Annotated in this window: 80 protein-coding genes, 1 tRNA gene, 2 pseudogenes and 1 CRISPR repeat array; of the genes and pseudogenes, 47 read left to right on the top strand and 36 right to left on the bottom strand. The window is 68.9% G+C overall.

The features are described 5' to 3' along the window. On the top strand, nt 1–320 hold a 320-nt coding region (locus tag BW996_RS15470; protein WP_139330909.1), incomplete at its 5' end, for an ISAs1 family transposase. Between the two features lie 62 nt (nt 321–382). After that, nucleotides 383–2,510: direct repeats of the CRISPR family, unit length 28 nt; unit sequence GTGAACTGCCGGGTAGGCAGCTCAGAAA. A gap of 50 nt (nt 2,511–2,560) precedes the next feature. Here BW996_RS15470 and BW996_RS15465 read toward each other — a convergent pair. From BW996_RS15465 to speB, 4 genes are all read right to left on the bottom strand, one after another. Beyond that, nucleotides 2,561–2,761: a hypothetical protein gene (locus BW996_RS15465; protein ID WP_139330908.1), complete on the bottom strand. Its 201-nt coding sequence runs from the start codon at nt 2,759–2,761 to the stop codon at nt 2,561–2,563. A gap of 101 nt (nt 2,762–2,862) precedes the next feature. After that, complete coding sequence (locus BW996_RS15460; protein WP_037483036.1) at nt 2,863–3,654, bottom strand: sulfite exporter TauE/SafE family protein; 792 nt, start codon at nt 3,652–3,654, stop codon at nt 2,863–2,865. 13 nt (nt 3,655–3,667) lie between these two features. Then, a complete protein-coding gene (locus tag BW996_RS15455; RefSeq protein ID WP_081838171.1) occupies nt 3,668–4,210 on the bottom strand; it encodes a hemerythrin domain-containing protein in 543 nt (180 codons plus the stop codon). Nucleotides 4,211–4,350: 140 nt separating this feature from the next. Next, on the bottom strand, nt 4,351–5,298 hold the full coding sequence (gene speB, locus BW996_RS15450) for an agmatinase (RefSeq protein WP_037483033.1): 948 nt from the start codon (nt 5,296–5,298) through the stop codon (nt 4,351–4,353). Between the two features lie 48 nt (nt 5,299–5,346). On the opposite strand from speB, the gene BW996_RS15445 reads away from it, so the two are divergent. From BW996_RS15445 to BW996_RS15390, 12 genes are all read left to right on the top strand, one after another. After that, nucleotides 5,347–6,711 (top strand): transaminase, encoded by a 1,365-nt coding sequence (locus tag BW996_RS15445; RefSeq protein WP_037483031.1) that lies wholly within the window; start codon nt 5,347–5,349, stop codon nt 6,709–6,711. A 255-nt stretch (nt 6,712–6,966) separates the two neighbouring features. After that, entirely contained in the window at nt 6,967–8,283 is a 1,317-nt protein-coding gene (gene aceA / locus BW996_RS15440; protein ID WP_037483029.1) for an isocitrate lyase, read from the top strand. Nucleotides 8,284–8,688: 405 nt separating this feature from the next. Next, nucleotides 8,689–10,614 carry a threonine--tRNA ligase gene (thrS, locus tag BW996_RS15435; RefSeq protein ID WP_037483028.1) on the top strand — a complete coding sequence of 642 codons (1,926 nt, stop codon included), beginning with the start codon at nt 8,689–8,691 and terminating at the stop codon, nt 10,612–10,614. 78 nt (nt 10,615–10,692) lie between these two features. Then, nucleotides 10,693–11,241 (top strand): translation initiation factor IF-3, encoded by a 549-nt coding sequence (gene infC / locus BW996_RS15430; RefSeq protein ID WP_076458999.1) that lies wholly within the window; start codon nt 10,693–10,695, stop codon nt 11,239–11,241. A 169-nt stretch (nt 11,242–11,410) separates the two neighbouring features. Continuing rightward, the gene (gene rpmI / locus BW996_RS15425) at nt 11,411–11,614 is read left to right on the top strand and encodes a 50S ribosomal protein L35 (RefSeq protein WP_037483023.1); all 204 of its coding nucleotides are present in this window, start codon (nt 11,411–11,413) and stop codon (nt 11,612–11,614) included. A 25-nt stretch (nt 11,615–11,639) separates the two neighbouring features. Next, nucleotides 11,640–11,996 carry a 50S ribosomal protein L20 gene (gene rplT / locus BW996_RS15420; RefSeq protein ID WP_037483020.1) on the top strand — a complete coding sequence of 119 codons (357 nt, stop codon included), beginning with the start codon at nt 11,640–11,642 and terminating at the stop codon, nt 11,994–11,996. Between the two features lie 133 nt (nt 11,997–12,129). Further along, a complete protein-coding gene (gene pheS / locus BW996_RS15415) occupies nt 12,130–13,173 on the top strand; it encodes a phenylalanine--tRNA ligase subunit alpha (RefSeq protein WP_037483018.1) in 1,044 nt (347 codons plus the stop codon). Between the two features lie 43 nt (nt 13,174–13,216). Continuing rightward, nucleotides 13,217–15,679: a phenylalanine--tRNA ligase subunit beta gene (pheT, locus tag BW996_RS15410; RefSeq protein WP_037483015.1), complete on the top strand. Its 2,463-nt coding sequence runs from the start codon at nt 13,217–13,219 to the stop codon at nt 15,677–15,679. Between the two features lie 33 nt (nt 15,680–15,712). Then, nucleotides 15,713–16,075: an integration host factor subunit alpha gene (locus BW996_RS15405; RefSeq protein WP_051632031.1), complete on the top strand. Its 363-nt coding sequence runs from the start codon at nt 15,713–15,715 to the stop codon at nt 16,073–16,075. Between the two features lie 35 nt (nt 16,076–16,110). After that, nucleotides 16,111–16,542, top strand: a complete 432-nt coding sequence (locus tag BW996_RS15400) for a MerR family transcriptional regulator (RefSeq protein WP_037483012.1) — start codon at nt 16,111–16,113, stop codon at nt 16,540–16,542. 67 nt (nt 16,543–16,609) lie between these two features. Next, nucleotides 16,610–16,686 (top strand) — tRNA-Pro (locus BW996_RS15395). Nucleotides 16,687–16,838: 152 nt separating this feature from the next. Then, nucleotides 16,839–17,057 carry an MbtH family protein gene (locus BW996_RS15390; protein ID WP_037483010.1) on the top strand — a complete coding sequence of 73 codons (219 nt, stop codon included), beginning with the start codon at nt 16,839–16,841 and terminating at the stop codon, nt 17,055–17,057. Nucleotides 17,058–17,150: 93 nt separating this feature from the next. On the opposite strand, the gene BW996_RS15385 is transcribed toward BW996_RS15390, so the two are convergent. From BW996_RS15385 to BW996_RS15360, 6 genes are all read right to left on the bottom strand, one after another. Next, a complete protein-coding gene (locus BW996_RS15385; RefSeq protein WP_081838170.1) occupies nt 17,151–18,611 on the bottom strand; it encodes a restriction endonuclease subunit S in 1,461 nt (486 codons plus the stop codon). Further along, nucleotides 18,608–20,062: a type I restriction-modification system subunit M gene (locus BW996_RS15380; RefSeq protein WP_037483009.1), complete on the bottom strand. Its 1,455-nt coding sequence runs from the start codon at nt 20,060–20,062 to the stop codon at nt 18,608–18,610. The genes BW996_RS15385 and BW996_RS15380 overlap by 4 nt, the downstream gene beginning before the upstream one ends. Nucleotides 20,063–20,070: 8 nt before the next feature. Then, nucleotides 20,071–20,934, bottom strand: coding sequence for an HNH endonuclease (locus BW996_RS15375; RefSeq protein WP_081838169.1), 864 nt, complete (start codon nt 20,932–20,934; stop codon nt 20,071–20,073). After that, nucleotides 20,931–23,342, bottom strand: coding sequence for an EcoAI/FtnUII family type I restriction enzme subunit R (gene hsdR / locus BW996_RS15370; protein WP_037483046.1), 2,412 nt, complete (start codon nt 23,340–23,342; stop codon nt 20,931–20,933). The genes BW996_RS15375 and hsdR overlap by 4 nt, the downstream gene beginning before the upstream one ends. Nucleotides 23,343–23,433: 91 nt before the next feature. Beyond that, nucleotides 23,434–23,802: a hypothetical protein gene (locus BW996_RS15365; protein WP_206539518.1), complete on the bottom strand. Its 369-nt coding sequence runs from the start codon at nt 23,800–23,802 to the stop codon at nt 23,434–23,436. Between the two features lie 122 nt (nt 23,803–23,924). Further along, the gene (locus BW996_RS15360) at nt 23,925–25,142 is read right to left on the bottom strand and encodes a hypothetical protein (protein ID WP_139330907.1); all 1,218 of its coding nucleotides are present in this window, start codon (nt 25,140–25,142) and stop codon (nt 23,925–23,927) included. A 121-nt stretch (nt 25,143–25,263) separates the two neighbouring features. On the opposite strand from BW996_RS15360, the gene nadB reads away from it, so the two are divergent. Next, a complete protein-coding gene (nadB, locus tag BW996_RS15355; protein ID WP_081838168.1) occupies nt 25,264–26,964 on the top strand; it encodes an L-aspartate oxidase in 1,701 nt (566 codons plus the stop codon). A gap of 119 nt (nt 26,965–27,083) precedes the next feature. Next, complete coding sequence (locus tag BW996_RS15350) at nt 27,084–28,373, top strand: sugar MFS transporter (RefSeq protein WP_037483005.1); 1,290 nt, start codon at nt 27,084–27,086, stop codon at nt 28,371–28,373. Nucleotides 28,374–28,395: 22 nt separating this feature from the next. On the opposite strand, the gene BW996_RS15345 is transcribed toward BW996_RS15350, so the two are convergent. The 4 genes from BW996_RS15345 to BW996_RS15330 all read right to left on the bottom strand — a co-directional run bounded on the left by BW996_RS15345 (nt 28,396) and on the right by BW996_RS15330 (nt 32,454). Next, a complete protein-coding gene (locus BW996_RS15345) occupies nt 28,396–28,686 on the bottom strand; it encodes a late competence development ComFB family protein (RefSeq protein ID WP_037483003.1) in 291 nt (96 codons plus the stop codon). 98 nt (nt 28,687–28,784) lie between these two features. Next, the gene (gene nadA, locus BW996_RS15340) at nt 28,785–29,897 is read right to left on the bottom strand and encodes a quinolinate synthase NadA (RefSeq protein ID WP_037483001.1); all 1,113 of its coding nucleotides are present in this window, start codon (nt 29,895–29,897) and stop codon (nt 28,785–28,787) included. A 56-nt stretch (nt 29,898–29,953) separates the two neighbouring features. Further along, entirely contained in the window at nt 29,954–31,069 is a 1,116-nt protein-coding gene (locus BW996_RS21790; protein WP_076458996.1) for a hypothetical protein, read from the bottom strand. 5 nt (nt 31,070–31,074) lie between these two features. Then, the gene (locus BW996_RS15330) at nt 31,075–32,454 is read right to left on the bottom strand and encodes a roadblock/LC7 domain-containing protein (RefSeq protein ID WP_037478041.1); all 1,380 of its coding nucleotides are present in this window, start codon (nt 32,452–32,454) and stop codon (nt 31,075–31,077) included. A 295-nt stretch (nt 32,455–32,749) separates the two neighbouring features. On the opposite strand from BW996_RS15330, the gene dsbD reads away from it, so the two are divergent. The 3 genes from dsbD (at nt 32,750) to BW996_RS15315 (ending at nt 36,289) form a co-directional block, all read left to right on the top strand. Then, nucleotides 32,750–34,624, top strand: a complete 1,875-nt coding sequence (dsbD, locus tag BW996_RS15325) for a protein-disulfide reductase DsbD (protein WP_051631507.1) — start codon at nt 32,750–32,752, stop codon at nt 34,622–34,624. A gap of 116 nt (nt 34,625–34,740) precedes the next feature. Then, a complete protein-coding gene (rraA, locus tag BW996_RS15320) occupies nt 34,741–35,241 on the top strand; it encodes a ribonuclease E activity regulator RraA (RefSeq protein ID WP_037478045.1) in 501 nt (166 codons plus the stop codon). A 106-nt stretch (nt 35,242–35,347) separates the two neighbouring features. Next, complete coding sequence (locus BW996_RS15315) at nt 35,348–36,289, top strand: HDOD domain-containing protein (RefSeq protein ID WP_037478047.1); 942 nt, start codon at nt 35,348–35,350, stop codon at nt 36,287–36,289. Between the two features lie 16 nt (nt 36,290–36,305). Here BW996_RS15315 and serB read toward each other — a convergent pair whose 3' ends face one another. Next, complete coding sequence (gene serB, locus BW996_RS21785) at nt 36,306–37,034, bottom strand: phosphoserine phosphatase SerB (RefSeq protein WP_175619134.1); 729 nt, start codon at nt 37,032–37,034, stop codon at nt 36,306–36,308. Next, nucleotides 37,023–37,880, bottom strand: a pseudogene (nadC, locus tag BW996_RS21780) (carboxylating nicotinate-nucleotide diphosphorylase); the annotation flags it as partial. The gene serB and the pseudogene nadC (BW996_RS21780), both read right to left, overlap by 12 nt. 210 nt (nt 37,881–38,090) lie before the next feature. On the opposite strand from nadC (BW996_RS21780), the gene BW996_RS15300 reads away from it, so the two are divergent. The 5 genes from BW996_RS15300 (at nt 38,091) to BW996_RS15280 (ending at nt 43,794) form a co-directional block, all read left to right on the top strand. Beyond that, complete coding sequence (locus BW996_RS15300; RefSeq protein WP_037478048.1) at nt 38,091–39,434, top strand: O-antigen ligase family protein; 1,344 nt, start codon at nt 38,091–38,093, stop codon at nt 39,432–39,434. Nucleotides 39,435–39,465: 31 nt separating this feature from the next. Next, on the top strand, nt 39,466–40,392 hold the full coding sequence (locus tag BW996_RS15295; protein WP_037478049.1) for a LysR family transcriptional regulator: 927 nt from the start codon (nt 39,466–39,468) through the stop codon (nt 40,390–40,392). Nucleotides 40,393–40,427: 35 nt separating this feature from the next. Further along, nucleotides 40,428–42,212 carry a sensor histidine kinase gene (locus BW996_RS15290; RefSeq protein ID WP_051631508.1) on the top strand — a complete coding sequence of 595 codons (1,785 nt, stop codon included), beginning with the start codon at nt 40,428–40,430 and terminating at the stop codon, nt 42,210–42,212. Continuing rightward, nucleotides 42,209–42,685 (top strand): response regulator, encoded by a 477-nt coding sequence (locus tag BW996_RS15285; protein WP_051631509.1) that lies wholly within the window; start codon nt 42,209–42,211, stop codon nt 42,683–42,685. Before BW996_RS15290 ends, BW996_RS15285 begins: the two co-directional genes overlap by 4 nt. Before the next feature lie 119 nt (nt 42,686–42,804). Continuing rightward, the gene (locus BW996_RS15280) at nt 42,805–43,794 is read left to right on the top strand and encodes an aldo/keto reductase (RefSeq protein ID WP_037478050.1); all 990 of its coding nucleotides are present in this window, start codon (nt 42,805–42,807) and stop codon (nt 43,792–43,794) included. Nucleotides 43,795–43,861: 67 nt separating this feature from the next. Here BW996_RS15280 and BW996_RS15275 read toward each other — a convergent pair whose 3' ends face one another. Beyond that, on the bottom strand, nt 43,862–44,368 hold the full coding sequence (locus BW996_RS15275; protein WP_037478051.1) for a tellurite resistance TerB family protein: 507 nt from the start codon (nt 44,366–44,368) through the stop codon (nt 43,862–43,864). Nucleotides 44,369–44,596: 228 nt separating this feature from the next. On the opposite strand from BW996_RS15275, the gene BW996_RS15270 reads away from it, so the two are divergent. Together BW996_RS15270 and ribA are read left to right on the top strand one after the other, a co-directional pair. After that, complete coding sequence (locus BW996_RS15270) at nt 44,597–45,826, top strand: acyl-CoA dehydrogenase family protein (RefSeq protein WP_037478052.1); 1,230 nt, start codon at nt 44,597–44,599, stop codon at nt 45,824–45,826. 74 nt (nt 45,827–45,900) lie between these two features. Further along, a complete protein-coding gene (gene ribA, locus BW996_RS15265) occupies nt 45,901–46,578 on the top strand; it encodes a GTP cyclohydrolase II (RefSeq protein WP_037478099.1) in 678 nt (225 codons plus the stop codon). Here ribA and BW996_RS15260 read toward each other — a convergent pair. Further along, nucleotides 46,518–48,527, bottom strand: a complete 2,010-nt coding sequence (locus tag BW996_RS15260) for a sigma-54-dependent Fis family transcriptional regulator (RefSeq protein ID WP_051631511.1) — start codon at nt 48,525–48,527, stop codon at nt 46,518–46,520. The genes ribA and BW996_RS15260 overlap by 61 nt on opposite strands. 316 nt (nt 48,528–48,843) lie before the next feature. Here BW996_RS15260 and exaC point away from each other — a divergent pair, with 316 nt between their 5' ends. Both exaC and BW996_RS15250 read left to right on the top strand, forming a co-directional pair. Beyond that, nucleotides 48,844–50,364: an acetaldehyde dehydrogenase ExaC gene (gene exaC, locus BW996_RS15255; protein WP_037478054.1), complete on the top strand. Its 1,521-nt coding sequence runs from the start codon at nt 48,844–48,846 to the stop codon at nt 50,362–50,364. Nucleotides 50,365–50,440: 76 nt separating this feature from the next. Beyond that, nucleotides 50,441–50,830 carry a DUF779 domain-containing protein gene (locus BW996_RS15250; protein WP_037478056.1) on the top strand — a complete coding sequence of 130 codons (390 nt, stop codon included), beginning with the start codon at nt 50,441–50,443 and terminating at the stop codon, nt 50,828–50,830. A gap of 21 nt (nt 50,831–50,851) precedes the next feature. On the opposite strand, the gene nadC (BW996_RS15245) is transcribed toward BW996_RS15250, so the two are convergent. Continuing rightward, a complete protein-coding gene (gene nadC, locus BW996_RS15245; RefSeq protein ID WP_076458995.1) occupies nt 50,852–51,745 on the bottom strand; it encodes a carboxylating nicotinate-nucleotide diphosphorylase in 894 nt (297 codons plus the stop codon). Nucleotides 51,746–52,017: 272 nt separating this feature from the next. On the opposite strand from nadC (BW996_RS15245), the gene BW996_RS15240 reads away from it, so the two are divergent. After that, nucleotides 52,018–53,124 (top strand): tyrosine-type recombinase/integrase, encoded by a 1,107-nt coding sequence (locus BW996_RS15240; protein ID WP_162177943.1) that lies wholly within the window; start codon nt 52,018–52,020, stop codon nt 53,122–53,124. Between the two features lie 23 nt (nt 53,125–53,147). Here the strand turns inward: BW996_RS15240 and BW996_RS15235 are convergent, their stop codons facing one another. From BW996_RS15235 to BW996_RS15225, 3 genes are all read right to left on the bottom strand, one after another. Next, nucleotides 53,148–54,653 (bottom strand): hypothetical protein, encoded by a 1,506-nt coding sequence (locus BW996_RS15235; RefSeq protein ID WP_037478060.1) that lies wholly within the window; start codon nt 54,651–54,653, stop codon nt 53,148–53,150. Nucleotide 54,654: 1 nt separating this feature from the next. Continuing rightward, nucleotides 54,655–55,233 (bottom strand): hypothetical protein, encoded by a 579-nt coding sequence (locus BW996_RS15230; protein ID WP_037478062.1) that lies wholly within the window; start codon nt 55,231–55,233, stop codon nt 54,655–54,657. 68 nt (nt 55,234–55,301) lie between these two features. After that, nucleotides 55,302–56,462, bottom strand: coding sequence for a GNAT family N-acetyltransferase (locus tag BW996_RS15225; RefSeq protein WP_037478064.1), 1,161 nt, complete (start codon nt 56,460–56,462; stop codon nt 55,302–55,304). Between the two features lie 130 nt (nt 56,463–56,592). Between BW996_RS15225 and def the strand changes: the two genes are divergently transcribed. Then, entirely contained in the window at nt 56,593–57,135 is a 543-nt protein-coding gene (gene def, locus BW996_RS15220; RefSeq protein ID WP_037478104.1) for a peptide deformylase, read from the top strand. Nucleotides 57,136–57,270: 135 nt separating this feature from the next. Here def and BW996_RS15215 read toward each other — a convergent pair whose 3' ends face one another. The 4 genes from BW996_RS15215 to BW996_RS15200 form a co-directional block, all read right to left on the bottom strand. Then, nucleotides 57,271–58,275 carry an alpha/beta hydrolase gene (locus BW996_RS15215; RefSeq protein WP_241461817.1) on the bottom strand — a complete coding sequence of 335 codons (1,005 nt, stop codon included), beginning with the start codon at nt 58,273–58,275 and terminating at the stop codon, nt 57,271–57,273. Nucleotides 58,276–58,391: 116 nt separating this feature from the next. Continuing rightward, a complete protein-coding gene (locus BW996_RS15210; RefSeq protein WP_051631516.1) occupies nt 58,392–60,053 on the bottom strand; it encodes a carboxylesterase/lipase family protein in 1,662 nt (553 codons plus the stop codon). A gap of 26 nt (nt 60,054–60,079) precedes the next feature. Next, nucleotides 60,080–61,156, bottom strand: coding sequence for an alpha/beta hydrolase (locus BW996_RS15205; RefSeq protein ID WP_206539484.1), 1,077 nt, complete (start codon nt 61,154–61,156; stop codon nt 60,080–60,082). A 2-nt stretch (nt 61,157–61,158) separates the two neighbouring features. Beyond that, nucleotides 61,159–62,304, bottom strand: a complete 1,146-nt coding sequence (locus BW996_RS15200) for a (R)-mandelonitrile lyase (protein ID WP_081837931.1) — start codon at nt 62,302–62,304, stop codon at nt 61,159–61,161. Between the two features lie 425 nt (nt 62,305–62,729). Between BW996_RS15200 and BW996_RS15195 the strand changes: the two genes are divergently transcribed. The 4 genes from BW996_RS15195 (at nt 62,730) to BW996_RS15180 (ending at nt 67,208) form a co-directional block, all read left to right on the top strand. Continuing rightward, the gene (locus BW996_RS15195) at nt 62,730–64,988 is read left to right on the top strand and encodes an arginine/lysine/ornithine decarboxylase (protein WP_037478070.1); all 2,259 of its coding nucleotides are present in this window, start codon (nt 62,730–62,732) and stop codon (nt 64,986–64,988) included. Between the two features lie 23 nt (nt 64,989–65,011). Further along, nucleotides 65,012–65,851 (top strand): AraC family transcriptional regulator, encoded by an 840-nt coding sequence (locus BW996_RS15190; RefSeq protein WP_037478072.1) that lies wholly within the window; start codon nt 65,012–65,014, stop codon nt 65,849–65,851. Nucleotides 65,852–65,905: 54 nt separating this feature from the next. Further along, a complete protein-coding gene (locus BW996_RS15185) occupies nt 65,906–66,856 on the top strand; it encodes a DMT family transporter (protein WP_037478073.1) in 951 nt (316 codons plus the stop codon). A 115-nt stretch (nt 66,857–66,971) separates the two neighbouring features. After that, nucleotides 66,972–67,208 (top strand): hypothetical protein, encoded by a 237-nt coding sequence (locus BW996_RS15180; protein WP_037478076.1) that lies wholly within the window; start codon nt 66,972–66,974, stop codon nt 67,206–67,208. A gap of 10 nt (nt 67,209–67,218) precedes the next feature. Here BW996_RS15180 and BW996_RS15175 read toward each other — a convergent pair whose 3' ends face one another. Then, nucleotides 67,219–68,280 carry an acyltransferase family protein gene (locus tag BW996_RS15175; RefSeq protein ID WP_037478078.1) on the bottom strand — a complete coding sequence of 354 codons (1,062 nt, stop codon included), beginning with the start codon at nt 68,278–68,280 and terminating at the stop codon, nt 67,219–67,221. A gap of 216 nt (nt 68,281–68,496) precedes the next feature. Here BW996_RS15175 and BW996_RS15170 point away from each other — a divergent pair, with 216 nt between their 5' ends. The 7 genes from BW996_RS15170 to BW996_RS15140 all read left to right on the top strand — a co-directional run bounded on the left by BW996_RS15170 (nt 68,497) and on the right by BW996_RS15140 (nt 81,665). Then, the gene (locus BW996_RS15170) at nt 68,497–70,149 is read left to right on the top strand and encodes an alpha-glucosidase (RefSeq protein ID WP_037478080.1); all 1,653 of its coding nucleotides are present in this window, start codon (nt 68,497–68,499) and stop codon (nt 70,147–70,149) included. A 28-nt stretch (nt 70,150–70,177) separates the two neighbouring features. Further along, nucleotides 70,178–72,493 (top strand): 1,4-alpha-glucan branching protein GlgB, encoded by a 2,316-nt coding sequence (gene glgB / locus BW996_RS15165; RefSeq protein ID WP_081837932.1) that lies wholly within the window; start codon nt 70,178–70,180, stop codon nt 72,491–72,493. 20 nt (nt 72,494–72,513) lie between these two features. Next, complete coding sequence (glgX, locus tag BW996_RS15160; RefSeq protein WP_037478082.1) at nt 72,514–74,637, top strand: glycogen debranching protein GlgX; 2,124 nt, start codon at nt 72,514–72,516, stop codon at nt 74,635–74,637. Between the two features lie 67 nt (nt 74,638–74,704). Continuing rightward, nucleotides 74,705–76,366, top strand: a complete 1,662-nt coding sequence (locus BW996_RS15155; RefSeq protein WP_206539485.1) for an alpha-D-glucose phosphate-specific phosphoglucomutase — start codon at nt 74,705–74,707, stop codon at nt 76,364–76,366. A 50-nt stretch (nt 76,367–76,416) separates the two neighbouring features. Then, nucleotides 76,417–77,685 (top strand): glucose-1-phosphate adenylyltransferase, encoded by a 1,269-nt coding sequence (glgC, locus tag BW996_RS15150; protein ID WP_037478090.1) that lies wholly within the window; start codon nt 76,417–76,419, stop codon nt 77,683–77,685. Then, on the top strand, nt 77,682–79,154 hold the full coding sequence (gene glgA, locus BW996_RS15145) for a glycogen synthase GlgA (protein WP_037478092.1): 1,473 nt from the start codon (nt 77,682–77,684) through the stop codon (nt 79,152–79,154). Before glgC ends, glgA begins: the two co-directional genes overlap by 4 nt. A gap of 30 nt (nt 79,155–79,184) precedes the next feature. After that, nucleotides 79,185–81,665: a glycogen/starch/alpha-glucan phosphorylase gene (locus tag BW996_RS15140; RefSeq protein WP_037478094.1), complete on the top strand. Its 2,481-nt coding sequence runs from the start codon at nt 79,185–79,187 to the stop codon at nt 81,663–81,665. Here the strand turns inward: BW996_RS15140 and BW996_RS15135 are convergent. The 4 genes from BW996_RS15135 to BW996_RS15120 all read right to left on the bottom strand — a co-directional run bounded on the left by BW996_RS15135 (nt 81,653) and on the right by BW996_RS15120 (nt 84,823). After that, nucleotides 81,653–82,609: an ATP-grasp fold amidoligase family protein gene (locus tag BW996_RS15135; RefSeq protein WP_051631513.1), complete on the bottom strand. Its 957-nt coding sequence runs from the start codon at nt 82,607–82,609 to the stop codon at nt 81,653–81,655. The two genes, BW996_RS15140 and BW996_RS15135, sit on opposite strands and share 13 nt — an antisense overlap. Next, entirely contained in the window at nt 82,606–83,685 is a 1,080-nt protein-coding gene (locus BW996_RS15130) for a glycosyltransferase family 2 protein (protein ID WP_051631514.1), read from the bottom strand. Before BW996_RS15130 ends, BW996_RS15135 begins: the two co-directional genes overlap by 4 nt. Before the next feature lie 33 nt (nt 83,686–83,718). Next, nucleotides 83,719–84,192, bottom strand: coding sequence for a hypothetical protein (locus BW996_RS15125; RefSeq protein WP_076458994.1), 474 nt, complete (start codon nt 84,190–84,192; stop codon nt 83,719–83,721). A 142-nt stretch (nt 84,193–84,334) separates the two neighbouring features. Then, entirely contained in the window at nt 84,335–84,823 is a 489-nt protein-coding gene (locus tag BW996_RS15120; RefSeq protein ID WP_076458993.1) for a thioesterase family protein, read from the bottom strand. A 276-nt stretch (nt 84,824–85,099) separates the two neighbouring features. Between BW996_RS15120 and BW996_RS15115 the strand changes: the two genes are divergently transcribed. Next, nucleotides 85,100–85,396, top strand: a complete 297-nt coding sequence (locus tag BW996_RS15115) for a GIY-YIG nuclease family protein (protein WP_076458992.1) — start codon at nt 85,100–85,102, stop codon at nt 85,394–85,396. Nucleotides 85,397–85,592: 196 nt separating this feature from the next. Here BW996_RS15115 and BW996_RS15110 read toward each other — a convergent pair whose 3' ends face one another. Beyond that, nucleotides 85,593–86,696 carry a serine hydrolase domain-containing protein gene (locus tag BW996_RS15110; protein WP_051632313.1) on the bottom strand — a complete coding sequence of 368 codons (1,104 nt, stop codon included), beginning with the start codon at nt 86,694–86,696 and terminating at the stop codon, nt 85,593–85,595. Nucleotides 86,697–86,987: 291 nt separating this feature from the next. Here BW996_RS15110 and BW996_RS15105 point away from each other — a divergent pair, with 291 nt between their 5' ends. Then, entirely contained in the window at nt 86,988–87,566 is a 579-nt protein-coding gene (locus BW996_RS15105) for a hypothetical protein (RefSeq protein WP_139330902.1), read from the top strand. A gap of 222 nt (nt 87,567–87,788) precedes the next feature. Here the strand turns inward: BW996_RS15105 and BW996_RS15100 are convergent, their stop codons facing one another. Continuing rightward, the gene (locus BW996_RS15100) at nt 87,789–88,367 is read right to left on the bottom strand and encodes a PEP-CTERM sorting domain-containing protein (protein WP_083701062.1); all 579 of its coding nucleotides are present in this window, start codon (nt 88,365–88,367) and stop codon (nt 87,789–87,791) included. A gap of 421 nt (nt 88,368–88,788) precedes the next feature. Here BW996_RS15100 and BW996_RS21775 point away from each other — a divergent pair, with 421 nt between their 5' ends. From BW996_RS21775 to BW996_RS15080, 5 genes are all read left to right on the top strand, one after another. Beyond that, the gene (locus tag BW996_RS21775; RefSeq protein WP_156027925.1) at nt 88,789–88,932 is read left to right on the top strand and encodes a hypothetical protein; all 144 of its coding nucleotides are present in this window, start codon (nt 88,789–88,791) and stop codon (nt 88,930–88,932) included. 65 nt (nt 88,933–88,997) lie between these two features. Continuing rightward, complete coding sequence (locus tag BW996_RS15095) at nt 88,998–89,306, top strand: type II toxin-antitoxin system Phd/YefM family antitoxin (protein WP_037486404.1); 309 nt, start codon at nt 88,998–89,000, stop codon at nt 89,304–89,306. Then, nucleotides 89,269–89,583 (top strand): Txe/YoeB family addiction module toxin, encoded by a 315-nt coding sequence (locus BW996_RS15090; protein WP_051632349.1) that lies wholly within the window; start codon nt 89,269–89,271, stop codon nt 89,581–89,583. The genes BW996_RS15095 and BW996_RS15090 overlap by 38 nt, the downstream gene beginning before the upstream one ends. A gap of 283 nt (nt 89,584–89,866) precedes the next feature. After that, nucleotides 89,867–91,540 (top strand): tetratricopeptide repeat protein, encoded by a 1,674-nt coding sequence (locus tag BW996_RS15085; RefSeq protein WP_139330901.1) that lies wholly within the window; start codon nt 89,867–89,869, stop codon nt 91,538–91,540. Nucleotides 91,541–91,852: 312 nt separating this feature from the next. Beyond that, nucleotides 91,853–94,450, top strand: coding sequence for a tetratricopeptide repeat protein (locus tag BW996_RS15080; protein WP_051632314.1), 2,598 nt, complete (start codon nt 91,853–91,855; stop codon nt 94,448–94,450). A gap of 292 nt (nt 94,451–94,742) precedes the next feature. On the opposite strand, the gene BW996_RS15075 is transcribed toward BW996_RS15080, so the two are convergent. From BW996_RS15075 to BW996_RS21770, 3 genes and pseudogenes are all read right to left on the bottom strand, one after another. Next, nucleotides 94,743–95,654, bottom strand: a complete 912-nt coding sequence (locus BW996_RS15075; protein WP_037486266.1) for a viperin family antiviral radical SAM protein — start codon at nt 95,652–95,654, stop codon at nt 94,743–94,745. Nucleotides 95,655–95,764: 110 nt separating this feature from the next. Continuing rightward, nucleotides 95,765–97,159 (bottom strand): helix-turn-helix domain-containing protein, encoded by a 1,395-nt coding sequence (locus tag BW996_RS15070; protein WP_037486264.1) that lies wholly within the window; start codon nt 97,157–97,159, stop codon nt 95,765–95,767. Between the two features lie 95 nt (nt 97,160–97,254). Further along, a pseudogene (locus tag BW996_RS21770) lies at nt 97,255–97,632 on the bottom strand (hypothetical protein); the annotation flags it as partial.

The following is a 97,632-nucleotide window of genomic DNA, read 5'->3' as shown; positions in this document are numbered from 1 at the left end:
GTTACTACATCAGCTCCGAGGTGCTCGACGCCCAGGCCTTCAACGCCACCATCCGGGCGCACTGGGCCATCGAGAACGACTGCCACTGGGTGCTGGACGTCAACTACCGCGAGGATGCCTGCCTGATCCGGCGCGACCACGGCCCGCACAACATGGCCACGCTGCGGCGCATCGCCCAGAACCAGATCAAGCTCGACGCCGGCAAGGGCAGCCAGAAGACCAAGCGCAAGCGCATGGGCTGGAGCGATGACTACCTCCAGGCGCTCTTCGGCTTGACTCCAGCCTCACTCAGCCCTGCACAAATTTCGAGCGATGGCTGATGCAATCGCCCTGGGTAGGCAGCTCAGAAAAAGGTCGAGACCACGACGGGAACCGATGCCGCATGAACTGCCGGGTAGGCAGCTCAGAAAAACCAGGCCCGCAGCACCAGCAGCGAGGACGGGTGAACTGCCGGGTAGGCAGCTCAGAAAAGTGCCAGGCGCGCCGGGACACGGGACGGAATGTGAACTGCCGGGTAGGCAGCTCAGAAATGAGCCCAGCCGCGCCAGGGCAGCGCCCGGCCGTGAACTGCCGGGTAGGCAGCTCAGAAAAACCGTCATGACGAGCGAAGCCGCATCGAACTGTGAACTGCCGGGTAGGCAGCTCAGAAATCGAAGGCCGTGAACAGCAGGCCGCCAGCCGCGTGAACTGCCGGGTAGGCAGCTCAGAAATCACAGCTGCACGAGGCGGAACTCGTCATTGCGTGAACTGCCGGGTAGGCAGCTCAGAAATTGAAGCCCCAGGCCAGGTGCAGCTCCCACTTGTGAACTGCCGGGTAGGCAGCTCAGAAAGGCCACCGTGGCCGGTCCTGCTCGGGCCTCAGGTGAACTGCCGGGTAGGCAGCTCAGAAAAGCCCTCACCCTGAGCCCCCAGGGCACCAGCCGTGAACTGCCGGGTAGGCAGCTCAGAAAATGCGCAAAATCGAAGCCCGAATGATCGAAGCGTGAACTGCCGGGTAGGCAGCTCAGAAACTTGGCAATACCGTCGTGACCTGCCGGGTCCGGTGAACTGCTGGGTAGGCAGCTCAGAAATTACTTGGTGAGAACGTGACAGTAATCACCGGGTGAACTGCCGGGTAGGCAGCTCAGAAAACCTGAGCCCCCAGCGCCAGGGCAGCGCCCGGGTGAACTGCCGGGTAGGCAGCTCAGAAATTGGGAGACGCACGCGCCGGCCGACGACGAGCGTGAACTGCCGGGTAGGCAGCTCAGAAAGCTGCCCCGCAGCCGCCCGCAGCGGTCATCGGGTGAACTGCCGGGTAGGCAGCTCAGAAAATTCGAGCTGTCCGGCCTCGTCAGTGCTGATGGTGAACTGCCGGGTAGGCAGCTCAGAAATCAGGCCGGGTCGACGGTCTGCAGCCATCACCGTGAACTGCCGGGTAGGCAGCTCAGAAAGAGACGCTGCAGCCGATCGGCTCGCCGCTGCTGTGAACTGCCGGGTAGGCAGCTCAGAAAACACCTCGATCAGATCCATGCTCTGCGTCCCGGTGAACTGCCGGGTAGGCAGCTCAGAAAAAGGTGGCCAAGCACCGGTTGGCGTTCGACCTGTGAACTGCCGGGTAGGCAGCTCAGAAAATGCGGCATAGACCAAGCGCGATTTAGGGCTGGTGAACTGCCGGGTAGGCAGCTCAGAAAGTTGCCGCGCGTGATGCGGCCCCAGGTCACATGTGAACTGCCGGGTAGGCAGCTCAGAAAATTCGGCGGTGATGCCGGTCAGGTCGAGGGCCGTGAACTGCCGGGTAGGCAGCTCAGAAAAGGCGCCGGCCGGGATCAGCCAGTCGTCGACCGTGAACTGCCGGGTAGGCAGCTCAGAAAGACCTGTGCAGTCGGGCCGACTTCTCGAGCGAGTGAACTGCCGGGTAGGCAGCTCAGAAAAGCTCGGTCGCCGTCAGCTCGCCGTCCGCCAGGTGAACTGCCGGGTAGGCAGCTCAGAAATTTGTGCCCAGCGCGCCGGCATTGCTCATGATGTGAACTGCCGGGTAGGCAGCTCAGAAATGCTGATCACCAAAGACGACATCGACTTTGCCGTGAACTGCCGGGTAGGCAGCTCAGAAATGGCCGGCGAGATGCCGCGGGGCCGTGTGACCGTGAACTGCCGGGTAGGCAGCTCAGAAATACACCTGGGACGACCCCAGCGACATCGAGACGTGAACTGCCGGGTAGGCAGCTCAGAAAACCCACACGCTACGGCAACCTCCTCTTCCGTCGTGAACTGCCGGGTAGGCAGCTCAGAAATCTGCCGACCTGCCTCCCGCCGTCCTTGATGCGTGAACTGCCGGGTAGGCAGCTCAGAAAATCCCCTGGCAGATCAGCCGCGCGGTGCTGGCGTGAACTGCCGGGTAGGCAGCTCAGAAACGGCAGCTCGCCGAGCAGCCGATCCAGCTCGGGTGAACTGCCGGGTAGGCAGCTCAGAAAGGGGGATGAAGGAGCGAAGCGGAGACATCCCCGTGAACTGCCGGGTAGGCAGCTCAGAAAGTGCGAAACCGCACCGCCTATTCGATCGCTGGAGCGACCTGGCGCCCCGATCAGAGATCGGCGTCCGCCGACTCCAGCATTCTCTGGCTCTGCTGGGCCAGGGGCTTGGTGGCCCAGGCCCAGGCCGAGGCCACGCCCTCGCGGCGGACGCAGGCCCGGACCTGGGCGCGCAGCTCGCGGCGCGGGCCGCGAATCCGCTCGACGGTGCAGCGGCCGGTGACCGCCTCGACGATGTGCATGTCGACTTTCATGGAGTCCTTGGAGTTGTGGCTGGCCCCGGATGGCGGGCCGGCTGGGTGGGTAGGCTTCGCATCATGCCAGCCCGGCGTCCGCCGCCTGACAGGCGGCCCACTCAGCCGCGCATCAGGAAGGCCACCGTCATCGCCAGACCGGTCAGCACCACGCCGGTGCGCACCCAGGCGGCCGGAAGCCGTCGCGCCAGCCGCGCGCCGATGAAGCCGCCCAGCGTGGCGGCCACCATCATCACCAGCGCCTGCGGCCAGGCCACTGCGCCGGCCCAGGCGAAGGCGGCCACCGACAGCAGCGACAGCACCAGCGAGTTCAGGTTCTTCAGCGCGTTGGCGGTGTTGAGGCTGGATTCGCCGGTCAGCGTGTAGAGCGCCATCAGCAGAATGCCCAGGCCGCCGTTGAAATAGCCGCCGTAGACGGCCACCGCGAACAGGCCGAGCCGCTGCGCCAGCAGCGACGATGACGCGGCCTCTGGCGCGCTGGCGCTGCGGGCCCGGCGCGCGGCCACCAGACGGGGCCCGAGCGCGAACAGCACGGTGGCGAACAGCAGCAGCCACGGCACCGCGGCCGAGAACAGCCGGGCCGGCGTGACCAGCAGCAGCCCGGCTCCGGCCAGGCCGCCCAGCGCGCAGATCAGCGCCTCGGCCTGGCGGCGTGCGGCCGGCAGCTCGGCGAGCTCGCGCCGGAAGCCCAGCGCGCTGCCGAGGTAGCCGGGGCTGACCGCCACCGCGCTGGTCGCATTGGCGACGATCGGCGGCAGGCCGGTCCAGACCAGCGCGGGAAAGGTGAGGAAGCTGCCACCGCCGGCGATCGCGTTGAGCGCGCCGGCGCCCAGCGCCGAGGCGCTCAGCAGCAGCAGATGGGAGAGGTTCAGGGACAGATCGAGTGCGGACATGCCCCCGAGTGTCTCAGCTCCGCGTGCGGCGGGCGCGGGCCTCGCCGGCCTGCGGGCGCACCATCAGCTGGCGGCGCGCCTCCGGATAGATCAGCGACTCCTCCAGATCGATGTGATCCTTGTAGAGCTCGGTGAAGACGGCCGTGCCCTGGCGCAGCGCGTCGATGTCGTACCAGCTGTAGCCCTGCGCGACCGCATCGAGCTGCGCCGACAGCGCCAGCCAGTCTTCCTCGAGCCAGCCGTGATCCTGCTGCAGGCGCAGGATGTGCTGCACCAGCTCGGCGTCGCCGCTGGCGAGCAGGCCGGGAAAGACCAGCCGCTCCTCGTCGGCATGGTGGGCGCGCGCGGTCTGGCTGAAGAAGCGCACGATGTCGGAGGCCATGCGGCGTGCCACCGCATCGACGCCCTGGTCGTCCAGATGATCGACCAGGGCGGCCATGTCGCGCAGCGTCGCCAGCACCTCGCGGTGGCAGGTGTCCAGCGCCTCGAATTCCTGCTCGACCGGGATCGGCACCGGCAGGACGGCTTCGGCGGCAAGGGATGCGGACAGGCTCATGATCGACTCCTGGGTTGGTGCGCTGCAGCAGCGCGATGGGTCCATTCTTGGCCTGCCGACGGCACGCGGGTTGAGCGAGGTCAACCCGGCATCAGTCCGGAAGAAATTCACATTTCAGGTGCATCCGCGCCGATCTTGCCTCATTCTGGTGCTTTCTCGGCATGAATCTTCGCCGCCTGGCCGCACAGATAGGTCCAGACCAGCATCGCGGCGGCATTGCTGCTGAGCTCGGCGTGGTCGTAGGGCGGCGCGACCTCGACGCAGTCCATGCCGACCCAGTTCTCGCCGGCGAGCTCCTCGAGCAGCGTCAGCGCCTGCGCGGTCGTCAGTCCGCCGGGCTCGGGCGTGCCGGTGCCCGGCGCGAAGGCCGGATCGAGCGCGTCGATGTCGAAGCTGAGGTAGAGCGGCGGCTGGCCGCGGGCCGCCCAGCGCGCCTTCAGCGTGTCGATGAGCTCGGCGAGCTGGGCGGCGCTCTCGCGCCCGCGCAGGTCGCGTGCGGTCCAGATCAGGCCGCCCTGGTCGCGCACGTACTCGCGCGCGGCGCGGTGGCCGGCGCTGCGGATGCCGATCTGCGCGAAGGCCTGCGGATCGACCAGGCCCTCCTGGATCGCCTCGTACACCCAGGTGCCGTGGCCGCTGGGCTCGCCGAAATGGTCTTCCCAGGTGTCGCAGTGGGCGTCGAAGTGCAGCACGCCGAGCGGGCGGCCGTGGTGCTGGCGCTGCGCGCGCAGCAGCGACAGCGTGATCGAGTGGTCGCCGCCGAGCCAGACCATGTGCTGGCGCGCCAGCAGCGCCGCGGCCTGCGGCTCCAGCGCCGCGCGCATCCGCTCCAGGCTGGTGTTGGGCAGCGCCAGGTCGCCGTGGTCGCACAGCAGCGCGTCCGGCGAGACCTCGAACAGCGGATGGATGCCGTCGCACAGCATGTGGCTGGCCTGGCGGATGGCGCGCGGGCCGAAGCGCGCGCCGGGGCGGTTGGTGACGGCGCCGTCCCAGGCGATGCCGGCCAGGCCGAAGGGGCGGGGTTGCGGGCCGGCGGGCACCTTCATGAAGGTGTGCGCGGACAGGAAGGCGAAGGCGTGGTCGCTCATGGCTTGAACCGAGGGTCGATCAGGCCCGCAGTGTGCAAGATCCGCGGCATGAAGACCTCGACCGAAACCCTGCAGGCCCTGCAGACCCTGCACGCCGCCGAGGTGCGGCGCTATCTCGACACCCACCCGCGCTCGGTCGCGCTGGCCGACGAGGCCACGCGCCACTGGCTCTACGGCCTGCCGATGCACTGGATGCGCGACTGGCCGGCGCCGCGGCCGCTCTTCGTCGCCGAGGCGCACGGGGCGCGGCTGCGCTGCGTCGACGGTCATGCCTACGACGATTTCTGCCTGGGCGACACCGGCGCGATGTTCGGCCACAGCCCGGCGCCGGTGGCGCAGGCGCTGGCGCTGCAGGCCGGGCGCGGCCTGACCGCGATGCTGCCGCCCGAGACGCTGCCCGACATCGGCCGGCGGCTGGCCGCGCTGTTCGGGCTGCCGCGCTGGCAGGTCACGCTGAGCGCGACCGATGCCAACCGCTTCGTGCTGCGCTGGGCGCGCGCGATCACCGCCCGGCCGAAGCTGCTGGTCTTCGAGGGCTGCTATCACGGCACCGTCGACGACACGCTGGTCGACCGCGCCGACGACGGGCGCACGCTCACCCGCGCCAGCCTGCTCGGCCAGGTGCAGGATCTGGCGGTCGGCACCGTCGTCGTGCCGTTCAACGACGCCGCGGCGGTCGAGGCGGCGCTGGCCGGCGGCGACGTCGCGGCGGTGCTGACCGAGCCCGCGCTGACCAACTGCGGCCTGGTGCCGCCGCTGCCGGGTTTCCTGGAGGCGGTGCAGGCGGCCTGCCGGCGTCACGGCACGCTGCTGGTGCTCGACGAGACGCACACGCTGTCGAGCGGCCCTGGCGGGCTGGGCCGCCAGCTCGGGCTGCAGCCGGACTTCCTGGTCGCCGGCAAGGCGGTGGCCGGCGGCATGCCCTGCGCGGTCTACGGCTTCACCGACGCGGTGGCCGAGCGCATGGCCCGCACGAAGGAGGCCGCGCCCGAGGGCCATTCCGGCATCGGCACGACGCTCTCGGGCGGTCTGCTCGGGCTGGCGGCGCTGCAGGCCTGTCTGGCCGAGGTGATGACGCCTGCGGCTTGGGCGCGCATGGAAGCCGGCGCGGCGCGGCTGCAGGCCGCCCTGGAGCGGGTGATCGCCGCGCATGCGCTGCCCTGGAGCGTGACCCGGCTGGGCGCGCGCATGGAGCTGCAGTTCTGTGCCCGCGCGCCGCGCGACGCGCGCGAGGCCGCCGCGGCGATGCACGCGCCGCTGGAGCGGCTGCTGCACCTGTGGCTGCTCAACCGAGGCGTGCTGCTGACGCCCTTCCACGACATGCTGCTGGTCTCGCCCGAGACGGCCGACGCGGCGATCGACCGGGTCGCGGCGCTGCTGGACGGCTTTCTTGCCGGTCTGGCCCCCGCCTGATCCGGAATTTTCATGCTGCCGAACATCGTTTCATAATGTGGAAAATTATTCTGTTGCGGCGCACCAAAATTTTCCATCGTGAGAAAACATTTCCCATGATGTGCAATATTGTCGCTAAGTTGTTGATTTTATTGAGATCAAAAAGATGTCTTATATAAGACATAAGTGTTGGCGGCCGGAGAGGTCGGGATTAAGCTTGAGCCATCGAACACGCCGTGTTCAGCCTCCTTGAAACACCGTCGAACGGAGAGACTCATGACGAACCTGACCCGCGAACAACAGATCGCCGCCCTCGAGAAGGACTGGGCCGAGAACCCCCGCTGGAAGCTGGTGAAGCGCGGCTACAGCGCCGCCGACGTCGTGCGTCTGCGCGGCTCGCTGCAGCCCGAGTACACCCTGGCCCAGCGTGGCGCCAAGGTCCTGTGGGACAAGGTCAACGGCGGCGCCAAGAAGGGCTACGTCAACGCCTTCGGTGCGATCACCGCCGGTCAGGCGATGCAGCAGGCCAAGGCCGGCCTGGAAGCGGTGTACCTGTCGGGCTGGCAGGTCGCCGCCGACGGCAACACCTCGGAAACCATGTACCCGGACCAGTCGCTGTACGCCTACGACTCGGTGCCGACGATGGTCCGTCGCATCAACAACACCTTCAAGCGCGCCGACGAGATCCAGTGGTCGCGTGGCGTGAACCCGGGCGACGAAGGCTACATCGACTACTTCCTGCCGATCGTCGCTGACGCGGAAGCCGGTTTCGGTGGCGTGCTCAACGCCTTCGAGCTGATGAAGAACATGATCGCGTCGGGCGCTGCCGGCGTTCACTTCGAAGACCAGCTGGCCGCGGCCAAGAAGTGCGGTCACATGGGCGGCAAGGTGCTGGTCCCGACCCGCGAAGCCGTCGAGAAGCTGATCTCCGCGCGTTTCGCCGCCGACGTCATGGGCGTGCCGACCCTGATCCTGGCCCGCACCGACGCGGAAGCGGCCAACCTGATCACCTCGGACTACGACGAGAACGACAAGCCCTTCCTGACCGGCGAGCGCACCCAGGAAGGCTTCTTCCGCGTGAAGAACGGTCTGGAGCAGTCGATCAGCCGTGGCGTCGCCTACGCGCCGTACGCCGACCTGGTGTGGTGCGAGACCGGCGTGCCCGACATCGGCTTCGCCCGTGAATTCGCTCAGGCCGTGCTGGCCGCCTGCCCGGGCAAGCTGCTGTCGTACAACTGCTCGCCGTCGTTCAACTGGAAGAAGAACCTGAGCGACAGCCAGATCGCTTCCTTCCAGGAAGAGCTGAGCGCGCTGGGCTACAAGTACCAGTTCATCACCCTGGCCGGCATCCACGTCAACTGGTACAACACCTTCAAGTTCGCCCACGCCTATGCCCGCGGCGAAGGCATGAAGCACTACGTCAACATGGTGCAGGAGCCGGAATTCCAGGCCCGCGAGCAAGGCTACACCTTCGTGTCGCACCAGCAGGAAGTCGGCACCGGCTACTTCGACGAAGTGACCACCGTGATCCAGGGCGGGTCGTCCAGCGTCAAGGCGCTGACCGGCTCGACCGAGGAAGAGCAGTTCCACTGATGACTGCTCCGGCGCCCGTGCGGGCCGGTCCGTGATCCGGTCGGCCGCGCGGGTGCCAACCCACAGTTCATGTGGCTTTGCAACGTTCTGTTTTGAGTTCTGTTCTTGAAGGCCTCGGAGTTCATGCCTCCGGGGCCTCTTTTTTTGTGCGATCCCGAGGGGGCCGCCCGCTCGGCAGGAGCGGATGCCATCGGATAAAATGCGCAGATCCTTCCGATCCACCGACCAGCAAGACACGGGAAAGGCACCAAGGGTGATGACACCGCGAACTTCACCGTCATCTCAGGCCGCCACGGCGGTCTGACCGGTCGGCCGCGGCTTGTTTCCCGACAGTCCCCAGACGGAAAGCGCGGCGGCCCCGCGCTTTTTGCTTTTCCGAATTCCTCTTCCGTCCAAGGTTTCCCGATGATCTCGATCCAGCTCCCCGATGGCTCCCTGCGTGAATTTCCCGGCCCGGTCACGGTGGCCGATGTCGCCGCGTCGATCGGCACCGGCCTGGCCAAGGCGGCCCTGGCCGGGCGCGTCGGTGCGGGCGAGGGCGCGCGCCTGGTCGACACCAGCCACCTGATCGAGGCCGACACGAAGCTGGCGATCATCACCGCCAAGGATGCCGACGGCCTGGACGTCATCCGCCACTCGACCGCGCACCTGCTGGCCTATGCCGTCAAGGAGCTGTTCCCCGACGCGCAGGTCACCATCGGCCCGACGATCGAGCACGGCTTCTACTACGACTTCGCCTACAAGCGCCCCTTCACGCCCGAGGACCTGGCGGCCATCGAGAAGAAGATGCTTGAGCTGGCGAACAAGGACGAGAAGGTGGTGCGCAGCGTGCTGCCGCGCGACGAGGCGGTGGCCTACTTCAAGTCGATCGGCGAGGCCTACAAGGCCGAGATCATCGAGAGCATCCCGGCCGACCAGGACGTCTCGCTCTACGCTGAAGGGGCGTTCACCGACCTGTGCCGCGGCCCGCACGTGCCCAGCACCGGCAAGCTGAAGTTCTTCAAGCTGATGAAGGTGGCCGGCGCCTACTGGCGCGGCGACCACCGCAACGAGATGCTGCAGCGCGTCTACGGTACCGCCTGGGCCACCAAGGACGACCTGCAGAAGTACCTGACGATGCTCGAGGAGGCCGAGAAGCGCGACCACCGCCGCCTGGGCCGCGAGCTCGATCTCTTCCACATGGACGAGCATTCGCCCGGCACCGTGTTCTGGCATCCGAAGGGCTGGACGGTCTGGCAGGCGGTCGAGCAGTACATGCGCGCCGTCTACCGCGACAACGGCTACCAGGAGGTCAAGGGCCCGCAGATCCTCGACAAGGGCCTGTGGGAGAAGACCGGCCACTGGAACAAGTACCGCGACAACATGTTCGTGACCGAGTCGGAAAAGCGCGACTACGCGCTCAAGCCGATGAACTGCCCTGGCCACATCCTGATCTACAAGCAGGGCATCAAGAGCTACCGCGACCTGCCGCTGCGCTACGGCGAGTTCGGCCAGTGCCACCGCAACGAGCCCACCGGCGGCCTGCACGGCATCATGCGCGTGCGCGGCTTCACGCAGGACGACGGCCACATCTTCTGCACCGAGGACCAGATCCAGGCCGAGTGCGACGCCTTCACCGCGCTGCTGCAGAAGGTCTACGCCGACTTCGGCTTCACCGAGATTCTCTACAAGGTCGCGACTCGCCCGGAAAAGCGCATCGGCGCCGACGCGCTGTGGGACAAGGCCGAGACGGCGCTGATCGAGAGCCTGCGCCGCACCGGCTGCGAGTTCGAGATCGCCCCGGGCGACGGCGCGTTCTACGGTCCGAAGATCGAGTACACGCTGAAGGACGCGCTCGGCCGCCACTGGCAGTGCGGCACGATCCAGGTCGATTTCTCGCTCCCCGAGCGCCTGGGTGCGGAATATGTCGCGGAATCGGGTGACCGGGTGCATCCGGTCATGCTGCACCGCGCCATTCTTGGCAGTCTCGAGCGCTTCATCGGCATCCTGATCGAGGAACACGCCGGCGCGCTGCCCGCCTGGCTGGCGCCGATCCAGGTCGTGGTGCTGAACATTACCGATGCGCAGGCCGACTATGCGCGCGACGTGGCCAAAACGCTGCAAAAACAAGGACTTAGGGTCTCGCTCGATTTGCGCAATGAAAAGATCACGTATAAAATCCGCGAGCATTCTTTGCAGAAGGTTCCTTACCTGCTCGTTGTCGGTGACAAGGAGAGGGCCGCGGGGGCCGTTGCAGTGCGCGCCCGAGGCAATCAGGACCTCGGGGTGATGGCTCTCGAAGCCTTCTCCCAGAAGATCGCTGCCGAACTGGCTCCCGCGCGGGGCGAGTGAGGTCCAGCGGTCTTTCGTCCTTGTCCTCAGGCGTGAATCCATGGTTTTTGGGTCGCCAGCCCTTGAAGGAATCTCACCATCGCTACCTTTCTTGATCGCCGCACGCCCAACGCGGAGCGCAAGCATCGTCTCAACCGCGAGATCGTCGTCCCCGAAGTCCGTCTGAACGGACCGGAAAACGAGCCGCTGGGCATCGTCAGCATCCAGGAGGCCCTGCGGCTGGCCGCCGAAAGCGACGTGGACCTGGTGGAGATCTCCGCGACGGCGCAGCCGCCGGTGTGCCGCCTGATGGACTACGGCAAGTTCAAGTATCAGGAACAGAAGCGTGCCGCGGAGGCCAAGGCCAAGCAGCACGTCATCGACGTGAAGGAAGTCAAGTTCCGTCCGGGCACGGACGAAGGCGACTACCAGATCAAGATGCGCAACCTGCGCCGCTTCCTGGAAGACGGCGACAAGGGCAAGGTCACGCTGCGTTTCCGTGGCCGCGAGATCACCCACCAGGACATCGGCATGCGCCTGCTGGAGCGGGTGCGCGACGAGCTGACCGACGTGTCGGTGGTCGAGCACATGCCCAAGCTCGAAGGCCGCCAGATGATCATGGTGCTGGCGCCCAAGCGCAAGAAGTGATCGCCGTCGGCCCCGTTCCTCACGGGGCTGGCGCAAAAGTCGCCGCTCGGCGACAATCGACGTTTTTCGAGCGCGCAGCGGTCTGGTCGCCGCTGCCGCTCAGTGCCCGCAGGCCCCCAAGAGTCCGAGTCGTTCGGGCCGCCTCGCAGGAACATTCCAAGGAGCAGTCATGCCCAAGATGAAGACCAAGAGCAGCGCGAAGAAGCGTTTTCGCGTGCGTCCGGGTGGTACCGTGAAGCGCGGCCAAGCCTTCAAGCGCCACATCCTGACCAAGAAGTCGACCAAGACGAAGCGCCAGCTGCGCGGCGCCGCCAATGTGCATGAGACCAACATGGGTCACATGGCACAGATGCTGCCGTTCGCCGGTCTGTAATTCACCACACTGAAGGAGTCACACAATGCCTCGCGTCAAACGTGGTGTTACCGCCCGCGCCCGTCACAAGAAGGTCCTCGCCCTCGCCAAGGGTTTCCGCGGTCGTCGCAAGAACGTCTATCGCATCGCCAAGCAGGCGGTGATGAAGGCGGGCCAGTACGCCTACCGTGACCGCCGTGCCAAGAAGCGCGAATTCCGTCGCCTGTGGATCGCGCGTATCAACGCCGGTTCGCGCGCGCTGGGCCTGACGTACAGCAAGTTCGTCGCCGGCCTGAAGAAGGCCAAGATCGACCTGGACCGCAAGGTTCTGGCCGACCTCGCCGTCAACGATCCTGCCGCCTTCGGCAGCATCGTCGAGAAGGTGAAGGCCCAGCTCGCTTGAGTCTGACGGCACCGGAAGCGGTTCGCGCCGTTTCCGTGTCCCTCGAAAAAGGCCGACACTGCGTTCGGCCTTTTTTCTTGGCTGTCGCCGCCCGCAGGTGCGCGCGACGGCAGCATGCACAACCCGTCCCCCGATGAACGATCTCGACCAACTCGTGCAGGCCGCGCAGGCCGACTTCGCGGCGGCCACCACGCCCGCCCAGCTCGAAGACGCCAAGGCGCGCTACACCGGCAAGACCGGTCAGGTGACCGAGCTGCTCAAGGGCATGGCAAAACTGTCGCCCGAAGAGAAGAAGACCCGCGGCGCCGCGATCAACGAGACCAAGCAGCGCATCGAAGCCGCGCTGACCGCCCGGCGCCAGGCGCTGGCCGAGGCCGAGCTGCAGGCGCAACTCAAGGCCGAGGCGCTTGACGTCACGCTGCCCGGTCGCGGCCGCTCCGTCGGGGGCCTGCATCCGGTGTCGCGCACGATGGAGCGCATCGAGCAGATCTTCGGCTCGATGGGCTTCGATGTGGCCGACGGCCCCGAGATCGAGACCGACTGGTACAGCTTCACCGCGCTGAACAACCCGGAGAACCATCCGGCGCGTTCGATGCAGGACACCTTCTACGTCGACATGAAGGACGAGGCGGGGCGCCCCTTGTGCCTGCGCCCGCACACCTCGCCGATGCAGGTGCGCTATGCGCGCCAGCATGCCGCCACCCATGCCGGCCAGGATCCGCTGCCCGAGATCCGCGTCATCGCGCCGGGCCGCACCTACCGCGTCGACAGCGACGCGACCCACTCGCCGATGTTCCACCAGTGCGAAGGCCTGTGGATCGGCGAGAACGTCTCGTTCAAGGACCTGAAGGCGGTCTTCACCGACTTCTTCCGCACCTTCTTCGAGACGGACGACCTGCAGCTGCGCTTCCGCCCCAGCTTCTTCCCCTTCACCGAGCCGTCGGCCGAGGTCGACATCGCCTTCTCGTCGGGGCCGCTGAAGGGCCGCTGGCTGGAGGTGGCCGGCTCCGGCCAGGTGCACCCGAACGTGGTGCGCAACTTCGGGCTCGATCCGGAGCGCCACATCGGCTTCGCCTTCGGCATGGGCCCGGACCGGCTGACGATGCTGCGCTACGGCGTGGCCGACCTGCGCCTGTTCTTCGAGGGCGATCTGCGCTTCCTCGGCCAGTTCCGCTGATTGCCCGGCAGTCCACCACGTCCCGGATTCCAAGGACCAGAAGATGCAATTCCCCGAATCGTGGTTGCGCGAGTACTGCAACCCTGAGCTGACGACGCAAGAGCTTGCCGACCTGCTGACGATGTCCGGCATGGAAGTCGAGGAGCTCCAGCCGGTCGCGCCGCCCTTCACCGGCATCGTCGTCGCCGAGATCCTGACCGCCGACCAGCACCCCAACGCCGACAAGCTGCGCGTGTGCACCGTCGGGGCCGGCCCGTTCAGCAAGGACGGCCCGCTGCAGATCGTCTGCGGCGCGCCCAATGCCCGCGCCGGCATCAAGATCCCGCTGGCCACCGTCGGCGCGGTGCTGCCGCCCGGCGAGGACGGCAAGCCCTTCAAGATCGGCAAGGGCAAGCTGCGCGGCGTCGAGAGCTTCGGCATGCTGTGCTCGGCGCGCGAGCTGAAGATCGCCGACGACCACGGCGGCCTGCTCGAGCTGCCGGCCGATGCGCCGGTGGGCACCGACATCCGCGAGTACCTGAACCTCGACGACACGCTGTTCACGCTCAAGCTCACGCCGAATCTCGGCCACGGGCTGAGTGTCTACGGCATCGCGCGCGAGGTCTCGGCCCTGACGGGTGCGCCGCTGAAGGCCCTGGCGGCCGCGCCGGTGCTGCCGACGCTGGACGACACGGTGGCGGTGCGCGTCGAGGCGAGCGACCTGTGCGGGCGCTTCTCCGGCCGCATCGTGCGCGGCATCGACACCACCGCCAAGACCCCGCAGTGGATGGTCGACCGGCTGGCGCGCTGCGGCCAGCGCCCGGTCAGCGCGCTGGTCGACATCTCGAACTACGTGATGTTCGAGACCGGCCAGCCCAGCCACATCTTCGATCTCGACAAGATCCACGGCGGCCTGGTGGTGCGCTGGGGCCGCGAAGGTGAAAGCCTCAAGCTGCTCAACGGCAACACCATCACGGTGGACGGCCAGGTCGGCGTGATCGCCGACGAGGCCGAGGGCGGCGCGCAGACCGTCGAGTCGCTGGCCGGCATCATGGGCGGCGACGCCACCGCGGTGGGCGACGACACGAGGAACGTCTACGTCGAGGCCGCCTTCTGGTGGCCGGACGCGGTCGCTGGCCGGGGCCGTCGCTTCAACTTCAGCACCGACGCCGGCCACCGCTACGAGCGCGGCGTCGATCCGGCGCAGACGGTGGCGCGCATCGAGCGCATCACGCAGCTGATCCTGGAGATCTGCGGCGGCGAGGCCACCGCCTGCGGCCCGGTCACCGACGTGCAGCCGAACCTGCCGGCGCGCGCGCCGGTGGCCCTGCGGGTGGCGCGTGCGGCCAAGGTGATCGGCATGCCGGTCACGCAGGCGCAGTGCGCCGAGGTCTTCCGCCGCCTGGGCCTGGACTTCGTCGAGGCCGAGGGCGTGCTGACCGTCACCCCGCCGAGCTGGCGTTTCGACCTCGAGATCGAGGAAGACCTGATCGAGGAGGTGATCCGCGTCATCGGCTTCGACAAGCTGCCGCTGAGCGCGCCGCTGGCGCCCGTCAGCGCCCGGGTGCGCCCGGAGGCGCAGCGCGGCAGCCATGCGCTGCGCCGTGCGGCGGCCGCGCTCGACTACCAGGAGACGATCAACTTCTCCTTCGTCGAGGCGCGCTGGGAGGCCGAGCTGGCCGGCAACGCCGAGCCGATCCGCCTGCTCAACCCGATCGCCGCGCCGCTGTCGGTGATGCGCTCGAGCCTGATCGGCTCGCTGGTGCAGGTGCTGCGCCACAACCTGTCGCGCCGGGCGACGCGCGTGCGGGTGTTCGAGCTGGGCCGGGTGTTCCGTCGCGACGCCTCGGTGCAGACCAGCGAGCAGACGGTGGTCGGCATCGACCAGCCGCTGAAGCTCGCCGGTCTGGCCTGGGGCCCGGTCGAGCCGCTGCAGTGGGGCGCCAAGGAGCGCACGGTCGACTTCTTCGACGTCAAGGCCGATGTCGAGGCGCTGCTGGCGCCGCGCGTGGCGACCTTCGTCGCGGCCGAGCATCCGGCGATGCACCCGGGCCGCTGCGCCCGCGTCGAGCTCGACGGCCAGGTCATCGGCTTTGTCGGCGAGCTGCATCCGCGCTGGAAGCAGGGCTACGAGCTGCCGGCCGGGCAGGGCGCGCCGGTGCTGTTCGAGCTGGACGTGCCTGCGCTGCTGCAGCGCCCGGTGCCGGCCTACCAGCCGGTGGCACGCCAGCAGGCGGTCAACCGCGACATCGCGCTGATCGTCGGCGAGGCGGCCGGCCATGACGCGGTGATCGGCAGCCTGCTGGCGGCCGACACCGGCGGGCTGCTGCGCTCGGCGCGGCTGTTCGATGTCTACCGGCCGGCGCCGGGTGCCGCCGGCTTCCAGCCCGGCGAGCGCAGCCTGGCGATCCGCCTGGAGCTGCTCGACGACGAGGCCCCGCTGACCGACGAGCGCAGCGATGCGGCGGTGCGTGCCGCGATCGAGGCCGCCCGTCAGGCGGTGGGCGCGCGCCTGCGTGGCGAGTGAGACCGATGATGCTGTGAGCCGCCAGGAGACCGAATGCCCATCGACGACCACGATCCCGTGCCCGCCCGCGTCGTCTCGATCGAGACCCCGACGCTGACCAAGGCCGAGCTGGCCGAACTGCTCTTCGAGCGGCTCGGCCTGAACAAGCGCGAGTCCAAGGACATGGTCGAGGCCTTCTTCGAGTTCATGCACGCCTCGCTCGCGCGTGGCGAGGAGGTCAAGCTCTCCGGCTTCGGCAACTTCCAGGTGCGGCGCAAGGCGCCGCGCCCGGGCCGCAACCCGCGCACCGGCGAGTCGATCCCGATCGAGGCGCGCAAGGTCGTCACCTTTCACGCCAGCCACAAGCTCAAGGACGCGGTGCAGGGCGATGCCCCCGGCGATGGGGACTCGGAGTAAAGTCTCAGGACTGTCTCCGAACCCGTTGATCCGGAATGGAAAACAACCTGCCCGCCATCCCGCCGAAGCGCTATTTCACGATCGGCGAAGTCAGCGAGCTGTGCGGCGTCAAGCCGCATGTGCTGCGCTACTGGGAGCAGGAGTTCGCGCAGCTGCGCCCGGTCAAGCGGCGCGGCAACCGGCGCTACTACCAGCACCACGAGGTGCTGCTGGTGCGCCGCATCCGCGAGCTGCTCTACGAGCAGGGCTTCACCATCAGCGGCGCGCGCAACCGGCTGGCCGAGCTGGGCCCCGGCGCGATCCGCGCCCTCGAGGACGAGCAGGATCTGGACGAGGCCCTGGCCCCGGTCGATCCGCCGGCCGCCGACCTGGCGCCTCTGCCGGTCCTGCCCGAGCCCTCGACCGGCCCGCTGACCCCGCAGGAATTGCGCGCCGAGCTGCTGGCGATCCGGGCCTTGCTGGGCTGATCAAAAAAATCGCTCGAAATGCTGGACTCCATCGCGCAATTCATCCTATAATTTCTTTCTCAGCAGTCGGGGCGTAGCGCAGCCTGGTAGCGCACTTGCATGGGGTGCAAGGGGTCGCGAGTTCGAATCCCGCCGCCCCGACCAATGAAATCAACGGGTTAGACCTCACAAGGGTCTAACCCGTTGGCCTTTGTGGGGCCGCTCAGTCTGTACCAGTCCGTTTCCGGATATGGAAAATCGCCCTCATTCCTCCTAGCATGGGTCTTTCTTGCCCCATTGGCCCGAGGAGAGACTCCATGAGCGACAACGAAGACCCGACCCTCTACAAAGTGGTGGTCAATCAGGAAGAGATGTATTCGATCTGGCCGGCTGACCGCCTGAATGCGCCGGGCTGGCGCGACGAGGGCAAGCAGGGTCTGAAGGCCGAGTGCCTCGACTACATCAAGGAAGTGTGGACCGACATGCGCCCGCTGAGCCTGCGCAAGGCGATGCAGGCGACCAGCAGCCAAGGCTGAGGCCGCCCGCTGTCGGCCTGGGGGCGGGCTGCTGCACCGCCCCAAGAAAAAGGGTCCGCTCCCGCGAAGGGGGCGGGCCCTTTCGGCTTTCTGTCAGCCCGCTGCCGCCACCGCCTGCTTCACCAGCGCCTCGGCCAGCTGCGCCTGCTTGACCCGCCCCGCCGCAATCCGCGCCTTGAGCTGATCGCACAGGGCGAGGAGTTCGGAGACTTTGGCGACGATGCGGCGCTGCATATCCAGTGTGGGGGTATAAACCTCAATCCTACGAATTACATTCAAATGCAGATGTTTGACGCCCACGCCCTTGACGTGCGTATCATCTAGTCGTAAACACGCTTCCTGCACTGCGAGCTGCAAATAATCAGCAAGAACTTTGCCATGATCAGTTTTTAGAAGTGCCAGACTCTCAAAAATACTGAAGGGCTCATCGTCTTTTACTATGACCGCTGTTCCGATAGATCCACTCTTTGAAAGTAGGATGTCACCTATTTCTGGGCGACAGCGTTTGGTCAGCTCAATATGCTCAGCTTCACTGATATATCGGCATTCCTGCATATCAAGAATGCCGGTTCGGACATTTTTGGCGGACAAAAATTTTACGCCGGATGAAACATAATTTGGTGTTTTGTGTGTGCCGTCGGTGATTTTTGTTGTGAGATCGGACAAGGATAAAACTTTTGCTACGTGATCTGCGCCTTGGGTCAGGTATCCCCGCATAGCGAGAGACATGATGGTTTGGCGTAATGCTGCAATACTACTCTCAGTGGAGAAAATCGAAGAAAACTCCCCCGCCAACCGCTCCCACCCCGCCTGAAACTCCTGCGCATCGCGCGCCTGCGTGAGGCTGTCGAGCAGCGCCTGCACCAGCCGGGCGTGCGCGGCCTCGGCGTCCTGCTGCCGCGCTTCCAGCCGGTCGCACAGGGCCATCAGTTCATCGACCTTGGCGACGATGCGGTGTTGTTCTGCTAACGAAGGGAGCGGCACCTCCAAATTATTGAGGGTGCCCACATTTAATACTTTTTGAGCGGTGCCGCTGCAACTAATTTCGATGAATTCCTCATTGATCAACGAGGTAAGTACATAGACAAGGTATTGAGCATCGACTTCAGGACTCAGGGCAATGAGCCCGACGGACCGTGAAAGATTTGCGCCAGCCAAGTCTGCGGTGGCGATAGCGCACCTACCTATGCTGCCAACCAAGGTCACCAGCACTTCGCCGCCGCGAAGTCGAGTTCTCTTATATTCTTCATCCAAGGCAGTAGAGATGCGACTTCTGAAGTTGGGTACTACCTTATTGAAAAAGACGTTTTCTGTCTTCACCAATCTGACGCCATCCGAAACATCTAGACCAGGTTTCAGTACGCCATAAGTAATCGGCCGCGATGGGTCAACGAGCGTGCGTAACGCGCGCTTCGGACTATCAAAAGCTCCCACTCCTTCGGCCCAAAGCAGGCGACCACCCACTGCCAGATCCAGAATCAACCCGCGCAGCTTCTTGATCCCGTCAGGCGCATCGGCCAGCAGCGGCAGGCATGGCGTGATCAGCGCGCTCATTCGCCCCGCTCCAACGCAGCCGCCAGCGCCGCCTTCAATTGCGCCTGCAGGTCCGCGATCTCGGCCTGAATCTGGCGGTAATCGGCCAGCAGCACCTCGGGGTCGTGGGTTTCCTGCTCGCCGACGTGCGGGTTCTTGCAGTCGAGGTTCCAGTTGCGGGCGCGGATCTCGTCGATGCCGACTTTCCAGGCCTGCGGCGTCTCCTGGCGGTCGCCCCACCAGGCCTCCTCGGTGGCGAATTCCTCGACGCGCATCGGCCGCGTCTTGGAATAGTTCTTCACCCCTGCCGGATACGGGTGCTCGTAGAACCAGACCTCCGTCGTGGGCTCGCCCTTGGTGAAGAACAGCAGGTTGGTCTTGATGCCGGTGTAGGGGTTGAACACGCCATTGGGCAGCCGCACCACGGTGTGCAGATTGCACTCGGTCAGCAACTTCTCCTTGATGCGGCTCTTGATGCCCTCGCCGAACAGGAAGCCGTCGGGCAGCACCACCGCCGCGCGGCCGCCGGTTTTCAGCAGATGCATGATCAGCACCATGAACAGATCGGCCGTCTCGCGGGTGCGGAAGGTGGCGGGGAAGTTGCCCTCGATGCCGTCTTCCTCCATGCCGCCGAACGGCGGATTGGCGACGATGCAGTCCACCCGCTCGCCCGGCCCCCAGCTGATCAGCGGCCGCGCCAGCGTGTTGTCGTGGCGGATCTGGCTCGGCACCTCGATGCCGTGCAGGATCATGTTCGTCGTGGCCAGCAGGTGCGGCAGCGGCTTCTTCTCCACGCCAAAGACGCTGGCCTGCAGCACCGCCTCGTCCTCGGGCGTCTTCACGTAGCGCGCGCGCTTGTGCTCGATGGCGCAGGTGAGGAAGCCGCCCGTGCCGCAGGCCGGGTCCATCACCTTCTCGTGCAGCTTCGGGTCCACCCGGCGCACCATGAACTCGGTCACCGGCCGCGGCGTGTAGAACTCGCCCGCGTTGCCCGCGTTCTGCAGATCGCGCAGCAGCTGCTCGTACATGTCGCCGAAGGCGTGGCGCTCCTGGGCCTTGTTGAAGTCCACCGCCTCCTCGATCTTGTTGAGCACCTGGCGCAGCAGCTGCCCGGACTTCATGTAGTTGTAGGCGTCCTCGAACACGCCGCGGATCACCCGCGCCACCGGCCGCAGCTCGGCGTCGCCCTCGCCCAGATGCTGCAGCGTCGGGAACAGCTCGTTGTCGACGAAGCTCATCAGCGCCTCGCCCGTCAGGCCCTCGGCGTCGGCGGCCCAGTTGCGCCAGCGGTAGGCCTGGGGCAGCGGCGAGCGGTAGTCGTCGTCGAACAGCTCCCATTCCGTCTCGCGGTCATCGAAGACCTTCAGGAACAGCATCCAGACAAGCTGCCCGATGCGCTGCGCATCGCCGTCGACGCCGACGTCCTTGCGCATGATGTCCTGGATGGATTTGATGGAACTGGTGATGGACATGGGAAAGATCAGAAACCGTGGCGGGCGCGGTGGGCGCGGAGGTAGGTCTTGTGCCGTTCATGCACGGCACGCAGCCGGGCATCGGGCTGCAGCCCCAGCAGGGCGAGTTCGGAAGCCGACAGGCCGGGCTGGCGAAGCAGCGCGCCGTCGTCCGCAAAGCTGATCAGCCCACGATCGAACAGCCGATCGATCGAGGCAGCCAGGAGCAGGCCGTTGTACGGATCCAGCCGCACGGCGGGATCGGCGTTGTCCTTCCAGGCCACGGCATGAGAAGCCACCAGGACGGCCTCGATGGCGCATCCCGTGACGGCGCAGCGGTGCTCCCACAGGCGCAGCATGTTCTGGCGAAACTGCCCCTGTCCGATGCGGGCCTCGATCAATGCCTGGCGGGTCGTCGCCGCAAGGTCATGCGCACCGGGCTCCGTGTCGAGTTCTTGCGCGGCAGCCGCCAGGAGTACCGCCTCTGGCGAAGATGCCGCGCCGGCTGCGGGACATACCGTGGGACAGGCCACCGGCTCGGTCACGGCCGCGACGAAGGCATCGACCGCCCGTTCGTCGGGCAAGGACAGCGCGCGACCCGGTGTCCCGTCGTAGATCGTGCTGCTGCCCTTGTAGGGCTGACTCTCGAAGGTCAGCACGGCCCGTGCTTCTGCACTGCGCAGGACCTGGGCCGCGTCGTCCGGGTGAATGACGAGGGGGGCGGCCGACATCGGCCGCGCGGTGTCGCTGGCCAACTTGATGGACACCCAATGGCGCATCCTGGGGTGATGCAGGCGCCATGATTTCGTCGAACGATCAGCGCTGGTGACATCGATGAATCCGCGGGCGAGCAGCGCCGCTCGGAGCGTGTGGTTATCGAGAGACTTCGTCATGCGTACAGCTGGACCTCCAGGTCCTGGATGGCTTGTGTGTATTGCTTCTTGCCGCCGAAGGCACCCACCAGCTCGAGCGGCGCACCGATCTGGCTGAACGGCGGCATCTGCAGGATTTTCAGGTCCTCGATCGGCTCGACGCCGGTGTCGGCGTACTTGTCGAGCAGCGCTTCGAGCACCTGCCGCGCCGTGCCCTGGTAGCGGGCGAAGTAGTCGCGCTTTCTCACGCTGTCGGCGCGCTCGCGCCGGGTCAGCGGCGGGCGGTCGAAGGCGACGTGGCAGACCAGATCGAAGGGATCGAGCGCCGTGCCGCCGCCCTTGGCCGCCACGTCCTCCTGCAGCGCCTCCCAGATCACGCCCTGCGCGGCCAGCTCGTCGATGACCGCCTTCTTCTGCTCGGCGTCGTTCCAGCGGCGCAGGAAGTCGTCCAGCGAGGCGAACTGCTTCTTGACGCACGAGCGGGTGTAGTCGCGCAGGCTCTCGGTGACGAGCCGGCCGTCGCTGCCGTAGTACTGCACCCGCTCGGCCACGATCTGCACGCTGACCTGATCGGCGCCGACGCGGTACTTGACGCGGCGGCCTTCGCCCGCGCCCGCGCCCGTGCCGTCCCCATCGCCGCCATCCGGAAACCCGCCATCGGGCGACGGTGAGGGCGCCGCCGGGCCGCTGCCGTCCGGCATGCCGGCGGGCGGCTCGTCCGGCGGCGTGACCGGATCGCCGGGGCCGGGCTCGAAGACCGCCACCGGATCGCCGTCGAAGGCCGGATCGGCGAACAGCTCGGTCGCCTTCTTGAAGTCCATGATCGTGAACCAGAACTTGCCGTGGTCCTCGTTGATGCGCGTGCCCCGGCCGATGATCTGCTTGAACTCGGTCATCGACTGGATGTGCTGGTCCAGCACGATCAGCTTGCAGGTCTGCGCGTCCACCCCGGTGGTCATCAGCTTGCTGGTGGTGGCGATGACCGGATACGGCTGCTCGGGGTCGATGAAGTTGTCCAGCTCGGCCTTGCCCTCGACATCGTCGCCGGTGATGCGCATGACGTACTTGCGGTTGGCGCGCACCCGCTCGGGGTTGAGGTTCACCAGCGCCTGGCGCATGCGCTCGGCGTGGTCGATGTCGCTGCAGAACACGATGGTCTTCTGCATCGGGTCGGTGGCCTGCAGGAACTCGGTGATCTTCCTGGCGACCAGATCGGTGCGCGCGTCCAGCACCAGGGCGCGGTCCATGTCCTTCAGGTTGTAGATGCGGTCCTCGATCACCTGGCCGCTGCGGTCGAGCATGCCTTTGGGCGGGCGCCAGCCCTGCAGGTCGCGGTCGAGGTCGATGCGCACCACCTTGTAGGGCGCGAGGAAGCCGTCGTCGATGCCCTGCTTCAGGCTGTAGCTGTAGACCGGCTCGCCGAAGTAGCCCAGGCTGGAGACATCGCGCGTCTCCTTCGGCGTGGCGGTCAGGCCGATGTGGGTGGCGCCGGCGAAGTGGTCGAGGATGTCGCGCCAGGCCGAGTCCTCGGCCGCGCTGCCGCGGTGGCATTCGTCGATCACCACCAGATCGAAGAAGTCGGGCGAGAACTGCCGGTAGATGTTGCTCGCCTCGTCGGTGCCGGTGACCGCCTGGTAGAGCGAGAGGTAGATCTCGTAGCTCTTGTCGATCCTGCGGCCGGTGATCTTGGTCATCGCCGCGCCGAAGGGCTTGAAGTCGTTGGTGCGGGTCTGGTCGACCAGGATGTTGCGGTCGGCCAGGAACAGGATGCGTTTCTTCTGCCCGCTCTTCCACAGCCGCCAGATGATCTGGAAGGCGGTGTAGGTCTTGCCAGTGCCGGTGGCCATGACCAGCAGGATGCGGTCCTGCCCGCGCACCACCGCCTCGACGGTGCGGTTGATGGCGTTGAGCTGGTAGTAGCGCGGTGCGCGGCCGCTGCCGTCGTCGTGATAGGGCGCCACGGCACGGGCCTGCTGGGCGTCGTCCAGGCCACGCCACAGGCACCAGCGCCGCCAGAGCTCCTGCGGCGTCGGGAAGGCGTCCAGGCCCAGCTCGGTCTCCACCGGCTCGCCCGGGCCGCCGGTGCCGCTGCGGTCATGGAACAGGATGCCCCGGCCATTGGTCGAGAAGACAAAGGGCACCTGCAGCGACTCGGCATAGTCCAGCGCCTGCTGCATGCCGGCGCCGACCGCCAGCGTGGCCTTCTTGACCTCGATGACCGCGATCGGCTGGTTCGGCTGCTGGTACAGCACGATGTCGGCACGCCGCCCGTTGCCACGGGTGTGCAGCCGGCCGCGCACGATGATGCGGCCCTTGGTGAAGCTCACCTGCTCGCGCACCTGGCGCCGCAGATCCCAGCCGGCCCGCAGCAAGGCCGGAATGACGAACTGGGTGCTGATGTCCTGCTCGGACAGCGTGCTCAGATCCATGTCCATGCGCTCGATTCCCCCTGAATGTCTTTCTGATGGTGCATTCGGGTGCAGATTGTCTGCTCTCGCGCCGCCGGACGACATCACCGCGTCACTGCAGCGCCTCCGGTGCCGTGATCTGGGTCGCGTCTTGCGACGTGGCCTGCGATGCGGCCGGCGTCACGGGCGCGGGCCGGTGGCGCGCCGTCCACGCCTGCACCATCGCCGGGGTGATGTCCCCCGGATGGCACAGCGGCGAGCTGCCGCCTGGACGGCTGTAGGCGCTGCGGCCGCCGCAGGCCGCGCCGTTGCGCATGGTGTCGTACGGGCAGGGGCAGCGTCCGGGATAGTCCGCCCGGGACTCGGCGATCATCGCCTGCTTGATGCGTTCCACCGACGGGGTGGCGTGACCGGTGTCCTTGGCCAGCACCAGCGCCGGCAGCAGCAGGCCCAGACTGGCCAGAGCTCGGATCATTCTCATGGAAACTCCCTCGTGATTGATGAAGACAATCGAAAACCGACGATTGTCCGATCAGCGAGGGGCCGAGTACCTTCCCGTACCCAGGGGGTGGACAGCCCGGGGCGGGGCGGTCTGCGCCGTGCTCAGATCACCGGGGCCCTTGGCAGCGCCGCATCCAGCGCCATCAGCCGCGGGCGCAGCTGCATCCAGCTGGTGCGGGTAGGGCTGTAGACCAGATGCATCGCCAGGCCGGGCTGGGAGAGCAGGGTGCGCACGCCCAGCGCCTCGGTGCCGCCCATGACCAGCACCTCGTCGGCCTGGCCCGGGATCTGCAGCTGGCGCCGGGTGCTGTTGCCGGCGGCCAGCAGCAGCGAGCCGCGCCGCGCCAGATCCGGCCCGCGTGCGACCGAGCCGGCATGCGCGATCACCCGGCTGGTGGCGATGTCGAACACGCAGGCCGCCTGCACGCCGCTGAGCGCATGCAGCTCCAGCACGAAGCGCTCCATCGGCGTGGCCTGGGCGGCCAGGGCCGGGCGATCGGCGCCGGTCGGCGGCATCGGCTGCGGCGCGCTGCTGGCGCTGGCGGGCGGGAAGGGCGACAGCAGCACGCCGGTGCCGTCCGGGCGGCGTGCGTGCTCGATCTGGTTCCAGCGCTCGCCCAGCAGGGTCCAGGCCTCGGCCGGCCGGCTGACCGGCGTCGACAGCCGGCAGTCCAGCCCGCTGCCCAGCCCCAGGCCGGCGATCAGGCCGGTCATCGCCGCATGGCTGCCGGCCGCCAGCGGCATCAGCTGCAGATGCCGGCACTGCCACTGCGGATGAAAGAGCAGCTCGCGCAGCGGCTGCAGTGCATCGCCCAGCGCATGCGGCGGCAGGTCGCCCACCAGCACCACCGCCAGCGTCGCACGCGACAGCAGCACCCGCGTCAGCGCGGCGCGGGTCGGGCTGTCGGCGTCGATGTCGGTGCTGTAGAGCCGCACCCGCCGGCCCTGGCTGCCGGGACAGTCGACATGGTCGATGCCCGCCAGCGTGGTGCCGTAGCTTTGCCGGCGCACATGCAGCCGCTCGACCGGCTGGCCGGCGGCCGCCGCCACCGCGTGCAGCATGCGCCGCGCGCCCCGGCTGGCGATGTCGTGCAGCACGATGTAGCTCGGGCGCAGGAACTCGAGCTGCTGCTGCAGCGCCTCGGCGGGCTCGCAGGACACGAACAGCTCGCGGGTGTGGTTGCCCACCGCCCGGCCGATGTCGGCCGGCTCGTCGAGATAGTCGCGCACGCTGCGCTGGATCTGGGTCTGATGGAGGTCGTCGTCATCGCGCACGTCCACAGGCGGGCGCGACGATGGATGACCTGAGCTCGAAAACATGGCCGGTGTCTCCTGGAGGGAACGCTGTGGCGGCACGCGGCCGGGACAAGCGGAGGAGCCGGCGTGGAACGATCGCGTCTCATCCTATCATCCGGGCCTTGATTTCATATCGTGCGCCAGCATGCCTTCCAATTCTTTCACTTCCGAACCTGATGCGCTGCCTGTCGTGATCGTCGGAGCCGGCCTGGCTGGCTTGACGGTGGCCCTGCATCTGGCCGCCACGCATCGCGTGATCGTGCTGGCCAAGCGCCAGCTCGGCGAGGCGGCCACCGCCTGGGCCCAGGGCGGCATCGTCGGCGTGCTGGGGCGCGACGACAGCATCGACAGCCATGTGCGCGACACCCAGGACGCCGGCGCGGGCCTGGTCGACGAGCACACCGCGCGCTTCATCGCCGAGCGCAGCGCCGAGGCCGTCGCGTGGCTGGTCGAGCGCGGCGTGCCGTTCTCGCCCGATCCGGACGGCCCGCTGGGCCTGCACCTGACGCGCGAGGGCGGCCACGCGGTGCGCCGCATCGCGCATGCGGCCGATGCCACCGGCTTCGCGATCCACCAGGCGCTGCTGGCCGAGGTGGCGCGCCACCCCAACATCGAGCTGCGCGAGCGCTGGATGGCGATCGACGTCATCACCCCGCGCCACCTGCACAGCGACGCCGCGCCCCGCTGCCACGGCGTCTACGTGCTCGACATCGACAGCCAGCGCGTCGAGACCATCGCCACCCGCGCGGTGGTGCTGGCCAGCGGCGGCGTCGGCAAGGTCTACCGCTACACCAGCAATCCCGACACCGCCACCGGCGACGGCATCGCGATGGCCTGGCGCGCGGGCTGCCGGGCCGCGAACATGGAGTTCATCCAGTTCCACCCGACCTGCCTCTACCACCCGCAGGACCGCAGCTTCCTGATCACCGAGGCGCTGCGCGGCGAAGGCGCGCACCTGAAGCTGCCCGACGGCACCCGCTTCATGCCGGCGCACGATGCCCGCGGCGAGCTGGCCCCGCGCGACATCGTCGCCCGTGCGATCGACTTCGAGATGAAGAAGCACGGCCTGGACCATGTGTGGCTGGACGCGACCCATCTGGGCGAGGAGTTCCTGAAGGAGCATTTCCCGACCATTCACGCGCGCTGCCTGGCCCTGGGCATCGACATCGCGCGCCAGCCGATTCCGGTGGTGCCGGCGGCGCACTACACCTGCGGCGGCGTCGTCACCGACCTGCACGGCCGCACCGACCTGCCGGGCCTCTACGCGGTCGGCGAGACCACCTACACCGGCCTGCACGGCGCCAACCGGCTGGCGAGCAACTCGCTGCTGGAGTGCGTGGTGCTGGGCAAGACCTGCGCCGAGACCATCGTCGCCTCGCCGCGCGCCGAGCAGCCGCAGCTGCCGGCCTGGGACGAGAGCCAGGTGCACAACGCCGACGAGCAGGTGGTCATCGCCCACAACTGGGACGAGCTGCGCCTGCTGATGTGGAACTACGTCGGCATCGTGCGCACCACCAAGCGCCTGGAGCGCGCGCTGCACCGCATCCAGCTGCTGCGCGACGAGATCGACGACTACTACGCCAACTTCCGCGTCGACCGCGACCTGCTGGAGCTGCGCAACCTGGTCGACTGCGCCGAGCTGATCGTGCGCTCGGCGCTGATGCGCCAGGAAAGCCGCGGCCTGCACTACAGCCGAGACTTTCCCGATCCGCTGCCGGTGAGCTTCCCCACCGTGCTGGTGCGCCCGGCGCGCAGCCGGCGCGGCGCCGGCCTGGCGGGGCTGGGCATGGGGCTGATGTCGCCCTCGGTGCCGCGCCCGCCCTCGGCGACCGGCTTGTGCGGATGATCGACTGAAATCAGGCGTTCAACGGGTATTAATGTTTAGTTCAACAAGCGGCTAGAATCTTAATTCTTTCTTTCAGCCGCTGGGCCCTGCCACGTCCGTGCAGGGCCGGAACGATCTTCATGTCCAGCTCACGCCCGCAAACGCACACCCGACCGCTGACGGTCCTGACCTCGCTGTTCTTCATGTGGGGTCTGATCACCTCGCTGAACGACATCCTCATCCCGCACCTGAAGGCGATGTTCTCGCTGAGCTATGTGCAGGCGATGCTGATCCAGTTCTGCTTCTTCGCCGCGTATTTCATCGTCTCGGTGCCGGCGGGCCGGCTGCTGCAGCGCCTGGGCTACCAGCGCGGCATCGTCGCCGGGCTGTGCATTGCCGCGGTGGGCTGCCTGATGTTCGGCCCGGCCGAGAGCCTGCGCTCGTATCCGCTGTTCCTGGGTGCGCTGTTCGTGCTGGCCGCGGGCATCACGCTGCTGCAGGTGGCGGCCAATCCCTATGTGACGCTGCTGGGCCGTCCGGAGACGGCCTCGAGCCGGCTGAACCTGACGCAGGCCTTCAACTCGCTGGGCGCGACGCTGGGGCCCTTGCTGGGCGCGGTGCTGATCCTGGGCGCGGCCGATCAGGCGGCCTCGGCGGCCCAGGGCGGTGACAGCGTGCAGGGTCCGTATCAGGCCCTGGCCGCGGCGCTGTTCGTGCTGGCGCTGGTGATGGCGATGTTCCGCCTGCCGGACGCCCGCGAGATCGAGCGCGCCGCCGAGCAGGCCAGCCACAGCGATGTGCCGGCCGCCGAGCGGGGCCGCCTGACGGCGCACCGCCATCTGGTGCTGGGCGCGGTGGCGATCTTTGCCTATGTGGGCGCGGAGGTCAGCATCGGCAGCTTCCTGATCAACCTGATGGCCGATCCGGCGATCGCGGGTCTGGACCATGTCCAGGCGGGCAAGTACCTGGCGCTGTACTGGGGCGCGGCGATGGTGGGCCGCTTTGCCGGCAGCGCGATCATGCGTCACGTCCGCGCCAGCCGCGTGCTGGCGCTGGTGGCGGCGGCCAATGTGGTGCTGATCGGCGCGGCGATCGCGCTGGGCGGCCCGGCGGCGATGTGGCTGCTGCTGGCCACCGGCCTGATGAATGCGGTGATGTTCCCGACCATCTTCTCGCTGGCGCTGGAAGGTCTGGGCGCGCTGACCAGCCGGGGCTCGGGCCTGCTGTGCATGGCCATCGTCGGTGGCGCGATCGTGCCGCTGCTGCAGGCGCTGGTGGCCGATCATGTCGGCCTGCTGGTGTCCTTCGCGGTGCCGCTGGTCTGCTATGTCTACATCGCGCACTACGGCGCGGCCGGTCACCGTCCGGTGGCGGTCGATGTCGATGCCGCCGAGCCGCCGGCCGGCGCCGCGCTGGGCGCTGCGGCCTGAACGACCAGACCGCGGCCGCGGATCAGCGGCGGGCGCGCATCGCGATGCGCGCCTGCACGAACTCGAACGCGTAGGTCACCGCCTCGCCGATCGTCTGCTCGATCGCGAGGCGTTCCTTCTCCGTCAGGTAGAAGTTCAGGTCCACCGTGTGGCGGATGTAGCGCGAGCCCAGCCGGTTGAGCGCGACGCAGGCCACGTCGGGCAGCGCGTCGGCCTCGAGGTAGGGGTAGTTCGGCGCCAGTCGGCTGACCGCGTCGAAGACCGGGCGCTCGTAGTGGTTGTGGACCGAGGTGAAGTCGATGTTCGTCGTCATGGCCAGGTCGGAGGTCGGGTCGTGAAGTCGGATGCGGGATCCGTCTTCATCGGCCCGGCCCGGACCTGACTTGAACCGCCTCGGCCCGCGCCGCCCGCTCAGGCCGCGCCGATGTTCGGCACGAAGCCCTGGGCCGGCTTGGCGATGGCCGCCGGATGGGCCTTGACGAAGTCGAGCATGCGGTCGATGCAGCCCAGGGCCTGCGAGCGCACCGGCTCGTCGACCTGGATCTCGCCGCTGCCCTGCTCCAGGCAGTCGATCACGCCCTGCAGCGCGTTCATCGCCATCCACGGGCAGTGCGCGCAGCTCTTGCAGGTGGCGCTGTTGCCGGCGGTCGGTGCCTCGATCAGCACCTTGTCCGGCGCGGCCTGGCGCATGCGGTGGAACATGCCGTTGTCGGTGGCGACGATGAACTCGGGCGCGTCCATCTCGATGACGGCCTTGAGCAGCTGCGCGGTCGAGCCGACCACGTCGGCCTGCTCGACGACGCTCTGCGGCGACTCGGGGTGCACCAGCACCTTGGCCTGCGGATGCGCCTGGCGCAGCAGCTCCAGCTCGGTGCCCTTGAACTCGTTGTGCACGATGCAGTCGCCGCTCCACATCAGCATGTCGGCGCCGGTCTGGCGCTGCACATAGCTGCCGAGGTGGCGGTCCGGCGCCCAGAGGATCTTCTTGCCCTGCGCATGCAGGTGGCCGACGATGGACAGCGCGCAGGAGCTGGTGACCATCCAGTCGGCGCGAGCCTTCACCGCGGCGCTGGTGTTGGCGTAGACCACCACGGTGCGGTCCGGATGCGCGTCGCAGAAGGCGGCGAACTGGTCGGCCGGGCAGCCCAGGTCGAGCGAGCAGGTCGCGTCCAGGTCGGGCATCAGCACCCGCTTCTCGGGGCTGAGGATCTTGGCGCTCTCGCCCATGAAGCGCACGCCGGCCACGATCAGGGTCTGCGCGGCATGGTCGCGGCCGAAGCGTGCCATCTCGAGCGAGTCGGAGACGCAGCCGCCGGTCTCGACCGCCAGGTCCTGCAGGTCGCCGTCGACGTAGTAGTGCGCGACCAGCACCGCGCCGCGCTCCTTCAGCAGCGTGCGGGCACGCTCCTTCAGGGTCGCGCGCTCGTCGCGGGTCAGCGGCTTGGGGGCCTTGGCCCAGGCCAGCGCGGTGCAGCTCTGGCCGCTGGCGTCCTGGCGGGTGTAGTCGAATGGGAGTCCGGTCATGGTCGGTCTGGGTCGTCGTTCTGGAGCGCGATCCTAGCCGAGACTCGACAGGAGACTCAGCAGCCCTGATGGCGCGCCACCGCCGCCTGCCAGCGCGAAGCCGACAGATCGCCGAACTGTCGGTCGATGCACACCAGCAGCAGCAGGTCGGCGCGCTGCGGCATCGGCAGCAGCAGATGGTGATGCTCGGCATCGGACCAGAGCAGCTCCTGCAGCGCCTGCGCTTCCTGCGCCGGCTCGTCCGGCGTCAGACCGGTCCGCCACATCGCGCAGCCCTGACGGGCAGCCCGCTCGGCCCGATCCGCGGCGCGCTCTGTGAGGGCCTGCAGCGACAGCAGCTCGGCCGAGCCGACGTCCACCAGCGCGGCAGCGAGCACGCCCGGGCCCATCGCCGCCAGCTCCAGCAGGCGCTCCACGCGCGAGAAATCGAGCGATCCGGCCGGATCGTCGTCATGCAGCGGCTCCTCGTCGGCCAGCGGCGGCAGCTCGGGCGTCGCGATCGGCGCTGCGGAAGCGGTGGAGTCGGCGGGGGCGGTCTGGACGGGAAAGGCGGTCATTCGGGGGGGCGCGGGGGTGTCGGTCGTGGCGCGCAGCCGGGCGAGCAGCAGGCGGGTCCAGTCCGGATCGGCGCTGCTGCCGGGGTGCTCGATCACCCGGACCGTCAGGCCGCGCGGCCACAGCGCCTGGCGCAGCGGCTCGCCGCGGCCGGGAGGCTCGGTCGGCACCAGCATCTGCAGCACCGGGCCGCGCCAGTGGTCGGGGCGCAGGCCTTCGCGGATGCGCCGCACCAGGTCCTTGTCACGGCGGGAGCCGGCCAGCACCAGCGCGGTGCCGGCGCGCGCCAGCAGATCCAGCACCAGGCCGAGCGCGCGGGCGTCCTCGGGCGAGGCCTCGACCTGCAGCACGCCCAGCCAGGTGCCTTCCGGCGTCGGCAGCACGGTGCCACGCAGCAGGGCCAGCGGCGTCTCGGGCTGGCTCTCGTGCAGCAGCACCACCTCGGACAGGCTGGCGCCGGCGCCGTGGGCCAGGGCTGGCAGGCTGAAGCCGGGCCAGCTGCCGTGCGGATCCCAGGCCACCAGGCAGTCGCCCGGCGTCGGGGCCTCGCGGGAGAACAGGCTGCCGAGCGGCGGGGCCTCCGGCTGCGCGGCCCCGGTGCGCAGTTCGCGTCGCACCGACCTCACACCAGCACCTGCTGGGCCTCCATGATGCGGTAGCGTGTCATCGCGAGATTGCTGCGCAGCTTGTCGAGCACCGACAGGATGAACAGATCGGGATGGGCGCGCAGCGTGCGCAGGATGTGGTAGCGGCTGCCGGCGGTCACCAGGATTTCCTCGAGCGGGTCGCCCGGGCGCGAGTGGCCGAGCTGGCGCAGCGTGCGCCGATGCGTCTTCCAGATCTCGGAGGCGGCCAGCGCGGCGCGGTCGATGTCGGGGCCGGGCGCGGGGCAGGCCACCACCGCGCCGGTGGCGCCGTTGACCAGCGCGACGAAGATCAGCCCGTCGAGCACGGTCAGCTCGTCGAGCACCGCGCGGGCGCGCCGGGCGTCGATGCGCGGCTCGATGCCCGACTGCAGGCTCATCGGCGCGCTGACCGGACCGAAGTCGCTGACCGGCGCGGCCGGTGGTGGCGACAGCGGCGACATCAGCGTGGTCGGCGCCTGGCCGACGAACACCATCGAGGGCGTGGGCGAGGACACGACCGGCGCCGACTCGGGCAGCGGCATCGGCGCGCTGGGGCTGGTCAGCGGCGCTGGCGAACTGGGCGTGGCCTGCTCGGTGCGCAGCTTCTGCCAGTGCGCGAGCATGCGGTTCCAGACCACGCTGGCGCTGGTGAGCGATTCGCAGATCGCCTCGACCCGCACCTGGTCGGGCCAGTCGAGCTGCTGGATGCGCTGCATCAGCGCGCCTGAGCTGACCGGCAGCATGAACAGCAGGTTGCGGCACTGCCAGTGCAGGCTGTGGGTGGCCTGGCGGATGTCCTCGAGCATCGAGGCGATGTCGGCCGGCGCCATCGGGCCGATGATCACCACCGACAGGTCGGAGCGCTCCATCAGCGCGATCTGCACCTCGGCGGCATCGCGGCCCTCGGCCTGGATGTCGGCGTAGTAGATCTTCAGCGTGTCGTCGGTGCGGCGCGGCAGCGTGGTGCGCTCGATGTCGGCCAGCGGCGCCAGGCTGGTCTGGTCGCGCATGTGCAGCCGCTCGATCGGCTGACCGCTGGCATCGGCCAGCGCACGGATGACGGCCGCGGCCCACATGTGGGACGGGTCGCAGATGGTGATGAGCTTCTGCCGGACGAAGGTGTCCTTGCGGCTGCCGGCGAAATGGGTGCGCATCGCCTGCGCGGGCGAGCCCTTGACCAGCAGCTCGTCGCGGTGCGGGTCGACCGCAGGGGGGGCGGCGGGCATGCAGTCCTGCTCGTCGGCCACATCCATGATGGTCGTCGAGATGAAGTCCGCGTCGTGACGGTCGTCAGGCGCCGGGTCGTCCTTGTGGCGACTGGCGCGACTGACCGCCTCGCGCAGCGGAGTGAGGTCGCCAAAGAGGCTCTTGAGCATGTTCTTCTCGGGGGTCTTTCGGGTCCGATGGATGATTTCGGCACGGCGCTACTTTAGTGCCTGAAACCTTGTGCTGGCTGATTCCGAGTGAAAGTTCATGATGCAATCTTTTGTGTTGCGTCGGCCTCTTGACTTCGCATGATTCGATTGGGAACAAAAAATCGCCGGTACCCCGTTCGGGATGGTGTAGAGGACATATCCCTTCATGGATCCCTTCATGGGCTGAGCGTGCATTCCCGGGCACACTGCGGGCCGTGTCCCGTTTCATGCCCTGTTCATGCCCCCGTTCCTGTCCATGCGTGACCTGATGCTTTTCCGTCTGCCGCTGCGCGTGCTGCTGTCCGCGCTGCTCGGGCTGGCGCTGCTGCTGCCCGCGCTGGTGCGCGCCGAGGATTTTCTCGAGCCTGACCGCGCCTTCCGCCTCGAGGCCGAGCTGCTCGACGCACGCACGCTGGGGGTGCGCTACACCATCGCGCCCGGCTACTACCTGTACCGCGAGCGGCTGGAGCTGCAGTCCGCGCCGGCCGGGCTGGCGCTGGCGGGCGTGCCGCTGCCGCCGGGCGATCGCAAGTACGACGAGACCTTCCAGAAAGACATGGCGGTCTACCACGACCGGCTGGCCTTCAGCGTCGATCTGGGGCCGCTGCTGGAGGCGGCACGCGCTGCGCCGGGCGGGCCGGTGCGGATCACGCTCGGCAGCCAGGGCTGCGCCGACAAGGGCCTGTGCTATCCGCCGCGGCGCCAGATCCTGCAGCTGGAGCTGAAGGACGGCGGTGCGGCCGGTCTGCAGGCGCTGGCGGTGCGGCTGCAGCCGGAGCAGGAGGGCGGGGCGCTGGTGCCGCTGGAGGACACGGCGCCGCCGGAGGGCGTGGGTGGCGCGATCGGCGACCGCTTCGCCGCCGCGCTGGGCTCGGGCAGCCTGCTGACGGTGGCGGCGGTGTTCGCGCTGGCCGGCCTGCTGCTGTCCTTCACGCCCTGCGTGCTGCCGATGGTGCCGATCCTGTCGTCGATCATCGTCGGGCAGGGCGAGCCGGTGTCGCGTGCGCGCGGCCTGGGCCTGTCGCTGGCCTACGCGCTGGGCATGGCGCTGGTCTACACCGCCTTCGGCGTGGCGGCCGGCCTGGCCGGCGAAGGGCTGGCCGCGGCGCTGCAGACGCCCGCGGTGCTGGGCGGCTTCGCGCTGCTGCTGGTGCTGCTGTCGCTGTCGATGTTCGGGCTCTACGAACTGCAGATGCCGGCGGCGCTGCAGTCGCGTCTCAGCCAGGCCGGCAGCGGCCTGCGCGGCGGGCGCCATGGCGGCGTCTTCCTGCTGGGCGGGCTGTCGGCGCTGATCGTCGGGCCCTGCGTGGCCGCGCCGCTGGCCGGCGCGCTGGTCTACATCAGCCGCACCGGCGATGTGGTGCTGGGCGGGCTGGCGCTGTTCTCGATGGCGATCGGCATGAGCGTGCCGCTGCTGTTGGTGGGCCTGTCGGCCGGATCGCTGCTGCCGAAGGCGGGGGCCTGGATGGCGTCGGTCAAGCATGTCTTCGGCGTGCTGCTGCTGGGCGTGGCGCTGTGGATGGTGCTGCCGCTGCTGCCGGCGGTGGTGGCGATGATCGGCTGGGGCGCGCTGGCGCTGGCGCTGGCTGCGGTGCTGTGGCGGGCGGCCCGGCCTGGCGCCGGCGGTCTGGCGGTGCGCGCGCTGGCGCTGGTCTGCGCGCTGCTGGCGCTGGCGCAGTGGGGTGGCGCGGCCAGCGGCGGGCGCGATGCGCTGGCGCCGCTGGCGCATCTGGGCGTGAACCTGGGCCTGGGCGGCGCACCGGCTGGCGAGCCGGTGCATTTCCGCCGGGTGCGCACGCTGGCCGAGCTGGAGACGGCGGTGCGCGAGGCCGGCCGACCGGTGATGTTCGACTTCTATGCCGACTGGTGCGTGTCCTGCAAGGAAATGGAGCGCTACACCTTCACCGACCCGCGGGTGCGCGAGCGCCTGGCCGGCGTGCTGCTGCTGCAGGTCGACGTGACCGCCAACAACGCCGACGACCGCGAGCTGCTGCGCCGCTTCGGCCTGTTCGGGCCGCCGGCCATCCTGTTCTTCGATGCGGCCGGGCGCGAGCAGTCCGAGCGCCGGGTGATCGGCTTCCAGAAGGCCGACGCCTTTCTCGCCAGCCTGGAGGCTGCCGGCATCCGCTGATCCGCGCATCCACTGACGCGGCGATATTCGACCTGACGCCGGGCTGACGCTGCGCCAGGGTGCCGTCAGCCCGGCGTGGCATCGTCGCGGACCTTTGAACCGAGAGGAGAGCTTCCGTGACGACCGACCTGATTCCGACCTGCGACCTGTGCGACCGCTTCAAGGGCGACACCAGCGGCGACTTCCGCGTGCTGCCGCCGGTGTTCCGCGAGTTCGGCGGCCGCGTCGCGTTCAGCGGCACCGCGGTCACCGTCAAGTGCTTCGAGGACAACACCTCGGTCAAGGCGCTGCTGGAGGGGCCGGGCGAGGGCCGGGTGCTGGTGGTCGATGGCGCGGGCTCGCTGCGCCGCGCGCTGGTGGGCGGCAACATCGGCGCGGCGGCGGCGCGCAACGGCTGGGCCGGCGTCATCGTCGACGGCTGCGTGCGCGATGTCGCCGAGCTGGCGGTCTGCGATGTCGGCATCCGTGCGCTGGCGCCGATGCCGCTGCCCACCGAACGGCGCCAGCCCGGCCTGCTCGACCAGCCGGTGCAGATCCAGGGCGTGACGGTGCGCCCCGGCGACTGGATCTGCGCCGATGCCGACGGCATCGTGGTGATGGGCGCACGTCCCGCCTGAACCGGGTCCTGCACCCGAACCCGGTACCGTACCCGGAGTCTTTCCACCGTGCAGACTGCACGGACCCATGCTTACAGACAGGGCGCCCGGGGCCGAAATAGGGCGCATGACCGAGACCCTGCTGTGCGCCATCGCCAGGCCTGCCAGCGCTGCCGACGAGGCGGCGGGCGGGCTGCTGCCAGCGGCGGCCGGGTCGGTTCAGGCGCTGGCGCTGCCTGCGGCGCCGGTGCTGCTGTCGCAGCTGCGCAGCGAATCTCCGGCCGCGCTGTCGCGCCTGGCCGCCGCGCTGGACGCGCCGAGCTGCGCGCTGCTGATGCAGTGTGCGATCTCGCTGGGCCTGGGGCCGCCGGGCGGGCGGCGCTCCACCTTCGAGGCGGCTGTCGACGCCTTCGGCGTGCGCCGGGCGGTCGATCTGTTCGGCACGCTGGCGCTGGTGGGCCAGATGCGTGCGCTGGCCTTGCAGCGAGACGGCGCGGGCGGTCCCTGCGCGTCCTGGGCCGGCTTCTGGGCGCACAGCCTCAACCGTGCGCGGGTGCTGGCCTGGCTGGCCCGCCGGCACGGCGGCGAAAGCGCCGATCTGGCGCTGGGCTTCGGCCTGCTGTGCGACAGCGCGGTGGCGCTGATGATGCTCGAGCTGCAGTCGCCCAGCTACCGGGTCACGCTGGCCGAGGCCAATCTCGGGCACCGCCCGGTCACCGAGGTCGAGCGCAGCCGCCACGGCATCGACCATGCCGAAGTGGCCGAGCGCCTGGCACTGCACTGGGGGCTGGACGCCGGTCTGGCCTGCGCGGTCGGGCGGCATCATGATGCCCGGGTGCTGACGCCCGAGACTTCGGCGCCGGAGCAGCCCTCCCGGGTGCGTCTGCTGGTCGCGCTCGGCCTGGTGGCCGACCGCATGACGGTGCGGCCGGCCGCGCGCCACCGCCAGCATGTCGAGTGGCAGCGTGGCGGCGCGATGGCCCTGCATGTGCTGGGCCTGAGCCTGCAGGACTACGACGACTGGCTCGACGAGGTCAGCGTGCAGGCCACGCTGGGCGGGCGCGGCTGACCCCGGGTCGGTGCGGTCAGGGCCGCACCACCTCCAGCAGCCGGTCCAGGCCGCCGGACTCGATCGCCACCATCGCGCGCTCGCGCACCGCCGGCTTGGCGTGATGCGCCACCGACAGGCCGACCGCGCCCATCATCGGCAGGTCGTTGGCGCCGTCGCCCATCGCGATGGCCTGGCGCGGATCGATGCCATGCTGCGCGCACAGGGCCAGCACCGTGCGGCGCTTTTCCTCGCCGTCGCAGATGTCGCCCCAGTCCTGGTCGAGCACCCGGCCGGTGAGGCGGCCGTCGGCGTCGATCTCCAGCAGGTTGCTGCGGGTGTGGTCGATCTGCAGCAGATCGCGCAGCCGGTCGGTGAAGAAGGTGAAGCCGCCCGAGACCAGCACGATCTTCAGGCCGGCGGCCTGGCAGGCACGCACCAGCGCCTCGGCGCCGGGATTCAGCCGCAGCCGCTCGGTCCAGACCGCCTCCAGCGCCGCCACCGGCACGCCGGCCAGCAGCGCCACGCGCCGGCGCAGGCTGTCCTTGAAGTCGGTGATCTCGCCGCGCATCGCCGCGGCGGTGATCGCGGCGACCTCGGCCTTGCGGCCGACCGCATCGGCGATCTCGTCGATGCACTCGATGTTGATCAGCGTCGAGTCCATGTCGAAGGCGATCAGGCGGAAGTCGCTCAGCCGCAGCGGCGGCTCGAAGCCGCGCACCACCAGGCCCGGCGCGATCTCGCGCGCGGCCGGCAGCACCCGCATCGACAGGTCGATCGCGCGCACGTCCTTGGTCAGCCGGCCGATCGAGACGCGGTCGACGCCGGTGGCGGCGATCTCGCGGATGGTCGTCATGTCGACGCCCCCGGAGACCTCCAGCAGCGCGCGGCCCCGGTTCAGCGCCACCGCCGCGCGCATGTCGTCGAAGGAAAAGTCGTCGATCAGCACGCTGGTGGCGCCGGCCTCCAGCGCCTCCTCCAGCTCGGCGAGGTTCTCGACCTCGATCTGGATGCTCACGCCCGAGTCGAGCGCCTGGGCTGCCTTTAGCGCCGCGGTGATGCCGCCGGCCGCGGCGATGTGGTTTTCCTTGATCAGGATGCCGTGCCACAGCGCCATGCGCTGGTTGGCGCCGCCGCCCACCCGCACCGCGTACTTCTGCGCCTGGCGCAGGCCCGGCAGGGTCTTGCGGGTGTCGAGCACCACGCAGCCGTTCGGGTTCGGGCTCAGGCCCTCGATCGCGTCGACATGCTCGCGGGTCACGGTGGCGACCGCCGAGAGCATCTGCAGGAAGTTCAGCGACGAGCGCTCGGCGCTGAGCAGCGCGCGCGCCGGCGCGTCGATGCGGCACAGCTCGGTGCCGGCGGCAAAGCGCGCGCCCTCGGCCACCGCCCAGTCGATGCGGATCGAGGCGTCGCAGCCGTGCATGCAGCCGTCGAACCAGTCGCGGCCGCACAGCACGCCGTCTTCCTTGGCGACGACGCGCGCCTGCACGCGGCGGTCGGCCGGCACCAGCTCGGCGGTCCAGTCGCAGCGGCCGATGTCCTCTTGCAGCGCGTCGCGGATGTTGCGTGCGCGTGCGGCTTCCAGGGTCTCGTTGTCTTCGAAGTGCATGGCGGGTGGTCGGGGGAGCGGTGAAAACGGACAGTAGCGGACGGGTCGCGAGCGTAGCAGGTCCGAGAGATGAATCCTGTTTCATATATTTCAAATTCACCGGGGCAAAAGAGGGGCCTGAATCGAGAAATCACTTTTGGCCGAGGTTTCTGTGTCCGGGTCGGAATACCCCTGAGTACCCCGGGGTGATCTTTCTAAGATCACCCGATCATGAGTTTCAAGCTGTTCCAGGCCTACATCCTGCTGACCTTCTTCCGACCGGTGGAGCTGTTCATGCCCGAGCTGGGCGAGCTGCGCCCGATGCTGTGGCTGTGGCTGCTGGCGGTGATCACCTCGGTGGTCGCCGCAGCCGCGAAGAAGGAGGCCGGCGCGCGCCCGATCCACTTCAAGCTGATCTTCGGGCTGTGGGTGCTGATCGGCGTGTCCAAGCTGCTGTCGCCCTGGCCTGGCGGCACGATGGATGCGATCAGCGACTTCAGCACCTCCTCGATGCTGTTCCTGCTGGCGGTGCTGAACCTGACCACGCTGGAGCGGCTGAAGTCGACGATGAACGCGGTGGTGTTGGCGATGCTGCTCAACTGCGTCTTCGGCATCCAGGCCTATCACACCGGCGAGAACATGGACAAGCTGGTGCTGCGCCAGACAGCGCCGGCGCACGACAACGACGATCCGTCGACGATGCCGGACCTGAAGACCGTCATTCCCGCGCGTGACGATTCCGGCTGGTTCCTGTGGCGTCTCAAGAGCGTGGGCTTCCTGGCTGACCCGAACGACTTTGCCCAGGTGCTGGTGATGACGCTGCCGATGCTGTGGGGCGCGGGCTGGCGGCCGGACCAGCGGCTGAACAATCTGGTGCGGGTGATCGCGCCCGGCGCGCTCATGATCTATGCGATCTTCCTGACCCAGTCGCGCGGGGCGCTGCTCGGTCTGGCCTCGCTGCTGTTCTTTGGCGTGCGCAAGGCCCTGGGCACGACGAAGACGATGCTGCTGCTGGGCTCGATGGTGGCGGTGCAGCTGGTGGGCAACATGTCGGGCGGGCGGGAGTTCTCCGGCAAGGAGAAGTCGGCCGAGGAGCGCATCGAGTCCTGGGTGATCGGCCTGGATCTGCTCAAGCGCAACCCGATCTTCGGCGCCGGCTACGGCAACTATCTCGAATACAACTACCTGACGGCGCACAACTCCTTCGTGCTGTGCTTCGCCGAGCTGGGCCTGCTGGGCTACTTCGTCTGGATGGGCCTGATCGTGCTGACCTACAAGAGCCTGAACCGCACGCTCGAGCAGCTGCCGGAGGGCAGTCCGGCGTGGCAGACGGCCTCGCTGCTGCGCTCGTCGATGGTGGGCTATCTGACCTGCGCCTGGTTCCTGTCGCGCACCTACGGGCCGGCGCTGTTCTTCCTGCTGGCGCTGTGCATCGGCGCCTGGCACTGCGCGGTGCGCTCGATGCCGACGCACCAGGTGCCCGCGCCGCTGCTCAGCATCGACTGGCGCCGCGACACGCTGCGGCTGATGGGGCTGACGATCTTCGGCGTCATGCTGTTCGTGCGCTCGCACTGATGCAGATCGGGCGGCATACTCCCGATCCGACATGGATCTGAAACAACTGGACTATTTCGTGCACGTCGCCGAGCTGCGCAGCTTCAGCCGCGCCGCGGTGGTGCTGGGCATCGCGCAGTCGGCGCTGAGCCGGCAGGTGCGTGCGCTCGAGATCGAGCTGCGCGAGACGCTGCTGCTGCGCAACGGCCGTGGCGTGACGCTGACCGAGGCCGGCCAGCGCCTGCTCGAGCACAGTCTGGCCATCCTGCAGCGCGTCGGCGAGGCCCGCGCCGACATGGCCTCCAACCGCGACGAGCCGGTCGGGCGCATCACCATCGGCCTGCCGCCGACCATCGGCCGCCAGCTCACGCTGCCGCTGATCGACGGCTTTCGCCGCCGCATGCCGCGCGCCCGTCTGGCGGTGGTCGAGGGCCTGTCGACCCACATCGTCGAGTGGATCACCTCGGGCCGGGTCGATCTGGGCCTGCTCTACAACCCGGAGGCTCAGCCGGGGCTGGAGTTCGTGCCGTTGCTGGAGGAGCCGCTGTGCCTGGTGCAGCGCGCCGATGCGCTGGCGTCGGCCGGGCGCGGGCCGCTGTCGATGGCCGAGCTGGCCGACGCGAGGCTGGTGCTGCCCGAACGCGCCCATGTGATCCGGCGCCTGCTCGAGACGCGCGCCATGCATGCCGGGCTGCAGCTCGACATCGCCTGGGAGGTTTCCAGCGTCGCGGCGATCATCGATCTGGTCTGCGCCGACTACGGCCAGGCGGTGCTGACCGCCAGCGCGGTGGCGGCCTCCGGCCGGGCGGACCTGCTGGCGGTGCGGCCGATTCTCGATCCGGGGCTGCGCAGCGTGCTGTGCCGGGCGGTGTCGTCGCGTCAGCGACCCACGCCGCTGCTGCGTCAGGCGACCCGGCTGCTGTCGGATCTGGCGCGCGGGCTGCCGCAGGCGGCTGCGGCCAGCTCGCTGCCAGGCTGAGCCGGGCGGATGTCTTTTGCGGAGGTGTCGTCGCGATGATTCCTGCCCCGATTCCGCCCGACGAGGAGCAGCGCCTGCAGGCGCTTGCGCGCTGCGCCATTCTCGACACGGCCGCCGAGCCGCTCTATGACGAGCTGGCCGTGCTGGCGGCGCGGCTGTGCGATGCGCCGGTGGCGGCGATCACGCTGGTCGACCGGCATCGGCAGTGGTTCAAGTCGCGCGTCAATGTGCCGGTCAGCGAGACGCCGCGGGCGATCTCGGCCTGCGCGCACACCCTGCTGGGGGACGGACCGCTGGTCTGCGAGGATGCCCTCCAGGACGCGCGCTTTCACGACAACCCGCTGGTGGCCGCCAACCGCAACCGCTTCTACGCCGGCGTGCCGCTGCGCCTGGCCAGCGGCGAGCGGCTCGGTGCGCTGTGCGTGCTCGATCACCGGCCGCGCCGGCTCGAGCCGGCGCAGCTGGAGATGCTCGAGCTGCTGGGGCGGCATGTCTCGCGCCTGCTCGATGCGCGCATCACCGCCGCGCAGCAGGTCGAGATGCTGAAGGACAGCGACCGCATGGTCGAGCTCCATGCCGGCATGGCCGACGAGTCGCGCGGCCTGCTGGTCGCGGCCGAGCAGGCGCGGCTGGCGCTGGTCGAGCTGCTGGAGTCGCAGCGCCGCCTCGAGCAGGAGCTGCGCGAGAGCGAGCAGCATTTCCGCACGCTGGCCGACCAGGGCTCGGCGCTGATCTGGACCTCCGGCCTGGACATGGGCTGCGACTACTTCAACCAGCCCTGGCTGAACTTCACCGGCCGCACCCTGGCCCAGGAGCTGGGCAGCGGCTGGACCGAGGGCGTGCATGCCGAGGACATCGAGCGCTGCCTGCTGACCTACAAGGCCGCCTTCGTCGCGCGGCGCAGCTTCAGCATGGAGTACCGGCTGCGTGCCGCCGACGGGCGCCACCGCTGGATTCGCGTCGATGGCTCGCCTCGGCACGACAGCCAGGGCCGCTTTCTTGGCTTCATCGGCTACTGCTACGACATCACCGAGGCCAAGGAGCTGGAGTTCCGGATGCGGCGCTTCCATGCCGAGCTCGAGCAGCGGGTGGCCGAGCGCACCGCCGATCTGGCCACCGCCAACCGCGAGCTGGCGACCTTCACCTACACCGTCTCGCATGACCTGAAGGCGCCGCTGCGCGGCATCGACGGCTACAGCCGCATGCTGCAGCTGGTGCACGGCGACCTGCTCGATGACGGTGCGCGCGATCTGGTGGCGCGCATCCGCCACGGCGCCGGCCAGATGAACCAGCTGATCCACGACCTGCTGGCCTACTGCCATCTCGAGCAGCGCCAGGTGCGCTGCGCCCGGGTCGATCTGGTCGATCTGGCGCGGCGGGCGATCGAGGCGCGCTGCACCGATGATCCCGGCCTGGGCCTGGGGGCGGGTCTCGGGCGGGTGCTGCAGCTCGAGGCGCCGGACACGCCGGTCATGGCCTGTGCCGATGCCGATGGCCTGGCCATGGTGCTGCGCAACCTGATCGACAACGCGCTGAAGTTCAGCGCCCGCAGCCAGCCGCCGTGCGTGCGGCTGCGTGTCAGCCACGGCGAGGATGGCTGCGCTATGCTTTCTGTCCACGACAACGGCATCGGTTTCGACATGCAGTATCACGACCGGATCTTCGAGATCTTCCAGCGGCTCGAGCGCGCCGAGGCCTATCCCGGCACCGGCATCGGTCTGGCGATCGTGCGCAAGGCGATGCAGCGCATGGGCGGCCGGGTCTGGGCCCAGGGCGAGCCGGGCCGTGGTGCCGTCTTCCACCTGGAGATGCCGCAATGATCTCGAGCGAACCGGTGCGCCGCGCCATCTTGCTGGTCGAGGACAACCCGATCGATCTGGACCTGACCCGGCGCGCCTTCGCGCGCAGCCAGCTGGTCAATCCGCTCGAGGTCGCCCGCGACGGCGCCGAGGCCCTGGCCTGGCTGGCGCGCTGGGAGGCCGGCGAGCCGCTGCCGCTGGTGGTGCTGCTCGACCTGAAGCTGCCCAAGGTCGATGGTCTGGAGGTGCTGCGCCGCTACCGCGAGCATGCCCTGGCGCGCACCGTGCCGATCGTGGTGCTGACCTCCTCGGCCGAGGACTGCGACATCGCGCAGGCCTATGGCGACGGGGCCAACTCCTACATCGTCAAGCCGGTCGACTTCGACAAGTTCCTCGAGGTCACCTCGCAGATCAAGCTCTACTGGTGTCTGCTGAACCAGCCGCCGTCGGCGCATCCGCCGGCCGGTGTTCCGGGTGTTGCCGGTTCGACATAGCTGCTAGTCGTCACCCTCGCTGGCAGGCATGGCCTGGGGCTGTCCAGAATGTGCAGCCCTTCACCCACGACCTCCAGGAGACTTGCTTGACTTCTGCCGCGATCTCTGCCGCGACCTCTTTGTCTCGCCGCCTCGGCCCTGCCGAAGTCGCGCCGATCGGTCTGGGCTGCATGAATCTCAGCCATGCCTATGGCGTGCCACCCGCGCCCGAGGCGGCCGCCAGTCTGCTGCTGCGCGCGCTCGATCTGGGCGTGAACCATTTCGACACCGCCGCGCTGTATGGCTTCGGTGCCAACGAGGAGCTGGTCGGTCGGGTGCTGGCGCCGCACCGCCACCGCTTCACGCTGGCGAGCAAGTGCGGCATGACCGGCGTCGACGGCAAGCGTGTGATCGACGGCCGTCCGGCCACCCTCAAGGCCACCTGCGAGGAGGCGCTGCGCCGACTGCGCACCGAGGTCATCGACCTGTACTATCTGCACCGCTGGGACAAGTCGGTGCCGATCGAGGAGTCGGTGGGCGCGCTGGCCGATCTGGTGCGCGAGGGCAAGATCCGCGCGATCGGCCTGTCGGAGGTGTCGGCGCCGACGCTGCGCCGCGCCCATGCGGTGCACCCGATCGCCGCGCTGCAGACCGAGTACTCGCTGTGGACGCGCAACCCGGAGATCGCGGTGCTGGAGGCCTGCCGCGAGCTGGGCACGGCCTTCGTCGCGTTCAGCCCGCTGGGGCGCGGCTTCCTGCCGGGCACGCTGCGCGAGGTCTCCGGCTTCGACGCGAAGGACATCCGCCGGGCGATGCCGCGCTTCACCGCCGCGAACCATGCGGCCAACCTGCGACTGCTCGAGCCACTGGTCGGGGTCGCCGAGGAGGCTGGCTGCACGCTGGCGCAGCTGGCGCTGGCCTGGCTGCTGCACCGTGGCGACCACATCCTGCCGATTCCGGGCACCACGAGCGTGGCGCATCTGGAGGAGAACCTGGGCGCGGCGGCGGTGGTGCTCACGCCCGAGCAGATCGCCCGCCTGGAGGCGGCCATCCACCCGGGCAATGTGGCCGGCACGCGCTACAACGCCGCCACCCAGACCGAGATCGACACGGAAGAGTTCTCGGCCTGAAACGACAGAGGCGGCCCGCAGGCCGCCTCTTGCTGCGCCAGGGCCAGGCACGGCCCCGGGGCGACGATCACATCGACAGCTTGACCTGGTAGCCCGGCGCGTTCTTCGGGTGGCTCTGGTTGGTGAAGACCGAGCGGTCGTTCTTCAGCATGATGACCTCGAAGAAGGGACGGAAGCGTTCCTCGGTGATGCCGAAGGCCTGCAGGAACTTGGCGAACATCTGCTGTTCTTCCGGCTCGGGCTGACCGTCGGCCAGCGAGGAGTCGATCAGGTTGACCATGATGCACATCTTCTGCGCGTCGGTCAGCAGCGGGGCGGCCTCGGCCAGGAAGGTGTCGAGCGAGTTCTTGCGGCGGTACTTCAGCGCCGAGTCCAGCAGGGCCTGGTTCTGTGCGCCCACGCCGATCGTGCCGCGTCCGTCGTCCTTGCCGCCGAGCACCGACAGCAGATGGCCCACTTCCTCGCTGTCCATCTCGCCATCGGCGCTCATCATGTAGATCAGCGAGGTGGTGAAGGCGAGGTGCGGCGTCATCTTGTCGCCGGAATCGCTCTTGAACATGTCGAACAGACCCATTGTGCTGGCTCCTGTGGAATGCAGTGGTTTTCGGGAAGGGAGAAAAGTCGGGAAGGTTCTTTCCCCCGCGCCATCAGATGGCACCGACGGCCTGAAGTTCCAGAGGGAGTCGCGATTTTTTGCAGCGCGGGCTCGTCGCCTGCGTGACGTCGCTCCGGCGGGGCCGGTGCTTCAATCGGATCCGTCCCGCCACCGTCTCGCCGAGAACCCAGCCGAGGATCTGTCGTCATGTCCCTGATCGCCCCCACCGAGCGCGGCCGCGAGCTGCTCGAGCGCCTGCAGGCCTTCTTCGATCGTCACATCTTCCCGAACGAGGCTCTCCACGAGCAGCAGATGCAGGCGCTGCGGGCCGCGGGCAATCCGTGGCAGCCGGTGCCGCTGGTGGAGGCGCTCAAGCCGCTGGCCCGCCAGGCCGGCCTCTGGAACCTGTTCCTGCCGCATGCGCACAAGGGCGAGGGCGGGGTGTCCAACTTCGACTACGCGCCGCTGTGCGAGCTGATGGGCCGGGTGATCTGGTCCGGCGAGGTCTTCAACTGTTCGGCGCCCGACACCGGCAACATGGAGACGCTCGAGCGCTACGGCACCGAGGCCCAGAAGACACGCTGGCTCGAGCCGCTGCTCGAGGGCCGGATCCGCTCGGCCTTCCTGATGACCGAGCCGGCGGTGGCCTCGTCGGACGCGACCAACATCGAGTGCTCGATCCGGCGCGATGGCGACGACTATGTCATCAACGGCCGCAAGTGGTTCTCGTCCGGCGCCGGGCATCCGAAGTGCGAGATCTTCATCGTGATGGGCAAGACCGATCCCGAGGCGGCGCGCCATCTGCAGCAGTCGATGATCCTGGTGCCGCGCGACACGCCGGGCGTGACGGTGCTGCGCCCCTTGAGCGTCTTCGGCTATGACGACGCGCCGCATGGCCACATGGAGGTGCTGCTGGAGAACGTGCGCGTGCCGGCCGAGAACATCCTGCTCGGCGAGGGGCGCGGCTTCGAGATCGCGCAGGGGCGGCTGGGCCCGGGGCGCATCCACCACTGCATGCGCTCGATCGGCGCGGCCGAGCGGGCGCTGGAGCTGATGATCGACCGGCTGAGCGCCCGCGTCGCCTTCGGCCAGCCGCTCTCGGCGCAGTCGATCTGGCATGAGCGCATCGCCGAGTCGCGCTGCATGATCGATCAGGCGCGGCTGCTGACGATGAATGCCGCGAAGATGATGGACACCGTCGGCAACAAGGGCGCCCGGGCCGAGATCGCGATGATCAAGGTGGTGGCGCCCAAGGTGTCCTGCCAGGTGGTCGACTGGGCGATCCAGGCCCATGGCGCGGCGGGCCTGAGCCAGGACAGCTGGCTGTCGGAAATGTACGCGCACCAGCGCACCGTGCGGCTGGTCGACGGTCCGGACGAGGTGCACCGCAACGCCATCGCCAAGCTCGAGATCGGTCGGCGCGCTCGGCGCGGCTGAGCTCGGCGCAGGGCCGACGCCTGCACGCCGGCGCGGATGCGGCGACAATGCCGCTCCAGACCGACGATGTTGCGATGAAGCCCGAAACGACCTTCCTGCCGGCCGCCGATGCCCACGCCCATGTCCGGCGTGGCCCGAGCGCGCGCCTGCCCACCGAGCATGGCGACTTCACCATTTCCTCCTACTTCGACCGCGGCACCAGCATCGAGCACATGGCCATCCATTGCGGCGAGCTGGTCGGCGCGCGCGAGGTGCTGGTGCGGGTGCATTCCGAGTGCCTGACCGGCGACATCTTCGGCTCGCTGCGCTGCGACTGCGGCCCGCAGCTGCGCCTGGCATTGCAGCGCATCAGTGCGGCTGGCCGGGGCGTGGTGATCTACATGCGCGGGCATGAAGGCCGCGGCATCGGCATCGACGAGAAGCTGCGCGCCTACACGCTGCAGGATCAGGGCCTGGACACCGTCGAGGCCAATCTGGCGCTGGGCCATGCGCCCGACAGCCGCCGTTTCGAGGCCGCCGCCGAGATCCTGCAGGACCTGGGCGTCGCTTCGGTCAGCCTGATGAGCAACAACCCGATCAAGCTGCTGGCGCTGCAGCAGCAGGGGCTGGAGGTGGTGCAGCGCGAGCCGCACGAGATCGATGCCAACCCCGAGAATGCCGCCTATCTCGCGACCAAGCGCGAGAAGATGGGTCACCTGCTGGCGCTGTCGGCCTCACCGGCGTCCTCGCCGGCCTCGCGCAGCCGCCGGTAGAGCGTGTTGCGGCTGATGCCGAGCCGGCGCGCCGCCTCCGACAGATTGCCTTCGCATGCAGCCACCGTGCGAGCCACTTGCGCGGCATCGAGCGGGGGGCGCGCCACACGGTTGCGGTCCGGCCCCTGTGGCTGCCGCGCGAGCTGAGCCAGCTCCTCGCGCAGGTCGTCGGGCAGATGATCGAGGCGGATCATGCGCTCGTGCGGCTCGAGCTGGGCGCTGGCCGCGCGCAGCGCGTTGGCGAGCTGGCGCCCGTTGCCGGGCCACGGGTAGCACGTCAGACGCTCGAGCAGGCCGGGATCGACCGCCGCCTGCGAGCCGACCGCGTCGAGCAGCTGGCGGCACAGCGCAGCCAGATCGCTGCGCTCGCGCAGCGGCGGCAGCATCAGCGTCAGGCCGTTGAGCCGGTAGTACAGGTCCTCGCGCAGCCGGCCGCAGGCCACCTCGTCGATCAGGCGGCGCCGGCTGGTGCAGATCAGCGCGACATCCAGCGGCTGGGCCGGCTCGCCCGGCAGCGGTGCCAGCATGTCGTCCTGCAGCACCCGCAGCAGCCGGGCCTGCAGCGGCAGCGGCAGATCAGCCACCTCGTCGAGCACCAGCGTGCCGCCGCGTGCGCGGCGCAGCAGGCCCGGCGCCGGCGGGCGTTCCAGCGGTCGGCCGAACAGGGTGTCGTCCAGCAGGTCGGCATCGAGGCTGGCGCAGTGCAGCGTCCGCAGCGGCCCGTCCCGGCGCGGGCTGTTGAGGTGCACCGCCTGGGCCAGTGCGCTCTTGCCGCTGCCGGATTCGCCCTGCAGCACCAGTCCGACCGGTGCGCCGCTCAGGCGCCTCAGCCGGTTGACGATCTGGCGCAGCGTCGGGTCACCCAGCTCGAAGCCGGACAGCGCGTCGTCCTGTCCTGGCCTCTCCGGCGCCGTCTCTGCTGCCGTCGCTGCCGCGACGCTGGATGCGGATGACGCAGGCGGCAGCGCATCGTCGGGCTGGCGATCCGTGCGGCGCGCCATGACCTCGATGCTGTGACTGCTGTCGACCCGCAGCCACAGCATCGTGCCGTCCGGACAGCGCAGCGCGCGCGGCTCAGCGGGCGGGCGGGCCATGGCTTCGATGCGGCACAGGTCCAGGCCGAAGAGGCTGTCGGCGCGCAGCGCGCCGATGTGGCCGCGCTCCAGCTTCAGCATCGACAGCGCCGCCGCATTGGCGCCGATCACCCAGCCGTCGTCCGACAGCGCCATCAGGCCTTCGGTCAGGCTGGCGATGCCTTCGCGCCGGGCATGAAAGCGCAGCCGCAGCCCCTGCGCGTGGCGGGTCTCGAACAGGCGCTGCTCGATCATGCGCGCGGCCGATCGCACCAGCCCGAGCGTGTGCCGGTGTGCCTGGCGGTGATCGTTGCTGATGTCGATCGCGCCGATGATGCGTCCGGCCGGATCGACGATCGGCGAGGCGGCGCAGGTCAGGAAGCCGTTGCGGTCCAGATAGTGTTCGTCGCCGTGGATCACCAGCGCCTGCTCCTCGGCCAGGCAGGTGCCGATCGCATTGGTGCCGCGCCATTGCTCATGCCAGATGGCGCCGGGGCGCAGGGCCACCCGTGCGGCACGCTGGCTGAAGTCGGCGTCGCCGATCGCGTCCAGCAGCATGCCCTGCGCATCGGCCAGCAGCACCACGCTGTCGGTGTCGCGGGTCTGCTCGAACAGGAATTCCAGCACCGGCCGCGCGTGCGCGATCAGCTCGTGATGGCGCTCGCGTGCCCGCGCGAGCTGCACCGCAGAGGCATGCGGCCCGGCGCTGCCCAGGCCGGCCGGCGTCAGCCCGGCCTCCCGGCTGCGCTGCCAGGAGCGCAGCAGCAGCGGGTCGACCGGCAGCGTGTCGGGCTCGACCTCGCCGCTCAGCAAGGCCTGCTTCAGGGGCCGCAGCCGTGGCGTCTTGCCCCCCGCAGGACGTTCGGAATCTTTCATTTAAGTGTTTACCCTTATGTTTTTTCGTGCCGATTGTCTCGCCAGGAGTCAGCCGCCGATGGTCCGATCCGTGACAGTTTTTGCCTCGTGCCGCGGCCTCGGGTATGTACTGTCTCGGCGAATGACAGTGCGGACCGCCGACCTGATCACTGAATGACCCCTGAACAGATTTCCAGCAGGAAACGGGCCATTTCTGCCTGAATGTCCGATCTCGTTCCCGACAGCGCACCGGAATGCGCCGGATTCACGGGCTGGCACGACCTTCGCAATGGAGGTGGCATCCCAACCCCTGGCATCAACACTGAAGGAGACATCGATGCTCTACGCGAATCCGAACACCCCGGGCGCCAAGGTCCAGTACAAGCCGCGCTATGACAACTTCATCGGCGGCAAGTGGGTCGCGCCGGTCTCCGGCCAGTACTTCGACGTCGTCACGCCGGTCAACGGCCAGGTCTACACCCAGGCGGCCCGCTCGAACGAAGCGGACGTCGAGCTGGCGCTGGACGCCGCCCACGCCGCAGCCGACAAGTGGGCCAAGACCTCGGTCACCGAGCGCTCCAACATCCTGCTGAAGATCGCCGACCGCCTCGAGCAGAACCTCGAGATGCTGGCCTACGCCGAGACCGTGGACAACGGCAAGCCGATCCGCGAGACGCTCAACGCCGACATCCCGCTGGCGGTCGACCACTTCCGCTACTTCGCCGGCTGCCTGCGCGGTCAGGAAGGCTCGCTGTCCGAAGTCGACGAGAACACGGTCGCCTACCACTACCACGAGCCGCTGGGCGTGGTCGGCCAGATCATTCCGTGGAACTTCCCGATCCTGATGGCCGCGTGGAAGCTGGCCCCGGCGCTGGGCGCGGGCAACTGCGTGGTGCTGAAGCCGGCCGAGTCGACCCCGATCTCGATCCTGGTGCTGACCGAGCTGATCGCCGACCTGCTGCCGCCGGGCGTGCTCAACATCGTCAACGGCTTCGGTCGCGAGGCCGGCATGCCGCTGGCCACCTCCAAGCGCATCGCCAAGATCGCCTTCACCGGCTCGACCGCCACCGGCAAGGTCATCGCCCAGGCCGCCGCGTCGAACCTGATCCCGGCCACGCTGGAGCTGGGCGGCAAGTCGCCCAACATCTTCTTCGCCGACGTCATGGACAAGGATGATTCCTTCCTGGACAAGGCGATCGAAGGTCTGGTGCTGTTCGCGTTCAACCAGGGCGAGGTCTGCACCTGCCCGTCGCGCGCCGTCATCCAGGAATCGATCTACGACGAGTTCATGGCGCGCGTGCTGCCGCGCGTGGCTGCCATCAAGCAGGGCAGCCCGCTCGACACCGACACCATGATCGGCGCGCAGGCCTCGCAGATGCAGATCGACAAGATCAGCAGCTACCTCGAACTGGGCAAGCAGGAAGGCGCGCAGGTGCTGATCGGCGGCGACCGCGCCCAGCTCGGCGGCGACCTGGCCGGCGGCTACTACATCCAGCCGACCCTGTTCAAGGGCCACAACAAGATGCGCATCTTCCAGGAAGAGATCTTCGGCCCGGTGCTGGCCGTGACCACCTTCCGTGACGAGGCCGACGCGCTGGCGATCGCCAACGACACCGTCTACGGTCTGGGCGCCGGCGTCTGGAGCCGCAACGGCAACACCGCCTACCGCATGGGCCGCGCGATCAAGGCCGGTCGCGTGTGGACCAACTGCTACCACGCCTACCCGGCGCACGCCGCCTTCGGTGGCTACAAGGAATCGGGCATCGGCCGCGAGACCCACAAGGTCATGCTGGACCACTACCAGCAGACCAAGAACCTGCTTGTCTCGTACAGCGAGAACAAGCTGGGCTTCTTCTGATCTGTTCAGATCGATTGACGAGCTGTCATGCCTTTGGGGGACTTCGGTCCCCCTTTTTCATTCATGGGAGAACGACATGACGACCCTTGCACGCGTGACCGCCACCGAAGGCGCGCTGGCGCTGATCGCGCAGCTTCAGGCTCGCCATGGCGCGCTGATGTTCTACCAGTCCAGCGGCTGCTGCGACAACAGCGCGCCCAACTGCTATCTGCCGGGTGAGCTGGCGATCAGCCCGAGCGATGTCCTGCTGGGCCACATCGGCGACGTGCCCTTCTACATGAGCAGTTCCCAGTACGCCTACTGGAAGAGCAGCCAGATGATCGTCGACGCGGTGGACGCCCCGCTGGGCGGGGACAACTTCAGCCTGGAAGGCCCTCTGGGCAAGGCCTTTCTCAGCCGTTCGCGGCTGTTCAGCGACGAGGAGTTCTCCCGGCTGGAGGCCGAGGAGGCGCTGCACCGCTCGTGAGCGGCGGTCCGGGGCGGCGTGTCAGGCGCCGGCGGGGGAGGGCGCCACGCCCGACGGCTCGCGGCTGATGCGCATCGTCACGTCGACCGCGCGCAGATGCTTGGTGATCGAGCCGACCGCGATGCGGTCCACGCCGGTCTCGGCCAGCATGCGCACCGTCTCCAGCGAGATGCCGCCCGAATACTCCACCAGCGTGCGGCCGCCACATTCCCGGTGTTCCCGCACCATGCGGGCCACCGTGCGCACCAGCTCCTGGGGCAGGCTTTCGATCAGCACCAGCTCGATGTCCTCGTCGAGCGCGATCAGCGTGTCCTCGCGGGTGCGGATCTCGGCCATGATCGGCACGTTCAGTCCGAGCGCGCGGGCGAATGAGATGGCCTCGCGCAGGCCGCCGGCCGAGGCGATGTGCACATCCTCGATCAGGAAGCCGTCATGCAGGCCCAGACGATGGTTCAGCCCGCCGCCGGCCAGCACGGCGTATTTCTGCGCGCTGCGCAGGCCCGGCAGGGTCTGGCGGGTGTCGACGATGCAGGTGCCCGTCGTGCCGACCGCCTCCACGTAGCGCCGCACCGAGGTGGCGGTGCCCGAGAGGGTCTGCAGGAAGTTCAGCGCGGTGCGCTCGCCGGTGAAGATCGCGCGCGCCGGGCCCGAGAGGGTGCACAGCAGGTCGTCGGCCTGCACGGCCGAGCCTTCCGGGACGGTCCACTCGATGCGGATCGTGGGGTCGAGGATCCGGAAGACCGCGTCGAACCAGGGCTGACCGCACAGCACCGCGGCTTCGCGGATCGTCACCTGGGCGGTGACCTGCTGGGCCCGTGACAGCAGCACCGAGGTCACGTCGCCGCTTCCGATGTCCTCGGCCAGGGCGTTCTCGACGCACAGTTGCAGGTCGACGGGCAGGCTGACGGTGTTCATGAGCGTTTTTTTCCTTTTCTGGCGGGCCTCTGGAGATGCGCGATTTTCATCCATCCGCGCTCCCCGGCGATTCCGGTCGGCAGATCCGGGATCTGGCTTCGTGACGAATGGGGTTTTGTCATCAAATAAAATACTAACAGCTTTTGGTGAGAGGGTGAGCGGAATGAATGGCGGGTGATTTGCGTGATTTGGGTTGAACGAGGCACAAAGTTGCAGTCCGTCTTGTTTTGAAAAAACAATTTCGTTAGTATCTTTTCATGGATGCCAACACCTTGCCCCTGTTCGAACCCGCCGCGGCCGATCAGCTGGTCGGCCGGCTGCAGGCCAGCTTCCATTCCTGGCTGGATTCGGCGCCGGCTCGCGGCCCTCGCGGCAGCGGCCGGCTGCGCGAGGAATCGGCGCGCATCTATGCGGACATGTGGCAGGCCTTCATCGCTTTCTGCGCGCCCTTGTCGACGGATGCAGGCTCAGGCGACTCCGGCCCGCGGGTCATCCGGCTGGATCCGCTGCGGCCGCCCGACGCCAAAGGGCAGGAGACGCTGGACCGCCGTGCCTTGCTGGATTTCCTCGAGCACGAAGCCATCCGGCCACTGCGGCAGGTCCGAACCCGCCGCACCCGGACCGAGCTGACGCCGCGCTACGCCTGGCGGCTGCTGCAGCTGATCGACCGGGTGCTCAACCACGCCCGCGAGCAGGAAGATCAGCCCGCCTACGAGCCGGCGCTGGCCCTGATGCAGGAGCCTCCGTTCTGTCATGCCAACGCGGCTGCGCTGACGCCCGTGCCCGATGTGCTGACCGATGCGCAATGCGAGAGCCTGATCGCGCACTGCACCGAATTCCAGTCGCTGGACCCGGCTGCCGGTGCCGCCTGGAAAGTCTTGCGCGACCGCTGCGCACTGGCGCTGATGCTGGGTGCCGGGCTGGCGCCTGGGCAGGTCAGGGCGCTGCGCCTGCGCGACGTGAGCTGCGACGGTGGCCGAGAGCCGGATCTGCCCTGGCGGCTCACCATCGTCGCCGATGGCAGCAGTCCTGAGCATCAGGTGCCGCTGGCGGACTGGGCTGCCCGCCAGCTTCGCCTCTGGCTGGCGGCGCGGCGCATGCTTGGCGCGGAAATGCAGTGCGCTGAATGGGTCTTCCCGTCGACCCTGTCGGGCAAGCCCTGGTCACATCCGGCCTGCCACCGTGCAGCGGTCACGCAGCTCGATGCGCTGGGCATCGAGGGCGGCGCGCCCTTCAGGCTGCGTCACACCTTTGCGGTGCGCCAGCTGCAGGCCGGCCATGCCGAGGAGGATGTCGCGCGCTGGATGGGCTATGTCGACACCGGCCCGATGAAGCGCTACCGCCATCTGCTCACCGCACCGGTGGCGGGTCTGGCCTGAGCAGCGTTCGAGAGCGCCGTCGGTCAGAGCGGCGTGCGTTCGCAGCGGATCAGCCGCTGGTACTCGCGCCGCGCGGACGGCGTGGCAAAGCGCTCGAACTGATCGAGCAGCCGTGAAAGCTGACGCAGGCGAAGCACCTTGTCCAGCTGCGTCAGGTCGCGGTCGACGGCCACGCGCTCCAGTTCCAGCGCCGCATGCCGGTCCTGGCGCTCGACCAGCTGCGCATAGTCCGGGCGGGCGGTCACATAAGCCTGCGCAGCACCGAGCTCGGTGGCCAGAAAGCGCACATAGGCGGCGGTGTGCGCATGCGCGGCTTCCGGCCAGCGCTGCACCAGTCCCCGCTTCAGATCGCCCTGAAGCCGGCTGATCTCGCCCTCGAGCTGGCGCGACTGCTCGTCGATCGCCTGCAGGCGCCGGTTCAGCTGCTCATGGCGGGTGCCGAGGGCACGCTGCAGCATCGTGCCGCGCGCTGGCAGCTTCAGCCGCAGCGCCAGCTCCGTGGCCAGCCGGCCGTATTCATTGTCCGGTTCGCTGGTGGTATCGAGATAGCGCAGCCAGGCGGGCTGCCAGCGCTCCAGATAGGTCTCGCTGGTCGAGCGCGGCAGATCGGCGTTGTAGCCTTCGATCACCGCGTGCACATGGGCCTCGTGCAGCGTGACCTGGCCGTCGCGGTCGCGGTCGGGCGAGCGCTCCAGCGGCTGGCCGGAGCGGTGGCGCCCGCTCAGCGCCGCGAAGAAATAGGTGGTGTAGTCGCGGTAGTCGCCGACCTCGATGCTGGCCGAGCAGCCCTCGGAGAGCCGGTCGGCCGATTCGGCCGCGAAGCCGCAGCGGTTGTAGGCGGCCAGCGTGCGCAGGTCGCGCGCGTCCGGCCGGATCAGCCGCATGAAGCCGCCCGAATAGCACTGGGTGAAGACAAAGCGCAGCGGCGCGCTGGGCGGCGCATTCGTGGCCAGCCGCTCGAGCTCGCGCACCGACATGCGCGTGTCGTCCCACAGCCGCAGCGTGTTGCCTGCCCGGTCTGACAGATCGCGCAGGCCGTGGCCGTTGAAGACGAACAGTCCCCGGTCCTGAGGGCCCATCGCGCCGAATTCGCGCGCCAGCGACGGTGTCAGCAGATCGGCCCGCGTGCCGTGCACGATGTCGGGCACCCGGTGCTTGCGGTACTGGTTGCCGTTGAATTCCTGCTGGCCGAAGATCCGCGCCAAGGGCTGCAGATTCTCGCGGCTGTCGGCCGGCCGGCTCCAGATCCGCACATCGCGGACTTCAGGCGAAGCGTCCGCAAAATAGACCTTCAGCGATGCGGCAGGCGCCACCGAGCGGACGATGTCGGCCACCCACAGCACATTGAGTTCGATCTGACCCTGGGATCCATCCGGATCGGGGCCGCCGCCCACCAGCCAGACATGCGAGCGGGCTGCGGCCTGCGGTGCGGCGCTGACACCACCACCCATCAGCGCCAGCGCGGCCAGCAGGGCCGCCCCGAGGCGGGAGGACGCCGACCTGCGCGGCGAGGACATCAGGCGGGACATGTCAGTGCTCTGCAGGAAGCGTGGTCGGCGCATCGTGGCGCTCGGTCAGGACAGGCAGGGGCGCCGGGGCCCGCGTCCGGGCCGGCCGGCTGGAAGGCGCGGGTGCGACCGAATCATCGTCCTGAAAGACGGACACCGGGAGACGGCGCGCCGGTCGGGCGCGGGCACGGCGGGTGCTCAGCGCGTACAGCAGCCCTGCCAGCGCACAGACGCCGCCCAGGACCAGGGACTGCGGCTGCAGCGCCGACAGCCCGGCGAACAGCCCGAGACCGAGCCCTGCGGTGCCGCAGATCAGCATCAGCAGCAGGCCGGAACTCGCTGCGGGCATCGCCCCGAGCAGCAGACCGCCCAGCCAGGGCAGCGTGCCCAGCAGATAGAGTGCGCCGACGATCCACAGCAGATCCAGACCGAGCTGGCGCAGCAGTTCGCGACGTGGCTCCTGAGCCCATTGCTGCGCCAGCACGCCATCGCCCAGCAGAAGGTCGACGGCGGCCAGCCCGCCCAGGGCCAGCACCAGGGTCAGCCAGGGCAGCAGCAGGAAGCCGGTGATGGCGCGGCGGTGTATCCAGCGGGAGATCAAGGCAGTGCAGGAAGGAATCGCGATCGCATCGGGGGCGGATCATCGCATGGATGAATCCGGCTCGCCATTCAGCCGGCCTGAACGGGCTGGCGATGCGCGTGCAGCCGGTGCAGCAGCCAGCCTCGCAGGCTGTCACGGAAGATCAGGTGCTGGCGGACCGGCTCCTGCAGCGGCTTCCACAGATGCGCCCAGGAGGGGCTCGAGACAAAGCTGAGCCGGTCGATGCCCGGGTCGGCACAGGCGGCCTCGATCGCCTCGCGCATGATCAGATGGCCCGGTGCGATGTCTGACTCCTCCTCGAGATAGGCGATCTTGACCAGATTCATCGTGCGCGCCCCCAGCAGCACGAACTGCGCCGCGATCACCCGGTCGTCCAGCCACAGCAGATGGATGCGGCAGCAGCGATGGCGGGCGAACTGCTCGGCCAGCGTTCGGTAGAAGCCGCTCAGACCCTCGCAGGCGGCGATCGCGGTGCCGCGCTCGCCCTTCCAGCCCGAAGACTCGACCTGAAGGAAATGCGACAGCGCCTGAGGCAGCGCCGCCGGATCGCTCACCACCTCGAAGCGCAGTGCCCCCCGCGACATCGCTCGGCGCTGGAGGCGCCGCACATTGCCGTGATGGCTGCGCGACACCCGCGCAAGCGCCTGATCGACCGTGCCGCTGCAGTCCAGCCAGGCGCTGTGGCGCAGCAGCTGCGTGCGCTGATGTGCTCCGGCCTGGGCGCACAGCGCCTGGTCCAGCGCACTGGCACCGGGCACGCCGTCGATGCGCAGCAGATCCCAGGAGGGCAGGTGGCGGGCGCCGGGTCCCTGCAGCCAGGCCTGCATCTGGGGCCAGAGGCGATGGATGTCCTGATCCGGTGCCAGCGCGATGTCGCAGAGCAGCTGATGCGCATGCACCGGGGTGCGCAGCTCCCGGATGGCGGTCATGCGTCCGACGGCTTTCTCCGACAGCGCCAGCGGCAGAACCGCCAGCAGACGACCCTGCCGCTCGGCGCAGACGAAGAACAGCTCGTCCGGATCACTGCAGAGGTGGCGCAGACGCGCCCCGTGCCAGATCGGCTGCCGGAAGACGCAGTCCGCATCCGGGCCCGCGCTCAGCATGGCCTGCCAGCGCGACTGCAGCCTCATCCAGCCGTGCAGGCCATGCTCGACGCGGAAGCTGACCGTGCTGGCCTCGCAGGCGGAATGGATTTCACGGACAGCAATGTGATCGGCAAGCGCATTCATGGTAACGAATGGTAATGGCCGTCGGAGTCTTCCAATCGGAACGCCGACCAGACATGGGGTATCGGTCTGTCGCGATGCGATCTCGTGCGCAAGAATTCGCGTTCCTGACCGTACCTGGATGATGGTGGCCATGACCCGACGCGAAATCCTGAAGATGGGCGATGCCCGACTGCTGAAGCCGGCCCGACCGGTCACCGAGGCCGAGTTCGGCACCTCCGAGCTGCACGCGCTGATCGCCGACATGGTCGAGACCATGCAGGCCGTGCAAGGCGCGGGCCTGGCTGCGCCGCAGATCGGCGTCGACCTGGCGCTGGTGATCTTCGGCTTCGGTGCCAGCCGGCGTTATCCGCAGGCTCCGGTCGTGCCGGCTACCGTGCTGATCAATCCGGTGATCGAGCCGCTGTCGGACGAGGAAGAGGAGGGGTGGGAGGGCTGCCTGTCGGTGCCGGGTCTGCGCGGCGTGGTGCCGCGCTGGTCACGCATCCGCTACACCGGCCGCGACGAGCGTGGCCAGCCGATCGACCGCATCGCCGAGGGCTTTCATGCCCGGGTGGTGCAGCACGAATGCGACCACCTGATCGGCACGCTCTATCCGATGCGGGTGCGCGACTTCAGCCGCTTCGGCTACACCGAGGTGCTGTTTCCCGGCCTGGACGCGGCCGACGACGACTGACCGGCGGGCCGGGAGCGCCGAGGTGGCCTACAGGCCTACAAGGGCCGCAACGTCGTCGAGCGCTGCATCACCGCCTCAAGGATTTCCGCGCTGTCGCCACCATCCGCTTCGACAAGTCAGACCCTAATCGAACGATCACAGCGTGCGAGCGAAGAACGGCCCAAGCTTTCCGATTGTGGCGTCCACATACTCCGGGACCCAGTAGGTCTCGATGTGTGTCGCGCCCTCGATCTTGAACAGCTCCTTGTCCTGCGTGCCGGTGGCCTTGGCGAAAGCCTCCTCGGTCATGTAGAGGCTGTCGGCCTTGCTGCCTGCAATCATCAGCAGGGGCTGCGTGATCAGCTCGATCTGGTCGGTGGCATCCCAGCGCATCAGGTCCAGCAGGCTGCTGGTGGTGTAGCGGAAGGTCGAGCCCGGATGGGCGTGCGTGCGCCAGTAGTAGTGGTAGCCCTGCCGGTACATCTCGAAGGGCAGCGCGGCGATCTGCGCGTCGGTCATGTTCGCATCGCCTGAATACCGGATGGGGCCACCCGCCTTTTCCTGCGCGCGGGCGTCCGACGCGTCCTTCAGGCGCTGCTCGAGGGTCTGGCGTTGCGAGTCGGCAAAGCCGTTGCGGCGCACGCGCCCGGAATTGAACATGCTCAGCGTCGCCACGGCCTTGAAGCGCCGGTCGGTCTTGGCTGCGGCCAACGAGTAACCACCGCCGCCGCAGATGCCCAGCAGGCCCAGGCGCGTGGCATCGACACCGGGGTAGCGGGTGATGAAGTCCGCCGCGCCATGGATGTCCTCGATGCGGAACTGCGGCTTGTCCGTGCTGCGCGGCTCGCCACCGCTGCCGCCCTGGTAGGCGGCGTCCATCGCGATGGTGACGTAGCCCAGTCCGGCCAGGCGCTGCGCATGCAGGCCCGCGGTCTGCTCCTTCACGCCACCGTTGGGGTGCGCCACCACGATGGCGGCGTACGTCCTGCCCGCATCGTAGTTCGGGGGGGTGTAGACGTTGGCGGCGATCTTCAGGCCGTTGAGCTCGTACTGGACCGGGTGGATGTGGACCTGGCCCGGCTCGTTCTTCGCAATCGCGCCCTCGTAGACCAGCGTGAACGGGTTCTGCTTGGGGTCGGCTGCGACAGCGGACGTGGACATCAGGGAACCTCCTGCAACGGCCAGGGAAGCGAGGGACATGAGACCGGCGCAGCTTTCGAGGAACTCGCGGCGCTTCGGGGTTGGATCGGTGTGGTGCATGGCGTGGCCTCGTGTCGTCAGTGCGCCGGCTCGGGGGCCAGCAGCTTCAACAATTCGCGGTCATGGTGATGGCGCACCTGCACGGTGTTGTCGAACACCATCGTCGCCCCGCTGGCGCGGGTGTAGGGCGTCCACGTCGGCAGGCCCGGCCCGTTGGGGTTGCCGGTCTTGGCGAAGCGCACCCAGGCGCCGCTCATGCGTTGCGCCAGCGTGTGGGCCTCGGGGCCGTTGCCGGTCAGCGCCCCGGTGATGGCGATGTTGTTGAACACGAAGGGGATCTCGGCCGTGTGGTAGGCCATGCCCACACCGCCGAGGGCCGGGGTCTCCCAGCTGAAGACATAGGTGTAGACCGGCGCGCCGTGCTGATCGGCCTTGAGGCCCGCGGTCTTCAGGGCCGGCACGCGCAGGAAGGTGTCCACGAACAGCGCATCCGCTGGCTTCTTGTCGGGATAGGCACGCAAGAAGGCCTGGGTGACCGCATCGGCTTGGTCACCAAAGCGTTCCTTCAGCTTGGCGGCCACCTGCTCAGCCGACCAGGTGTTCTTGTTGTCCGCGCGGATCTGGTCCCGGTTCAGCAGGTTGCCGATGGTGGTCCACTCGTTGAGGTTGGTGCCGATCAGCAGCGGAATGGACTGGGACTGCGCCGCGAAGGTCTGGCCCGCGGGCTGCACCGGGATGTAGTCGCCGTCCATGGTGGGCGTCCAGTCCAGGCCGTAGCCCGAACCCAGCACCGCCGGCAGCTTCCGCTCTTCGGCCGTCTGCTTGAGCGCCTTGCGCGTGGCCTCCACCAGCTGCGGGTAAGGCACGGCCTGCAGGCGCGCCACGTCGCCGGGGGCGATGTCGAGCTGCTGCAGCGTGAGTTCGGCCACGCGGCGGCCGGTGGCGGGCGCGGTCAGGTTCATGCCCATCTGCTCGACCGCACCGCTTTGCACGATGGCCTTCTGGAACAGGCCGCGGGCCGCCGGGGTGGCCATCAGCGTGAGCACCTTGGCGCCGCCGCCCGACTCGCCGAAGACCGTGACATTGGCCGGGTCCCCGCCGAACTGGCCGATGTTGCGCCGGACCCATTGCAGCGACGCCACCAGGTCCATCACGCCCAGGTTGGCGGAGTACTTGTAGGCGTCACCATAGGCCGACAGGTCGAGGTGCCCGAGGGCATTGAGCCGGTGGTTGACCGACACCACGACCACGTCGCCGGTCTTGCTGAGGTTCTTGCCTTCGTAGCTGATGGCCTCCATCGACGAGCCTGCGGAAAAGCCCCCGCCGTGCAGCCAGACCATCACCGCACGCTTCTTGGCGGTCTTGCCGGCAGGCGCCCAGACGTTGAGGTTCTGGCAGTCATCGCTCTGCGGCAACTTCGGCGCCTGGCCCGGGAAGGGGTTCTGCCCGGATTGCAGGCAGATCGGGCCGTACTGGGTGGCGGCCAGCGGTGTCGACCAGGCGGCCGGCTCGATCGGCGGCATGAAGCGGGGCGCCGTCGCATAGGGAATGCCGCGGAAGGTCAGCACGCCGTCATCGACGAGGCCCTGCACCGGGCCGCTCGAGGTGCGAACCAAGGGATCCGCAGCCTGGGCGCTGGCAGGCAGCCAGCCGCCGGTCAGCAAGGCGGCAGAGAGGGCCAGTGCGGCCGTGGTCGTCTTCGGGCCGCTGCGGGCGGATGGGGAGGTGTGCGTACGCATGGTCGGTGGCTTGAAAGGGGTGGGCATCAGTCCAGCTTCTTTTCGGCGAGAAAGGCGGACACGAGGTTGGCGATGGCGACGTTGTTCAGGTCGGACATCAGGAAGTGGGTGTTGCCGCGGATGCCGATCTCCGGCAAATGCACCAGCCGGGCGTCGCCGCCGTGGCGGTTGATGGCGGCCACCCACAGCCGCGCCATCTGCAGGCGCACCCGCCAGTTGTCCTGCCCGCGCTCTGCGGTTGGCTCGGTCGGGAAGTTGTCGCCGTAGTAGAGGACGATGGGTATGCGGGTGAGCTTCTCGAAGTCCGCCAGCGGCACCGCCTCGGCCTTCAGCGTGCCGGCCGCGCTTGGCAGCTCGGGCGGCAGTTCTCCCGTGGGGAAGATGAAGCCGCTGCCGGGCTCCAGCGCGACGATGGCCTGGACCTTGTCGCTCTTGATGGCCGTCAGCCACCCCGGGCCGCCGGCCTGCGAGTGCGTGAACAGGATGCCGGGGCCGGTCTTGTCGAACAGCGCCGCCATGGCGTCCGAGATCACGCCCGCATCGAACGGCCCGGTGTTGGGCGTCAACGAGCGGAAGGCCTGGTTCAAGGTCTCGGGCTGGCGGTCGAACTGGACATTGTCGAAATAGGCGGGCCACTTGCCCAGGCGGAACTGGTCGAAGAAGAGCTGGTCGTTGGGTGCCGGCTCGATCGTGCCCGCGACCGTGCTGTTGCCCGCCCGTCCGCGGCGCGGCTGATCGACCAGGTAGACCGGGTAGCCGCGGCGCAGGAACAGGGTCTGGAAGCCTTCGCGGCCGTCAAAGGTGGTCTCCCAGGTGCGGGCCGACTGGAAGGCGCCGTGCAGCATGACGATGGGCAGCGCCCGCGGCTGCGCTGGCACCTGATAGAAGGCGTAGATGTGGTCGCCGTGAAAGGTCTGACCCTGGGCGCTGGGGCGGTTGTTGTCGTAGACGCCGGGCGTGGTCAGCACCGTCCCGCCCACCGCGAAACTGCCTTGTTTCGCGATCTGCAAGGGCCCGTCGGACAGGTGGCCGCACGGAGTCGAGCAGGCGGAGAGCGCACCCAGCGCCAGCATCGCCAGCAAGGTCTTGTGGTTCAGGGTCATGGTCATCCTCCGGTCGCGGCTGCGAGCGCCTGGTTCAGTGCCGCTTCCGCGCGCCCGGCCGCCGCCGGATCCACGCGTTCGGCCAGCACCTGCGTCAACTGCCGCAGCTGCGCCGCGGTCAAGCCCACCCGCAGGCTGGCCCGCAGGTGCGAACGCAACTGGGCCTCGACGCCCGGCGTGGCGGCCAGCGCGCCGACGGTCGCCAGCTCACGACTGGCCCAGTCGAGGTTGTCGCGCTCGAAGATGGCGCCGAACAGGTGCGCCTGCAGGTACTGGTTGATGAGCGGCGCAAAGTCCGTCACCGCGTTCTTGACGGCTCCCCCGGCGATGCGCGCCTGGTTGAGCGCGCCCACAGCCAACAGCTCCTCACCTACCGGGATGGGACGCACGGGTTCGCGGCCAGCGGCATCGTGGATGCCGCGCTGCTGGCGGCCTTGCGTGACCTTCAGCAGCTCACCCAGCGCATTGAGGCTCTTCGGAAAGCCGACATACGCGTAGAGCTGCACCAGGATCTCCTTGGCTTCGCCGATGCTCAGTCCAGCATCCAGCCCCTGGTTGAGCGCGGCGTTCAGCCGGGGCATGTCGCTCATGGCCGCGAACGCAGCGACAGCCGCGATGGCCTGCTGCTTGGCGGTCAGCGCATCGATGGCGCCAGGCGCCGCCACCTGGGCGGGCACCGCATCGGCGACCGGTTCCAGCCAGTCGACGGTCTTGCCGTCGAGTTGTTCTGCGATCGCCAGGTGGCTCATGGCACTCGCGTGCGAGGCACCGTGCCAGTGCTTCACGCCAGCCGGAATCCAGACGACATCGCCCGGACGCATCTCCTGGACGGAACCGCCCCATCGCTGCACGAGCCCAAGGCCACGGGTGACGAACAGCGTCTGCCCAAGCGGGTGGGTGTGCCAGACCGTGCGGGCACCAGGCTCGAAACTGACCAGGCCGCCACTGACGCGAGCGGGGAACTCGCTGGCAAACCGCAGCTCGACCTGCACGACACCTGAGAAGTGGTTCGCCGCGCCACGCACCGCCTCTTGCGAGCCATGGTGTGTGATCCGAAGACTCGACTCAGCGCTCTGTGCCAGGGAAGGCCCCGCGAGAGACAGCGTCAGAGATGCCATGGCGATGCGTAGCCCGTTTGCGCCGCTCATGGCCACAGTGCCTCATGACCGGACGCATCGGATGCATGGGTCGGTGCTGCGCTTCCCACGCCATGACTCACTTTGCACATGGACTGCAGGCCTGCTTGTTCCAGGGTGATTGATGCCATGGCAAGCAGTCTAGAAAGCTAATTGGCATCCAGAAAGTCTCAAATGACTTGATGGATTGGCAACCCCATACGGATAATTGTTCTCTCAGTGGGTGTAGAAGGATCTGTGTCTGAGCGAACCAGACCCCTGCCGGTGCCTGTGTCGTGTTCGTGTCCAGGAACACATGAGCCGGGGTGACGCACCCTGCGCGAGGCACATCCCACCGCAGGCCTCGTCCATCGTCGTCGCGTCACGCGCTGGCCCTACACTTCGCCCTTCGCTTTTTCCTGTTCCACCGCCCCCTGGTCTTCGGAGACCCTTCCGCCATGCAGCGCTTCCATTTCCCGATCGTCATCATCGACGAGGACTTCCGCTCGGAGAACACCTCCGGCCTCGGCATCCGCGCGCTGGCGCAGGCGATCGAGAAAGAGGGTTTCGAGGTGCTGGGCGTGACCAGCTACGGCGACCTGAGCCAGTTCGCGCAGCAGCAGAGCCGCGCCTCGGCCTTCATCCTGTCGATCGACGACGAGGAGTTCACGCCCGGCCCCGAGCTGGATCCGGCGGTGCTGAACCTGCGGAAATTCATCGAGGAGATCCGCTTCCGCAACCCGGACATCCCGATCTACATCTACGGCGAGACGCGCACCAGCCAGCACATCCCGAACGACATCCTGCGCGAGCTGCACGGCTTCATCCACATGTTCGAGGACACGCCGGAGTTCGTGGCGCGTCACATCATCCGCGAGGCGCGCACCTATCTCGACGGCCTGGCGCCGCCGTTCTTCAAGCAGCTGATGGAGTACGCGCGCGACGGCTCCTACAGCTGGCACTGCCCGGGCCACTCCGGCGGCGTGGCCTTCCTGAAGAGCCCGGTGGGCCAGATGTTCCACCAGTTCTTCGGCGAGAACATGCTGCGCGCCGACGTCTGCAATGCGGTCGAGGAACTCGGCCAGCTGCTCGACCACACCGGCCCGGTGGCGCAGAGCGAGCGCAACGCCGCGCGCATCTTCAACGCCGACCACTGCTTCTTCGTCACCAACGGCACCTCGACCTCCAACAAGATGGTCTGGCACCACACGGTGGCGCCGGGCGACGTGGTGGTGGTGGACCGCAACTGCCACAAGTCGATCCTGCACTCGATCATCATGACCGGCGCGATTCCGGTGTTCATGACGCCGACGCGCAACCACTTCGGCATCATCGGCCCGATCCCGCAGACCGAGTTCACCCGCGAGGCCATCGAGGCCAAGATCGCGAAGAACCCGCTGCTGGCCGGCGTCGACACCACCGGCATCAAGCCGCGCATCATGACGCTGACGCAGAGCACCTATGACGGCGTGCTCTACAACACCGAGACCATCAAGCAGATGATGGACGGCTGGATCGACACGCTGCACTTCGACGAGGCCTGGCTGCCGCACGCCGCCTTCCACAAGTTCTACGGCAGCTACCACGCGATGGGCAAGAACCGCCCGCGTCCGAAGCAGGCGATGGTCTACGCGACCCAGTCGACCCACAAGCTGCTGGCCGGCATCAGCCAGGCCTCGCAGGTGCTGGTGCAGGACGCGCAGGAGCAGAAGCTCGACCGCCACCTCTTCAACGAGGCCTACCTGATGCACACCTCCACCAGCCCGCAGTACGCGATCATCGCCTCGTGCGATGTCGCCGCGGCGATGATGGAGCCCCCGGGCGGCACCGCGCTGGTCGAGGAAAGCATCAAGGAGGCGCTGGACTTCCGCCGCGCCATGCGCAAGGTCGAGGACGAGTTCGGCCACGACTGGTGGTTCAAGGTCTGGGGCCCGCCGGCGCTGGCCGCCGACGGCATCGGCCGCGCCGAAGGCTGGGTGCTGCAGGCCAACGAGAGCTGGCACGGCTTCGGCGACCTGGCGCCGGGCTTCAACATGCTCGACCCGATCAAGTCGACGCTGATCACGCCCGGACTGGACGTGTCGGGCGACTTCGCCGAGACCGGCATCCCGGCCTCGATCGTCTCGAAGTACCTGGCCGAGCACGGCGTGGTGGTCGAGAAGACGGGCCTGTACTCGTTCTTCATCATGTTCACCATCGGCATCACCAAGGGCCGCTGGAACACGCTGCTGACCGCGCTGCAGCAGTTCAAGGACGACTACGACCGCAACCAGCCGATCTGGCGCGTGCTGCCCGAGTTCGCCGCCAAGTTCCCGATGTACGAGCGCCTGGGCCTGAAGGACCTGTGCCAGCTCATCCACAAGGCCTACGCCGAGGGCGACATCGCCCGCCTGACGACCGAGGTCTATCTGTCGGATGTCGAGCCGGCGATGAAGCCCAGCGACGCCTACGCGCACATCGCGCACCGCCGCACCGAGCGCGTCGAGATCGACCAGCTCGAGGGCCGCATCACCACCTCGCTGCTGACGCCGTACCCGCCGGGCATCCCGCTGCTGATCCCGGGCGAGCGCTTCAACAAGCGCATCGTCGACTACCTGCGCTTCACCCGCGACTTCAACGAGCGCTTCCCCGGCTTCCACACCGACGTGCACGGCCTGGTCGAGGAGGACATCGGCGGCGGGCGCAAGCGCTACTTCATCGACTGCGTGAAGGCCTGAGCCACCTGGGGGCCGCGCAGACGATGGAGGGCGTGCCGGAGCGCTTCGACTCGCCGCGCGACCGCGCCGAGTTCCTGCGCCCGGCGCACCGCGCCGGCGTCGAGCTCTACCGCGCCCGCATCGTCGATTGCGCCTTCGAGCCGCATGGCCACGACGCCTACGGCTTCGGCGTGATCGACCAGGGCGTCGAGCGCTTCCGGCTGCGCGGCGCCGAGCACCTCGCGCCGGTGGACACGCTGGTGGCGATGCAGCCCGAGGACCTGCACACCGGCCGCGCCGAGACGCCGCAGGGCTGGTCCTACCGGATGCTCTATCTGGACGAGGACCTGCTGCGCGGGCTGGGCGGCGGCTCGGCCTGGTGTTTCGACGATGCGCTGATCCGCGATCCGCGCACCGTCGCGCCGGTCAGCGCGCTGATGCACCAGATCTGGCGCGCGGCCGCGCAGGGCGCCGAGCCGCTGGCCTTCGATAGCCTGCTCGTCGAGCTGGTCGAGGCCCTGCGCCCGCATGCCCGCGACGCGGCCGCGCCGCGCGAGGCCCGCGCCACCACGCGCTTCCGGCCGGTGATCGAGCTGATGCGCGCGCGCCTGGACGAGCCGCTGACGCTCGACGAGCTGGCCGCTGCCGCGGGCCTGAGCCCCTTCCATTTCCTGCGCAGCTTTCGCCGCGAGCACCACGCCACGCCGCAGCAGATGCTGATGGCGTTGCGCCTGCTCGAGGCCAAGCGGCGCATTGCCGCCGGCGAGCCGCTGGCGCAGGTGGCCGCCGCCACCGGCCTGGCCGATCAGGCGCATCTGACCCGCGCCTTCGCGCGCCGCTACGGCGTGACACCGGCGCGCTACCGCCAGCAATTGCAGCTGTAGCTGCAGCAATCCGGTACAAGACCCCGCCGGCACGCCTGACCGACACTGCCCGGCATGTCGATCGGAATTCTCTGTGCCCTGGTGGCTGGCCTGATGTGGGGCCTGGTCTTTGTCACGCCGCTGCTGCTGCCGGACTATCCGGCCGCGCTGCTGTCCTGCGGTCGCTATCTGGCCTTCGGGCTGATCGCGCTGCCGATCGCCTGGTTCGACCGCGCGCGCCTGCGCGAGCTCGAGCGCGGCGACTGGATCGAGGCGCTGAAGCTCTCGGCCATCGGCAATCTGCTCTATTACCTCTGCCTGGCCGCGGCGATCCAGCGCGCCGGCGGCGCGCTGCCGACGATGATCATCGGCACGCTGCCGGTGGTGATCGCCATCTGCTCGAACCTGCGCGATCCGCGCGAGCGCCTGCCGTGGCGCGAGCTGCTGCCGCCGCTGGTGCTGATCGCCATCGGCATCGCCTGCGTCAACCAGGTCGAGCTGACGCGCCTGCGTGCCGAGGGCAGCCTGGACGCCGGCCGCTACCTGACCGGCGCGCTGCTGTCGGTCGCCGCGGTCGCCTGCTGGACCTGGTACCCGATTCGCAACGCCGACTGGATGCGCGCCCACCCGGACCGCCATCCGCGCAGCTGGGCCACCGCGCAGGGGCTGATGACGCTGCCGCTGGCGGTGCTGGGCTATGGCGCGCTGGGGCTGGTCTCGCTGACGCCCGCGGGCGCCGCCGGGCTGGGCGTGGCCATGCCCTTCGGGCCGGAGCCGCTGCGCTTCGTGCTGCTGATGCTGGCCGTGGGCCTGCTGGCGTCCTGGGTCGGCACGCTGTGCTGGAACGCCGCCAGCCAGCGCCTGCCCACCGCGTTGCTCGGGCAGCTGATCGTGTTCGAGACGCTGGCCGCGCTCGGCTACGCGATGGTGCTGCGCGGGCGCTGGCCGGATGCGGCCACGCTGGCGGGCATCGTGCTGCTGGTGGCCGGCGTGCTGCTGGCTCTGCGGGTGCGTCCGCGACGCTGACGGACGTCGCCGGACGGGCTGTCGGACAGCTTCCGACATGCGCTCGGGCAGGGCGCCGATGGTGCGCAGCTCGGCCCGGTTCTAGAGTGGCCTCATGGATTTCAGGAGTGCCACGATGAACGCCCAGCAGTACACGACGTTTCCCGCCGATCCGTTCGCCCTGATGATGAATCCGCAGGACATTCTCGCCGCCGTCGAGCGCTCGGAGCGCCTGGGCCGACTGCAGCGCCGGGTCTGCCGGCCGCTCGACCGACCGCTGATTCCGCATGCGCTGACCGAGATCGAGCTGTTCGACCGCAGCATCGACGCCGGCATGGTTCCCGACGAGGAGCTGCCCGAGGACGAGCACTGAGATCAGGCCCTCAGGTCGCCACCCGGCGATCGCCGGTATCGACCGGCAGCTGCACTCGCGTCGGGCGCCGGTAGAGCCAGGCGGCGCCGTGACGCAGCGCCAGCCGGTTCAGCGCCAGCGCGACGACGATCGCACCGGCCGGCAGAAGCAGCGCCCGCCAGGCCAGCGGCAGGCCCAGATCGGCCAGCAGCGGCGCCAAGGCCTGCATCGGCAGCCAGAAGCCGAGATAGATGGCCAGCGAGCCGTGCCCGGCACGCTGCAGCCAGAGGCCGGGTGTCCGGCCTGACAGCAGGGCCGACGCCATCACCACCGCCGTGATGCCGACCATGCCCAGCATGAACTGAACCAGCGGCCAGGGGGCGGGCTTGTACAGCATCAGCACCAGATGGGCGGGCAGCCACAGCGCCAGCATCCGCAGCGCCCAGCGCGGCTTGTCCTGGCTGCGCGCGGCCAGCGCCATGAAGAAGGGCGCCAGCACATGGCCGGCATGGAAGAACACGAAGTACATGCCGAACCAGTCGAGCACCGGAATGCCGGTGTGCAGCGGGAACAGGTGCATCAGCGTGGCCGCCAGGCCCACGATCCAGGGCGAGACCGCCTGCAGCAGGCGCGAGGCCAGCGCGTAGATCGGCAGCATCAGCAGGAACCACAGCATCGCCGGCGGCTTCCACAGCGCCAGCAGCAGCTGTGCGAGCGCATCCGTCATGCCCTGCGGACGGTGCTGGCCCAGCAGCCATTGCCCGATCACCAGGATCGGCGCCCACAGCAGCAGGAAATACAGATGGTGCAGCACCCGGCGATCGAGAAAGTGACGCCATCGCCGGTTGATCACCTGCGCCATGAACAGGCCTGACAGCAGGAAGAAGTCCGGCATCCGGAAGGGTTGCATCGCGGCGCTCAGATAGCCGAGCCAGCTGGCGGCGCCATCGCTGGCATGCAGGCTGCGCGTGGCCCAGTAGCCGACGACCGCCAGGATGCACAGCCCGCGAGCGATGTCGACCCAGTCCTGTCGGGGTGAGCCGGTCTGATCTCCCAGGACGGCTTGACGGGGGATGCGTGATGTTCCTGGCATGGCAACGATGTGTTTTCAGGTTCTTGCGCGAAAAATTCACGCAGCAGAACGCTACCAGATGCAACTTAAGTCACAAATCATCTGTTCGTGGGTCTCGCCAGTGGATCGGTGAAATTTCGAGGCATGCCGCTTGCTTGAATTGCTCTGCCGCAAATCGGAACAGCCGGGTCTTCCTCAGGATGGGTTCCGTCACGGTTACATGGCAAGATGAAACGCATGACCCAGAACACGAAAAATCCGACCTGGTGGCGCGGCGCGGTGATCTACCAGATCTATCCGCGCAGCTTCCAGGACAGCAACGGCGACGGCATCGGCGACCTGCCGGGCATCACTGCACGGCTCGACCATGTCGCTGCGCTGGGCGTCGACGCGATCTGGATCTCGCCCTTCTTCCGCAGTCCGATGAAGGACTTCGGCTATGACGTCGCCGACTACCGCGATGTCGATCCGATCTTCGGCACGCTGGCCGACTTCGACTTGCTGCTGGCGCGCGCGCACCAGCTGGGCCTGCGGGTGATGATCGACCAGGTGCTCTCGCACACCTCCGACCAGCACGCCTGGTTCCAGGAAAGCCGCCTGAGCCGCGACAACCCGAAGAGCGACTGGTATGTCTGGGCCGATGCGAAGCCTGACGGCACGCCGCCGAACAACTGGCTCAGCGTCTTCGGCGGCAGCGCCTGGCAGTGGGATTCGCGCCGGCGCCAGTACTACCTGCACAGCTTCCTGAGCAGCCAGCCGGACCTCAACTTCCACAACCCGGCGGTGCAGGACGCGCTGCTCGGCGAGGTGCGCTTCTGGTGCGAGAAGGGCGTCGACGGCTTCCGCTTCGATGCCTGCAACCACCAGTTCCACGACGCGCTGCTGCGCGACAACCCGCCGGCGCAAGGCGGCGAGGTCTCGACGGTGCGCGCCGACAACCCCTACGCGATGCAGCAGCACCTGCACGACAAGAGCCGGCCGGAGAACCTGGCCTTCCTCGAGCGGCTGCGCGGCGTGCTCGATGCCTTCGGCGCGGCCAGCATCGGCGAGGTCGGCGACGAGAACGCGCCGCCGCTGATGGCCGACTACACCGAGGCCGGCCGCCGCCTGCACATGGCCTACAGCTTCAGCCTGCTGACCGCCCACTGCGCGCCTGCGCATCTGCGCGCCGAGGTCGAGAAGCTCGAGCGCGAGATCGCGCGCACCGGCGGCTGGGGCTGCTGGGCCTTCTCCAACCATGACGTGCCGCGGGTGGCCAGCCGCTGGTCGAGCGACGGCCAGCCTGATGACCGCCGCTCCCGGCTGCAGCTGGCGATGCTGCTGACGCTGCGCGGCAGCGTCTGCCTCTACCAGGGCGAGGAGCTCGGCCTGCCCGAGGCCGATGTGCCCTTCGAGCGGCTGCAGGATCCCTACGGCCTGGCCTTCTGGCCAGAGTTCAAGGGCCGCGACGGCTGCCGCACGCCGATGCCCTGGCAGGCCGATGTGGTACAGGCTGGTTTCTCGACCGTCGAGCCCTGGCTGCCGGTCAGCGCGGCGCAGCAGGCGAGGGCGGTCGACCGCCAGCAGGCCGCGCCGGACTCGGTGCTGAAGACCGCGCAGGCGCTGCTGGCTTGGCGTCGCGCCACGCCGCTGCTGCGCGAGGGCTCGATCCGCTTCATCGATGCGCCCGACGCCGTGCTGATGTTCGAGCGCCGGATTGATCGCATCGATGCACCGCAAGAGTGCATGCTGCTGGCCTTCAACACCACGGACCAGCCGGTCGAGCTGCCTCTGCCGGTCGCCTGGCAGGGTGTCGCGCTGCAGACCGGCACCCCGCTGGGCGTCTCGGCCCGGCTGTCCGCCGATGGCCTGCGCCTGCAGATCGATCCGCTTGGCGCGGCGATTGCATAACTCCCGTTCACCGCTTTCTTCTCGCTCCATGCCCCGCAAGACCTCCGCTCCGTCCCCGGCCCCGGCCCCGGCTCCAGCCGCTCCCGCGAAGAAGAAATCCCAGACGGTGGCCGCTGCGCCGGCTGTCGTGCCCGAGACCGGCCGGGTCGATGCCGCGACGCTGGACGCGCTGATGCGCGCCGACCACGGCGATCCGTTCTCGGTGCTCGGCATGCATCACACCGGCACCGCGCTGGTGGTGCGTGCGCTGCTGCCCGGCGCGGCCGAGGTCGATCTGCTCGACACGCTGGGCCGGCGGCTGTGCACGCTGGCACGCCAGGAGAGCAGCGCGCTGTTCACCGGTGCGGTGCCGCGCCGGCGCAACCCCTTCGCCTACCGGCTGCGCATCCGCTGGACCGACGCCGAGGGCCGTGCGCTCGAGCCGGTGGTGGTCGACGACGCCTACCGCTTCGCGCCGCTGATCCGCGACACCGACCTCTACCTGCTGGCCGAGGGCACGCACCACCGCCCCTACGAATGGATGGGCGCGCACCCGCAGATCCACGAGGGCACCGGCGGCACGCGCTTCGTGGTCTGGGCGCCGAGCGCGCGCCGCGTCTCGGTGGTCGGCAGCTTCAACCAGTGGGACGGCCGGCGCCACCTGATGCGCCGTCGCCATGAATGCGGGCTGTGGGAGATCTTCGTGCCGCAGGTGGGCGAGGGCGATCTCTACAAGTTCGAGGTGCTGGGCGCCGACGGCGTGGTGCGCGTCAAGGCCGACCCCTACGCCTTCCGCGCCGAGGTGCGGCCGCAGACCGCCTCGGTGGTGCAGCGCCTGCTGCCTGGCGTGGCGATCGACGAGACGCGCCGCCAGGCCAATGCGCTGGACGCGGCGGTGTCGATCTACGAGGTGCATCTGGGCTCGTGGCGGCACGGCGAGGACGGCCGCTGGCTCAGCTACCGCGAGCTGGCCGAGCAGCTGGTGCCCTATGTGCGCGACCTGGGCTTCACCCACATCGAGCTGCTGCCGGTGCACGAGCATCCCTTCGACGGCTCCTGGGGCTACCAGCCGACCGGTCTCTACGCGCCGACCTCGCGCTTCGGCACGCCGGAGGACTTCCGCGCCTTCGTCGACGCGGCGCACGCGGCCGGGCTGGGCGTCATCCTCGACTGGGTGCCGGGCCACTTCCCGACCGACGCCTTCGCGCTGGCCGAGTTCGACGGCACGCACCTCTACGAGCACGCCGATCCGCGCGAGGGCTTCCACCAGGACTGGAACACGCTGATCTACAACTACGGCCGCACTGAGGTGCGCAACTTCCTGGTCGGCAATGCGCTGTACTGGATCGAGCGCTTCGGCATCGACGGCCTGCGGGTGGACGCGGTGGCCTCGATGCTCTACCGCGACTACAGCCGCCGCGACGGCGAGTGGATCCCCAATCGCCACGGCGGCCGCGAGAACCTCGAGGCCATCGAGTTCCTGCGCCGCGCCAACTTCATCGTCGGCACGCAGCGCCCGGAGGCGGTGATGATCGCCGAGGAGTCGACCTCCTTCCCGATGGTGACGCGCCCGCCCTCTGAGGACCTGCAGTCCGGCGGCCTGGGCTTCCACTACAAGTGGAACATGGGCTGGATGAACGACACGCTGGCCTACTTCTCGCGCGATCCGGTCTACCGCAGCCACCATCACGACCAGCTGCGCTTCTCGCTGATGTACGCCTTCAGCGAGAACTTCGTGCTGCCGCTCTCGCACGACGAGGTGGTGCACGGCAAGGGCTCGCTGATCCGCAAGATGCCAGGCGACGACTGGCAGAAGTTCGCCAACCTGCGCGCCTACCTCGGGTTCATGTGGGGCCATCCCGGCAAGAAGCTGCTGTTCATGGGCTGCGAGTTCGCGCAGTGGAACGAGTGGAACGAGGCCGCGCAGCTCGACTGGCCGCTGCTCGAGCAGGCGCCGCATGCCGGCGTGCAGCGCCTGGTGCGCGACCTCAACAGCGTGCTGCGCCACTATCCGGCGCTGCACCAGCGCGATGTCCAGCCCGACGGCTTCGCCTGGGTCAGCCATGAGGACGCGCAGCATTCGGTGATCGTCTTCGAGCGCCGTGCCGCGCCTGACGAGGCCGGCCACGCCGCGCGGGTGCTGGTGATCTGCAACCTCACGCCGGTGGTGCGCCACGGCTGGCGCATCGGCGTGCCGCAGGCCGGCGCCTGGCGCGAGCTGATCAACACCGACCAGGCGGTCTACGGCGGCTCGGGCGTCGGCAACGGCGTGCTCGAGAGCGAGGCGCTGCCGTGGCAGGACCAGGCGCAGTCGATCGTCATGACGCTGCCGCCGCTGGCCACCGTGATGCTGGTGATCGATTGACGGATCGGTCAGGGGCGGCGATGACGGTCGTGAGGATCGAGGCGGGCCGGCCGGCGCCGCTGGGCGCGACGCCGGTCGCGGGCGGGCTGGACATCGCGGTGTGGGCCCCGGATGCGACGGCGATCGAGGTCAGCCTGTTCGATGCGCAGGGCCTGCACGAGCAGGCGCGTGTGTCGCTGCCGTGCTGCACCGACGGCGTCTGGCATGGCCGGCTGCTGGGTGAAGGTCTGGGCGCGGGCACGGTCTACGGCCTGCGGGCGCACGGGCCCTGGGCGCCGCGGGAGGGGCACCGCTTCAATCCGGCCAAGCTGCTGCTGGATCCGTGGGCGCAGGCGGTGGTCGGCACCTACGGCGGGCCGGGCGTCGACCTGAGCCTCTATCACGGCCATGATGCAGCCGACACGCGCCATCCCGACACGCGCGACAACGCCGCGGTCGCGCTGAAGGCGCGGGTGGTCGCGCCGATGCCGAAAGTCGATCCGGCCGAGCGGCCGCGCCATCCGGCCGACCGCGTGGTGATCGCCGAGGCGCATGTGCGCTCGACGACGATGCGCCATCCGGACATCCCGGCCGAGCTGCGCGGCAGCTACGCGGCGATGGCGCATCCGGCGATGATCGCGCACTGGCAGGCGCTGGGCGTGACCACGCTGAGTCTGCTGCCGGTGCACGCCCGCGCCGACGAGGAGCGGCTGCAGCGCCTGGGCCTGCGCAACCACTGGGGCTACTCCAGCATCGGCTTCCTGGCGCCGGAGCCGCGCTACTGGAGCGGCCGCCCCGGCACCACGCCCGAGGGCGAGTTCCGCCAGATGGTGCGCGAGCTGCACGCCGCCGGCCTGGAGGTGGTGCTGGACGTGGTCTACAACCACAGCGCCGAGACCGACGAGCTCGGTCCGACGCTGTCGCTGCGCGGGCTGGCCAATGCGCGGGCCTACCACCTGCGCCGCGCCGAGGGCCGCGCCGACCTCTACGAGAACTGGACCGGCTGCGGCAACGGCCTGAATCTGGCCGAGCCGCGCATGATCGAGCTGGTGGCGGGCTCGCTGCGCCACTGGGTCGAGGCCTATGGCGTCGACGGTTTCCGCTTCGATCTGGCGCCGGTGCTGGCGCGCGGGCGCGACGGCGCCTTCAGCCGCGAGGCCGGCTTCTTCGCCGCGCTGCGCGCCGATCCGGTGCTGTCCTCGGTGCGGCTGATCGCCGAGCCCTGGGACATCGGCCCGGGCGGCTACCAGCTCGGGGCCTTCCCGCCAGGCTGGAACGAGTGGAACGACCAGTACCGCGACACGATGCGCGCCTGGTGGCTGCGCGACGCGGGCGACCGCGGCGTCTTCGCGCACCGCTTCGCCGGCTCGAGCGCGCAGTTCCGCCACGATCACCGCGCGCCGACCGCCGGCATCAACTTCCTCACCGCGCATGACGGCTTCACGCTGCGCGATCTGGTCAGCTTCGACCACAAGCACAACCACGCCAACGGCGAGCACAACCGCGACGGCCACCACCACAACTGCAGCTGGAACTGCGGCGTGGAGGGGGCCACGCAGGACGCCGCGGTGCTTGCGCTGCGCGCGCGCCTGCAGCGGGCGCTGCTGGCGACGCTGTGGCTGTCCCAGGGCACGCCGATGCTGCTGGCCGGCGACGAGATCGGCCACAGCCAGCAGGGCAACAACAACGCCTATTGCCAGGACAACGAGATCAGCTGGCTGGACTGGCCCGGTCAGGACGACGACCTGCTGGCCACCGCGCGCCGGCTCGGGCACGGGCGCCAGACGCTGGCCTCGCTGCGCATCGGCCGCTGGCTGCGCGGCGCGCCCGACGCGCAGGGCTGTACCGATGTCGTCTGGTGGCATCCGGCCGGCCGTGCGATGCACGACGGCGACTGGAGCGATCCGCAGGACCGCACGCTGCTGATCCGCCTGCAGGCGGCGGCCGACGCGGATGCGGTGCTGGTGTCGGTGCATCCGCAGCACATCGCCCGCGAGGCGCGACTGCCCGATCCGGGGCCCGGTCGCCGCTGGGTCGCGCTCTTCGACAGCAGCCGCCCGGGCGGCGCCCCTGACCCCGAGGCGGCTGCGCTGGGCGCTGGCGCGGTCGCGGTGCTGCCGGCACGCGCGCTGCTGATCCATCGCAGCGAGGCCGCAGATCGGTGAACGCATCGGGGATCGCCGCAATTCGCGCCGCACGGCCTCCGCGCACAATGTTTTCCAGTCCCCATCCATGAGTCCGAACGCTCCCATGATCCAGACCGTCTCCACCCGGCCGTTCGACGGCCAGCGCCCCGGCACCTCCGGCCTGCGCAAGAAGGTCACCGTCTTCCAGCAGCCGCACTACCTCGAGAACTTCGTCCAGGCGCTGTTCGACATCCTGCCCGTCGAGGTCGGCCCGCTGGCCGGCCAGACGCTGGTGGTCGGCGGCGACGGCCGCTTCCACAACCGTGTCGCGGTGCAGACCATCCTGAAGATGGCGGCCGCCAACGGCATCGGCCGCGTGATGGTGGGCCGCGGTGGCCTGCTGTCGACGCCGGCGGCCAGCGCGGTGATCCGCAAGCACGGCGCCTACGGCGGCATCATCCTGTCGGCCAGCCACAATCCCGGCGGCCCGGACGGCGACTTCGGCATCAAGTACAACATCGCCAACGGCGGCCCGGCCCCCGAGAAGATCACCGAGGCCCTCTACGCCCGCACCCGCGACATCACCGAATACCGCACGCTGGACGGTGCGGCCGATCTGGACCTGGACACGCTCGGCACCACGACGCTGGCCGGCATGACGGTCGAGGTGATCGACCCGGTCGCCGACTACGCCGAGCTGATGGAGAAGCTCTTCGACTTCGACGCGATGCGCGCCTGGTTTGCCCGGGGCGGGCGCATGCGCATGGATTCGATGTGCGCGATCAGCGGCCCCTACGCCCGCGCGGTGATTGAGGGCCTGCTGGGTGCGCCTGCCGGCACGGTGGTCAACGGCGAGCCGCTGGAGGACTTCGGCGGCCACCATCCGGACCCGAATCCGGCCCATGCCACCGAGCTGATCGCTGCCATGAGCGGCGCGGGCGCCCCGGACTTCGGCGCCGCCTCGGACGGCGACGCCGACCGCAACATGATCCTGGGCCGCGACTTCGTCGTCACGCCCTCCGACAGCCTGGCGCTGCTGGCCGCCCACGCCACGAAGGTGCCGGGCTACCGCGAGGGCCTGGCCGGCATCGCCCGCTCGATGCCGACCTCGCAGGCGGCCGACGTGGTGGCGCAGGCCCTGGGCATCCCGGCCTGGGAGACGCCGACGGGCTGGAAGTTCTTCGGCAACCTGCTCGACGCCGGCAAGGCCACGCTCTGCGGCGAGGAAAGCTACGGCACCGGCTCGAACCATGTGCGCGAGAAGGACGGCCTGTGGGCCATCCTGTTCTGGCTGAACCTGCTGGCGGCGACCGGCGAGTCGGTCGAGTCGCTGGTGCGGGCGCACTGGAAGCGCTTCGGCCGCCACTACTACTCGCGCCACGACTGGGAAGGCATTCCGACCGAGCGCGCCGACGCGCTGATGGCCGCGCTGCGCGCGCAGCTGCCGACGCTGGCTGGCCAGCGCTTCGGCGCGCTGGAAATCGCGCAGGCCGACGATTTCTCCTACACCGATCCGGTCGACGGCTCCGTCTCCAGCCGTCAGGGCGTGCGCCTGATCCTGGCCGGCTGCTCGCGGGTGGTCTTCCGCCTGTCGGGCACCGGCACCGAGGGCGCGACGCTGCGCGTCTATCTCGAGCGCTTCGAGCCGGCCGACGGCGACCACGACCGCCCGACCCAGGACGCGCTGGCCGACCTGATCGCGCTGGCCGACACGGTGGCCGCCATCCGCGAGCGCTCCGGCCAGACCGCGCCGACCGTCATCACCTGAGATTCCCGCCCACCCGAACACAGCAAGCAGAGCACAAGGAGACCTGCCTCATGGATATCACCCGCTACACAGAGAGCCGCACGCTGGCACGTCGCACGCTTGCCCTGGTCCTGGCCGGTGGCCGCGGTTCGCGCCTGAAGGACCTGACCGACCGCCGCGCCAAGCCGGCGGTGCACTTCGGCGGCAAGTTCCGCATCATCGACTTCGCGCTGTCGAACTGCATGAACTCCGGCATGCGCCGCATCGGCGTCATCACGCAGTACAAGTCGCACTCGCTGCTGCGCCACCTGCAGCGCGGCTGGAGCTTCCTGCGCAACGAGATGGGCGAGTTCGTCGACCTGCTGCCGGCGCAGCAGCGCGTCGACGAGGAATCCTGGTACCGCGGCACTGCCGACGCCATCTACCAGAACCTCGACATCATCCGCAACTCGACCCCGCCCGAGTACATCGTCGTGCTGGCCGGCGACCACATCTACAAGATGGACTACTCGATCATGCTGGCCGACCACGCCGCCAGCGGCCGGGGCGTCACGGTCGGCTGCATCGAGGTGCCGCGCGAGGAGGCCAAGGGCTTCGGCGTGATGGCGATCGACGAGAGCCGCGCCATCGTCGAGTTCGTCGAGAAGCCGGCCGATCCGCCGCCGATGCCGGGTGATCCGAACACCTCGCTGGCGAGCATGGGCATCTACATCTTCACGGCCGAGTATCTGTACCGGCTGCTGGAGGAGGATGCGGCCGATCCGGATTCCGAGCACGACTTCGGCAAGAACCTGATCCCGAAGGCGGTCTCGGAGGGCCAGGCGCTGGCGCATCCGTTCTCGATGTCGGCGATCGCCAACCCGCCGTACTCGCGTGCCTACTGGCGCGACGTCGGCACGGTCGACGCCTACTGGGCGGCCAACCTCGATCTGGCCTCGACCACGCCCGAGCTGAACATGTACGACCGCGACTGGCCGATCTGGACCTACCAGGAACAGCTGCCGCCGGCCAAGTTCGTGCACGACGAGCCGGGGCGCTGCGGCCAGGCGATCGACAGCCTGGTCTCGGGCGGCTGCATCGTCTCGGGCGCGACGGTGCGCAACTCGGTGCTGTTCTCCAACGTGCTGGTGCGCTCCTTCTCGGAGATCAACCAGGCGGTGGTGCTGCCCGACGTGCAGATCGGCCGGGGCTGCCGCCTGAGCAAGGTGGTGATCGACCGGCGCTGCCGGCTGCCCGACGGCCTGGTCATCGGCGAGGATCCTGAACTGGATGCCCAGCGCTTCTTCCGCACCGACAACGGTGTGGTCCTGGTGACCCGCAGGATGATTGCCGCGCTATGAGAGTCCTGCAGGTCTGTGCCGAGATCTTCCCGCTGCTGAAGACCGGCGGTCTGGCCGATGTCGCCGGCGCCCTGCCGCCGGCGCTGGCTGCGCTCGGCGACGAGGTGCGGGTGCTGCTGCCCGGCTTCGACGCCATCCTGGACGGGCTGCAGGAGGCGGTGGTCGTGGCCGAGCTGCAGCCGCCGCCGGCGCTGCACTGGGGCAGCGGCGGCGCGCGGCTGCTGTGGGGCCGGCTGCCGGCGGTGGGCGAGGGCGTCACCGCCTACGTGATCGACGCGCCCGGCTACTACCGCCGCCCCGGCGGCCCGTATGCGGACGCCAATCGCCACCCGTACGGCGACAACCACCTGCGCTTCGCGCTGCTGGGCTGGGTCGCCGCGGAGCTGGCGCAGGGGCTCGATCCCTTCTGGCATCCGACGGTGCTGCATGCGCACGACTGGCACGCCGGCCTGGCGCCGGTCTACCTGCGTGCGGCGCAGCAGGCGCGCCACCAGCATTTCGCCGGCAGCGTCTTCACGGTGCACAACCTGGCCTACCAGGGCGGCTTCGCCGGGCATCACTTCCAGGAGCTGGGCCTGCCCAGCGGCTTCTGGGGCGTCAACGGCGTCGAGTTCCACGGCCAGCTCGGCTTCCTGAAGGGCGGGCTGTATTTCGCCGACCGCCTGACCACCGTCAGCCCGACCTACGCACGCGAGATCCAGGGGCCAGAGCAGGGCTGCGGCCTCGACGGGCTGCTGCGCACCCGCGGCGTCGACCTCTCGGGCATCCTCAACGGCGTCGACGACGCGGTCTGGCATCCGGCCACCGACACGCTGCTGCCGGCGAACTACGCGGTCGACGCGCTCGACGGCAAGGCCGCCTGCAAGGCGGCGCTGCAGCAGGAGCTCGGCCTGGCGGTCGATCCGGCGAGGCCTCTGCTGTGCATCGTCAGCCGCCTGACCGAGCAGAAGGGCCTGCACCTGGTGCTGGAAGCTCTGCCGGGCCTGCGCGCGCTGGGCTGGCAGTTCGCGATGCTGGGCAGCGGCGACGCCTGGATGGAGACGGCCTTCGCCGAGGCGGCGGCCGCCCATCCGGCCGACATCGCGGTGCGCATCGGCTACGACGAGCGCTTTGCGCACCGGCTGATCGCCGGCAGCGACGCGATCGCCGTGCCCTCGCGCTTCGAGCCCTGCGGGCTGACCCAGCTCTACGGCTTGAAGTACGGCACGCTGCCGCTGGTGCGCCGCGTCGGCGGTCTGGCCGACACCGTGGCCGACACGCGACTGGAGACGCTCGACCGCGACGCCACCGGCTTCGTCTTCGACGAATTTTCCGCAGGCGCGCTGCTGTGGGCCGCCGAGCGGGCTGTGGCGCTGTTCCGCCGCCCGGCCGACTGGCGTACCGTGCAGCAGCGCGCGATGCGGCAGGACTTCGGCTGGACGGCCGCCGCGCGCCACTACCAGGCGCTGTACCGCCAGGTCAGCGCCTGACGATCTCTCCCTCTTCGCCCGATCATTCCCATGGACCTGACCCAGTTCGAGCACCAGTACGAGCAGCTCGCCCGTGACGTCGGCGCCTTCAAGCGCGCCATCTCGACCAAGCTGATGTACACCGTCGGCAAGGATCCCGTGTCGGCCCGCCCCGAGGACTGGCTGCACGCGGTGTCGCACGCGGTGCGCGACCACCTGGTCGAGCGCTGGATGAAGACCACGCGCGCGCAGTACGCGCAGGACGTCAAGCGGGTCTACTACCTCTCGATGGAGTTCCTGATCGGGCGCACCTTCACCAACGCGGTGCTGGCGCTCGAGCTGATGCCGGTGATCCGCCAGGCGCTGGCCGAGCTCGATGTCGACGTCGACAAGGTGCTCGACCTCGAGCCCGATGCCGCGCTGGGCAACGGCGGCCTGGGACGGCTGGCGGCGTGCTTTCTCGACTCGATGGCCACGCTGGGCGTGCCGGGCTTCGGCTATGGCATCCGCTACGACTACGGCATGTTCCGCCAGCAGATCGTCGACGGCCGCCAGGTCGAGGTGCCCGACTACTGGCTGACCGGCGGCAACCCCTGGGAATTCCCGCGCCCCGAGGTGCAGTTCCGGGTGCGCTTCGGCGGCCACCTGGAGCAGCACGGCGACACGGTGCGCTGGGTCGGCACCGACGACGTGCTGGCGATGGCCTACGACACCATCATTCCCGGCTACGGCACCGAGGCGACCAACACGCTGCGGCTGTGGTCGGCCAAGGCCACCGAGGAGATGAACCTCCGCGCCTTCAACCAGGGCAACTACTTCGGCGCGGTCGAGACCAAGAACCACAGCGAGAACGTCTCACGGGTGCTCTACCCGGACGACTCGACCGCCTCCGGGCGCGAGCTGCGCCTGCGCCAGGAATATTTCTTCGTCTCGGCCAGCCTGCAGGATCTGCTGCGCCGCTACCTGCGCACCCACACCGGCTTCGAGGCGCTGCCCGACAAGGTCAGTGTCCACCTCAATGACACCCACCCGGTGCTGGCGATCCCCGAGCTGATGCGCCTGCTGGTCGACGAGCACCGCGTGCCCTGGACGCACGCCTGGCAGCTCTGCCAGAAGGTGTTCTCCTACACCAACCACACGCTGATGCACGAGGCGCTGGAGACCTGGCCGGTGGACATGCTCGGCCGGGTGCTGCCGCGCCACCTGCGCATCATCTTCGACATCAACGCGCATTTCCTCGGCGGCGTGTCGCAGCGCGGCGGCGGCGATCCGGACCTGCTGCGCCGTGTCTCGCTGATCGACGAGACCGGCGAGCGCCGGGTGCGCATGGGCTATCTGGCGGTGGTGGCCAGCCATTCGGTCAACGGCGTCTCGGCGCTGCATTCCGACCTGATGAAGGCCTCGATCTTCCGCGACTTCGCGCAGCTCTGGCCGGAGCGCTTCAACAACAAGACCAACGGGGTCACGCCCCGGCGCTGGCTGGCCCAGGCCAACCCGGGGCTGGCGGCGCTGCTCGACCAGCGCCTGGGCCGGGGCTGGCGGCGCCAGCTCGACCAGCTCGACAGCCTGCGCCATGCGCTGGACCTGCAGGGCTTCCTGGGCGCGGTGCGCAAGGTCAAGCGCCAGAACAAGGAGCGGCTCGGCCGCCTGGTGCTCAAGCAGCTCGGCGTCGACCTGAACCCGGACGCGCTGTTCGACGTGCAGGTCAAGCGCATCCACGAGTACAAGCGCCAGCTGCTCAATCTGCTGCATGTCGTCACCCGCTACCAGCGCATCCTGGCCAATCCGGACGCGCAGTGGGTGCCGCGCGTGGTGGTCTTCGCCGGCAAGGCGGCCTCGGCCTACCGCATGGCCAAGCTGGTGATCCAGCTCACCAACGACATCGCCCGGGTGATCAACAACGACCCGCGCGTCGGCGGTCGGCTGAAGGTGGTCTTCATCCCGAACTACAGCGTCAGCCTGGCCGAGGTCATCATCCCGGCGGCGGATCTCTCCGAGCAGATCTCCACCGCCGGCACCGAGGCCTCGGGCACCGGCAACATGAAGTTCGCGCTCAACGGCGCGCTGACCATCGGCACGCTCGACGGCGCCAATGTCGAGATCCGCGAGCAGGTCGGCGACGAGAACATCTTCATCTTCGGCCACACCACGCCCGAGGTGGCCGACATCCGCGCCCGCGGCTACCAGCCGCGCGCGATCTACGAGGCCGATGCCGAGCTGCGCGCGGTGCTCGACGCGATCCGCGACGGCGTCTTCAGCCCCGACGATCCCGGCCGCTACCAGCCGATCTTCGACGCGCTGGTGAACTGGGGCGACCACTACCTGCTGCTGGCCGACTACGCCAGCTATGTCGCCACGCAGGACCGGGTCGACACGCTCTACCGCAACGCCGACGAGTGGACCCGCCGCGCGGTGCTCAACATCGCCGGCATGGGCCTGTTCTCGTCGGACCGCACCATCGCCGAATACGCGCACGAGATCTGGCACACCCGGCCGGTCATCGTGCCGGCCGCAGCGCCTCACGCGGGCTGATCGTCGCGGCGGGCGCGCATCGCGCGTGTCCAGTGCGCGCCCAGCTCGAGCGCGAAGTCCGACGGGATGAAGCGCTCGAAGCCGGCGCCGGGATAGCTGGTCAGCTCGCCGACGATCAGCCGCCCCTCGCACAGGTACAGATCGACGCGCAGGAACTCGAAGGGCGCGGCCAGCTTCAACGCCAGCGCGATCATCCGGTCGAGCTCGGGCGGGCGCGGGTCCGGCGCATGGTTGTCCAGCGTCAGCCGCACCGGCAGCCGCCGCCAGTCGGTGTCATAGAGATTGCGGGTGTGGCGGCCGAAGCGGCCACGGTCGACCTGGATGAAGCGCACCGCACCGCCGATCACGTAGACCTTGTGATCTGGCGGAATGCCGCCGGGCTCGCGCGGATCGCTCAGCATCGGCTCGGCCAGGATGCGACCGCGCAGGCCGGCATAGCACCACTCGCGGCTCTGGCGGCTGAAGTCGGTGTCGAGCCAGCGCTGCATCTCCAGCCGCAGCGCGACCTCGGCGGTGGCGTCCAGTGGCGGATCGTTCTCGCGCAGGAAGATCACCCGGCCGCTGCCCACCGTCGGCTTGAGCACGCAGGGGCGCGGCAGCGTGCGCAGCGGCACCGCATCGGCGTGGGTCCACAGACCGAGCTGCGGCAGCACATGCGTGTCGCCGACCTGCTCGATCACCCATTGCCGGGCGGCGGCCTTGTCGGCGGCGAGCTGCAGCAGCGGCGAGCGGCAGCGCAGCATGTAGGCCTGGATGTGCTCGTTGAAGCTGCGAGGGTGCGCGTAGTCCGGCCAGCGGCCGAAGTAGAGCAGGTGGCCGACGGCCAGATAGAGCCGGTCGGGCAGCACCCGGCCGAGCCGGCGCGCCAGCCACAGGTCCGGCCGACGAAAGCCGCGCAGGCGCCGACCCAGATGGCGCAGGCGGTCCAGCAGGCCTGAATTCATGCGACGGCCGTGTCAGGCCGAAAGCTGCGCAGCCAGCTGCGCAGCCGGCCGGAGGTGTTGGTCACCGCCATCCGGCTGGCCAGCGCGGGCGGTGCCACCAGCATCGCCATCAGCCAGAGCTGCGAGGCATAGCGTTCCGGCCGGGTATAGCCCGGGCATTCGCGCAGCGAGCGCGCTTGCAGCTGCAGCAGGCGCAGCGCGTCGTCATGCCGGTAGGGATGGCGCTGCGGCTCGGTGCGCCAGGACAGCACGCGGGTGCGCAGGTTCCAGGGGGCCGGCAGGAAGGGGCCTTCGATGCGCTCGCCACCGTGGCGCGCCAGCAGGGCCAGCGACGCTTCGCGGCGGTGCCGGTCCACCCGAAGCGTGTCGGCATGGCGGGCGGCGATGTTGCCGAAGCAACCCCGGGCGCGGTTCGTTCCAGAGTGGATGCGGTAGGCGCCGAGCGCCGCATCGATGCCCAGCACGCGGCCCTGAAAAGGCGCCAGGATGAAGGGCGGCGTGTCGGCGGCGCGGCGCCAGTCGGCCTCGGCCAGGGGGAAATAGCGGGCGATGGCGCTGCGGCGGTAGAGATTGCCGCTCGAGGGGGGCCCGCCGTAGCTGCCGAAGCGCCGGATCAGCGGGCGCACGTCGCCGTCGTGCATCAGATAGGGGATGGTGCGGCTCATGCAGCGGCCCTCGCGGTCGATGCAGCGCAGCAGGAACTGGATCTTGGCCACGTCGCGGCCGCCGTCGGGCTCGGCGCGCAGCCGTGCCAGGCAGTGGGCCAGGGCCTGGGGCTCGAGCCGGTCGTCCGCGTCCAGGAACAGCACCCAGTCGCCAGTGGACAGCGCCATCGCGGCGTTCATCATCGAGGCCTGGCCGCGGTTGTCCGGGCTGATCCAGTGGCGAATGCGGGTGCCGTAGCGGCGGATCACCGCATCGGAGCCATCGCTGGAGGCGTCATCGCAGACGACGACCTCCACCTCGGGCACCGGCAGGGCGTCGGGCCCGCCGTTGCGCTGGGCCAGCGCGCTGTCGATCGCCTCGGCCAGGAAGCGTGCGTAGTTGTGGCTGCTGATCAGGATGGAAACCCGCATGGGCGCAAGGATACATCCTGTTTCACTGTGGCCTTAGCGGGCGAAACGCTGGCGCAGCCAGCGGCCGATCAGCGAGGCCATGCCGTGCGCGGTGGAGCCGGAGCCAGGGCTGGAGCCGGTGCGGTGACCCGGCGACGGAAGGCGCCGACGCGCGATCAGCATCATCTGCAGGCCCACGCCCAGCAGGAGCAGCGGCAGCGCGCCCAGGGCCCAGAGCAGCCCGGCCACCACCGTCAGGGCGCCGGCCAGGGCGGGCACGGCCTGCAGCAGGCTGTCGATCAGCGGAGCCAGGTCGGCCGCCATGCGGGGCAGCCACTCGAGCAGTTCGCGCGGCACCCAGAGCTCGAGCCAGGGCGGCAGGGGAAAGGCCGCCACGTCGGCGGCCGAGCCCGAGAGCGAGCCCGCCTGCGAGACTGCCCACACGGCCCCGGCGTGGCCGGCCCAGACGGCGAGAGACCAGACCGCCAGCAGCGCGAAGACGAAGATCCAGAGAAAGAGGGCAGCCATGGCGGGGACTCCGAGCATGCAGATGGAGAGGAGGGGCGAGGGGGCGATGCTCCTCAGCATGGGGCTGCTTCGGGTCGGGACAAGTCAGCGTCCGGCTGCGTGTGGTTCCCGTCTTTCCTGCGTGTCGGGCGGCGTCGGACGACTAGCTGACGATGTAGGAAGCGGCGCCGGTGGCGATGAGCAGGCCTTCATCGTTGTGCATGCGCATGAGGGTGGAGGCGACGCGGCCGCCCAGGCGGGTGACCTCGGCGGAGGCGATGAAGTGCTGGCCCAGGCCCTGGCGGAGGTAGTCGACGCGCAGGTCGATGGTGCCCATGCGGCCGAAGCGGTGGAGGATCTGGGCGGTGTTCTCGAGCGGGTGGCGGTGGGCGATGGCCAGGGTGAGGGCGAAGCCGCCGGTGGCGTCGAGCACGGCCGAGATGACGCCGCCGTGGAGGCGGCCATGGAGGTAGTGGCCGACGAGTTCGGGGCGCATGTCGAAGCGCAGGCGGGGTGCGGCGGGGTCGAGGGCGTCGACCTTCAGGCCGAGGAGCTGGTTGAAGCTCAGGCGCTGCTCCCACAGCTCGGTGATGGCCAGGTGCAGGCGGGCCTGCTCGGCGGGGTCGCGGGGGGTGGGGGTGTCGGGGCTCATGCGGGGGATTGTGGGCAGCGGGGGTGGGGCGGGGGTGTCGCGGGGATGACGGGGGCGTGGGTGGTTTGCGTGGGTCCCCGCCTGCGCGGGGATGACGGAAAAAAGCACCGTCACCCTCGCGAAGGCGAGGGCCCACGCAAAGCCCGTCACCCTCGCGGATGCGAGGGCCCACGCAAAGCCCGTCACCCTCGCGGATGCGAGGGCCCACGCCAGCCCCCCCCGCATCCCCCTCCAGCGGGATCCCCCCGCCACGGCCGGCGCGCTCCACTGCCGGGCATGGACCCGCGCCGTCCCGCCGTCTACCTGCTGGCCAGCCAGCGCCTGGGCACGCTGTACATCGGCGTGACCTCCAACCTGGTGCAGCGCGTCTGGCAGCACCGGCAAGGGCTGGCCGACGGCTTCACCGCGCGCCACGGCGTCAAGCGCCTGGTCTGGTACGAGTCGCACGCGACGATGCCCGAGGCCATCGCGCGCGAGAAGGCGCTCAAGCACTGGCGGCGCGAGTGGAAGATCCGGCTGATCGAAGCCAGCAACCCGACGTGGCGGGATCTGTGGGAGGAGATCACGGGGTGAATCGCCGTTCTCGTCACCCTCGCGGATGCGAGGGCCCACGATCACCACCCGCCGCGCCCTGCGTGGGTCCCCGCCTGCGCGGGGATGACGGAAGGGTGGGGATGACGGCGCCGTCACCCTCGCGAATGCGAGGGCCCACGATGAACAACCGTCGTGGCCTGCGTGGGTCCCCGGATGACGCCCCTCGACATCCCCTTCAGCCCGACACGCTGTCCACCACATCCCGCAGCAAGCGGTCCACGCGCGCATTCACCGCCGGCTCCCCGTAGGCGCCGGCGGACACCGAGACCACGAGGTCCAGCGCCGGCACCAGGTAGAGCCGCTGGCCGCCGTTGCCGAAGCCGGCGGTCCAGGACAGGGGGCTGTCGCGGTGTGCCGGGCGCGGGTCGGGGATTTGTCCATGCCACCAGAAGCGGCCATAGCGCAGTCCGGTCAGCACCGGGCCGAGTGGCGGCACGTCCACGCGCGGCTGCAGGGACTCGGCCAGCCAGGCGGCGGGCACCACCTCGCGGCCCTGCCAGCGCCCCTGACCGAGCACCAGCCGGCCCAGCCGCGCCAGGTCGCGCGGGCGCAGGCGCAGCCCGGTGAAGGCCAGCGGCCGGTCGCGGAAGTCGGCGGTCCACGCCCAGCGGGTGATGCCCATCGGCGCCCAGAGCACGGCGTCGGCCCACGCGGGCAGCGGCTGGCCGGTGCGCTCGGCGAGCAGCTGGGCGAGCACGGCGGTGCCGCCGCTGTGGTACTGCCAGCGGGTGCCGGGGGCGCTGACGAGCGGGCGCTCGAAGACGAAGCGGGCGGGGTCGGCGCGCCAGTAGAGGCGCAACTCGTCGTCGTCGAGCAGGCCGAGGCGGCCGGGTTCGGTCCAGGCCAGGCCGCTGGTCATGTCGAACAGGTGGGCCAGGGTGATGGCCTCGCGCCCGTCGCGGCGCAGGTCGGCCAGCGCGGGCAGCAGGTCGAGGGCAGGCGTGTCCAGCGGCGGCACCAGGCCGCGCGCCTGCGCGATGCCCCAGAGCAGCGAGACGACCGACTTGCTGATGGAGCGCACATCGTGGAGCGTGTCGGCATCGAAGTGCGTCGGGGTGGACCACAGGGCGGTGGTGAGCCGGTCGTGCCCGTCGCGGTAGCACTCGCCCAGCACCACGCCGGCCCGCTCGACGACGACGCCGTGGAGGTTGTCGGCGCCGGTGGCGATGGCGCCGAGCCGGGTGTCGAGGGAGGTGGGGGCGGCTGGGGGGCCTGGCGTTGCAGCGTGGAGCGGCGGGGTCAGCAGCAGGGGGGTGGCGAGGAAGGCGCGGCGGTACATGGGGGGGTTCTACTGCAGTGCGGTGACGAGACGGCTTGCCCTCTGGCGATTTTTTACATTTTCCCGGGGGGCTCGTCGGTAGAGTGGCTTGCAAACGATGGGAGTACCCGATTGGCCACGATCCAGCCATGCCAAGGCACAGCCGCGCCAACAGCGCCAGTGCCGAGTTCAGCCCCGCCCGCAGCGGCGCAGCCAGACGGATCGGGGTCGGGCCAGGCCGGGGAGGATCAGACGGATCAGACGCTGCAAGATCTCTCGGTCAGCCACGACCATATCGGCGACGAGCAGTTTGTGCAGGGCGACCTGGCCGGCGCGCTCAAGAGCTACCAGGCGGGCCTGGAGATCCGGCGCCGGCTGGCCGAGCGCGACCCTGACAACGCCTGGTGGAAGTGCGAGCTCTCGATCAGCCACGGCCTGATCAGCGACGTGCTGTGCGAGCAGGGCGACTGGGCCGGCGCGCTCAAGATCCACCAGGCGAACCTGGAGATCCGGCGCTGGCTGTTCGAGCGCGACCCCGGCCATGCCGAGTGGCAGCTCGAGCTCTTGCTCAGTCACTTGAATATGGGCGCAGTGCATGAGGTGCTGGGCGACCTGGACGGGATGCTCCAGAGCTGCCAGGCGGGCCTGGAGGTCGCGCGCCGGATCGCCGAGCGCGAGCCCGACAATCCTGTGGGGCAGGTGGGCCTGGTGGCGTTGGGCGCGGCGCTGTCGCAGCTCGAGACGCCGGCGCTGTCGAGGGCTGAGCGGCGGGCACTGCTGGAGTGCGCGCTGGCGGTGCTGGAGAGGCTGCAGGAGCGCGGGGAGCTGCCGCCGGACCAGCAGACGTTGCCGGATCTGTTACGCCAGAAGTTGAAGGAGATGACGCCGTAGCGGGCGGGTGGCCTGCGTGGGTCCCCGCCTGCGCGGGGATGACGGAAGAGGAGCGCGGGGATGACGGAAGAGGAGCGCGGGGATGACGACCCCGTCACCCTCGCCCCGTTCCCGTCACCCTCGCGAAGGCGAGGGCCCACGCAAAGCCCCGTCACCCTCGCGGATGCGAGGGCCCACGCAAAGCCCGTCACCCTCGCGGATGCGAGGGCCCACGCGCCGCCATCACGCCGCGATCGCGTCGGCCTGGGGGGTGGCTGCTGCGGCCGGGCGGGTGCGGCGGCGAGCCTGCAGGCCCAGCAGGCCCAGGCCGGCGACCATCATCGCGATGCTGCCGGGCTCGGGCACCGGTGCGACGGGGCTGATCGACCAGATGTTGGTGGCCGGACTGGAGCTGTAGCCCGAGTTGCCAATCGGGCCCAGCAGGATGGCTTCCGTGTCCCGCAGATTCCACAGCCCGTCGCTGGTGTAGGCGTACAGGCCCATGCTGCTGAAATGGCCCAGGCCGGTGGAGCCATCGAACCAGAAGGTCGCGCTGATGCCGTTCTGGAAGCTGGAAATGGTTTTGCCGCGGATGGTGCCGGTGATGTCGGTGATGGCCTCGGGGCTGCTGGCGTCGCCGGCGGTGGTGACTTCCATGTCGACGTCCAGCGGCGAGCCGAGCGGCGGGCTGAACGGGTTCGCATAGCTGAACGTGCCGCTGAAATCGACCGAGAAGGTATCGGCCTGGGCCGGGCTGGTGATACCCAGCAGTGCGGCGGCGGCCACGGCGATCAGGGGTTTCTGGTTTCGGATGAGTTTCATGCGCAGACTCTCGATGTAAAAAATCTTGTCCCGAAATGGACATGGATCAATCTACATTGCGATTTCTGCGAAAAAAACCGGTACTCCCGTGACCGCGGGGGGTGTTGAAAGCCGGAAAAGCGGGTGTGCCGGGGGGGGATGACGAAGCTTTCCCGTCACCCTCGCGAATGCGAGGGCCCACGATCACCACCCGCCGTGCCCTGCGTGGGTCCCCGCCTGCGCGGGGATGACGGAAAAGGGCGCGGGGATGACGGCGCCGTCACCCTCGCCCCGTTCCCGTCACCCTCGCGAAGGCGAGGGCCCACGCAAAGCCCCGTCACCCTCGCGGATGCGAGGGCCCACGCCGCGCCGCTGAAGTCGCCACGCCGCCCGCGCGCTCGAGCGCACCGAGGCCCTGATCGACTGCGCCGAGCCGCCGTGCGTGCTGCGCGGCGCCTGCACGCTCAAGGGCCTGCTCGACCAGGCCGAGGACGCCTTCTACGCCGAGCTCGACCGCCACACCCTGGCCGACGCGATGGGCGGCGGCACGGGGGAGGTGGTGGTGAGGCTGCATCGGGGCGCTTGACCGCGTACAGGATGTTGTACAGAATCTGTCCCTGAACCCTGACACGACGCAAACCAGAGCACCCCATGAACATCATCACTTACAGCGAAGCACGCGCCGGCTTCAAGTCCGTGATGGACGCCGTCTGCCGCGATCACGAACCCACTGTGGTGTCACGCGTCAACGGAGAGCATGTGGTCCTGCTGTCCCTCGCGGACTACAACAGCATGCAGGAGACGATGCACCTGCTGGGCTCGCCCCGCAATGCGGTGCGTCTGATGGAGTCCATCGAGCAGCTGCGTGCCGGGCAGGCCCGCAGCAGGCCTTTCGATCTCGCCGCGGCGAAAGATCCCGTCGATGAACGCCTCCAGCAAGAAAAGCCGCAACAAGGCTGAAACCCGTGCAGAGGCATCGCTGCGCTGGACCGATCACGCCTGGGACGACTATCTCTGGCATCAGCAGCACAACGCCGTGGCGGTGGCCGCCATCAACGCACTCATCCAGGAGTGCTTGAGGAGCCCGTTCAAGGGCACCGGCAAACCTGAACCCCTCTGTGGCGACCTGAGCGGCTTCTGGTCACGTCGCATCGACCGGACGCATCGTCTGGTCTATCTCTACGAGCAGGACGCGCTGACCATCGTGCAGTGCCGCTATCACTACGGCGATCGCTGATCTTTCACGCGCATCCTCATCCTTCAGAAAACGCCCTTGCTGCACGCGCCGCAAGGGCGTTTTCATTGGCGCTGTCACTCCCGGGCCCCCGCAAAGCCCGTCACCCTCGCGAAGGCGAGGGCCCACGATCACCGCCCGCCGTGCCCTGCGTGGGTCCCCGCCTGCGCGGGGATGACGGCAAGGGGGCGGGGACGACGGAAAAAAGCCTCTGGCGATTTTTTACATTTTCCCGGGGGGCTCGTCGGTAGAGTGGCTTGCAAACGATGGGAGTACCCGATTGGCCATGACCAAGCCACGCCAAGGCACAGCCGCGCCAACAGCGCCGGTGCCGAGTCCAGCGCAGTCCGCAGCGGGGCTGCCGCGCTGGGTGCTGATCACGGGGGCGCTGCTGGCGGCGCTGGCCAGCGCGGGGCAGGCCGCGGCGCAGCCGGACGGATCGGGGTCGGGCCATGCCGGGGAGCAGACGCTGCACGATCTCTCGGCCAGCCACGACCGGATCGGTGACGAGCAGCTTGCACAGGGCGACCTGGCCGGGGCGCTCAAGAGCTACCAGGCGGGCATGGAGATCGCGCGCCGGCTCGCCAGGCGCGACCCAGGCAACGCCGAGTGGCAACGCGATCTCTCGATCAGCCACGACCGGATCGGCGACGTGCACAAGGCGCAGGGCGACCTGGCCGGCGCGCTCAAGAGCTACCAGGCGAGCCTGGAGATCCGGCGCCGGCTGGTCGAGCGCGACCCCGGCAATGCCCGGTGGCAGCGCGAGCTCTCGATCAGCCACAGCCTGGTCGGCGACGTGCAGGGCGCGCAGGGCAAGCTGGCCGGCGCGCTCAAGAGCTACCAGGTGAGCCTGGAGATCCGGCGCCGGCTGGTCGAGCGCGACCCCGGCAATACCCAGTGGCAGCGCGATCTCTCGATCAGCCACGACCTGATCGGCGACGTGCTGCGCGCGCAGGGCAATCTGGCCGGGGCGCTCAAGAACTTCCGGGCGGGCCAGGAGATCCGGCGCCAGCTGGTCGAGCTTGAACCCGGCCAGGCCCAGTGGCTGCACGATTTCTCGCGCAGTCACGACCTGATCGGCAACGTGCTGCGCACGCAGGGCGATCTGGGCGGGGCGCTCAAGAGCTACCAGGCCAGCCTGGAGAGCCGGCGCCGGCTCACCGAGCGCGACTCCGGCAACGCCCGGTGGCTGAGCGAGCTCTCGATCAGCCACGACCGGATCGGTGACGTGCAGAAGGCGCAGGGCGACCTGGCCGGGGCGCTCCAGAGCTACCAGGCGGGCCTGGAGATCGCGCGCCGGCTGGTCGAGCGCGATCCCGACAACGCCGAGTGGCAGCGCGATCTCTCGGTCAGCCACGATCTGATCGGCGACACGCAGAGCGCGCAGGGCGACCTGGACGGGGCGCTCCAGAGCTACCAGGCGGGCCTGGAGATCCGGCGCCGGCTGGTCGAGCGCGATCCCGGCCATGCGGAGTGGCAGCGCAATCTCTCGGCCAGCCACGGCCTGGTCGGCGACGTGCAGAAGGCGCAGGGCGACCTGGGCGGGGCGCTCAAGAGCTACCGGGCAGGCCTGGAGATCGCGCGCCGGCTCACCGAGCGCGACCCCGGCCAGGCCGAGTGGCAGGGCGATTTCTCGACCCACCACAACAAGATCGGCGATGTGCTGCACGCGCAGGGCGACCAGGGCGGGGCGCTCAAGAGCTACCGGGTGGGCCTGGAGATTCGGCGCCGGCTGGTCGAGCGCGACCCCAGCCATGCTCAGTGGCAAACCGACCTGGCGGTGTCCTGCTGGAAGCTGTCGCAGCTCGACACGCCAGCGCTGCCGAGGGCTGAGCGGCGGGCGCTGCTGAAGCGCGGGCTGGCGGCGCTGGAGGGGCTGCAGCAGCGCAGGCTGCTGACGCCGGACAAGCAGACATGGCCGGATCTGTTTCGCCAGGCGTTGAAGGAGATGGGGGCGTAGCGGGCGAGCGGGCTGCCTGCGTGGGTCCCCGCCTGCGCGGGGATGACGGAAGAGGGTGCGGGGATGACGGCGCCGTCACCCTCGCGAAGGCGAGGGCCCACGCAAAGCCCGTCACCCTCGCGAAGGCGAGGGCCCACGCAAAGCCCGTCACCCTCGCGAATGCGAGGGCCCACGATGAACAACCGCAGTGCCCTGCGTGGGTCCCCGCCTGCGCGGGGATGACGGAAGAGGGTGCGGGGATGACGAAAAGGGCGTGAAGATGAGCGGTGCAACGATCAACGACAACGACAACGACAGCAGCGGGGCCCGGCCATGACGCGCGCCTCGTCCTGGAGGGCGGTGCCGCTGTTGCTGCTGGCGGCGCTGGCCAGCGCGGGCTCGGTCGGCGCGCAGACGCAGACGCAGACGCAGACGAGCGTGGCGGGATCGAACCAGGTCGCCGTCGGCCCGATGAGCGGGGGCACGATCGACGACCACCGCATCAGCGCGCAGCAGGTGCAGACGCTGCTGAAGGCGCAGGGCCCGCAGCGAGACGAGCTGCTGCGCAGGTTCGTGGCCGAGCTGAACCAGCAGGCGCAGCGCGCGGCGTACACGGAAGGCTCGGTGCGGCAGTTCATGGAGACGCTGACGCGCCGAAAGGTGCCGCCGAACAGGCTGAAGCAGCAGCTGGGCGAGATCCTGCGGAGCCACCTGGCGCTGGAGACGCGGCTGGCGGCGATCCCGGTGACGTCGGCGCCGATCCAGGCGCGGGTGACGCAGGCGCAGGCGGCGCGGTGGGCAGGGCGCTTCGACGAGGTGGACACGCTGCTGGGCGAGGCGCTGCAGATCGCGCGGGCGGACGCCCGGCCGCTGAAGGCGCAGCTCCGCGCCTCCCGCCGGCTGGCGGCCAGCGTGCTGGCCTCGCAGGCCAGCCTGGCGCTGACGCGGCTGGACCCGGACAAGGGCGTGTGGCTGCTGGTCGAGGCGTTCGAGGAGCGGGCGGATGATGTCGAGCCGGAAACGTTCTGGTGGCTGATCGAGGCGGGTGACGCGGCGCTGGCCGATGGACGCAGCGCGCGGGCGCTGGAGGCGTTTCAGCGGGCGCAGCGGGCCGCGCAAGGGCGGCTGGTGGAGGTGCCCGAGGATCCGACGTGGTTGCATGCGCTGTCGGTCAGCCACATCCGGACCGGCGACGCGCAGAGCGCACTGATGATGTGGAGCCGGGCGCTCAAGAGCTACCAGGCGAGCCTGGAGATCGTGCGCCGGCTCGTCGAGCGCGACCCCGGCAACGCCGAGTGGCAGAACGCGCTCCTGGTCAGCCACGACAAGATTGCCGAAGGCCATGGCCTGCTGGACGACCAGGGCAAGGCGCTCAAGAGCTACCAGGCGCACCTGGAGATCGCGCGCCGGCTCGTCGAGCGCGACCCCGGCAACGCCCAGTGGCAGCACGCGCTCTCGGTCAGCCACGAGAATATCGGCCTCAGGCTGCACGATGGCGCCCGTGGCGACCTGGCCGGCGCGCTCAAGAACCACCAGACGAGCCAGGAGATCATGCGCCGGCTGGTCGAGCGCGATCCCGGCAACACCAAGTGGCAGAACGAGCTCTCGTTCAACCACATCTCGGTCGGCGACATGCACAGGGCGCAGGGCGACCTGGCCGGCGCGCTCAAGAGCTATCAGACCTTGCTGGAGATCACACGCCTGCTGGCCGAGCGCGATCCCGGCGAGATCCTGTGGCAGAAGAATCTCTCGGTCAGCCACAACAAGATCGGCGACGTGCACAAGGCGCAGGGCGACCTGGCCGGGGCGCTCAAGAGCTACCAGGCGGGCCTGGAGGTCCGGCGCGGGCTCCCCGAGCTCGACCCCAACACCAAGAGTATGATCGCGAGCCAGCACGACCGGATCGGCGACGTGCAGAAGGCGCAAGGCGACCTGGCTGGCGCGCTCCAGAGCTACCAAGCGGGCCTGGAGATCGTGCGCGCGCTCGCCGAGCGCGAACCCGGCGAGACGGGTTGGCGGTACAGTGTCGCGGCCAGCCACGAGCGGATCCGCGACGTGCAGAAGGCGCAGGGCGACCTGGACGGGGCGCTCAAGAGCGACCAGGCGGGCCAGGAGAGCCGGCGCTGGATGACCGAGATCGACCCCGACCATCCCCAGAGCAAGAGCAGCATCGCCGCCCAGCACGAACGGATCGGTGACGAGCAGAGAGCGAAAGGTGACCTGAGCGGGGCGCTCCAGAGCTACCAGACGAGCCAGGAGGGCCGGCGCTGGCTGGCCGAGCTCGATCCCGGCAAGGCCCAGTGGCAGCGCGATCTTTCGGTCAGCCACCAACGGATCGGCGACGTGCAGAAGGCGCAGGGCGACCTGGCCGGCGCGCTCAAGAGCTACCAGGCAAGCCTGGAGATCCGGCGCCAGCTGGTCGAGCGCGACCCCGGCAATGCCGAGTGGCAGCGCAATCTCTTGGCCAGCCACAACAAGATCGGCGATGTGCAGAGCGCGCAGGGCGACCTGGGCGGGGCGCTCCAGAGCTACCAGGCGGGCCTGGAGGCCGCGCGCCGACTGGTCGAGCTCGACCTCGGCAGTCTCCTGGGGCAGTCCGGTCTCTGGGTCAGTCACTTGAATATGGGCGAAGTGCAGCAGGCGCAGGGCGACCTGGGCGGGGCGCTCAAGAGCTACCAGGCGAGCCTGGAGGTCGCGCGCCGGATGGTCGAGCGCGACCCCGACAATGCTGTGGGGCAGATGGGCCTGGCGGGGTCCTGCTGGCAGCTGTCGCAGCTCGACACGCCGGCGCTGCCGAAGGCCGAGCGGCGGGCACTGCTGGAGCGAGGGCTGGCGGTGCTGGAGGGGCTGCAGGAGCGCGGGCAGCTGCCGCCGGACCAGCAGACGTGGCCGGATCTGTGGCGCCAGGTGTTGAAGGAGATGACGCCGTAGCGGGCGGGCGGGTGGCCTGCGTGGGTCCCCGCCTGCGCGGGGATGACGGAAGGGGGCGCGGGGATGACGAAGCTTTTCCGTCACCCTCGCGAAGGCGAGGGCCCACGCAAAGCCCCGTCACCCTCGCGGATGCGAGGGCCCCCGCCGCACCGCTGAAGCCGCCACGCCGCCCGCGCGCTCGAGCGCGCCGAGGCCCTGATCGACTGCGCCGAGCCGCCGTGCGCGCTGCGCGGCGGCACGGGGGGTGAGGCTGCATTGGGGGGTGACGGGGGGCGGCGAAGAAGGGCATACCTCATGCGGGCACCACCGATAAGGTGCGCGCGTACCGCCCAGCGAACTTGACCGCAGACCAGCCGATCCGAGCGAACGCGTCTCCGGCCCCGACTTCGAGGATCGGTGGACTGTAGTCATAGCCAGATGCGCCCGCACGGTTCTGGAAGAAGCGCCCGCTCGGGTCGACCATGATGTACGAGCCCACCATGTCGTCGTTGCCTTCGATCGAAATCACATGCTCCAGCGAAGCGTGTCGATCGATGAAGGCTCGAAACTGCATGTCGGATACCTCAAGGTTCCGATTGACGACCGGCAGCATCCTCAACACCTTCCACCGCGTCGGAGCCAATCCACTGATCGCACCCGACAAGTCCTCTTGCCAGTTTGCTGAACACACTACCGTGTTGATCTTCAGCATCAGCGCAGGATTGATGCGCCGGGCTTGGTCCACATGCCCGGCCAAGGCAGCGAGATCAATCTGGCGTGCGCGTCGGTTTTCCCGCCCGATCGCCGCAAGTGGGGTGGGCGCCACGGCGTCGATGCTCAGCCCCAACAAGGACAGCTCTGGCGCCAGGTCGGCCACCAGGCGCTCGTTCAGTAGACTGCCATTCGTGATGATCGATACATCGAACCCGATGGATCGTGCGAGTCGCATGGCCGAGATCAAACGACGGCCATGCAGCAGTGGCTCGCCACCGGCGAAGTTCAAACGCGGCCTCGGCCCGCCTCCAGCCGATACGAAGTGCGCATGCAGCGACTGGAGCAAGGCCGTTGTTGCATCAGGATCGCGGATCAAATCTTTGCGGTCCAGGCCTGACCATTTGGCGTAGCAGTAGCCGCACTGGTAATTGCAGTTCTCGGTCACATGCCAGTTGATGACGATGGGACTGTGCGCATCGCGGCTGGCGTTTCTTTCATGGCTTTGGCGCATGGATGACCCGGGTCTCGACATGTGAATCGCAAATCGATGGGCTGAGTTCAGCCAGCACGGGCCTGCGTCCGTGCGGATGACTCGAAGAATTGGATAGATAGACGGTGAGGCTAGGCCGGTGGAAGCGCAGCCTGCGGCGCCTTGGATGCGCGATTGCGCTCGGCTTCTTCGCTGAGGCGTTTCCGTAGCCTCTCCGCGATCAACTCGACGCTGGATCGCCGCCAGGGCACGCGCCGGAACTTGCCATCATCGAGCTGCTCGACCAGCCGCAGCCGGTACCCGACGCTGGGGGGAGGAGCACCCCGACCTGACCAGTCTTTCCACCTGATCGAATCGTCGAGGCTGATCACGATGCATGTGTCCACGATGCATGTGTCTGACTTCACATGCCACTGGTCTGCAGGCCAATCGTGGAGCAACGGCTTCACTGCCTCCCAGAGCCCAGAGGCGATCCAGCTGACGACCAGGTCGTGTTGGCCTTCACCTTTGAAGTTGTCAATAACGTCGTCCGACAGTTCTTCCAGGTTGCCTTTGACCACGGCGAGTTGCTCGTCATCGTCATGGTCTGGCCTTTCGATGAGCAGGCGAAGAGCGCGCATGTCACTCGGCACCCTCTGGCCATCGAATCCGACGACGAAATTGGCGTGGGTGAAGGCCCACTTCCGCAAGGAGTCATCCAGCCAGAAGCGGTCGCGCCACGACGGATTGGTCCAGTGAAGACCCGACGGGGTCGGACTGCACCGAACAAAGCTGAACGTGTTGCGCAAGGCCGGGATGGACGGGGACTGTACCTCGACGTGGAGCCACGGCAATTCCTCGCGCATGGTGATGACGCAGTCCGACCAGATGGATCCTCCGGGGAAGTCGGGCCAGTCATCCTGGATCGAATACTGGATCCAGTGCGGCACATGGTCGGCGCCGAGGACGATTTCCGACCTGCGCACGCCGTGAATCGTGGACATCACGAACCAATGGCCGTCGATGCTCATGGGCCTCATCAGTTCTGCCTCAGTCCAGCCGGTCAGTTCGACCAGACGGGCCAGTTCGTCCCTTGGCGGGCCGAGCTGCATGTATTCGATCCGCTTGGCCACCTCCTCGGCAAAGGTACGCACGGGATCCGGATCCGGGTCTCCACGCTGCGCCAGGGCCTCCTGCGCCAAGGCCTCTTGCAAGACCGGACTGGCGCCCGTTTCCAGTTGGTGTCTAAACTGGCGCTCCAGGCTTTCGATCAAGCTCGGCCCTTTGTCAGGAGCATTGCCTTGCAGCACGTTCACCGTCGTGTTCAACGCCTTGGCCAAGGCGTCTGCCATGGCCTGGCTGGTGCGACCGGTCCGCTCGATCTTCTGATAGTGCTTCGTCGCCGTGTCAGCCGTCGCCAGGGGCTTCTTGAGCAGCTCATGCGCGCGCTGGGCCACCTGCGCCTGCGTCAACTTCGCTTCCTCACGAACGCTTTTGAGTCGTTTCGCGTCCAGCTGGAAGGTGGGCCTGCCTGTCCTTGTCCTCATGGGTTCTCCTGCAATGGAGCCCGTACTGTGGCCGGAATGATTAAAGTTGCCCAGACATCATATTGACAGCATAAAGTGCCTGTTTGAACTCGTACTCACTTTCTTGAGGACGGGGAACGCTGCTGCACGCGACGTTCTTTCATTCTGGCCCTGAGGCGCTCGGCCTCGAGGCGGTCGCGCTCGGACTGGAGCTGGGCCAGGCGGGCCTCGAGGCGGGCGTGGCGCTCGAGCTGGGCGAGCTGCTCGGCGCGGGCCTGGGCGCGCTCGCGCTCGAGCTGGGCGGTGCTGTCGCGGGTCTGCTCGGTCAGGCGCTGCTCGGCGCGCAGGCGGGCCTGGCGCTCGCGGTCCATGTCGGCGGCGGCGCGGCGCTCGGCGTCGCGGGCGCGGGTGTCGGCCTCGTCGATGGCGACGCGGGCCTGGTCGCGCTCGGCGCGGGCCTGGGCCTGGAGCTGCTCGCGCTCCTGGCGGGCGTG

The organism is Sphaerotilus natans, assembly GCF_900156335.1.
Taxonomy (GTDB): domain Bacteria; phylum Pseudomonadota; class Gammaproteobacteria; order Burkholderiales; family Burkholderiaceae_C; genus Sphaerotilus; species Sphaerotilus natans.
Note: the sequence above shows the minus strand (reverse complement) of the source record. Positions and strands in the feature narration are given on the sequence as shown.

Bases quoted from the DNA above. Each gene is read 5' to 3' on its own strand.
- BW996_RS15465 (WP_139330908.1), bottom strand. From the start codon at position 2,761: ATGAAAGTCGACATGCACATCGTCGAGGCGGTCACCGGCCGCTGCACC.
- BW996_RS15460 (WP_037483036.1), bottom strand. From the start codon at position 3,654: ATGTCCGCACTCGATCTGTCCCTGAACCTCTCCCATCTGCTGCTGCTG.
- BW996_RS15455 (WP_081838171.1), bottom strand. From the start codon at position 4,210: ATGAGCCTGTCCGCATCCCTTGCCGCCGAAGCCGTCCTGCCGGTGCCG.
- speB (WP_037483033.1), bottom strand. From the start codon at position 5,298: ATGAGCGACCACGCCTTCGCCTTCCTGTCCGCGCACACCTTCATGAAG.
- BW996_RS15445 (WP_037483031.1), top strand. From the start codon at position 5,347: ATGAAGACCTCGACCGAAACCCTGCAGGCCCTGCAGACCCTGCACGCC.
- aceA (WP_037483029.1), top strand. From the start codon at position 6,967: ATGACGAACCTGACCCGCGAACAACAGATCGCCGCCCTCGAGAAGGAC.
- thrS (WP_037483028.1), top strand. From the start codon at position 8,689: ATGATCTCGATCCAGCTCCCCGATGGCTCCCTGCGTGAATTTCCCGGC.
- rpmI (WP_037483023.1), top strand. From the start codon at position 11,411: ATGCCCAAGATGAAGACCAAGAGCAGCGCGAAGAAGCGTTTTCGCGTG.
- rplT (WP_037483020.1), top strand. From the start codon at position 11,640: ATGCCTCGCGTCAAACGTGGTGTTACCGCCCGCGCCCGTCACAAGAAG.
- pheS (WP_037483018.1), top strand. From the start codon at position 12,130: ATGAACGATCTCGACCAACTCGTGCAGGCCGCGCAGGCCGACTTCGCG.
- pheT (WP_037483015.1), top strand. From the start codon at position 13,217: ATGCAATTCCCCGAATCGTGGTTGCGCGAGTACTGCAACCCTGAGCTG.
- BW996_RS15405 (WP_051632031.1), top strand. From the start codon at position 15,713: ATGCCCATCGACGACCACGATCCCGTGCCCGCCCGCGTCGTCTCGATC.
- BW996_RS15400 (WP_037483012.1), top strand. From the start codon at position 16,111: ATGGAAAACAACCTGCCCGCCATCCCGCCGAAGCGCTATTTCACGATC.
- BW996_RS15390 (WP_037483010.1), top strand. From the start codon at position 16,839: ATGAGCGACAACGAAGACCCGACCCTCTACAAAGTGGTGGTCAATCAG.
- BW996_RS15385 (WP_081838170.1), bottom strand. From the start codon at position 18,611: ATGAGCGCGCTGATCACGCCATGCCTGCCGCTGCTGGCCGATGCGCCT.
- BW996_RS15380 (WP_037483009.1), bottom strand. From the start codon at position 20,062: ATGTCCATCACCAGTTCCATCAAATCCATCCAGGACATCATGCGCAAG.
- BW996_RS15375 (WP_081838169.1), bottom strand. From the start codon at position 20,934: ATGACGAAGTCTCTCGATAACCACACGCTCCGAGCGGCGCTGCTCGCC.
- hsdR (WP_037483046.1), bottom strand. From the start codon at position 23,342: ATGGATCTGAGCACGCTGTCCGAGCAGGACATCAGCACCCAGTTCGTC.
- BW996_RS15365 (WP_206539518.1), bottom strand. From the start codon at position 23,802: ATGAGAATGATCCGAGCTCTGGCCAGTCTGGGCCTGCTGCTGCCGGCG.
- BW996_RS15360 (WP_139330907.1), bottom strand. From the start codon at position 25,142: ATGTTTTCGAGCTCAGGTCATCCATCGTCGCGCCCGCCTGTGGACGTG.
- nadB (WP_081838168.1), top strand. From the start codon at position 25,264: ATGCCTTCCAATTCTTTCACTTCCGAACCTGATGCGCTGCCTGTCGTG.
- BW996_RS15350 (WP_037483005.1), top strand. From the start codon at position 27,084: ATGTCCAGCTCACGCCCGCAAACGCACACCCGACCGCTGACGGTCCTG.
- BW996_RS15345 (WP_037483003.1), bottom strand. From the start codon at position 28,686: ATGACGACGAACATCGACTTCACCTCGGTCCACAACCACTACGAGCGC.
- nadA (WP_037483001.1), bottom strand. From the start codon at position 29,897: ATGACCGGACTCCCATTCGACTACACCCGCCAGGACGCCAGCGGCCAG.
- BW996_RS15330 (WP_037478041.1), bottom strand. From the start codon at position 32,454: ATGCTCAAGAGCCTCTTTGGCGACCTCACTCCGCTGCGCGAGGCGGTC.
- dsbD (WP_051631507.1), top strand. From the start codon at position 32,750: ATGCGTGACCTGATGCTTTTCCGTCTGCCGCTGCGCGTGCTGCTGTCC.
- BW996_RS15315 (WP_037478047.1), top strand. From the start codon at position 35,348: ATGACCGAGACCCTGCTGTGCGCCATCGCCAGGCCTGCCAGCGCTGCC.
- serB (WP_175619134.1), bottom strand. From the start codon at position 37,034: ATGCGGGTGCTGCCGGCCGCGCGCGAGATCGCGCCGGGCCTGGTGGTG.
- BW996_RS15300 (WP_037478048.1), top strand. From the start codon at position 38,091: ATGAGTTTCAAGCTGTTCCAGGCCTACATCCTGCTGACCTTCTTCCGA.
- BW996_RS15295 (WP_037478049.1), top strand. From the start codon at position 39,466: ATGGATCTGAAACAACTGGACTATTTCGTGCACGTCGCCGAGCTGCGC.
- BW996_RS15290 (WP_051631508.1), top strand. From the start codon at position 40,428: ATGATTCCTGCCCCGATTCCGCCCGACGAGGAGCAGCGCCTGCAGGCG.
- BW996_RS15285 (WP_051631509.1), top strand. From the start codon at position 42,209: ATGATCTCGAGCGAACCGGTGCGCCGCGCCATCTTGCTGGTCGAGGAC.
- BW996_RS15275 (WP_037478051.1), bottom strand. From the start codon at position 44,368: ATGGGTCTGTTCGACATGTTCAAGAGCGATTCCGGCGACAAGATGACG.
- BW996_RS15270 (WP_037478052.1), top strand. From the start codon at position 44,597: ATGTCCCTGATCGCCCCCACCGAGCGCGGCCGCGAGCTGCTCGAGCGC.
- ribA (WP_037478099.1), top strand. From the start codon at position 45,901: ATGAAGCCCGAAACGACCTTCCTGCCGGCCGCCGATGCCCACGCCCAT.
- BW996_RS15260 (WP_051631511.1), bottom strand. From the start codon at position 48,527: ATGAAAGATTCCGAACGTCCTGCGGGGGGCAAGACGCCACGGCTGCGG.
- exaC (WP_037478054.1), top strand. From the start codon at position 48,844: ATGCTCTACGCGAATCCGAACACCCCGGGCGCCAAGGTCCAGTACAAG.
- BW996_RS15250 (WP_037478056.1), top strand. From the start codon at position 50,441: ATGACGACCCTTGCACGCGTGACCGCCACCGAAGGCGCGCTGGCGCTG.
- nadC (WP_076458995.1), bottom strand. From the start codon at position 51,745: ATGAACACCGTCAGCCTGCCCGTCGACCTGCAACTGTGCGTCGAGAAC.
- BW996_RS15235 (WP_037478060.1), bottom strand. From the start codon at position 54,653: ATGTCCCGCCTGATGTCCTCGCCGCGCAGGTCGGCGTCCTCCCGCCTC.
- BW996_RS15225 (WP_037478064.1), bottom strand. From the start codon at position 56,462: ATGAATGCGCTTGCCGATCACATTGCTGTCCGTGAAATCCATTCCGCC.
- def (WP_037478104.1), top strand. From the start codon at position 56,593: ATGACCCGACGCGAAATCCTGAAGATGGGCGATGCCCGACTGCTGAAG.
- BW996_RS15215 (WP_241461817.1), bottom strand. From the start codon at position 58,275: ATGTCCACGTCCGCTGTCGCAGCCGACCCCAAGCAGAACCCGTTCACG.
- BW996_RS15210 (WP_051631516.1), bottom strand. From the start codon at position 60,053: ATGCGTACGCACACCTCCCCATCCGCCCGCAGCGGCCCGAAGACGACC.
- BW996_RS15205 (WP_206539484.1), bottom strand. From the start codon at position 61,156: ATGACCCTGAACCACAAGACCTTGCTGGCGATGCTGGCGCTGGGTGCG.
- BW996_RS15200 (WP_081837931.1), bottom strand. From the start codon at position 62,304: ATGAGCGGCGCAAACGGGCTACGCATCGCCATGGCATCTCTGACGCTG.
- BW996_RS15195 (WP_037478070.1), top strand. From the start codon at position 62,730: ATGCAGCGCTTCCATTTCCCGATCGTCATCATCGACGAGGACTTCCGC.
- BW996_RS15190 (WP_037478072.1), top strand. From the start codon at position 65,012: ATGGAGGGCGTGCCGGAGCGCTTCGACTCGCCGCGCGACCGCGCCGAG.
- BW996_RS15185 (WP_037478073.1), top strand. From the start codon at position 65,906: ATGTCGATCGGAATTCTCTGTGCCCTGGTGGCTGGCCTGATGTGGGGC.
- BW996_RS15180 (WP_037478076.1), top strand. From the start codon at position 66,972: ATGAACGCCCAGCAGTACACGACGTTTCCCGCCGATCCGTTCGCCCTG.
- BW996_RS15175 (WP_037478078.1), bottom strand. From the start codon at position 68,280: ATGCCAGGAACATCACGCATCCCCCGTCAAGCCGTCCTGGGAGATCAG.
- BW996_RS15170 (WP_037478080.1), top strand. From the start codon at position 68,497: ATGACCCAGAACACGAAAAATCCGACCTGGTGGCGCGGCGCGGTGATC.
- glgB (WP_081837932.1), top strand. From the start codon at position 70,178: ATGCCCCGCAAGACCTCCGCTCCGTCCCCGGCCCCGGCCCCGGCTCCA.
- glgX (WP_037478082.1), top strand. From the start codon at position 72,514: ATGACGGTCGTGAGGATCGAGGCGGGCCGGCCGGCGCCGCTGGGCGCG.
- BW996_RS15155 (WP_206539485.1), top strand. From the start codon at position 74,705: ATGAGTCCGAACGCTCCCATGATCCAGACCGTCTCCACCCGGCCGTTC.
- glgC (WP_037478090.1), top strand. From the start codon at position 76,417: ATGGATATCACCCGCTACACAGAGAGCCGCACGCTGGCACGTCGCACG.
- glgA (WP_037478092.1), top strand. From the start codon at position 77,682: ATGAGAGTCCTGCAGGTCTGTGCCGAGATCTTCCCGCTGCTGAAGACC.
- BW996_RS15140 (WP_037478094.1), top strand. From the start codon at position 79,185: ATGGACCTGACCCAGTTCGAGCACCAGTACGAGCAGCTCGCCCGTGAC.
- BW996_RS15135 (WP_051631513.1), bottom strand. From the start codon at position 82,609: ATGAATTCAGGCCTGCTGGACCGCCTGCGCCATCTGGGTCGGCGCCTG.
- BW996_RS15130 (WP_051631514.1), bottom strand. From the start codon at position 83,685: ATGCGGGTTTCCATCCTGATCAGCAGCCACAACTACGCACGCTTCCTG.
- BW996_RS15125 (WP_076458994.1), bottom strand. From the start codon at position 84,192: ATGGCTGCCCTCTTTCTCTGGATCTTCGTCTTCGCGCTGCTGGCGGTC.
- BW996_RS15120 (WP_076458993.1), bottom strand. From the start codon at position 84,823: ATGAGCCCCGACACCCCCACCCCCCGCGACCCCGCCGAGCAGGCCCGC.
- BW996_RS15115 (WP_076458992.1), top strand. From the start codon at position 85,100: ATGGACCCGCGCCGTCCCGCCGTCTACCTGCTGGCCAGCCAGCGCCTG.
- BW996_RS15110 (WP_051632313.1), bottom strand. From the start codon at position 86,696: ATGTACCGCCGCGCCTTCCTCGCCACCCCCCTGCTGCTGACCCCGCCG.
- BW996_RS15100 (WP_083701062.1), bottom strand. From the start codon at position 88,367: ATGAAACTCATCCGAAACCAGAAACCCCTGATCGCCGTGGCCGCCGCC.
- BW996_RS15095 (WP_037486404.1), top strand. From the start codon at position 88,998: ATGAACATCATCACTTACAGCGAAGCACGCGCCGGCTTCAAGTCCGTG.
- BW996_RS15090 (WP_051632349.1), top strand. From the start codon at position 89,269: ATGAACGCCTCCAGCAAGAAAAGCCGCAACAAGGCTGAAACCCGTGCA.
- BW996_RS15085 (WP_139330901.1), top strand. From the start codon at position 89,867: ATGACCAAGCCACGCCAAGGCACAGCCGCGCCAACAGCGCCGGTGCCG.
- BW996_RS15080 (WP_051632314.1), top strand. From the start codon at position 91,853: ATGACGCGCGCCTCGTCCTGGAGGGCGGTGCCGCTGTTGCTGCTGGCG.
- BW996_RS15075 (WP_037486266.1), bottom strand. From the start codon at position 95,654: ATGCGCCAAAGCCATGAAAGAAACGCCAGCCGCGATGCGCACAGTCCC.
- BW996_RS15070 (WP_037486264.1), bottom strand. From the start codon at position 97,159: ATGAGGACAAGGACAGGCAGGCCCACCTTCCAGCTGGACGCGAAACGA.